The sequence below is a fragment of the Pseudomonas sp. GW822-FHT02D10 genome (genome assembly GCF_058802345.1).
On sequence record NZ_JBXAOB010000007.1, the window covers coordinates 112,750 to 228,092 of the forward strand.

At 59.4% G+C, this 115,343-nt stretch carries 101 protein-coding genes, 3 tRNA genes and 3 pseudogenes (2 of these 107 only partly in view); 49 read left to right on the forward strand and 58 right to left on the reverse strand.

Annotated features, from left to right (window positions below):
* Positions 1–135 carry the 3' portion of a hypothetical protein gene (locus AC1RPZ_RS13750; protein WP_493137585.1) on the forward strand. The gene continues 72 nt to the left of window position 1, outside the view, so 135 of the gene's 207 nt are visible here — the last part of the coding sequence; its start codon lies beyond the left edge, outside the window; it ends in the stop codon at positions 133–135.
* A gap of 259 nt (positions 136–394) precedes the next feature.
* On the opposite strand, the gene AC1RPZ_RS13755 is transcribed toward AC1RPZ_RS13750, so the two are convergent.
* Both AC1RPZ_RS13755 and AC1RPZ_RS13760 read right to left on the reverse strand, forming a co-directional pair.
* Positions 395–481, reverse strand: a tRNA-Leu gene (locus AC1RPZ_RS13755).
* Between the two features lie 194 nt (positions 482–675).
* Positions 676–749, reverse strand: a tRNA-Cys gene (locus AC1RPZ_RS13760).
* 450 nt (positions 750–1,199) lie between these two features.
* On the opposite strand from AC1RPZ_RS13760, the gene AC1RPZ_RS13765 reads away from it, so the two are divergent.
* Positions 1,200–1,874: a DUF3313 domain-containing protein gene (locus tag AC1RPZ_RS13765; protein WP_493137586.1), complete on the forward strand. Its 675-nt coding sequence runs from the start codon at positions 1,200–1,202 to the stop codon at positions 1,872–1,874.
* Positions 1,875–2,048: 174 nt separating this feature from the next.
* Here AC1RPZ_RS13765 and AC1RPZ_RS13770 read toward each other — a convergent pair whose 3' ends face one another.
* The gene (locus tag AC1RPZ_RS13770; protein WP_493137587.1) at positions 2,049–2,573 is read right to left on the reverse strand and encodes a cupin domain-containing protein; all 525 of its coding nucleotides are present in this window, start codon (positions 2,571–2,573) and stop codon (positions 2,049–2,051) included.
* A gap of 208 nt (positions 2,574–2,781) precedes the next feature.
* On the opposite strand from AC1RPZ_RS13770, the gene AC1RPZ_RS13775 reads away from it, so the two are divergent.
* From AC1RPZ_RS13775 to AC1RPZ_RS13800, 6 genes are all read left to right on the forward strand, one after another.
* Positions 2,782–4,323, forward strand: a complete 1,542-nt coding sequence (locus AC1RPZ_RS13775) for an FAD-dependent oxidoreductase (RefSeq protein ID WP_493137588.1) — start codon at positions 2,782–2,784, stop codon at positions 4,321–4,323.
* 312 nt (positions 4,324–4,635) lie between these two features.
* Positions 4,636–4,824: a DUF1843 domain-containing protein gene (locus AC1RPZ_RS13780; RefSeq protein ID WP_493137589.1), complete on the forward strand. Its 189-nt coding sequence runs from the start codon at positions 4,636–4,638 to the stop codon at positions 4,822–4,824.
* A gap of 40 nt (positions 4,825–4,864) precedes the next feature.
* A complete protein-coding gene (locus tag AC1RPZ_RS13785; RefSeq protein WP_493137590.1) occupies positions 4,865–5,497 on the forward strand; it encodes a DUF1842 domain-containing protein in 633 nt (210 codons plus the stop codon).
* Positions 5,498–5,550: 53 nt separating this feature from the next.
* Positions 5,551–6,135 carry a DUF1842 domain-containing protein gene (locus AC1RPZ_RS13790; RefSeq protein ID WP_493137591.1) on the forward strand — a complete coding sequence of 195 codons (585 nt, stop codon included), beginning with the start codon at positions 5,551–5,553 and terminating at the stop codon, positions 6,133–6,135.
* Between the two features lie 152 nt (positions 6,136–6,287).
* Positions 6,288–7,751, forward strand: a complete 1,464-nt coding sequence (locus tag AC1RPZ_RS13795; RefSeq protein ID WP_493137592.1) for a GDL motif peptide-associated radical SAM/SPASM maturase — start codon at positions 6,288–6,290, stop codon at positions 7,749–7,751.
* A 266-nt stretch (positions 7,752–8,017) separates the two neighbouring features.
* A complete protein-coding gene (locus AC1RPZ_RS13800) occupies positions 8,018–8,431 on the forward strand; it encodes a VOC family protein (protein ID WP_493137593.1) in 414 nt (137 codons plus the stop codon).
* Between the two features lie 85 nt (positions 8,432–8,516).
* On the opposite strand, the gene AC1RPZ_RS13805 is transcribed toward AC1RPZ_RS13800, so the two are convergent.
* Positions 8,517–9,539 carry an AraC family transcriptional regulator gene (locus AC1RPZ_RS13805; RefSeq protein WP_493137594.1) on the reverse strand — a complete coding sequence of 341 codons (1,023 nt, stop codon included), beginning with the start codon at positions 9,537–9,539 and terminating at the stop codon, positions 8,517–8,519.
* Positions 9,540–9,671: 132 nt separating this feature from the next.
* Here AC1RPZ_RS13805 and AC1RPZ_RS13810 point away from each other — a divergent pair, with 132 nt between their 5' ends.
* From AC1RPZ_RS13810 to AC1RPZ_RS13820, 3 genes are read left to right on the forward strand one after another with little or no spacing between them, the layout of a single operon-like run.
* Positions 9,672–10,856, forward strand: coding sequence for an acetyl-CoA C-acyltransferase family protein (locus tag AC1RPZ_RS13810; RefSeq protein ID WP_493137595.1), 1,185 nt, complete (start codon positions 9,672–9,674; stop codon positions 10,854–10,856).
* Between the two features lie 16 nt (positions 10,857–10,872).
* Positions 10,873–11,724, forward strand: a complete 852-nt coding sequence (locus AC1RPZ_RS13815) for a 3-hydroxybutyryl-CoA dehydrogenase (RefSeq protein ID WP_493137596.1) — start codon at positions 10,873–10,875, stop codon at positions 11,722–11,724.
* Positions 11,711–12,331: a TetR/AcrR family transcriptional regulator gene (locus AC1RPZ_RS13820; protein WP_493137597.1), complete on the forward strand. Its 621-nt coding sequence runs from the start codon at positions 11,711–11,713 to the stop codon at positions 12,329–12,331. Before AC1RPZ_RS13815 ends, AC1RPZ_RS13820 begins: the two co-directional genes overlap by 14 nt.
* Before the next feature lie 52 nt (positions 12,332–12,383).
* On the opposite strand, the gene AC1RPZ_RS13825 is transcribed toward AC1RPZ_RS13820, so the two are convergent.
* Positions 12,384–13,664: a haloacid dehalogenase-like hydrolase gene (locus AC1RPZ_RS13825; protein ID WP_493137598.1), complete on the reverse strand. Its 1,281-nt coding sequence runs from the start codon at positions 13,662–13,664 to the stop codon at positions 12,384–12,386.
* A 263-nt stretch (positions 13,665–13,927) separates the two neighbouring features.
* Here AC1RPZ_RS13825 and AC1RPZ_RS13830 point away from each other — a divergent pair, with 263 nt between their 5' ends.
* Complete coding sequence (locus AC1RPZ_RS13830) at positions 13,928–14,698, forward strand: DeoR/GlpR family DNA-binding transcription regulator (RefSeq protein WP_493137599.1); 771 nt, start codon at positions 13,928–13,930, stop codon at positions 14,696–14,698.
* Positions 14,699–14,911: 213 nt separating this feature from the next.
* On the opposite strand, the gene AC1RPZ_RS13835 is transcribed toward AC1RPZ_RS13830, so the two are convergent.
* The 3 genes from AC1RPZ_RS13835 to AC1RPZ_RS13845 form a co-directional block, all read right to left on the reverse strand.
* Positions 14,912–15,229: a hypothetical protein gene (locus AC1RPZ_RS13835; protein ID WP_493137600.1), complete on the reverse strand. Its 318-nt coding sequence runs from the start codon at positions 15,227–15,229 to the stop codon at positions 14,912–14,914.
* Positions 15,230–15,297: 68 nt separating this feature from the next.
* Positions 15,298–16,071, reverse strand: coding sequence for a molybdopterin-dependent oxidoreductase (locus tag AC1RPZ_RS13840; protein ID WP_493137601.1), 774 nt, complete (start codon positions 16,069–16,071; stop codon positions 15,298–15,300).
* A 3-nt stretch (positions 16,072–16,074) separates the two neighbouring features.
* Positions 16,075–16,668 (reverse strand): cytochrome b/b6 domain-containing protein, encoded by a 594-nt coding sequence (locus AC1RPZ_RS13845; protein ID WP_493137602.1) that lies wholly within the window; start codon positions 16,666–16,668, stop codon positions 16,075–16,077.
* A gap of 312 nt (positions 16,669–16,980) precedes the next feature.
* Between AC1RPZ_RS13845 and AC1RPZ_RS13850 the strand changes: the two genes are divergently transcribed.
* From AC1RPZ_RS13850 to AC1RPZ_RS13875, 6 genes are all read left to right on the forward strand, one after another.
* Positions 16,981–17,256 (forward strand): metal/formaldehyde-sensitive transcriptional repressor, encoded by a 276-nt coding sequence (locus tag AC1RPZ_RS13850; RefSeq protein WP_461981654.1) that lies wholly within the window; start codon positions 16,981–16,983, stop codon positions 17,254–17,256.
* Positions 17,257–17,264: 8 nt separating this feature from the next.
* A complete protein-coding gene (locus AC1RPZ_RS13855; RefSeq protein ID WP_493137603.1) occupies positions 17,265–18,404 on the forward strand; it encodes a nickel/cobalt efflux protein RcnA in 1,140 nt (379 codons plus the stop codon).
* Between the two features lie 175 nt (positions 18,405–18,579).
* Complete coding sequence (locus AC1RPZ_RS13860) at positions 18,580–18,921, forward strand: hypothetical protein (RefSeq protein WP_493137604.1); 342 nt, start codon at positions 18,580–18,582, stop codon at positions 18,919–18,921.
* A 99-nt stretch (positions 18,922–19,020) separates the two neighbouring features.
* Entirely contained in the window at positions 19,021–20,277 is a 1,257-nt protein-coding gene (locus tag AC1RPZ_RS13865) for a TolC family protein (protein WP_493137605.1), read from the forward strand.
* On the forward strand, positions 20,274–21,524 hold the full coding sequence (locus AC1RPZ_RS13870; protein ID WP_493137606.1) for an efflux RND transporter periplasmic adaptor subunit: 1,251 nt from the start codon (positions 20,274–20,276) through the stop codon (positions 21,522–21,524). The genes AC1RPZ_RS13865 and AC1RPZ_RS13870 overlap by 4 nt, the downstream gene beginning before the upstream one ends.
* On the forward strand, positions 21,521–24,646 hold the full coding sequence (locus tag AC1RPZ_RS13875) for an efflux RND transporter permease subunit (RefSeq protein ID WP_493137607.1): 3,126 nt from the start codon (positions 21,521–21,523) through the stop codon (positions 24,644–24,646). Before AC1RPZ_RS13870 ends, AC1RPZ_RS13875 begins: the two co-directional genes overlap by 4 nt.
* A gap of 28 nt (positions 24,647–24,674) precedes the next feature.
* Here the strand turns inward: AC1RPZ_RS13875 and AC1RPZ_RS13880 are convergent, their stop codons facing one another.
* Positions 24,675–25,547 (reverse strand): alpha/beta fold hydrolase, encoded by an 873-nt coding sequence (locus tag AC1RPZ_RS13880; protein ID WP_493137608.1) that lies wholly within the window; start codon positions 25,545–25,547, stop codon positions 24,675–24,677.
* Between the two features lie 316 nt (positions 25,548–25,863).
* A pseudogene (locus AC1RPZ_RS13885) lies at positions 25,864–26,244 on the reverse strand (sugar phosphate isomerase/epimerase); the annotation flags it as partial.
* Positions 26,245–26,476: 232 nt separating this feature from the next.
* Here AC1RPZ_RS13885 and dapA point away from each other — a divergent pair.
* The 7 genes from dapA (at position 26,477) to AC1RPZ_RS13920 (ending at position 34,102) form a co-directional block, all read left to right on the forward strand.
* The gene (gene dapA, locus AC1RPZ_RS13890; RefSeq protein WP_493137609.1) at positions 26,477–27,358 is read left to right on the forward strand and encodes a 4-hydroxy-tetrahydrodipicolinate synthase; all 882 of its coding nucleotides are present in this window, start codon (positions 26,477–26,479) and stop codon (positions 27,356–27,358) included.
* A gap of 10 nt (positions 27,359–27,368) precedes the next feature.
* Complete coding sequence (locus AC1RPZ_RS13895; protein WP_493137610.1) at positions 27,369–28,538, forward strand: iron-containing alcohol dehydrogenase; 1,170 nt, start codon at positions 27,369–27,371, stop codon at positions 28,536–28,538.
* Positions 28,539–28,549: 11 nt separating this feature from the next.
* Positions 28,550–29,833, forward strand: coding sequence for a four-carbon acid sugar kinase family protein (locus AC1RPZ_RS13900; RefSeq protein ID WP_493137611.1), 1,284 nt, complete (start codon positions 28,550–28,552; stop codon positions 29,831–29,833).
* Positions 29,826–30,839: a 4-hydroxythreonine-4-phosphate dehydrogenase PdxA gene (gene pdxA / locus AC1RPZ_RS13905; protein ID WP_493137612.1), complete on the forward strand. Its 1,014-nt coding sequence runs from the start codon at positions 29,826–29,828 to the stop codon at positions 30,837–30,839. Before AC1RPZ_RS13900 ends, pdxA begins: the two co-directional genes overlap by 8 nt.
* Positions 30,840–30,900: 61 nt before the next feature.
* Positions 30,901–31,851: a phosphoglycerate dehydrogenase gene (locus AC1RPZ_RS13910; protein ID WP_493137613.1), complete on the forward strand. Its 951-nt coding sequence runs from the start codon at positions 30,901–30,903 to the stop codon at positions 31,849–31,851.
* 42 nt (positions 31,852–31,893) lie between these two features.
* Entirely contained in the window at positions 31,894–33,210 is a 1,317-nt protein-coding gene (locus AC1RPZ_RS13915; protein WP_493137614.1) for an MFS transporter, read from the forward strand.
* Positions 33,211–33,334: 124 nt separating this feature from the next.
* A complete protein-coding gene (locus AC1RPZ_RS13920) occupies positions 33,335–34,102 on the forward strand; it encodes a DeoR/GlpR family DNA-binding transcription regulator (RefSeq protein WP_493137615.1) in 768 nt (255 codons plus the stop codon).
* 219 nt (positions 34,103–34,321) lie between these two features.
* Here the strand turns inward: AC1RPZ_RS13920 and AC1RPZ_RS13925 are convergent, their stop codons facing one another.
* A complete protein-coding gene (locus AC1RPZ_RS13925) occupies positions 34,322–34,954 on the reverse strand; it encodes a response regulator (protein ID WP_493137616.1) in 633 nt (210 codons plus the stop codon).
* Positions 34,955–34,987: 33 nt separating this feature from the next.
* Entirely contained in the window at positions 34,988–36,349 is a 1,362-nt protein-coding gene (locus tag AC1RPZ_RS13930) for a cache domain-containing protein (RefSeq protein WP_493137617.1), read from the reverse strand.
* Positions 36,350–36,636: 287 nt separating this feature from the next.
* On the opposite strand from AC1RPZ_RS13930, the gene AC1RPZ_RS13935 reads away from it, so the two are divergent.
* From AC1RPZ_RS13935 to AC1RPZ_RS13945, 3 genes are all read left to right on the forward strand, one after another.
* Entirely contained in the window at positions 36,637–38,694 is a 2,058-nt protein-coding gene (locus AC1RPZ_RS13935) for a carbon starvation CstA family protein (RefSeq protein ID WP_493137618.1), read from the forward strand.
* 15 nt (positions 38,695–38,709) lie between these two features.
* Positions 38,710–38,907 (forward strand): YbdD/YjiX family protein, encoded by a 198-nt coding sequence (locus tag AC1RPZ_RS13940; RefSeq protein ID WP_493137619.1) that lies wholly within the window; start codon positions 38,710–38,712, stop codon positions 38,905–38,907.
* A gap of 263 nt (positions 38,908–39,170) precedes the next feature.
* Positions 39,171–39,983 (forward strand): DeoR/GlpR family DNA-binding transcription regulator, encoded by an 813-nt coding sequence (locus AC1RPZ_RS13945; protein WP_493137620.1) that lies wholly within the window; start codon positions 39,171–39,173, stop codon positions 39,981–39,983.
* Positions 39,984–39,987: 4 nt separating this feature from the next.
* Here AC1RPZ_RS13945 and otnI read toward each other — a convergent pair whose 3' ends face one another.
* The 17 genes from otnI to AC1RPZ_RS14030 all read right to left on the reverse strand — a co-directional run bounded on the left by otnI (position 39,988) and on the right by AC1RPZ_RS14030 (position 63,172).
* Positions 39,988–40,788 (reverse strand): 2-oxo-tetronate isomerase, encoded by an 801-nt coding sequence (gene otnI, locus AC1RPZ_RS13950; RefSeq protein ID WP_493137621.1) that lies wholly within the window; start codon positions 40,786–40,788, stop codon positions 39,988–39,990.
* 21 nt (positions 40,789–40,809) lie between these two features.
* Entirely contained in the window at positions 40,810–42,270 is a 1,461-nt protein-coding gene (locus AC1RPZ_RS13955) for a GntT/GntP/DsdX family permease (RefSeq protein ID WP_493137622.1), read from the reverse strand.
* A 202-nt stretch (positions 42,271–42,472) separates the two neighbouring features.
* Positions 42,473–43,111 carry a 3-oxo-tetronate 4-phosphate decarboxylase gene (otnC, locus tag AC1RPZ_RS13960; protein ID WP_493137623.1) on the reverse strand — a complete coding sequence of 213 codons (639 nt, stop codon included), beginning with the start codon at positions 43,109–43,111 and terminating at the stop codon, positions 42,473–42,475.
* 8 nt (positions 43,112–43,119) lie between these two features.
* Positions 43,120–44,409, reverse strand: coding sequence for a 3-oxo-tetronate kinase (gene otnK, locus AC1RPZ_RS13965; protein WP_493137624.1), 1,290 nt, complete (start codon positions 44,407–44,409; stop codon positions 43,120–43,122).
* 10 nt (positions 44,410–44,419) lie between these two features.
* Positions 44,420–45,325, reverse strand: coding sequence for an L-threonate dehydrogenase (gene ltnD, locus AC1RPZ_RS13970; protein ID WP_493137625.1), 906 nt, complete (start codon positions 45,323–45,325; stop codon positions 44,420–44,422).
* 138 nt (positions 45,326–45,463) lie between these two features.
* The gene (locus tag AC1RPZ_RS13975; RefSeq protein ID WP_493137626.1) at positions 45,464–47,083 is read right to left on the reverse strand and encodes a methyl-accepting chemotaxis protein; all 1,620 of its coding nucleotides are present in this window, start codon (positions 47,081–47,083) and stop codon (positions 45,464–45,466) included.
* A gap of 95 nt (positions 47,084–47,178) precedes the next feature.
* Complete coding sequence (locus AC1RPZ_RS13980) at positions 47,179–47,619, reverse strand: CBS domain-containing protein (protein ID WP_493137627.1); 441 nt, start codon at positions 47,617–47,619, stop codon at positions 47,179–47,181.
* Positions 47,620–48,004: 385 nt separating this feature from the next.
* A complete protein-coding gene (bcsC, locus tag AC1RPZ_RS13985) occupies positions 48,005–51,481 on the reverse strand; it encodes a cellulose synthase complex outer membrane protein BcsC (RefSeq protein WP_493137628.1) in 3,477 nt (1,158 codons plus the stop codon).
* On the reverse strand, positions 51,469–52,584 hold the full coding sequence (bcsZ, locus tag AC1RPZ_RS13990; protein WP_493137629.1) for a cellulose synthase complex periplasmic endoglucanase BcsZ: 1,116 nt from the start codon (positions 52,582–52,584) through the stop codon (positions 51,469–51,471). The genes bcsC and bcsZ overlap by 13 nt, the downstream gene beginning before the upstream one ends.
* 4 nt (positions 52,585–52,588) lie before the next feature.
* Entirely contained in the window at positions 52,589–54,871 is a 2,283-nt protein-coding gene (gene bcsB / locus AC1RPZ_RS13995) for a cellulose biosynthesis cyclic di-GMP-binding regulatory protein BcsB (RefSeq protein ID WP_493137630.1), read from the reverse strand.
* The gene (gene bcsA / locus AC1RPZ_RS14000) at positions 54,868–57,462 is read right to left on the reverse strand and encodes a UDP-forming cellulose synthase catalytic subunit (protein ID WP_493137631.1); all 2,595 of its coding nucleotides are present in this window, start codon (positions 57,460–57,462) and stop codon (positions 54,868–54,870) included. The genes bcsB and bcsA overlap by 4 nt, the downstream gene beginning before the upstream one ends.
* Entirely contained in the window at positions 57,459–58,181 is a 723-nt protein-coding gene (gene bcsQ, locus AC1RPZ_RS14005; RefSeq protein WP_493137632.1) for a cellulose biosynthesis protein BcsQ, read from the reverse strand. Before bcsQ ends, bcsA begins: the two co-directional genes overlap by 4 nt.
* Positions 58,178–58,420, reverse strand: coding sequence for a cellulose biosynthesis protein BcsR (bcsR, locus tag AC1RPZ_RS14010; RefSeq protein WP_493137633.1), 243 nt, complete (start codon positions 58,418–58,420; stop codon positions 58,178–58,180). The genes bcsQ and bcsR overlap by 4 nt, the downstream gene beginning before the upstream one ends.
* Positions 58,390–60,018: a cellulose biosynthesis protein BcsG gene (bcsG, locus tag AC1RPZ_RS14015; protein ID WP_493137634.1), complete on the reverse strand. Its 1,629-nt coding sequence runs from the start codon at positions 60,016–60,018 to the stop codon at positions 58,390–58,392. The genes bcsR and bcsG overlap by 31 nt, the downstream gene beginning before the upstream one ends.
* Positions 60,005–60,196, reverse strand: coding sequence for a cellulose biosynthesis protein BcsF (gene bcsF, locus AC1RPZ_RS14020; RefSeq protein ID WP_493137635.1), 192 nt, complete (start codon positions 60,194–60,196; stop codon positions 60,005–60,007). The genes bcsG and bcsF overlap by 14 nt, the downstream gene beginning before the upstream one ends.
* Positions 60,193–61,734, reverse strand: a complete 1,542-nt coding sequence (gene bcsE / locus AC1RPZ_RS14025) for a cellulose biosynthesis protein BcsE (RefSeq protein WP_493137636.1) — start codon at positions 61,732–61,734, stop codon at positions 60,193–60,195. Before bcsE ends, bcsF begins: the two co-directional genes overlap by 4 nt.
* A gap of 511 nt (positions 61,735–62,245) precedes the next feature.
* Entirely contained in the window at positions 62,246–63,172 is a 927-nt protein-coding gene (locus AC1RPZ_RS14030; RefSeq protein ID WP_493137637.1) for a transcriptional regulator GcvA, read from the reverse strand.
* 270 nt (positions 63,173–63,442) lie between these two features.
* Between AC1RPZ_RS14030 and gstA the strand changes: the two genes are divergently transcribed.
* Positions 63,443–64,054 carry a glutathione transferase GstA gene (gene gstA / locus AC1RPZ_RS14035; RefSeq protein ID WP_493137638.1) on the forward strand — a complete coding sequence of 204 codons (612 nt, stop codon included), beginning with the start codon at positions 63,443–63,445 and terminating at the stop codon, positions 64,052–64,054.
* Between the two features lie 16 nt (positions 64,055–64,070).
* Here gstA and AC1RPZ_RS14040 read toward each other — a convergent pair.
* From AC1RPZ_RS14040 to AC1RPZ_RS14100, 13 genes and pseudogenes are all read right to left on the reverse strand, one after another.
* Positions 64,071–64,475: pseudogene (locus AC1RPZ_RS14040) on the reverse strand (Ppx/GppA phosphatase family protein); the annotation flags it as partial.
* A 415-nt stretch (positions 64,476–64,890) separates the two neighbouring features.
* Positions 64,891–65,112 carry a GDCCVxC domain-containing (seleno)protein gene (locus tag AC1RPZ_RS14045; RefSeq protein WP_493137639.1) on the reverse strand — a complete coding sequence of 74 codons (222 nt, stop codon included), beginning with the start codon at positions 65,110–65,112 and terminating at the stop codon, positions 64,891–64,893.
* A 7-nt stretch (positions 65,113–65,119) separates the two neighbouring features.
* Positions 65,120–65,395 (reverse strand): mercury resistance system periplasmic binding protein MerP, encoded by a 276-nt coding sequence (merP, locus tag AC1RPZ_RS14050; RefSeq protein ID WP_493137640.1) that lies wholly within the window; start codon positions 65,393–65,395, stop codon positions 65,120–65,122.
* A gap of 12 nt (positions 65,396–65,407) precedes the next feature.
* Positions 65,408–65,752 (reverse strand): mercuric transporter MerT family protein, encoded by a 345-nt coding sequence (locus AC1RPZ_RS14055; RefSeq protein WP_493137641.1) that lies wholly within the window; start codon positions 65,750–65,752, stop codon positions 65,408–65,410.
* A gap of 245 nt (positions 65,753–65,997) precedes the next feature.
* Complete coding sequence (locus AC1RPZ_RS14060; protein ID WP_493137768.1) at positions 65,998–66,498, reverse strand: IS5 family transposase; 501 nt, start codon at positions 66,496–66,498, stop codon at positions 65,998–66,000.
* 195 nt (positions 66,499–66,693) lie between these two features.
* Complete coding sequence (locus tag AC1RPZ_RS14065; RefSeq protein ID WP_493137642.1) at positions 66,694–68,013, reverse strand: OprD family porin; 1,320 nt, start codon at positions 68,011–68,013, stop codon at positions 66,694–66,696.
* Between the two features lie 192 nt (positions 68,014–68,205).
* Positions 68,206–69,039, reverse strand: coding sequence for a phosphodiesterase (locus tag AC1RPZ_RS14070; RefSeq protein ID WP_493137643.1), 834 nt, complete (start codon positions 69,037–69,039; stop codon positions 68,206–68,208).
* Positions 69,040–69,064: 25 nt separating this feature from the next.
* Complete coding sequence (locus tag AC1RPZ_RS14075; protein WP_493137644.1) at positions 69,065–70,096, reverse strand: ABC transporter ATP-binding protein; 1,032 nt, start codon at positions 70,094–70,096, stop codon at positions 69,065–69,067.
* Positions 70,093–70,887, reverse strand: coding sequence for an ABC transporter permease (locus AC1RPZ_RS14080; protein ID WP_493137645.1), 795 nt, complete (start codon positions 70,885–70,887; stop codon positions 70,093–70,095). Before AC1RPZ_RS14080 ends, AC1RPZ_RS14075 begins: the two co-directional genes overlap by 4 nt.
* Complete coding sequence (locus tag AC1RPZ_RS14085) at positions 70,884–71,741, reverse strand: ABC transporter permease (RefSeq protein ID WP_493137769.1); 858 nt, start codon at positions 71,739–71,741, stop codon at positions 70,884–70,886. Before AC1RPZ_RS14085 ends, AC1RPZ_RS14080 begins: the two co-directional genes overlap by 4 nt.
* A 12-nt stretch (positions 71,742–71,753) precedes the next feature.
* On the reverse strand, positions 71,754–72,758 hold the full coding sequence (locus AC1RPZ_RS14090) for an ABC transporter substrate-binding protein (protein ID WP_493137646.1): 1,005 nt from the start codon (positions 72,756–72,758) through the stop codon (positions 71,754–71,756).
* Positions 72,742–73,761, reverse strand: a complete 1,020-nt coding sequence (locus AC1RPZ_RS14095; RefSeq protein ID WP_493137647.1) for a LacI family DNA-binding transcriptional regulator — start codon at positions 73,759–73,761, stop codon at positions 72,742–72,744. The genes AC1RPZ_RS14090 and AC1RPZ_RS14095 overlap by 17 nt, the downstream gene beginning before the upstream one ends.
* A 1,140-nt stretch (positions 73,762–74,901) precedes the next feature.
* Positions 74,902–74,976, reverse strand: a tRNA-Gln gene (locus tag AC1RPZ_RS14100).
* A 389-nt stretch (positions 74,977–75,365) separates the two neighbouring features.
* Between AC1RPZ_RS14100 and AC1RPZ_RS14105 the strand changes: the two genes are divergently transcribed.
* Complete coding sequence (locus AC1RPZ_RS14105; protein ID WP_493137648.1) at positions 75,366–77,081, forward strand: amidase; 1,716 nt, start codon at positions 75,366–75,368, stop codon at positions 77,079–77,081.
* A 12-nt stretch (positions 77,082–77,093) separates the two neighbouring features.
* Here AC1RPZ_RS14105 and AC1RPZ_RS14110 read toward each other — a convergent pair whose 3' ends face one another.
* On the reverse strand, positions 77,094–78,029 hold the full coding sequence (locus tag AC1RPZ_RS14110) for a LysR substrate-binding domain-containing protein (protein ID WP_493137649.1): 936 nt from the start codon (positions 78,027–78,029) through the stop codon (positions 77,094–77,096).
* 191 nt (positions 78,030–78,220) lie between these two features.
* On the opposite strand from AC1RPZ_RS14110, the gene AC1RPZ_RS14115 reads away from it, so the two are divergent.
* The 4 genes from AC1RPZ_RS14115 (at position 78,221) to AC1RPZ_RS14130 (ending at position 82,985) form a co-directional block, all read left to right on the forward strand.
* A complete protein-coding gene (locus tag AC1RPZ_RS14115) occupies positions 78,221–79,516 on the forward strand; it encodes an MFS transporter (protein ID WP_493137650.1) in 1,296 nt (431 codons plus the stop codon).
* Between the two features lie 34 nt (positions 79,517–79,550).
* Entirely contained in the window at positions 79,551–80,807 is a 1,257-nt protein-coding gene (locus AC1RPZ_RS14120; RefSeq protein ID WP_493137651.1) for a CaiB/BaiF CoA transferase family protein, read from the forward strand.
* Complete coding sequence (gene scpB, locus AC1RPZ_RS14125) at positions 80,804–81,604, forward strand: methylmalonyl-CoA decarboxylase (RefSeq protein ID WP_493137652.1); 801 nt, start codon at positions 80,804–80,806, stop codon at positions 81,602–81,604. Before AC1RPZ_RS14120 ends, scpB begins: the two co-directional genes overlap by 4 nt.
* 298 nt (positions 81,605–81,902) lie before the next feature.
* On the forward strand, positions 81,903–82,985 hold the full coding sequence (locus tag AC1RPZ_RS14130; RefSeq protein WP_493137653.1) for a YncE family protein: 1,083 nt from the start codon (positions 81,903–81,905) through the stop codon (positions 82,983–82,985).
* A gap of 177 nt (positions 82,986–83,162) precedes the next feature.
* On the opposite strand, the gene AC1RPZ_RS14135 is transcribed toward AC1RPZ_RS14130, so the two are convergent.
* Entirely contained in the window at positions 83,163–83,516 is a 354-nt protein-coding gene (locus AC1RPZ_RS14135; RefSeq protein WP_493137654.1) for a BON domain-containing protein, read from the reverse strand.
* A gap of 413 nt (positions 83,517–83,929) precedes the next feature.
* On the opposite strand from AC1RPZ_RS14135, the gene AC1RPZ_RS14140 reads away from it, so the two are divergent.
* From AC1RPZ_RS14140 to AC1RPZ_RS14150, 3 genes are all read left to right on the forward strand, one after another.
* Positions 83,930–84,067: a hypothetical protein gene (locus AC1RPZ_RS14140; RefSeq protein WP_493137655.1), complete on the forward strand. Its 138-nt coding sequence runs from the start codon at positions 83,930–83,932 to the stop codon at positions 84,065–84,067.
* Between the two features lie 202 nt (positions 84,068–84,269).
* Positions 84,270–84,764: a Spy/CpxP family protein refolding chaperone gene (locus AC1RPZ_RS14145; RefSeq protein ID WP_493137656.1), complete on the forward strand. Its 495-nt coding sequence runs from the start codon at positions 84,270–84,272 to the stop codon at positions 84,762–84,764.
* A gap of 150 nt (positions 84,765–84,914) precedes the next feature.
* Entirely contained in the window at positions 84,915–85,403 is a 489-nt protein-coding gene (locus tag AC1RPZ_RS14150; protein ID WP_493137657.1) for a GFA family protein, read from the forward strand.
* 44 nt (positions 85,404–85,447) lie between these two features.
* On the opposite strand, the gene AC1RPZ_RS14155 is transcribed toward AC1RPZ_RS14150, so the two are convergent.
* On the reverse strand, positions 85,448–86,053 hold the full coding sequence (locus tag AC1RPZ_RS14155) for a MiaE family protein (protein WP_493137658.1): 606 nt from the start codon (positions 86,051–86,053) through the stop codon (positions 85,448–85,450).
* A gap of 228 nt (positions 86,054–86,281) precedes the next feature.
* Between AC1RPZ_RS14155 and AC1RPZ_RS14160 the strand changes: the two genes are divergently transcribed.
* Positions 86,282–87,148 (forward strand): universal stress protein, encoded by an 867-nt coding sequence (locus AC1RPZ_RS14160; RefSeq protein ID WP_493137659.1) that lies wholly within the window; start codon positions 86,282–86,284, stop codon positions 87,146–87,148.
* 85 nt (positions 87,149–87,233) lie between these two features.
* Here AC1RPZ_RS14160 and AC1RPZ_RS14165 read toward each other — a convergent pair whose 3' ends face one another.
* Entirely contained in the window at positions 87,234–87,704 is a 471-nt protein-coding gene (locus AC1RPZ_RS14165) for a DUF1289 domain-containing protein (RefSeq protein WP_493137660.1), read from the reverse strand.
* A 407-nt stretch (positions 87,705–88,111) separates the two neighbouring features.
* Between AC1RPZ_RS14165 and acnB the strand changes: the two genes are divergently transcribed.
* Positions 88,112–90,712, forward strand: a complete 2,601-nt coding sequence (acnB, locus tag AC1RPZ_RS14170; RefSeq protein WP_493137770.1) for a bifunctional aconitate hydratase 2/2-methylisocitrate dehydratase — start codon at positions 88,112–88,114, stop codon at positions 90,710–90,712.
* A gap of 72 nt (positions 90,713–90,784) precedes the next feature.
* Here the strand turns inward: acnB and AC1RPZ_RS14175 are convergent, their stop codons facing one another.
* The 7 genes from AC1RPZ_RS14175 to AC1RPZ_RS14205 all read right to left on the reverse strand — a co-directional run bounded on the left by AC1RPZ_RS14175 (position 90,785) and on the right by AC1RPZ_RS14205 (position 99,426).
* Positions 90,785–92,443, reverse strand: coding sequence for a SulP family inorganic anion transporter (locus AC1RPZ_RS14175; RefSeq protein ID WP_493137661.1), 1,659 nt, complete (start codon positions 92,441–92,443; stop codon positions 90,785–90,787).
* Complete coding sequence (locus tag AC1RPZ_RS14180) at positions 92,433–93,050, reverse strand: ParB-like protein (RefSeq protein WP_493137662.1); 618 nt, start codon at positions 93,048–93,050, stop codon at positions 92,433–92,435. Before AC1RPZ_RS14180 ends, AC1RPZ_RS14175 begins: the two co-directional genes overlap by 11 nt.
* A 283-nt stretch (positions 93,051–93,333) precedes the next feature.
* On the reverse strand, positions 93,334–94,614 hold the full coding sequence (locus AC1RPZ_RS14185; protein WP_493137663.1) for a serine/threonine transporter: 1,281 nt from the start codon (positions 94,612–94,614) through the stop codon (positions 93,334–93,336).
* Positions 94,615–94,910: 296 nt separating this feature from the next.
* Entirely contained in the window at positions 94,911–96,242 is a 1,332-nt protein-coding gene (locus AC1RPZ_RS14190; protein WP_493137771.1) for an MFS transporter, read from the reverse strand.
* A gap of 157 nt (positions 96,243–96,399) precedes the next feature.
* On the reverse strand, positions 96,400–97,245 hold the full coding sequence (locus AC1RPZ_RS14195) for an amidohydrolase family protein (RefSeq protein WP_493137664.1): 846 nt from the start codon (positions 97,243–97,245) through the stop codon (positions 96,400–96,402).
* A 28-nt stretch (positions 97,246–97,273) separates the two neighbouring features.
* Positions 97,274–98,557 carry an MFS transporter gene (locus tag AC1RPZ_RS14200; protein WP_493137665.1) on the reverse strand — a complete coding sequence of 428 codons (1,284 nt, stop codon included), beginning with the start codon at positions 98,555–98,557 and terminating at the stop codon, positions 97,274–97,276.
* A gap of 137 nt (positions 98,558–98,694) precedes the next feature.
* Positions 98,695–99,426, reverse strand: coding sequence for a GntR family transcriptional regulator (locus tag AC1RPZ_RS14205; protein ID WP_493137666.1), 732 nt, complete (start codon positions 99,424–99,426; stop codon positions 98,695–98,697).
* A gap of 206 nt (positions 99,427–99,632) precedes the next feature.
* Between AC1RPZ_RS14205 and AC1RPZ_RS14210 the strand changes: the two are divergent.
* From AC1RPZ_RS14210 to AC1RPZ_RS14220, 3 genes and pseudogenes are all read left to right on the forward strand, one after another.
* Positions 99,633–99,734 (forward strand): annotated as a pseudogene (locus AC1RPZ_RS14210) (tautomerase family protein); the annotation flags it as partial.
* A gap of 207 nt (positions 99,735–99,941) precedes the next feature.
* The gene (locus AC1RPZ_RS14215; RefSeq protein WP_493137667.1) at positions 99,942–100,466 is read left to right on the forward strand and encodes a cysteine hydrolase family protein; all 525 of its coding nucleotides are present in this window, start codon (positions 99,942–99,944) and stop codon (positions 100,464–100,466) included.
* A 149-nt stretch (positions 100,467–100,615) separates the two neighbouring features.
* Positions 100,616–101,566 (forward strand): 2-hydroxyacid dehydrogenase, encoded by a 951-nt coding sequence (locus tag AC1RPZ_RS14220; RefSeq protein WP_493137668.1) that lies wholly within the window; start codon positions 100,616–100,618, stop codon positions 101,564–101,566.
* 7 nt (positions 101,567–101,573) lie between these two features.
* On the opposite strand, the gene tssA is transcribed toward AC1RPZ_RS14220, so the two are convergent.
* From tssA to AC1RPZ_RS14245, 5 genes are all read right to left on the reverse strand, one after another.
* Positions 101,574–102,668 (reverse strand): type VI secretion system protein TssA, encoded by a 1,095-nt coding sequence (tssA, locus tag AC1RPZ_RS14225; RefSeq protein WP_493137669.1) that lies wholly within the window; start codon positions 102,666–102,668, stop codon positions 101,574–101,576.
* Positions 102,665–106,483 carry a type VI secretion system protein gene (locus tag AC1RPZ_RS14230; protein ID WP_493137670.1) on the reverse strand — a complete coding sequence of 1,273 codons (3,819 nt, stop codon included), beginning with the start codon at positions 106,481–106,483 and terminating at the stop codon, positions 102,665–102,667. The genes tssA and AC1RPZ_RS14230 overlap by 4 nt, the downstream gene beginning before the upstream one ends.
* The gene (locus tag AC1RPZ_RS14235; protein ID WP_493137671.1) at positions 106,480–107,247 is read right to left on the reverse strand and encodes a DotU family type IV/VI secretion system protein; all 768 of its coding nucleotides are present in this window, start codon (positions 107,245–107,247) and stop codon (positions 106,480–106,482) included. The genes AC1RPZ_RS14230 and AC1RPZ_RS14235 overlap by 4 nt, the downstream gene beginning before the upstream one ends.
* Before the next feature lie 18 nt (positions 107,248–107,265).
* Entirely contained in the window at positions 107,266–108,597 is a 1,332-nt protein-coding gene (gene tssK / locus AC1RPZ_RS14240; RefSeq protein ID WP_493137672.1) for a type VI secretion system baseplate subunit TssK, read from the reverse strand.
* A 67-nt stretch (positions 108,598–108,664) separates the two neighbouring features.
* Positions 108,665–109,135, reverse strand: a complete 471-nt coding sequence (locus AC1RPZ_RS14245; RefSeq protein ID WP_493137673.1) for a type VI secretion protein — start codon at positions 109,133–109,135, stop codon at positions 108,665–108,667.
* A gap of 205 nt (positions 109,136–109,340) precedes the next feature.
* Here AC1RPZ_RS14245 and tssB point away from each other — a divergent pair, with 205 nt between their 5' ends.
* The 7 genes from tssB to tssH form a co-directional block, all read left to right on the forward strand.
* Entirely contained in the window at positions 109,341–109,898 is a 558-nt protein-coding gene (tssB, locus tag AC1RPZ_RS14250; RefSeq protein WP_493137674.1) for a type VI secretion system contractile sheath small subunit, read from the forward strand.
* A gap of 28 nt (positions 109,899–109,926) precedes the next feature.
* Complete coding sequence (tssC, locus tag AC1RPZ_RS14255) at positions 109,927–111,417, forward strand: type VI secretion system contractile sheath large subunit (protein WP_493137675.1); 1,491 nt, start codon at positions 109,927–109,929, stop codon at positions 111,415–111,417.
* Between the two features lie 74 nt (positions 111,418–111,491).
* Positions 111,492–111,992 carry an Hcp family type VI secretion system effector gene (locus AC1RPZ_RS14260; protein WP_019690979.1) on the forward strand — a complete coding sequence of 167 codons (501 nt, stop codon included), beginning with the start codon at positions 111,492–111,494 and terminating at the stop codon, positions 111,990–111,992.
* Between the two features lie 15 nt (positions 111,993–112,007).
* The gene (gene tssE, locus AC1RPZ_RS14265) at positions 112,008–112,451 is read left to right on the forward strand and encodes a type VI secretion system baseplate subunit TssE (RefSeq protein ID WP_493137676.1); all 444 of its coding nucleotides are present in this window, start codon (positions 112,008–112,010) and stop codon (positions 112,449–112,451) included.
* A complete protein-coding gene (gene tssF / locus AC1RPZ_RS14270) occupies positions 112,435–114,225 on the forward strand; it encodes a type VI secretion system baseplate subunit TssF (protein ID WP_493137677.1) in 1,791 nt (596 codons plus the stop codon). Before tssE ends, tssF begins: the two co-directional genes overlap by 17 nt.
* The gene (tssG, locus tag AC1RPZ_RS14275; RefSeq protein ID WP_493137678.1) at positions 114,189–115,214 is read left to right on the forward strand and encodes a type VI secretion system baseplate subunit TssG; all 1,026 of its coding nucleotides are present in this window, start codon (positions 114,189–114,191) and stop codon (positions 115,212–115,214) included. Before tssF ends, tssG begins: the two co-directional genes overlap by 37 nt.
* A 2-nt stretch (positions 115,215–115,216) precedes the next feature.
* Positions 115,217–115,343, forward strand: partial view of a type VI secretion system ATPase TssH gene (gene tssH, locus AC1RPZ_RS14280; RefSeq protein WP_493137679.1) — the 5' end (the start) only. Its footprint extends 2,423 nt past the window's final position; 127 of the gene's 2,550 nt are visible here — the first part of the coding sequence; its start codon is at positions 115,217–115,219; its stop codon lies off the right edge, out of view.

Genomic DNA, 115,343 nt, shown 5'->3' on the forward strand with positions numbered 1-115,343 from the left:
CTGAGTGAGCGACACCTTCAAATAGTGGGTAGCTTCGAAATTCCATCCATTGATGCGCAACAGCACATACCACCGCACCTCATCGTCGGAGTGCAGGACAACCACCTCGGACAAGCAACGGGCTACTTGCTCTGACTGCGCTTGATCTCAGTATCGATTGGGTTAGTCGCCGGCTTGTCGCATGCCATGCAGTGCTCACAGTTCAGGCAAGCCAGAGATCAACTTGGGCATACGACCGTTGTCATGACTGAGCAGTACATTCGTATGCGCAAAGGCATGAAAGTCACGCCGACAAAATGACTAGCGGAAGCGGATTGCGGAGCAGAGACAGGTTTTTGCTGAGCAAAGAAATAAGGGCTTGCGTGAGGTATCTCACGCAAGCCCTTGATATTCATGGTGCCCGAAGCCGGAATCGAACCGGCACGTCCTTACGAACGGGGGATTTTAAGTCCCATGCGTCTACCAGTTTCGCCATTCGGGCGGTAGCGCGGTGAAGCATTCAAGAACGATCAAATTAACAATCAGTCCTTTTTGCTGCTGATGCGGCAGGGGAAGAAATATATACAGCCCTTCCCTTCTAAGCAAGTTCGCTGACGTCAAATTCAAGACAAAATCTTGCTACCTACAGCAAATAAAAAAGCTCCGTAAATCAGTGATCTACGGAGCTATTTATAGTGGAGGCCGAGGTCGGAATCGAACCGGCGTAGGTGGATTTGCAATCCACTGCATAACCATTTTGCTACTCGGCCTCAAACGTCAGATGCCTAAAAAACAACATCAAACGCATACAAACTGGAGATGGAAACTGGATTGTTATCTATTTCCAACCCTTTGATATCTAAAGGGTTTTTCTCGTTCCTGAATCAGGAATGGACGCAATTCTGGACGTGTTCGCAGGGCATGTCAAGGACAGGAATAAAAAAAATCTATAGCACGCTACCGAATGTGCTCTACACCCCACTGACGGCGTTCCGGGGCAATGCGTCCATGAGAATAGCTACTGGATATTTCGCCATTCGTACCTACGCTGATTTGCGAGGGGTCCAGGTTTCGGACGGACTGCGATTGAGTCTTGCTTGAACCTGTCACAACAGTGAATGAGGAACTCTGCGTGAACCAGACCATCGCCAGTAGCCCGGCAGACTTAAGCTATTTACAAGGCGACCTGAATAAAACGTCTCAATCCATGGAGTAAAAATATGAGCACATCCAGAAAATTGCTTGTTGGCGTTGCCTTGACCGGCCTGCTGCTCGGCGGTTGCACCTCAAAAGTTACAGAAAAGGAACAGTACTCAGGGTATCTTTCCAACTACAACAACCTGCAAGAAGTCACCACGCCCAGCGGCGAGAAAGCCATGCGTTGGGTAACCCCGTCCTGGAATCCGAAAGCTTACAACACGGTGGCCTTCAAGCAGCTGGAACTGTACCCGGCACCCAAGCCCAATGAGCGAGTCAACCGCCAGACTCTGGATCAGTTGCAAGCCTACATGACTGAAAACGCCAAGAGCGTATTGAGCCAGAAGTACCGCGTGGTACCTAATGTTCAATCGGCCCCTGCCGGTTCGCGAGTCCTGGTCGTACGCGCCGCGATTACCGGGGTCGGCGCGACCAACGAAGGCATGAAATGGTATGAGGTGCTCCCGGTCACGGCCGCTATAGGTGCGACTCAGGCGGCCACCGGTCACCGCGACCAAGACACCGAGCTGTACGTCGAAGCCGAGATGGTTGACGCCAGCAATGGCCAAACCGTGGCCAAAGTCGTACGCAAGGTTTTCGGTAAACAGTTGAAGAATGCAAACCAACAGGTTACCGCCAACGATTTCAAAGCGGCGATCCAAAAGCTGAACAGCGATATGCAGGCATTCCTTAAGTAATAACGGGATGTATCGCCGACTCAGCCAGCAAGGCTGAGTCGGCGGTCATTACAGATAATCGATCCCGCTGTTGCGGTCTTCAGTGAGCGCTATGATCGTCCACGCCGACTCTCGGCACCTGATCTGACAGATCGCCAACAGATAAGGAGCTGTCGCAGGCTGCGATCTTGGCAATCATGCTCGCGCTAACTGTTCAAACAATGCCGTATGTTCTGGAAACCGCTCACTGAGCGTGCGCCGACAGCCCAATTGCATATCCGCAACATCGAACCCAGGTGAAACGGCTTCACTGATCAGGCCGTAAGCTGCCGATCCATCCATCAACTGCGAAGCCTTCCAGACACCGCCAGGCACGTGCAGTTGCAGGCACTGCCCGGCGGAGATGTCACTGCCCATCACCACGGTGTTCAATGTGCCGTCCGGGTAGATGAGGAAGTACTGAATCGCGTCGCCTACATGGTAGTAATGGACAATGTCGGATTTGTTCAAATGAAAGTGGCCAACGGGAGACGTGCAGGTCAGCAGGTAATAGATCGAGGTCATCGCATAACGCCGACCACCTGCGGTCTCGACCATGGGCTGGAGGTCAGCCTGAAAGGTTCTGCGGTAATAACCACCTTCAACATGAGGTTCCAGGTCGAGTGCGGCGACGATGTCTTGGGCGCTGGGAGTTTGTTTTCCGGGTCTGCTATCAGTCATGCGAAGGCCATCAGTCAGGTTGAATCATGACGTTTGCATAGCGTGCAACGGATCGCAAGCGATCCCGGAGCGTTGACGAAGGGCTTCGATGGCCACTCGCTTTCGCTGCTTTACTGTAAGGGTAGAGCCTGCCAAACGGGGCTTCTGTTTCACTGAGTCTCCCCGTCACTGCCTACTCCAACGGAAAATAGCGCCCCGGAGAGTTGTCATGTCCCTGCACAACGTCGCCCGCTTTGCCGACCTTCGAGAAGACCGTGGTACTCGCGTAGACATCGGCTCACTGAAGATCGTGCTGCTGCGGGCCGGCGAACAGGTCTACGCCTATCAGGGCGAATGTCCGCACGCGCAGGCGCCGCTGGACGAAGGGGTCATCTGCAATGGACGGCTGATTTGCCCTTGGCACAAGGCGATGTTCACGGTCGAGGACGGCCAATTGTGCGAACCGCCAGCCCTGAGTGGCCTGACCCGCTATCCGGTCAAAGTGGTCGATGGCGACGTACACGTGGATGACCAGCCCCTTGCGCCCATCGAAGCCAATCGTGCCCTTGATTCACGTTGCTTTGTGATTGTCGGCGCAGGTGCTGCGGGAACGGCGGCAACGGCCGCCCTGCGCGAACACGGTTTTACCGGCCGCCTGATAGTGATCGACCGTGAAACGAATCCTGGTTATGACCGCACGGTACTGAGCAAATATGTCCTCGCCGGGGAAATGCCCCCTGAAGAAACTCCACCATTACTGGATGAACGCTTTTACAACGAACAACAAATCGAGCGCGTTCAAGGTGAGGTCATTCGTCTCGATGTGGCCGCCAAAAGGGTTTCCCTGGCTGACGGGCGCACCTTCGACTACGACGCCGCGCTCCTGGCCAGTGGCGGCGAACCCAGACCGCTTTCGATCAACGGTGCGCATCTGCACAACATCCTGGCGCTGCGTTCGCGAGCGGACGCCGAGCGCATTCTCAAAATTGCAAAACCCGGCGCCCGTGCGGTCATCATCGGTGCCAGCTTCATCGGCCTGGAATCGGCATCGGCCTTACGCCGCCATGGCCTGCAAGTCAGCGTGGTCGCGCACCATGAAACACCGTTCAGCAGGCTGTTCGGTGAACGCATCGGCCTGGCGATTTTGTCCCTGCACGAAGACAACGGCGTGGTCTTTCATGCCAATACCCAGCCGAAGGCGTTCGAGGGCCAGGACAACGTCGAGGCCGTTCTGCTCGAAAACGGTCAAAGACTTCCCGCCGATCTGGTGTTGATCGGCATCGGCGTCAACCCGGTCACCGATCTGCTCGAAGGTGTTGAGCTGGACGATGACGGCGGGTTACCGGTAAACGAAGGCATGCGCGCTGCACCAGGTCTGTGGGCCGCCGGCGACATCGCGTCCTTTGCGTTGCAAGGTGTCCCCACACGCATCGAGCACTGGCGCCTGGCCCAGCAGCAGGCGCGGATCGCCGCGCAAAACATGTTGGGCGGTGAAACACACTACGTGGATGTGCCATTTTTCTGGACGTATCACTTCGACAAAACCTTCGAGCTGCTCGGTCACGCCGACCAATGGGACCGGATCGTCTTCGAAGGCAACCCCGAGCAATACGCCTTCATCGCTTTGCTGTGCAAAGGAGAACAGGTCGAGGCGGTGGTCGCCTGCGAATACTCGCGGCAAATGGCGTTGCTGGCCGAACGGATGAAACAGCCATTGCTGCGCGAGGAAGCCTTGCAGACCATTCGACGAATCGCCACACAAGAAGGCTGAGCGTCCACAAAAGGCGATGCAGCTATTGGAACTATCGTCCTTAATTAACAGCAAAAAAATAACAACCGTACACATTCATTATCAATGGCGATAAAAAACCGCAGCGCTTATCAGAAAAGAACCAAATACACTTTTTCTCATCGCCAATCCTGATATCAAACAGCCAATACTCAAACGCATCGCTATTAATAGAACACTATTAAAAATTTATCAGCCGTACTAGCCCATTGCCCATTGCATATTTATCAACGCCTGCTTAACTGCAAAAGCTGCTGATGACAGCAGTATTCGCAAACCACGGAAGGAATCGTTATGAGCAGTTCAACTCGCCATAGCATGCCCCCCTACGGGGTGGCCATCCAAAGCGCGATCAAGGCAGGTAACCTGCCGCAAATGAAGACGCTATTGAAACAACGCGATGCATCCACGCCAGAAAACAAAGAGCTAAATAGCGCTTACGAGCAGTTGGCTAAGGAAGTCGCACGCCTGGAACAGCACTAACCGCTGTTTCCGCTCCCCTATTGCAATGGAGGCAATAATTATGTCTGGTTCTTCTCAGCAATCTGTCGGTTTATTCCCACTCTGCTATCAAATTGGAACTTCGGCACCGGGCGCACAAAACCTGGCGCTCAATCTGCTGGTGTTTACACCTGAGCAAACGGTAAGCGGTACTGCCGCCATCACTCAGGCAACTAACCCGCCGCTGGATGTGCATTCCGATGTCTGGGGTGAGTACACCTACATGACGGTGATGAAACCCGGCGTCAGCAAAATCCTGATCACCGTTCAAGGCAACCAAGGTGGCCCAGGCTCGAACTCCATCGTGAATTTCAAGCTGCAGCTAGTGGTCGGTAGCGACTGGAAAGCAGGCGTCGCCAACTACGAGTACTTCAACGGTCAGCGCTGGGTCCAGGTCAATGCGCCCGCCCACCTCGTCGAGTCGGTGCCTTCCAAGGCCTATTCACTGCCATTGGAACCGGGCCCGGTAATCCTGCCGTATCCGCCGATCATGCCGCTGTACGCCGCGCCGATTCAGAGTGCCATTGCCAGCGGTGACCTGGCCCAGATGAAAAATCTGGCGAGCCTTGCCAAACAACAACTGGACCAGCAACCACAGCTGCAAAGTGCGCTTGAGGCGGCCAAGGGTGAAATCAGCAGGCTGGAACGCCGCTGACCGGCAACTGAACGTGCCTGGCTTGTCCTGAATACAACTAAGGGAGTTGCACCATGTCAATCGGACTTTTTCACACACGCCTCAACGTTTCCAGCTCACTACTCGGCGCACCGGTTTTAACCCTGGATCTGCTGGTGGATACCGTCAACAAGAAAGTCAGCGGTGTGGCGAGCATTTTTCAAAGCACCTACCCACCCCTCAACTTCCGTGCGCGGGTATGGGGTAGTTACTCCGAGGCCAAACTGATCCCCGAGGCGGAAAGCCACATCCTCCTCAGCCTGGATGGCAGCCCAAGCGGCCCTAACAGCAATATCGCCCAGACCTTCGATCTACGGGGCATTCTAGGTGCCGATTGGGCCAGCGGTTTTGCCGACTACAAGTACTTCGATCAGGACCACTGGACGACTGTGAGACACGCGGCCGTCAGTCAGGCGCCCGCTCATCGTCAACAGGTCGAGCAGCCGTCACATGCGCACCCGCTCTACGCCGTCGCGGTACAGCAAGCGCAAGCCACCGGTGACCTGGTGCAGCTGAAAACCGTGGTGAGCCAGGGCGAACAGCAACTGGCCAACAGCGGCGCCTTGCGCAGCGCACTGGAGCAGTTGCACGCAGAAATCGCCCGACTGGAAGCACGCTAACCGGCAATGCCCGGGCTTGGCCAAACCACCCGTAGCCGAGCCCGGGATCTTTCAACCCCAGAGGTAAATCCGCTCGCGCCATCGACGCTAAGGAAGGCGCGAACACTTCGATGGATTCGTGCCGCGTACGTGTCTGTGCGCAAGGATTTCCCATGTCAGACAATCGCCCTGCCCGCTACCTCAGTGAAACCGACCTCAAACGCTACGTGCCGGTCCATGTGGTCTGGGAAATCACCCTGGCCTGCGATCTCAAATGCCTGCATTGCGGCTCACGCGCTGGCCATCGACGCCCCGATGAACTGAACACCAAAGAATGCCTGGATGTCATCGATTCCCTTGCGGCACTCGGCACCCGCGAGATCACTTTGATCGGCGGTGAAGCCTACCTGCGCAAGGATTGGACTCAACTGATCCAGGCCATCCACAACCACGGCATGTATTGCGCGATACAAACCGGTGGACGCAACCTGACACCCGCAAAAATGCAGGCAGCGGTGGATGCCGGGCTCAATGGCGTAGGTGTTTCGCTGGATGGGCTGGCTCCGTTGCATGACGCTGTGCGCAATGTTCCGGGCTCGTTCGACAAGGCTGTAGATACCCTGCGCCGCGCCAAACAGTCGGGGCTTGCGGTCAGCGTCAACACCCAAATCGGTGCAGCCACCCTGCCCGATTTGCCCGAACTGATGGACTTGATCATCGGACTCGGTGCCACCCATTGGCAGATCCAGCTGACGGTCGCCATGGGCAATGCCGTCGATCACCCGGAGCTGCTGTTGCAGCCCTACCAACTGCTTGAAGTGATGCCGTTGCTGGCGCGTCTCTACCGCGAGGGTGTCGATCGCGGCCTGCTGATGAACGTGGGCAACAATATTGGTTATTACGGCCCTTATGAGCACATGTGGCGTGGTTTCGGCGACGAGCGCGTGCATTGGAGCGGCTGCGCCGCCGGGCAAACCGTGCTGGCACTTGAAGCCGATGGCACCGTCAAAGGCTGCCCTTCATTGGCAACGGTGGGCTTTTCGGGCGGCAACGTCCGCACCATGAGCCTGCACGATATCTGGCACTACAGTGAAGGCATGCACTTTGGCCGCCTGCGCGGCGTCGACGACCTCTGGGGCTACTGCCGAAGCTGCTACTACAACGATGTCTGCCGTGGTGGCTGCACCTGGACTTCGCACTCCTTGCTCGGCAAACCCGGCAACAACCCCTACTGTCATTACCGTGCTCTGGACCTGCAAAAAAAGGGACTGCGCGAGCGAATTGTCAAACTCGAGGACGCAGCACAGACGTCCTTCGCTGTCGGACGTTTTGACCTGATTACCGAACGCATCGATACCGGCGAGAAGGTCAACAGCGTCAGCGACAGCGGCCAGGTGATCAAACTGGCCTGGGCGAACCAGGGCCAGAAATCGCCTGACGAAGGCCGTATTCCTCCGCAACTGGCCCTGTGTCGTGGCTGCTTGCAGTACATCCATGCACACGAAGTGACCTGTCCACACTGCGCCGCCGATGTCGCCGCCGCAGAAGCCGAACACCAGGTAAACCGCGCCCGGCAACAAACCATCATCAATACGCTGACCGGCTTGCTGGGGTTGTCGCAAAGCAACTTGATGTAGCGAGGCCTCAATACCAGGGGGCGAGTTGCCCCTTGGTATTGATCGAAGAACTGCCCGCTCTTGCCGGCCTTGCCCCCCTCTGCGCACCTCTCGTCCGCCGGCTATAACGCTCGCCCGCTGCAAACAAAATCATCTAAAAAAACGACATCTGTCAGCCATAATTAGCACCCTGCGACTCAATAGCTGAATCTCTTTCGCATGGTTTTACCCACGCGGGCACGCTGGAACCAATAGTGCCCCCTCCCTCTGCGTCTCTGGAGCTGACCATGAAAATCAATCCCTACCTGATCTTCAACGGCGATTGCAAAGAAGCCTTCACGTTCTACGCGCAATGCCTGCAAGGCAGCCTTGAAATCATGATGACCTTCGGCGAGTCGCCGGCTCGCGATCACATCCCGGCGAGTTGCCATGACCGAATTATCCATACCCGGCTGGTTGTCGGCGATCAGGCGCTCATGGGGTCCGACACAACGCCTGATCGGCCCTACCATGGTATCAGCGGTTGCTCCGTCTCGCTGAATGTCACCAGCATCGCTGAAGCCGAGCGAGTTTTCACCGCGCTGGCAGATCAGGGTTCCATTCAAATGCCACTGGAGGCGACGTTCTGGGCCGCACGCTTCGGCATGCTGGTTGACCGTTTCGGAGTGTCATGGATGGTCAATTGCGAAACGGATCAGTGAGTGATTCCGTTCTATCCGGTGCTGTCGCCCCATCATGCGCCAGTAAAAACGCCACTCCCTGAGTGGCGTTTTTTTGAAGTACCGATCAGGTATCGAGGCACTTGCCCTGAAACCTCGCCCGGTAACGCCCCGGACTCTCACCGGTCCATTTCTTGAACGCCCGATGGAACGCACTGGGCTCCTGAAAACCGATCTGCTCGGCAATCGCGGTGATGCTCGACTGGGTCTGGCGCAGTTGCTCAAAGGCAACACCGCGACGCACTTCGTCCTTGATCTCCTGGAATGAACAGCCTTCACGCTCCAGCTTTCGGCGAACGGTGCTGGGGCTCAGGTGCTGTTCGATTGCAAAAGCCTCCAGGGTCGGCCATTGGCTGTAATGGCTGTTGCGCAAACGCTGATGGACCTGCGATGCGAGGCCATGCTGGTTACGGAAACGAATCACCAGCCACTGCGGCGCACTGCGCAAAAATGCCTTGAGTGAAACGAGGTCCTGAACCACCGGCAATTGCAGATAACGACTGTCGAATTCGATCTCGGTGCGCTCGGCGCCAAAGGTCAGATTGGCGCCCCAGAGCAATGCATCATCACTGAGCGACAAACGCTCATGACGAAAGTCCGCACGATCGATGGGAATGCGCCGCCCGCCCAGCCAGCACAGCAGACTGATCATCAACACCAGAAATGTCTCTTCACCGAAATGTGCGACGTCGCTGTTTTGCGCCCGAGTCTGCAAGCTGATCACTGCTCGCTTGCCACGCACCGTCAACGTGCCGCGAAAGTCACGCAGGAACAGCGCGAAATTGGCCAGACACTGACGCATGGCTTTTTCCAGCGTCGGTTCCTGAATCAATGCCCGACAGATCAAGGCGAAACTGCCCGGTGGCATGCCGTGGGAATCCAGCTGGAAAAACTCGTCGCCCAACTCACGAATCTGCACCAGCCACAACGCGGCAAAGGCCGTGGCCGGCACCCGTGCCGTAGGCTTATCCATCAGTTGCGGATCAATTCCCACCTGCTCAAGTACTGCCCGCAGACGCTGCGGGTTCTCACGCAGGGCATGAATCATCGGATACATGAAGTAGACAGCCACCGAATCCGTTTCCCGCATTTGAACGCCTCTCTCGTCACATCTGAACATGGCAAAAAACGCCATCACCGTTGAACAGTTCTGGCATAGGCCAGCGGCGCTGCTGATTCTAGACTCGTGCCCAACAAAAAAGACCTCTTTCAGGAAAACCACATGAACCCTTCCGATATTTTTGTTGTGAGCGCGGTCCGTTCTGCCATCGGCAGTTTTGGCGGTTCACTCAAGGATGTGCCGCCTATCCAGTTGGCAACCGACGTGTGCCGCGCAGCGATTGAACGATCAGGCCTGGCGCCCGAACACATCGGTCACGCGGTGATGGGGCATGTGATCCCGACGGAGGCGCGCGACGCCTACATTTCACGGGCCGTGGCGATGAATGCCGGCCTGCCGAAAGAGACCCCGGCCTTCAACGTCAACCGTCTCTGCGGTTCGGGCTTGCAGGCGATTGTCAGTGCTGCACAAAGTCTGATGCTCGGGGATGCATCTGCCGTGCTGGCCGGTGGTGTCGAGTCCATGAGCCGTGGTGCCTACTTGTTGCCACAGGCGCGCTGGGGTGCACGAATGGGTGACATTCAGGGCATCGACTACATGCTCGGCGTGCTGCAGGACCCGTTTGCCGGCTTCCACATGGGCATTACCGCAGAAAACATCGCCGAGCACTATGGCATCTCTCGTCATGCTCAGGATGAATTGGCGCTGACCAGCCAACAACGCGCCGCTCGGGCGATTGCCGAAGGGCGTTTTGCCGGGCAGATCGTGCCGATCGAAGTGGCGAGCCGCAAAGGGACGGTTTCGTTTGCGACGGATGAGCATGTACGGGCAGAGGTCAGTTTCGAACAATTGAGCGGCATGAAACCCGCGTTCAAAAAAGACGGCAGCGTCACCGCCGGCAACGCGTCTGGCCTCAATGATGGTGCCGGCGCACTGATCATGGCCACCGGGCAACTCGTTCAGGAACAAGGCCTCAAGCCGATGGCCCGGCTGGTGGGTTATGCCCACGCCGGCGTTGAACCTTCAATGATGGGCCTGGGGCCGATTCCTGCCACCCGCCTGGTGCTCAAACGCGCCGGGCTGACCGTTGCCGACCTGGATGTCATCGAATCCAACGAAGCCTTTGCGGCCCAGGCCTGTGCGGTAGCGCAAGAACTGGGCTTCGATCCGGAGAAAGTCAACCCCAACGGTTCGGGCATCTCGCTGGGCCATCCGGTAGGTGCCACCGGCGCGATTATCGCCACCAAAGCCATTCACGAACTGCACCGCACTCAGGGCCGTTATGCCCTGGCGACCATGTGCATTGGCGGCGGCCAAGGCATCGCCGTGTTGTTCGAGCGGGTTTGACGGGAAGGACATGAAGATGAATCTACAGAACATTGGCGTCATCGGCGCCGGCACCATGGGCAACGGCATTGCGCAAACCTGTGCACTGGCCGGCTTCAACGTAACCTTGCTGGACATATCCGAAAGCGCCTTGCAAAAGGCTCTGGCGACCGTGGGCAAGAACCTCGATCGACAGGTCGCCAAGGCGTCGCTGACCGAGGAGCAAAAGCACGCAGCGTTGGACAAGATCCGCACCAGCACCGACTACAGCACCCTGCACAACGTGCAGCTGGTGATCGAGGCCGCGACCGAAAACCTCGAACTGAAACTACGGGTGTTGCAGCAGATCGCCGCCCAGGTCAGCGCCGACTGCGTCATTGCCTCCAACACCTCATCGCTGTCCATCACCGAGCTTGCCGCCAGCGTCAGTTCGCCGGCGCGTTTCATCGGCCTGCACTTCTTCAACCCGGTGCCGGTGATGGGCTTGATCGAAGTCATTCGCGGCCTGCAAACCAGCGACGCGACTCACACCCTGGCCCTGGAGTTGGCGCAACGCCTGGGCAAGACCGCGATCACCGCAGGCAACCGTCCGGGCTTTGTGGTGAACCGGATTCTGGTGCCGATGATCAATGAAGCGATCCTGGTGTTTCAGGAAGGCCTGGCCAACGCCGAAGACATCGATGCGGGCATGCGTCTGGGCTGCAACCAGCCAATAGGCCCATTGGCGCTGGCCGACCTGATTGGCCTGGATACCTTGTTGGCGATCATGGAGGCGTTCTACGACGGCTTCAACGACAGCAAGTACCGCCCTGCTCCGCTGCTCAAGGAAATGGTCGCGGCCGGTTATCTGGGGCGCAAGACTGGACGTGGCTTCCATGCCTATGACTGAGCGTTGCTCACGCTTCGCCGAGAGCCGGGACAAGGCCCTGGAGCTGTTCGCCAGCAAGGGGTTTGGCCAGGTCGGTATGCGTGAGCTGGCAACTTGCCTGGGGCTTGCCCCAGGCTCGCTGTATCACCACTACCCGAGCAAGCAGCACTTGTTGCTCGACCTGATCGAAGAGTTTTACGAGGAGCTGCTGGCAACCCTCGGACGTATCGAACGACAACCGCGAGACCTGCGCGACAGCCTGCAAAACGTCATCCACACACACCTGAACCTGCATCGGGAAATGCCCTGGCATTTTCGTCTGGTGGAACGTGACAGCGGTTGCCTGAATGAGGATCAGCAAGCACGTGTGCGGCAGTTGCAGGAGCGCTACGAACGGCAGTTGCTGATGTTCCTCTGCCCCACACCCCGATTCAGCGAGCAAGGGTTACGGGCTGCCGGGCACGCCATTGCCAGCATGCTCAACAGCGCACCCAGCTGGCTGACACTACACCGGCTGGATGATCGGGAACGGGACGGATTGCTGGAGAGCCTGCTGACCGGAGCCATTGAGCGTTTGCTGGCCCATGCGCCCTGTGATCTGCCAGAGACTCAGACAAAGGTTGCCTGAAAAACGCTCTGCGGCGCGCGGATGGCAGCCAACCACCCGCGAGCCAGTGCCATCAAGCCAGCAGCTTAAGCTCGTCTTTACCGTATTTAAGGGATTTTTCGTCCGGGATCATCAGGCCAGTGTGCTCATTGCGCCCCTGCAGGATGAAGCGGGCGTCCGACTTGCCCAACTGGGTAGCGGCCTGCTGGCTGTCGGCGCCGATCTCGCCTTTCTTCATGCGATTGACGATCACCCCCACCGCCGTATCGTTGAAGTCGCGCAGCATCCAGGCATCGCCATCGCTGTCGCCCGCCACCAGCACCGGGCCATAGCCCTTTTGTTTAACCAGCACGTTCTTGATGCCGACGGTCTTGCCCGGCCCGTAGTTGAAGTGCCAGTCCGGCTGATAACGAGTGGTGTACTTGCCGTCTTCCATGGCCATGCGCAGGCCGATCACGTTCTCGGGCGGCACGTCGTATCCATAATGGGGATTGCCAGCGAACACGCGGACCACGTCGTCGATCGAAGCGGTGCTGACATAGACGTCGATACCGTTGGCGCGCAACGTGTGCATCAGACCGCGGATCTCCTCATGGATACGGATGCCATGGAAGTGCGTGTCCGCCACCACCCCTGCCTTACCCGGCAAGGTGCGTGAACTCTCGTACTTGACCTTGCGCAACGCGTCGCCGATCGCGTAGTTGTTGGACGCCTCGGCCATCGCCTGCAATTCAGCCGTGGTCATGTTCTTGTAGAAGTACAGAATCCACTTGTAGCCGATCTCCACCGGGTAGCTGTCGCAGATCGCGTCGTACATGAAGTAGAGCTTGGCGAGAAAATCCTTGTACTGCTCGCTGGTCTGGATCTCTTCCAGGCTCTTGTCGCCGGCGAGTCCCTTGTAGTTGGCGTGCAGCCAGCGGTAATCCGCTTCCACATCGCTGGCGATGTCTTCCATCTTGACCGGCTGGCCGTCCACGGTGGTGTAGTCCTTCATGAACGCGCCATTCGGCACGTCCTGGCGCACCACGGCGGCGAACTCATCAGGCGTCAGCTTGTACTGTAGATGATTGATCTGGTAGACCAGCAGCGCTTCTTCACAGTCGTTCATGATGCAGGTGTTGTCCCAGTCGAACACCGCGTACGGGCGTTGGTCGGGACGATAGGACGCGCTCTTGACGCCGTGCTGGTCGATCACCGCCTGCAGACGCTGTTGGTTGAGCGGCGACCAGCGCGCCGGGTCCAGCGCACTCGGCGTGGCCGGGGGCGTAGCGGCTTGCGTTAGACGGGATGACAACAACAGCGGACTGACGATGGAAACGGTAGCGAGGGTGTTCAGAAACTGGCGACGCTGCATGGTATAGCTCCTACTTCTAGACGAGAGGTTACAACCGAGGCGATGGCGAAAGCGTGTTTCGAAATTTGGACGAGGTGAAGAAACCGTCCGACGATGAGGCTATCTTCAAATACACAAAAAAACAATAATGCCACAATATTACAATTTCATGATGTGCAGACTCCCCCCCGACCATTGCTGACGGGCCGGGTCTAACTTGACAGTGACCGAGGCCCCTCCACAATGCGTGCTCGGACAACGACTCAAACAGCAGGACACTCGGCATGTGGCAAGAAGAGCGTTACCAGCGGATCCGCGCACTGCTATCGACCTTGCAGCGCGTCACCACCGACCGCATCGTCACGGAGCTGAATGTTTCACGCGAGACCGTGCGGCGCGATCTCGTCGCCCTGGAAGAACTGGGAGAGTTGAAGCGGATTCATGGCGGCGCCATCCGCGTCGAGGACGAAGCGCCCATCGCCGAGCGGGCGAACATCAACGTCAAATTCAAGCGTGACCTCGCGCACGCGGCCGTCAGCCTGCTGTCGCACGGACAGACTGTATTTATCGACGCGGGCACCACCACCGTCATACTCGCCGAAGAACTGGCCAAGCTGGGCGGGCTAACCGTGATCACCAACTCGTTCAACGTGGCCCTGCAATTGCGCAATCCCGCTGCGCCGGGCGGCCAGCACAACGAGGTGATCGTACTGGGCGGTTCGCTCGACGACCGTGCTCCGGCTACGGTGGGTGGCACCACAGTGGCGGAAATTGGCCGCTATCGGGCTGATTTCGCGCTGTTGTCACCCGTCGGCATCGACGCCCTGCGCGGTGCCAGCAACTACGACCACCGCGAAGCCGAAGTCGCCCGCGCCATGGCTGACAATGCCGAGCGCTTGGTCATCCTCGCCGATTACAGCAAGATCGGCGTGGAGAGCCGCGTCGCCTTCTGCCCGCCAGAACGCATCGACGTACTCATCACCAACCACAAGGCCAGCACCGAAGCGGCGTTCGCCGCACTGAACGCCAGACTTGAACGCATTGTCCTGGCGTAACCGCTAAAAACACCCTGCCAGAACCCGGATCGTCGCACTGAAATGCACTGGAAGTCTGTGACTGTCGGTGAAGGCTGTCGCACTCATACCTTGAGCCCTCCGGTTATTGGCAGACGACTTTTCTGGAGCGTCCGTCAATCAGCAGGTGCTAATGGTCCTGGAATGTCCAAGGCAGGAGCACGCGCGATCCACAGCCTGAAGCGACCGGGCGTCTTAATATTTCTTCATTGTGTCATTGCCCATATCGTCCTTTTTTTCCATGCCGTCGTTCTTCATGGCACCACCTTTATCCATGCTGTCTTTTTTCATGGAATCACCTTTACCCATGGCGCCACTCTTCGTCTGGTCGCCCTTGGTCTTGTAGTGGTGTTTGTTCTTCATGGTATCGCTTTTCATTTCATCCTTTTTCATCGTGCCCTTGTCCATCTGCTCCTTGTACATATCACTCGTGCCTGTTTCAGCCGCAAACAGTGGAGCAGCGGCCACACCCAAAACAACGGCCGCAACCGCCGTAACAATCAGCTTTTTCATGTCACTCTTCCTGTGTAATTCGCGTTAACGACAGCCGCAACGCGCCGTTTTTCAGGACAACCAATCGCTCAACTGCCACTGAACCAGTTGTAACCCTGATCCTCCCAATAGCCACCGGGGTAATCATTGCTAACAAATATCTCCACAACATGTTTGGGGTTCTTGAAACCCAGCTTGGTTGGCATACGCAGTCGCAGGGGGTAACCGTATTCCGGCGGCAATACCTGATCGTCATAGCTCAGGGTGAGCAGCGTCTGCGCGTGAAGCGCCGTGGGCATATCGATGCTGGTGTAATAGTCATCAGCGCATTTGAGCCCCACATATCTGGCACTGGTATCGGCCCCCACACGCTGCAGAAAGGTCGAAAAAGTCACCCCACCCCACTTGCCGATGGCGCTCCAGCCCTCCACGCAAATCAGCCGCGTGACCTGACTGGTCTGCGGTAACTGGTTCAACTCGGCAAGGGTCCAGCTGTGTTTATCCTGGACCAGACCGCCAACCGCGAGTTTGAAACCGGCACCGTCGATGTTCGGAATGCTGTTGCGCTCGTAGTAGGCGTTAAAGGGAAACGGGCGTGTCATCATCGACTCGGGGTAGGTCGGTGCCAGCCTGCTCGGATCGAATAGTGCCGCCTGCACCTTATCGTTGAAGCTCGAGACCATTTTCAACATGGACTCCACGGAGTCACTGTCATCCAGGCGACAGCCCGTCAGCAAGGCAATCCCCCCCAGTGTCCAGGCATGGCGAAGAAACTGTCTGCGTGCGGGTAGATCAAGTTCCTGCGCCACCGATTTAATGATGGCGGGGTCGGCTATCCCGTCCTTTCCAATTTTTCTATTCATGAGTCAGTGCCCACGCAGCATGGCAATCAGGGTACGTGGCACGAGGGCCACCATCACCAGATGCACCACGGTAAAAGCGACCAGCAGGGCCATGCAGACAAAATGCACGATGCGCGCTGAGTCATAACCACCCATCAACTCCCTCAGCAAAGGAAACTGCACTGACTTCCAGATCACCAGTCCCGACAGTACGAGCACAATGAGATCGAACACGACAAACAGGTAGGCGAGCTTTTGCAGGGTGTTGTAGTGCCGCAAGTCCGCATGGGCGAGCTTGCCTCTGAGGGCCGCCAGGAAATCATGAAAGACCTCGCTGGGACGGATGGGGAAAAATTTGTAGACGATGCGGCCGGAGAAGATATTGAACAGAAGGTAAACAATGCCGTTGATGAACAGTATCCACATCGCCGCAAAGTGCCAAAGCAGTGCCCCCGCCAACCAACCACCCAGGGTGATACCGGCAGGAATCTGGAAGGAAAAAATCGGCGAGGCGTTATAGATACGCCAGCCGCTCATCACCAGGATGAGCACCGCGATGACGTTGATCCAGTGGGTTAGCCGAAGCCAGATCGGGTGAATAGTTTGGGAGCGATTCATATGCCCTACCCTGCCGGTACAGTACCGGCGAATCCCCCCGGCCACCACGACGTGTGCTGACTCAATCCCCCATTGCAGATGGGCCACTCCAGCGGAGTCGCAAACAACGTCGACCCTACCGACGTATCTACCAAGACTAGCATCGGTTTATAGACGACGTTTTTACATTATTCGTCCTGGCGCTTTGCGCAAAGGTTCGGCGGTTTTTGGATGCTCCGACTCACACCCTCCTTCCCAAGATCGAATGATTGGCTTGCGAGTGCCTTGAATCTGGGTGAACATGCGCACCATTATAGGTAGGGGGGGTATGGTATGTCGCATGTTCATGGGCAAAAAGACGACCTGTTGAAGCGTGTTCGGCGTATCGCCGGGCAGGTTCAGGCGATAGAACGAGCGTTGGAGTCAGATGCCGACTGCGCTAAAACGCTGCATCTTGTCGCGGCGACACGCGGGGCAATGAACGGCCTGATGGATGAAATTATCGAAGCTCACGCTCACGCACATGTCGCCAACCCTGAGCTGAGCGATGAAGAACGCGCCAAAGGCGTCGAAGAGTTGCTCGAAGCCATCCGTCGCTATTCGAAATAGGTCCTCTCATGCCAAATTTTGCAGAACTGCTTCAACAGGGCGGCTCCCACGCGTGGCTGTATTTCCCCAGCGCGATACTGCTGGGCGCGTTGCACGGGCTGGAGCCCGGCCATTCAAAGACCATGATGGCGGCGTTCATCATCGCCATTCGCGGATCGGTGAAACAGGCGGTGCTGCTGGGCCTGGCCGCAACGCTCTCGCACACAGCGGTGGTGTGGTTGATTGCCATCGGCGGCATGTACCTGGGCAAAGGCCTTGACGCTCAAACCACTGAACCTTACTTCCAGCTCGCATCCTCCGCACTGATCATTCTGATTGCACTCTGGATGCTCTGGCGTACCTGGCGCGGCGAGCAGATGTTCAAGTTCGAGCAAGAGGATGATCACCACCACGGCGAGCATGACCATGGTCATCACGATGAAACCCATCGAATCGACACTGGCCATGGCCGCATCGAACTGTCGATCTTTGAAGAAGGCATGCCCCCCCACTGGCGCCTGAAAGCGTTGAGCGGACATGCCTGGCCCGCTTCAGACGTTCGCCTGATGACTACCCGTCCAGACGGCAGCACCCAAGCGTTCTCATTTGTCGAGCGTGAAGGCTTCCTGGAGTCGACCGTCGACATTCCTGAGCCTCATGAATTCAGTGCGCGCCTGAGTCTTGGGCATGCGGGCCATTCCCATGATTACGACCTGGATTACCAGGAGCATGATCACGGGCATGCGCATTCCGAGCTGGAAGGCCTGGAGTTGTCGATTGACGGTTATCAGGATGCGCACGAACGAGCGCATGCCAATGATATTCGCAAGCGCTTCACCAACCGGGAAGTCACCACGGGCCAGGTCGTCATGTTCGGTTTGACGGGCGGTTTGATCCCTTGCCCTGCCGCCATTACCGTTCTGCTGCTCTGCCTTCAGGTTAAAGAGGTCGCGCTGGGGGGCATGCTCGTTCTGTGCTTCAGCATCGGTTTGGCGCTCACCCTGGTCGCTGTGGGTGTGGCTGCGGCCATTGGTGCCAAACAAGCCTCCAACCGCTGGCCGTGGCTGGGTACCGTGGCTCGTCGCGCACCGTACCTTTCCAGTGTGCTGATCATCGGTGTCGGACTCTATGTGGGCGTCCATGGCTGGATCGGCTTGAGTGCCGCATAGGTTCGACCTGGAGCGTTGACAGAGCTGGAATCAGCTCAACAGAAGCTTCTATTTTGTGCCGGTAATGCTGGCTTAATTCAGGTTCGGTGTTATCGCCTGAGTTAGGCCTTTCGGCATTCCGCTTATGGCACGCGTCGAATTGTAAGAGCCATTTTCAACGACTACACTCCGGCCCATGAAACGCTACCTGCGGTTTTTCCTCATCTTCATGATTAGCCTGGCGCTTCCCCTCAGCGGGATGGCGGGCGTTCAGGCACCGACAGAACCGTGCCCAATGAAGACCATGGGCATGGCGACGATGGATGATATGGGGCAAGACTGTTGCCACGACATGAAAAGCCCCACCGAGCACGGTAAACCCTGCAAGCCGGGTCAGGAATGCAAAACCGGCGGCATGCTGCAAGTCTCGATCATCAAGCCTCCTGTTACCTTGTTCAGCCCTGTTGTACCTTCCTTCTCCAGCGATTTCCTGCCCGTACAAACCCCTTCAGGGGTATGGCGACCGCCTCGCGTCTGATTCCTGTTCAACACTGAGTCCCATCGCACATTGATGCGATGGCCTATCTGCGCGCCTGTCTGAAGAGACGCGCAGTGATTCATCACAGGAATCGTGTAGATGAACTTCCTACGTTATTGCGCAGGCTGGCCCCTCATGGCCGGCCTGACAGCAGGCGTTCTGGCATTGCCGAGCCTGGCCGCGCCCCTGACACTCGATGAAGCCTTGCGGCTGGCCGAAAACAATGCCCCCTCGCTAACGGCTCAGGCGGCCAAACTGCAAGCCGCCAGCAGTGCTGCCATTCCAGCCGGCGAACTACCTGACCCGAAGTTAAAGCTCGGCGTGCAGAACTATCCCATTGGTGGCCCCGATCGCTGGAGCATCAACCAGGACTTCATGACCATGCAGATGGTTGGGGTCATGCAGGAAATGCCCAACAGTGAAAAGCGCAAAGCACGCATCGAGGTTGCCGATGCAGCCGTTGACCGAGCAGCAGCCGAAAGTCGTATCGAACGCCTGAACGTTCGCCAGGCCACGGCATTGGCCTGGATCAGCAGCTATTCGATCGAGCGTAAAGAGGCGCTGTTTGAGGATTTTTACAAAGAGAATCGTCTGTTGACCGATACCGTGCGGGCACAGATCGCCGGTGGACGTGCCCAGCCTGCCGATGCGGTAACGCCCAAGCAGGAAGCGGCTCAATTGGCGGATCAACAAGACGACCTGGTCCGCCTGCGCACTCAAGCCAGAGCGGCACTCAAGCGCTGGATTGGCCCGGCCGCCAATGACCCGCCAACCGGCAGTTTGCCGCAATGGCCCATCGAGACCTCAGGCTACCTCCACACGCTGCAACATCACCCCGCACTGGCGGCCTTCGAGCCGATGACCCGCGAGGCGCAAGCCAAAGTCCGTGAAGCGGAGGCAGAAAAGCAGTCCGACTGGAGTTGGGAACTCGATTACCAACACCGTGACCGTCAGTTCGGTGACATGGTCAGCGTGCAGTTCTCGTTCGACCTGCCACTGTTTCCCGACTCCCGACAAAATCCAAAAATCGCCGCCAAACACGCCGAACTCAATCAGTTGGAGGCTGAGCGTGAAGATAGGGTGCGCGAACATACCCAGCAATTGGAGGAGAGTCTGGCCGACTACGAACGTCTGAATCGGGCCGTGCGCCGCAGCCAGGAAAGTCAGGTGCCCCTGGCCAAGGAAAAGGTCGGGCTGACCATGGCCAGCTACCGCGCCGGTAAAGGTGACCTGGCGTCAGTCATCGCTGCCCGACGTGAACTCATCGAGGCTCGCCTCAAACAGATCGACGTCGAAGAACAGCGAGCCCTGACCAACGCGCGCTTGTATTTCAATTATGGGGAAACCAGCCAATGAGCACTCGAATCTGGAAAGGGGCTTTGTTGACCGGTTTGTCGGTCGCCCTGGGTATTGTCGGCGGTTACTGGTTCGCTCAGCAGCGCATGAGCACAACGCCGGGGGCAGCGGCCGAACAAAGTCCCACTCTGCAAGGCGAACGCAAGGCCCTGTATTGGTACGATCCGATGTACCCACAGCAAAAGTTCGATAAACCGGGCAAGTCGCCCTTCATGGACATGCAACTGGTGCCGCAATACGCCGACGCGGCAACCAACAGCGCGGCCATCAGCATTGACCCCAGCCTGACCCAGAATCTCGGCCTGCGGCTGGCGACAGTGACCCGTGGCGTCCTCACCTCCAGACTGGACGTGGTCGGCGTGCTGGCGTTCAACGAACGGGATGTCGCCGTGATCCAGGCCCGTACCGCCGGTTTTGTCGAGCGGGTTTATGCCCGTGCTCCCGGCGACGTGCTCAAGGCCAATGCTCCATTGGCGGATATCCTGGTGCCGGAGTGGGCCGCGGCCCAGGAGGAGTTCCTCGCACTTAAACGTAACGGCGATGCCGAGCTGCTGTCGGCGGCACGCCAACGGTTGCGCCTCACGGGGATGCCAGCGGCGCTGATTGCCCAGGTCGAACGCAGTGGCAAAGTCCAGTCGAACCTGACCCTCACCAGCCCCATCAGTGGTGTGCTGCAAGAGCTGGGGGTCCGTACCGGAATGACTGTGGCGGCCGGCGAGGCGCTGGCACGCGTCAATGGCTTGAGTAGCGTCTGGCTGGCGGTGGCCGTTCCAGAGTCGCAGATGGGATCGATCGTCGTCGGGCAAACGGTAGAAGCACGTCTTCCAGCCTTCCCGGGGACGGTGCTCAATGGCACGATCAGTGCGATCCTGCCCGAAACGAATAGGGACAGCCGCACCATTCGCGTGCGAGTCGAACTGCCCAACCCTGACGGGCGTCTCAGACCCGGATTGACGGCGCAGGTGAGCCTGAATCACACGACCGGGCAAAGTGTGTTGTGGGTGCCAAGCGAGGCAGTCATCCGCACTGGCCGACGCACGCTGGTGATGCTCGCCGAAGACGCGGGTCGCTACCGTCCGGTAGAGGTGCAACTCGGGCAGGAAAACGAAGGCAAGACGGCAGTATTGAATGGCGTGCAAGAAGGTCAACAGGTGGTCAGCTCGGGACAGTTTCTGCTCGACTCCGAGGCTAGCCTCAAGGGCATCGTCGCCAGTGAGCCTCTGGAAAAGCCAGGGGAACAGCCATGATAGCCGCCCTGATTCGCTGGTCAGTGGCCAACCGCTTCCTGGTCCTGCTGGCGACACTCTTCGTCACGGCCTGGGGCATCTGGTCGGTTCAGAGCACCCCCATTGATGCGCTGCCGGACCTCTCCGATGTTCAGGTGATCATCCGCACCCCCTACCCGGGACAAGCACCGCAAATCGTCGAGAACCAGGTGACCTACCCATTGGCCACCACCATGCTCTCGGTACCGGGGGCCAAAACCGTACGTGGCTATTCCTTTTTCGGCGACAGCTTCGTGTACGTGCTGTTCGAAGACGGCACCGATATGTATTGGGCTCGCTCGCGAGTGTTGGAGTATCTGAGCCAGATACAAAGCCGCCTGCCCGCCAGCGCCAAACCGGCCTTGGGACCCGATGCCACGGGGGTGGGCTGGATTTATCAGTACGCCCTGGTGGATCGCACCGGAGGACATGATCTGGCGCAATTGCGCGCTCTTCAGGACTGGTTTCTCAAATTTGAACTGAAGACCCTGCCCAATGTGGCGGAAGTGGCCACCGTGGGCGGCATGGTCAAGCAGTATCAGGTGCAACTCGATCCGCTCAAGCTGGCTAGCCAGGGCATCACCCAGGCACAGGTGACCGAGGCGATTGGCAAGGCCAACCAGGAAACCGGTGGTGCGGTGCTGGAGATGGCGGAGACTGAATTCATGGTCCGCGCTTCCGGTTACCTGAAGACACTGAATGACTTTCGTGCGATCCCGCTGAAGCTCGGTGCTGGTGGTGTACCGGTGACCCTTGGCGATGTGGCAACGATCCAGCTGGGGCCGGAGATGCGTCGCGGCATCAGCGAACTGGACGGTGAAGGTGAGACCGTCGGTGGCGTGGTGATTCTGCGCAGTGGCAAGAACGCCCGCGAGACCATCGCAGCCGTCAAGACCAAGCTCGACGAGTTGAAGAAAAGCCTGCCAGCCGGGGTGGAAATCGTCACCACCTACGATCGCAGCAAGTTGATCGACCGTGCCGTGGAAAACCTCAGCCACAAGCTGCTCGAAGAGTTCATCGTCGTCGCTTTGGTCTGCGGGATATTCCTCTGGCATCTGCGCTCATCCCTGGTGGCTATTATTTCGCTGCCGGTTGGGGTGTTGATTGCCTTCATCGTCATGCGCTACCAAGGGATCAACGCCAACATCATGTCCCTGGGCGGGATCGCTATCGCCATCGGCGCCATGGTCGATGCCGCCGTGGTAATGATCGAAAACGCCCACAAGAAAGTCGAGGCCTGGCACAAGGCCCATCCAGGGGAAGAACTGAAGGGCGAACATCACTGGCACGTGATGACCGAAGCGGCGGCCGAAGTCGGGCCGGCGTTGTTCTTCTGTTTGTTGATCATCACCCTGTCGTTCATTCCGGTGTTCACCCTGGAGGCTCAAGAGGGCCGCCTGTTTGGTCCCCTCGCCTTCACCAAAACCTACGCCATGGCGGCGGCAGCCGGATTGTCAGTGACCCTGGTACCGGTGCTGATGGGCTATTGGATTCGCGGGCGGATTCCCAATGAGGAGCAGAACCCGCTGAACCGTTGGTTGATCAAAATCTATCAACCGGCCCTGGACGCGGTGCTGCGTCGGCCCAAAATCACCCTGCTGGTCGCGCTACTGGTCTTTCTCAGCGCGATCTGGCCGATGTCTCGCTTGGGGGGGGAATTTCTTCCGCCGCTGGACGAAGGTGACCTGCTCTACATGCCTTCGGCGCTGCCAGGATTGTCGGCGCAGAAAGCGGCGCAATTGCTGCAACAGACCGACCGTCTGATCAAGACAGTACCCGAAGTCGACCACGTCTTCGGTAAAGCGGGTCGCGCCGAAACCGCCACCGACCCGGCACCGTTGGAGATGTTCGAGACCACCATTCAATTCAAGCCGCGTGAGCAGTGGCGCCCCGGAATGACTCAGGAAAAACTGGTGGAGGAACTTGACCGAGTGGTCCGCGTGCCTGGGCTTACCAACATCTGGATACCACCGATCCGCAATCGCATCGACATGCTCGCCACCGGGATCAAGAGCCCGATAGGGGTAAAAATTGCCGGCACCCACCTGATGGAGATCGATGCGGCGACTCAAGCCGTCGAGCGCGTGGCCAAGAAGGTGCCCGGTGTCAGTTCGGCCCTGGCCGAACGTCTGACCGGTGGCCGCTATATCGATGTCGATATCGACCGCCAGGCAGCCGCCCGCTACGGACTGAACATCGCTGATGTGCAATCGATCGTGGCCGGCGCTATCGGCGGTGAAAACATCGGGGAAACGATTGAAGGGCTCGCCCGCTTCCCGATCAACGTGCGTTACCCCCGTGAGTGGCGTGACTCGCTCGGCGCCTTGGAGCAGTTGCCGATCTACACCCCACTGGGGAGCCAGATCACTCTCGGTACGGTGGCGAAGATCAAGGTCAGTGAAGGCCCTCCGATGCTCAAGAGCGAGAACGCCCGACCTTCCGGCTGGGTGTATATCGACGTGCGTGGCCGGGATATTGCGTCCGTGGTCGCCGACCTGCGCCGGGTCGTCAGTGAGCAGGTGAAGTTGCAGCCAGGCATGAGTCTGAGCTACTCGGGGCAGTTCGAATTTCTCGAAAGGGCCAACGCTCGGCTCAAACTGGTGGTGCCGGCGACTCTGTTAATCATCTTTGTACTGCTCTACCTGACCTTCGCCCGCTTCGATGAAGCCGTGTTGATCATGGCCACTCTGCCGTTCGCATTGACTGGCGGCGCATGGTTCCTCTATCTGCTGGGGTTCAACTTGTCGGTGGCCACCGGGGTCGGCTTTATCGCCCTGGCCGGTGTATCGGCCGAGTTTGGCGTGATTATGCTGCTCTACCTGAAAAACGCCTGGGCCGAACGGGAAGACCTCGGTGACAGCACCGAGCGTGGGCTGGTCGCGGCGATTCGTGAAGGCGCGGTGCAGCGCGTTCGGCCCAAGGCCATGACTGTGGCTGTCATCATCGCCGGCCTGCTACCCATCCTGTTGGGCAGTGGCACCGGCAGCGAGGTGATGAGCCGTATCGCCGCGCCTATGGTCGGCGGCATGGTCACCGCCCCCTTGCTCTCCCTGTTCGTCATCCCGGCAGCCTACCGCTTGATGCGCCGCCGACACCATCGATGACACCTTGCTCAGCCAGGGTGCCGGCCATTCAGGCCGGCACCGTGTGGGTGAAATGGGCTTGGCCCTGCGTCCTGGAAGCCGGCTGCAGAAAGTCGAGTAAGGCCTGCCGGGTGTCATGCCAGGCCGCCGGGTGTTCCATATCGAGGAAGTGGCCGGCGTTCTTGATGGTATGGAACCGGGACTGACGGGCATGACCGGCAAAAAGCTGGGCGTCCTCCACAGAGGTGTACTCATCCCATTCGCCGTTGACAAACAGCAACGGGACTTCGATGGCATCGGCACAGGCAATGTAGCAGTGGGTGTCCTGGGACAGTACCTCGTTGACGTGGAAATGCATCTGCCTGTATTCGTGTTCGGCCAGGCTGCAGACATGCCGGTAATTAAAACGTTTGAACAACGATGGCAGGTGCTTGCCGATAGTGCTGTTGATCAAGCGCCCGACATTGAGGCGATCGCAAGCCTGGAGAAAGTTCAGGCCGCTCTCAAGGTAATCGCGCATCGGCGTATTGATCCGCGCTGCAAATGAATTGATCACCGCCTTCTCGATTCGTCGCGGCCGCTGTGCCAGCGCCAGCAAGGTAGCCGCACCGCCCCAGGAAAAGGACAGCACATGGTCCACGGAAAAGTGCTCGATCAATTCCAGCAGTATTTCTGCCTCGTCCTCCTTTCGGATCGGTTGGCCATGGAGATTGTGCAGTCTCGACTGACCGGCGTAAGGCTGGTCGTAGAGAACCACATTGAATCGCGGCTGCAGGTAACGCACCGTTTGGGCAAAGGATGCGGTAGTTGCCAGCGAGCCGTTGACCAGAATGATGGTCTTGTCAGCGGCGGCGTTGAGATAGTGCTCGGTATAAACCTGGTACTTCTTGCAAATCTCGACGATGGCAGTTTTCGGCATCATGTCATTTTCTTCCCTGAACAAATTGGACTAAGCGCACAGCATGAGCGACTGCCCAGACGGCATTCATGACCAATCAGTCACTGACTGACCGGAGGTTCAGAGTTAAGCAGGGATTTTCCCGTATGCAAGAACGCCGACGAGTTATTCCGTCGAGCCGCAGCGATGACCTGATTCGCAATCCCGGATTCTCAACCCCCGATGCAGAGGCCTCGCCCGGGTTTGCTGCCATCGCATAACCCATGCACCCAGGGGGCGATGACTGTCTTTTTGATGGGCAGCTTCGAAAGCTGCCTGTCGCGACCGATCGTGCGTTAAATCAGTGCCCCTTGTGAGACCGCGCCAGACAGTCGTTCCAGATTTCGCGCATCAAATCCTTAAGCATCAACGCCTCGGCCCAGCGATCGGTGATGTCGCCTCCATCAGCCCCTGTGATGGCATAGGGTGGTGGACCGAGTTCACAGGTGAAGGACAGGCTGGCGGGCGTGTTCGGGCGGGCCAGCCAATCCTCGATCCCATAGCGCCACCAGCCCAGGAACCGCTCCAGCCAGGGTCGATGCTGGGCGAAGCTCAAGGGCACCTGGACCTGTTCGCAGTTGGCGACACGACCATGGAAACCCCAACTGTGGCGCAGGATGGTATGGATTTGCTCGTCGTCCTCGGCAGAGGCCGGCTCTGGCAGTTCACGGCCCACGACATGTTCCATTGCAGATCGTGACTGGCGAGAACGCTCGACGCTTTTAATCCTCATGGATCCTGAATGGAGGTGAGCCTCTGTCCAAGCCGCCCATAATAATGATCGATCCGATCACAATCATCATGCAATCGATCAATAAAACAAATTTATTGATTTTTTTGGTCATTGCGCTTGCGCACTATGCTCGAATCGATCACTCTCATCGTAATTACAACAAAACGAGAGAGAGATCTCCATGAAATTTCACGGCATCGTTCCCGCTTTAGTCACCCCATTTACTGCAGACCAGCGTGTAGACGAAAAGGCCTTGCGCGGCCTTATCGAAAACCTGATCGAAGCCGGTGTTCATGGCTTGTTCGTTCTGGGAACCAATGGTGAATTCTTTGCCCTGTCCAACGAAGAGAAACTCGAAATCACCCGCATCGCGATCGACGCCTCGGCAGGCCGTTTACCCGTCATGGTCGGTACTGGGGCGTTCAGTACCCGCGAAGTGATCGAAATGAACAAACGCGTCGAAGACATGGGCGCCGACGCGTTGTCCGTCATCACCCCGTACTTCAACGCCGTCAGCCAAACGGAACTGATCAAGCATTACGAGGCCATCGGCGACGCCACCTCGTTGCCGGTGATGATGTACAACATTCCGGCCAAGACCGGCATGTCGATCGGCATGGGTGCCGTCGCCACACTGTCCAAGCATCCACAAATCAAAGGCATCAAGGACAGCGCCGGCAACTTCGACAACCTGGTGCAGATGATCAAATACCGCAGTGACGACTTCGCAGTGTTCGCCGGTACGGACTCCTTGATCTACTGGAACCTGCTCGCCGGTGGCGATGGAGCAGTGGCCGCCACCGCCAACGCTGTGCCGCATGTCGTCATGTCCATCTGGAACAACTTCCAGGCCGGTCACCATGAAGCCGCCAAAGCCGCTCAGGAACTGCTGCGTCCACTGCGCGATGCCTTCGCGCTGGGCACCATGCCTTCGGTGCTGAAAAAAGCCACCGAACTGCTGAACGTGCCGGTTGGCCCCTGCCGCGCCCCGGTCGCGCCCCTCGACGCAGCGACCGTGCAGAAACTCGAAGGCCTGCTTGCCGTTTACCGCCATAACGCCTGAGGGAGCTGACATGTCCGCGATCTATCACTTCCAGACCGTCAAGAACATCATCCACGGCCCTGGCAGCCTGGAGCAGTTGGGCGACAAACTGTATCTACTGGATACCCCACTCAAACAAGTGGTTCTGGTGACTCAGCACGCCATGCACCGCCTCGGTGTCACCGCGAAGATCAAAGCGCAGTTCGCGGCGCGCGGCATTGCCGTGCATATGATTGATAACGTCGAGATCGAGCCGACGCTGGAAAACATCGAGCGGGTCTTTCGCGAGGAGGTCGCCCCTCATGCACCGGACGCGTTGATCGCCGTGGGGGGTGGCAGCGTTCTCGATGCGGCCAAACTGTTCGCGGTGATGCTGACCAACGACACCCCGCTCAAGGACCTGCTCGGGGTCGACAAGGTTGGCAACCCAGGCAAGCCGATGGTGCTGATTCCGACCACCTCGGGCACCGGCTCCGAAGTCACGCCCAACGCCATCGTCACCCTGCCTGACGAAGAGTTGAAGATCGGTGTCGTCAGCCGTCACTTGTTGCCGAGCCTGGTCATCCTCGACCCCTTGCTGACCCTGAGCCTGCCCAAGGCGATCACGGCTGCTACCGGCATGGATGCCTTCACCCATTCGCTGGAGTCGTTCATTTCCACCAAAGCCAATCCGATCAGCGACACCTTTGCCCTGGAATCCATGCGACTGATCGCCGGCAGCATCGTCGAGGCCTATCAACAGCCCGACTCGGTGCGGGCCCGTGGCGATATGTTGCTGGGTTCGATGTATGGCGGCCTGGCACTGACGGGCGCTGGCACCGCCGCAGTCCACGCCCTCGCCTATCCGCTGGGCGGCAAGTTCCATGTCACCCATGGCGTCGCCAATGCGATGCTGCTACCGCATGTCATGGCCTTCAACATGGACAGCTGCGCTGGCCGCCTCAAGCGCGCCGCCTGTGTCTGTGGCGTAGCCCTGGAGAGCGATAGCGACGAGCGTGCCGCCAGCAAACTGATCGAGCAGATCAGCGAATGGACCGCGATCCTGAACATCCCACAAAACCTGCGCGAATTCGGCGTAGCAGAAGAGCATCTGGCGGAAATGGCGGTGGCTGCATCCAGGGTGACTCGACTGATGGCCAACAATCCCAAAGCCCTCAGCCTCGACGATATCCAACAGCTTTATCGGCGCCTGCTGCCATGAGCACCAAGCCCATGCCACGCCTCCTGATCATTGCCGACGACCTTTCCGGGGCAGCCGACTGCGCCGCCGGTTTCGCCAGGCGCATGGTCACCCAGGTAACTCTCACCCAGGTAATGCAGGATGCCAGCGCAGCGTTGAGCGCTGAGGTGATCGCCCTCGACCTCGACTCTCGGCGCCTCGATCCGCGAGCGGCCGCGGCGGTCAATCGCGAAGTGCTGGCGATTGCGCAGTTGGGCAATCTGCCGCTGTACAAAAAGATCGACTCCACCCTGCGTGGCAACGTGGCGAGCGAAGTCGCCGCGTTGCAAGCCATTCGCGGCATGGCCCTGGTTGCTCCGGCGTTTCCAGCCATGGGCAGGACGACAGTCGGCGCGGTTCAACACGTCGACGGTATCTCGGTCGATCAAACGGACGTCTGGCGCAATGAGCACCTCGGCGGCACGGCCAACCTGGTGGAACTGTTGATGGCGCAAGGTCTGCGCTGTGCGTCGCTCTCGCTCAATGAAGTGCGGGACACTGCCCGATTGCACGCCTGCCTGATCATGCATCTGGACGACGGTGTGCAGGCATTGGTCTGTGATGCGCAAACCGATACCGACCTGGCGGCTATCGCCCTAGCGTCGGCGGCCCTGCATGAGCGCCTGTTCTGGGTCGGTTCCGCCGGTCTGGCACAGCATCTGCCGCAGGCATTGGGTTTTCCTGCGCCATCGCCACCGCTGAATGCTCCGATCAGCGGACCGGTGTTGACCGTGGTTGGCAGTATGTCCCGACACTCCCAGGAGCAGGCCAACTACCTGGCGGAACACAGCGATCAGCTGCGCTTCAGCCTCGCCCCCGCCACCTTGTGCGCGGGACCGGCGGCCGCCGAATGGCAATCCATCGCCGCCGCGATCGATACCGCCCTGCGGCAAGGGCGGCATGTGTTGGTCGGTCTGCAACAGGACCAGCGCGATCCCGGCCAGGCCGCACAGTTGAGCGCGGCATTGGCCCGATTGCTACAGCCAGCCCTGAGCCGAGCGGGCGCACTGATCGCCACCGGCGGCGAAACCGCCCGCGCCATTCTCGGCGCCGCCGGCATTCAGCGCCTGGTCCTTCAGGGCGACTTGGCGCCCGGTGTTGTCTTCTCCCGCGCCTCTTGGCATGGGCGTGATCTGGCCGTCGTCACCAAAGCCGGAGGCTTCGGCCAGCCGAGCAGCCTTTTCGATGCCTGGCGGCAACTTCTCGGCACCCTGCCCGGCACCCCTGACCCCATGGGCTACGCACCAACCCTAATGAAGGAAGACCACTATGTCTGAGCGTCCCGTCATCGGCATCACCATGGGCGATGCCACCGGCGTCGGTCCGGAAATCATCATGAAATGCCTGGCGCATGCCTCGCTATACGAAACCTGCCGCCCGTTGGTGATCGGCGATGCCGCTCGACTGGCAGATGCCAACCGCATCGTTGGCGGCAGCCTGAAAGTGAACAGCATTGAGCGCCCTGGCCAGGCGCGCTTTCAACACGGCATCGTCGATTGCATCGATCTGGGTCTGATCCCTGCCGATCTGCCCTACGGCAAGCTTTCTCCTATCGCCGGTGATGCCGCATTCCGCTACATCGAGCGCACTGTGCAACTCACTGAAGCCGGTGAGCTGGACGCCATTTGCACCGCACCGCTGAACAAAGAAGCGTTGCATGCCGGAGGCCATATTTTTCCCGGCCATACCGAGTTGCTCGCGCACCTGACCGGCATCGAAGAAGTCTCGATGATGCTGATGACGCCCACGCTGCGGGTGATTCATGTCACCACCCATATCGGCATCATCGATGCGATCGCCAGGATCGAGCCAGGCCTGGTGAAGCGCACGATTGAGCGCGCCCACGAAACCCTCGTACGGGCCGGAATCGACAACCCACTCATCGCGGTATGCGGCATCAACCCCCATGCCGGGGAGAACGGCTTGTTCGGCTATGGCGAGGAGGCCACCAAGATCCAGCCGGCCATCGACGAACTGCGTGCACGCGGCTGGCGCGTGGAAGGGCCTTTGCCGGCCGACACCCTGTTCTTCCGCGCCGGGCGCGGTGATTTCGATGCGGTGGTCGCGATGTATCACGATCAGGGGCACGGCCCGGTAAAAGTCATGGGCCTCGAAGCCGGGGTGAATGTAACGGTTGGCCTACCGGTGATCCGCACCTCCGTCGACCACGGCACCGCCTTCGACATTGCCGGCACAGGCATCGCCGACGAGCGCAGCCTGACCGAGGCGATGCGCCAGGCCGTGGAACTGGCCACCCATAAGCGCACCCGTACAGCGGCCTGATTACGTACGGACGCCTGAATCAGCAGAACTTCAACCATAAAAACAATATGAGGTCATCACCATGAGAATCGTCTCCACCTCCCCGTCTTTCGCCAAGTACTCCTCAGAACCGCTGATGCTGCTCGGCGAGCAGGCCATTGAGTGCGTCAACCTGCCGGCCGATATTGGCGAAGATGAGTTCATCGCCCAGGCCCAGGGTGCTCAGGCGGCGATTGTTGCCTTCAACACCATCAACGCCCGCGTTCTCGATGCATTACCGCAGCTGCGCATCATCTGCAAGCATGGGGTTGGGGTGGATAACATCGACCTGCCCGCAGCACGTGAGCGCAAGGTGTGGGTCTGCAACGTACCTGACTCGAACAAGCATGCGGTGGCGGATTACACCTTTGCCCTGCTGCTGGCCTCCGCCCGCAAGATCGCGCTGGCCGATCAACAAACCAAAGCCGGAGAATGGCCGCGCTTGTTCGGCGCCGATGTCCACGGCAAAACCCTGGGCATCATCGGGCTGGGCAATATCGGTAAAGAGGTCGCGCGGCGCGCGGCGGGATTCTCGATGCAGGTGATTGCCCATGACCCCTACCCGGACCAGGCATTTGCCGATGCCAAGGGTATCCGCCTGGTGGAGTTGAATGCGCTATTGAGCGAGGCGGATTACGTCACGCTGCATATCGGCCTGAACGACGCGACCCGCCATCTTATCGGTGCCGAACGCCTGGCCTTGATGAAGCCGCAAGCCCATCTGATCAATGCCGCGCGGGGCGGCATCATCGATGAAAACGCCTTGTTCGCCGCGTTGCAAAACGGGCGCCTGGGTGGCGCCGCACTGGATGTTTTCGAAGAGGAACCGGCCATCAGCCATCCGCTCTATGCCCTGCCGAGCGTGATCGCCTCACCGCATATCGCCGGCTACACGCCGGGCGCGCTGGACATTCTGAGCCTGACTTGCGCGCGCAACATCGTCGCGGTGCTGAAGGCCAATGCACGTCCCGAATACGTGGTGAACGGCCTCTAGCTCGTCCGCTCCCCCGAAAAATCCGAACCCGGAGTTGGAACCATGCACAACAATAATAAGGCTTCTTCGGTACGCTGGCTCATCGCCGGATTGATGTGGACCGCCATTGCGATCAATTACATCGACCGTGTAGTGCTTTCGGCCGCCGCCCCGATCATCAGCAAAGAATTCGCCCTGAACACCGCGGAAATGGGCCTGATCATGTCGGCGTTCTTTTGGTCCTACGCATTACTGCAGTTGCCGGCCGGTTGGCTGGCCGACCGCTTCGGCCAAAAAATCACCCTGGGCGGCGCTGTCCTGTGGTGGTCGGCGGCAACCGCAATGACCGGTCTGGCAACCGGCTTCAATTCGTTATTCGCACTGCGTATCGGCCTGGGCGTGGGTGAAGCGGCGGCCTATCCGAGTAACGCCGGGATCGCATCGCGCTGGTTTCCGGACAAAGAGCGCGCCACCGTCGCGGGCATCTTCGACAGCGGATCGAAATTCGGCGGCGCCGTCGCCATGCCATTGATTGTCTGGCTGATCGCATGCGTGGGCTGGAAGATGACATTCGTCTTGAGTGGCTCCATCGGTATCGTCTGGGCATTGGTCTGGTTCGTTTTTTATAAAAACGATCCTGAACAGCACAGCGGCGTCAACCAAGCCGAACTGCAGTACATCCGCGAAGGCCAGCGGCGCAAGGAAGGCACCGGCGACAAGCCGACCATGCGCTGGTACGACCTGCTGCGCTACCGCAATGTATGGGCCATGTGCCTGGGCTTTTTCTTCATCAACTACAACTCCTACTTTTTCATCACCTGGCTGCCCACCTACCTGGTGAAAGAGCGCGGCATGGACCTGATCTCCATGGGCTTCGTAGCGGCGCTGCCGTTGCTGATCGCCATGCTCGTGGAAGTGTTCGCCGGTTGGCTGTCCGACCGCATCTACCGCCAGGGGCGCTGGTCATTGACGCGTATTCGCAAGACCTTCCTGGTCATCGGCCTGCTGATGGCTTCATGCATCGGATTCGCGGCGTTCGCCGAGTCCGCCTGGCTCGCCATCGTCCTGTTGTGCATCGCCAAGTCCGGAACCACGGTAGCGGCCACCCAGGTCTGGGCCATGCCCGGTGATATCGCGCCACGCGGCATGACCTCGATGCTGGCCGGCCTGCAAAATACTGTTTCCAATATGGGGGGCGTAGTCGGTCCGATCATTACCGGGTTCATCGTCGCCGCCACGGACTCATTCGTTCCGGCCCTGCTGTTTTCTGCCGGATTGATTGTCGTCGCCATTCTCAATTATCTGTTCTTGCTGGGCGACGTCGAACCGATCAAGGAACAGCCCGAAAACCCGATCATTCAACCCGCCTTGAACCGTTGACCTGCAAAACGCCCGGACACTTACCCGGTGTCTGGGCGTTTCACCGGCTAACTTTCCCGGGCGACCTTTTACTGCCTCGTTGAAAACCGTATAAAGGCGGTCGGGCCAGATCTCCAGGAATTCCATGAAAGTTGCCACACGCCGCCAAGCCATTCTGAATCTCGTGCTGTCAGGCACTGCCAACGTCGAGGAGTTGTGCCTCCAATTCGGCGTATCCGAAGCCACGATGCGCCGCGACTTGACCGCGTTGGCCGAAGAAGGCCTCATCCTGCGGACCTATGGCGGTGCCGCCCATGTCGGCCTGCGTGAGCCGGAGACCTCCGTCGAGGAGCGGCGCTATCAACACAGCCAGGAAAAGCTCGCCATCGCCCGCGCAGCGCTGGCGCATGTGCGAGACAACGACACACTATTGCTCGATGGCGGCACCACGACGTGCGCTCTGGCGCACTTATTGGTGGAGCGGCAAGGCTTGCATGTCATCACCAACAACATCCTGGCGTTGCCGGCTTTGGCTCGGCTCCCGGAGGCAAAGATCACACTACTCGGCGGGGAACTGCGGGCTTCCAGCATGTCGACCTTCGGGGCGGCCGCGCAGGCAGCATTGGAGCATTTAAGTGCCGACAAGATTTTTCTTAGCGCCGATGGCGTTGTTGCAGAGTTGGGGCTCTGCGAAGCCAGCGCCGATCAGGCTTACCTCAAAGAAAACATGATCGGGCGAGCAGCACAGACCTTTGTGCTGGCTGACGCCACAAAATTAGGACGCGCACTCCAGCAACATTGGTCTCCCCTCAAAGGGCCGTGGACGCTGATTACCGATTCCATAGCAGATGAATCGCTGCTGGAGCCTTTCCGGGCACACAAAATGATCACCATTGAAATAGCCAACAGGTGACTGTTCCCCCCCGATACTGAATCACTCACCCTGCCTTGGTCAGAGGTTTTCTCCCGAACGGAAAGCATCGGCACTCAGTCCGAACCGGCTCATTAACCTCAACGTCTGCACCGCAGATGGAGTCAGGAACAAGCCTGCAGCGCTCTGACAAAGCGCTGCACTATCGACGCCTGCACGTGCAACGAGGACAGCAGCCAAAACGATCAGGCCAGGCTGGCCTCAATGCGAAATTATCCCGTGGTCCATCGCGTATTTAACCAGGGCTGCGGGCTTGTCGATGTTGAGTTTGCGACGGATGCTCAGACGATGGGTCTCCACCGTCCGAACGCTGATGTCCAGCTCACGGGCCATTTCCTTGTTGTTCATTCCCTGAGCCATCTTGCACAGCACTTGACTCTCGCGCGGCGTCAGCTCGTTATCGGTATTCTTGTCGGCGATGAGCCTCTGTGCGATCTCTGCACTGTAAAACGTCCCACCGCTGGCAATAGCTTCAATAGCCGCAATGATTTCCCGCGAAGGCGCATTTTTCAGCACATAGCCGCTGGCGCCAGAACGAACAGATTCACTCACATACTCATAGTTATCGTACATGCTGAGTACCAGAATCTTGAGCAACGGATACTGCTTGCTCAACACTCGGGTCAGCTCAAGTCCGTTCATGTCCTTCAGACTGATGTCGACCAGTAACAGGTCCGGCTGACAGAGCCTTACCATCTCAATCGCTTCGGCTCCGCTTTCGGCCTCTCCCACCACTTCCAGGGGGGACATGACCGCCAGCAGCGCCTTGATTCCATCACGGACCAGGGAATGATCGTCGACCAGGGCGACGCGGATTGGGTAGAGCAGGTTCATCGGGGGCGTTCACTCTTGTTGTTATTGGCTGAGTCAGTGTTTTGTACCGGGAATTTTCATCGGCAGCAGAACGTCCAGCACACTTCTTCCCGGCATCGATGCAAGGTCGAATCGTCCACCAAAATGCTCGACCCGCTCGCGGATGTTCCGCAGCCCTATACCGGAGTGACGGCGTTCGACTTGAGCGACGTTGAAACCGATACCGTCATCGACCACCGTCAGCCTTACGGACTCTTCGGACCCGTGCAGGGTAATGGATACGTTTTGGGCCCGTGCATGTCGTTCGATGTTGGTCAGGCCTTCTTGCACAATGCGAAACAACGAGACCGACGCCCCATCGACCAGGTGGCAATCGAATTCGTTGTTGTTGCAGGTCACCACGAGCCCGCTTCGCTGCTCGAACTCTGCGGCGAGTTGACCAATCGCCGCCGGCAGACCCAGCGTGTCGAGCAGCGACGAGCGCAGGTCGTGAGAGAGGCTGCGAACCTCGCCAATTGCGTCTCCCAGGCGCTCCGTGGCTTCTTTTAAAATGCTCAATCCCTTGTCTTGTCCATTCTCCAGCACATGGCTGGCCAGTTCGAACTGAAACTTGATGGAAACGAGTACCTGGCTGATACCGTCGTGCAGCTCACGGGAAACCCGTGATCGCTCTTCTTCTTGCAAACTGACGATACGCTGGGTCAAACGCTGAAGTTTTTTGTCGGCCAGACGCTGCTCGCTGACGTTCAGCGTCATGCCGCTGGCGAAAACTAAAAGCACTGCCACGAGGGCGACCACGGCAATCGCGAGCATCGTTTTGCGGATGCCCTGAGCCACCTCGTCACGCGCCTGCTGTGTGGCGCGCTCAACGTCCTCAAGGTAGATGCCGGTACCGAGCATCCAGCCCCAACGATCCAGCATTACGACATAGGCGAGCTTGTCGGTCACTTGACCGGTAGAGGGTTTGTTCCAGGCGTAGCGTTGAAAGCCTTCTCCTGATTCCGCACTTTTCAGTAACGCCTGGATCACCGGCAGACCGTGAGGGTCCTTCATGTCCCAGAGGTATTTGCCCACCAGTTCCGACTGCCGCGAATGCATCAGACTGCGGCCCTGACGGTCGTAGACAAAGAAGTAGCCATTGATACCAAAGCTGAGCTTGCGCAGTTCTTCCAGAACCTGTTGCTGTGCGTGCTCGTCACCCTTGCCGTTGTCGTATAGCGGCGCAATCAGGCTTTGCGCCATTTCGACGTAGTTTTTCAGTTCTGCACGCTTGCTGGCCAGAATGCTGTCTTCGATCAGTTGCGCCTGCTGATCACCCAACTGGCGGTTCAGAGAAATAACCAGCGCGCAGATAACGGCAATCGCCAACACCAGCGGCAGAATCCCGAGCGCGACGATTTTATGTTTGAGCTGCATCTCTGCTCCTGACCGGACCGAGGGAAGGCGAAGGCCCGGCATCATATGCCAAAGATACGCGCGTCCAGTAGCGGCGCTGGACGGAATGACGTGCGGCTCAGTTGAAATGCAAGCCCGCTCCCACAAGGAGATCAGCGACCTCTACGTAGAACTACGTAGAGGTCGCGTACGTAGTAACGCGGATTTATTTGTAGACGGCATGCGTGGATATTGGGCCAGCTCCGCACAGCGGACACAATTATAAAAATTACCGCCGCAGTCCACTGGCTGTCGGCAGGAGACACGCAATGACCCGTCTGGCTAAACACCTCGCCTGGTTTGCCGTGGCTGTCCTGGGAGCGTTTGCGCTGAGTGTCGTGGCCCTGCGCCGCGGCGAAGCCATCAACGCCCTCTGGATCGTAGTCGCAGCAGTCGCTATTTATCTTGTCGCATACCGCTATTACAGCCTGTTTATCGCCAATAAGGTGATGCAGCTCGATCCCGGTCGAGCCACCCCCGCCGTCGTCAACAACGATGGTCTGGATTACGTCCCGACCAACAAACACATTCTCTTCGGTCACCACTTCGCCGCCATCGCAGGTGCAGGGCCACTGGTCGGCCCGGTATTGGCGGCGCAAATGGGTTACCTGCCCGGTACGCTCTGGCTGATCGCCGGCGTGGTGTTCGCCGGTGCCGTTCAGGACTTCATGGTCCTGTTCATGTCGACCCGCCGCAACGGTCGCTCCCTGGGTGACATGGTCCGTGAAGAAATGGGCCGCATCCCCGGGACCATCGCGCTGTTTGGCTGCTTCCTGATCATGATCATCATCCTCGCGGTGCTGGCACTGATCGTGGTCAAAGCCCTGGCCGATAGTCCGTGGGGCATGTTCACGGTGATGGCGACCATCCCGATCGCGATGTTCATGGGCGTGTACATGCGCTACATCCGCCCGGGCCGCATCGGTGAAATCTCCATCGTCGGTGTGCTGCTGTTGCTCGGTTCGATCTGGCTCGGTGGGCAGATTGCCGCTGATCCGGTCTGGGCCAAGGCCTTCAGCTTCACCGGGATCCAGATCACCTGGATGCTGATCGGCTACGGTTTTGTCGCCGCAGTAATGCCGGTCTGGCTGATCCTGGCGCCACGCGACTACCTGTCGACCTTCCTCAAAATCGGCACCATCATGGCCCTGGCGATCGGCATCCTGATCACCATGCCCGAGCTGAAAATGCCGGCACTGACCCAGTTCATCGATGGCACCGGGCCGGTGTGGAAGGGCGGGCTGTTTCCGTTCCTGTTCATCACCATCGCCTGTGGCGCGGTCTCCGGTTTCCACGCGCTGATCGCTTCCGGGACCACGCCGAAACTGTTGGCCAGTGAAGGTCATGCCCGTTACATCGGTTACGGCGGCATGCTGATGGAGTCCTTTGTAGCCATCATGGCAATGGTTGCCGCTTCGGTGATCGAGCCGGGCGTGTACTTCGCCATGAACAGCCCGGCGGCAATCGTCGGCGGTGATGTGGTTCAAGTGGCTCAGACTGTCAGCAGCTGGGGTTTTATGATTACCCCAGAAGCCCTGCAAGCGGTGGCCAAAGACATCGGTGAAACCACCGTCCTGGCGCGTGCCGGCGGTGCGCCGACCCTGGCGGTCGGTATCGCGCAGATCCTGCACAGTGTTCTGCCGGGTGAAAACACCATGGCGTTCTGGTACCACTTCGCGATCCTGTTCGAAGCGCTGTTCATCCTGACTGCGGTCGACGCCGGCACCCGTGCCGGGCGTTTCATGCTGCAGGACTTGCTCGGCTCCTTTGTGCCAGCGCTCAAGCGCACCGAATCCTGGACCGCCAACCTGATCGCGACCGCCGGTTGCGTGGCGATGTGGGGTTACCTGCTGTACCAGGGGGTGATCGACCCGCTGGGTGGCATCAACACCTTGTGGCCGCTGTTCGGTATCTCCAACCAGATGCTGGCCGGTATCGCGCTGATGCTTGGCACGGTTGTGCTGATCAAAATGAAACGCCAGCGCTACATCTGGGTGACCTTGCTGCCGGCAGCCTGGCTGCTGATCTGCACCACCACCGCAGGCTTCATCAAGCTGTTCGACGCCAACCCGGCGATCGGCTTCCTGTCGCTGGCCAAAAAATACAGCGATGCGCTGGCCAACGGTCAGATCCTCGCACCGGCCAAGGACATCACGCAGATGCAGCACGTGATCTACAACGCCTACACCAACGCAACGCTGACGGCGCTGTTCCTGTTCGTGGTGTTCAGCATCCTGTTCTATGCGCTCAAGGTCGGTATTTCCGCCTGGGGCAGCAAGGAACGCACGGATAAAGAATCGCCATTCCAGGCTATTCCGGACGCGTAATCGAGGATTGCAACTATGTTCAATGACCTGAGTCGCCTCGGTAAATACCTCGGTCAGGCCGCGCGCCTGATGGTCGGCATGCCCGACTACGACACCTACGTCGAGCATATGCAAACCCAACACCCGGACAAACCGGTGATGAGTTACAAAGCGTTCTTTCGGGAACGCCAGGAGGCTCGTTACGGTGGCAAGGGTGGACCGAAGTGCTGTTGACCCGCTGACGGCGGGTGATCAGAGGTGATGTGGGAGCGGGCTTTTTGTGGGAGCAGCCGGTCGACGCTCGATTGCTCGCGATAGCGGTCTGACAGTCAACTGCAATGTTGAATGTCAAGCCGTCATCGCGAGCAAGCTCGCTCCCACACGAGTCTGCTCCCATTTTTCGTTAGTGATCCGCAACAACTCGTTCCTTTACCGCAGATTCGCTACTATGTTTGCTCCGCTTTCCTTGCCTGCGGATTTTTTCATTTGGAGCCCGAATGCCTAGTCAAAAGGACATCGCCGCCGAAAGCGGCGCACCGATGATTCCTGAACAGCGCCGTGAATTGATGCTGCGACAGTTGCGCAAGCATCAGGTGCTGAGCGTTCATCAGTTGATGGAAATGTTCGAGTGCTCGCACATGACGGTGCGCCGCGACATTGCGTTGCTGGAGCAGGAAGGTCGTGCCTACTCGGTAACGGGTGGTGTTCGAATCGCCAGCCAACTCCACAGTGAGCCCAGCCATCAGTTCAAAGCCGTGGTCGAATTGCCGCAGAAGCAGGCGATGGCGAAACTCGCCGCCCGGTTACTGCATGCCGATATGACGATTTACCTGGATGCCGGAACCAGTACCCTGGAGATCGTCCCGTACATCAAGGCGCTTTCCGGCATGACCGTGGTCACCAACGACTTCGGCATTGTCCAGGCGCTGATCGAGGCGCCCCATGTCACGGTCATTCATACCGGCGGGCAGCTGGATCACTCCAATCAATCGTGCGTGGGCGGCTTGGCGGTTGCTACCTTGCGCCAGGTTGTCACCGATATCGCCTTCATATCGACCAGTTCCTGGGATTTGCGCCGCGGCCTCACCACACCTTCGGCGCTGAAGGTGGAGGTCAAGCAGGTGGCGATGCAATCGGCCTCGCAAACAGTGCTGGTGGCCAGCAGTTCGAAGTACGGTACGTTCAGCATGTACAGGATCGCCGGACTGGAGCAGTTCGACATCATCCTCAGCGACAACGCGCTGACCCCTGCTGCGGCCGATAGCATCCGCAAGCAGGGTGTGGAACTGCTGTTACCCTCTGAGGCGTAGGGCTTTACGCCTCAGGGTCTGCCTGGCGCGCCTTCCAGTCGCGCAGCCACTGCAAGCCAGCCGAGGTGTCGCCGCGCGGCCGGTATTCGCACCCTACCCAGCCGTCATAACCCAACTGGTCGATCAACTCGAACAGATAGGGATAGTTGACCTCTCCCAGATCCGGCTCGTGTCGGTCCGGCACACCGGCAATCTGGATATGGCCAATACCCTCGAAGTCCCGGCGCAATTTGCTGGCCAGGTCGCCCTCGACGATCTGGCAGTGATAGCAGTCGAACTGAACCTTGAGGTTGCTGGCGCCCACTTCCTTGCAGATCGCCTGGGCCTGATCCTGCCGGTTGAGGAAAAAGCCCGGCATGTCTCGGGTATTGATCGGTTCCAGCAACACCGTGACGCCGACCTTGGCCGCCTGAGCGGTGGCGTAGGCAAGGTTCTCCAGGTAAATACCGTGATGCCGTGCCCGGTCGTTCTCGGAGGGCAGCAGGCCGGCCATGACATGGATGCGCGAGTTGCCCAGCACGGCGGCATATTCCAGGGCGCGATCGAAACCGCTACGAAATTCACTCTCCCGACCGGGCAACGACACCGTGCCCCGCTCGCCCGCCGCCCAATCACCGGGCGGTGCGTTGAACAGCGCCTGCACCAGGCCGTTGTCGCTCAAGCGCTGCTTGAGCGCCTGTGCGCTGTAGTCGTAGGGAAACAGGTACTCCACCGCCTCGAAACCATCGGCAGCAGCAGCGGCGAAGCGATCCAGAAACTCATGTTCCGGGTAGAGCATGCTGAGGTTTGCAGCAAAACGAGGCATGGTAGCTCCCAGGATAAGGGGTTAGACAAACGGCCAGATCAGCAAGGTAATACCGAAACCCAACGTACCGAGCAAGGTGGTCAGTAGCGTCCAGGTACGCAAGCCGTCGGCGACATTCAGCCCGGCCAGCTTGGTGAAGATCCAGTAACCGGCATCATTGATATGGGACATGGCCAACCCGCCACCGCCCATGGCCAGGCACAGCAAGGCCATATGGTTCGGGGTGAGGCTGAGGGTCGCGATCAGCGGGCTGATAATGCCGGCGGTGGTCACCAGCGCCACGGTGGTCGAACCCTGCACCGCCCGCAACAGCATGGTCAGCAGAAAGCCCAGCGCGAGCACCGGTAGACCGGTGGTACGCAGCATATCGGAGACCACGGCACCGATTCCGGTATCCACCAGTACCTTGCCGAATACACCGCCGGCGCCGGCAATCAGGATCACCATCGCGACACCGGGCAAGGCCGAACCGATCACATCGGACACCTGAGTGCGACTCCAGCCCCGACGCGAACCCAGCAACCAGGCACACAGCAAGGTATCGATCAGCAGCGCTACCAGCGGCGCGCCGAGCACGGTCATGATCCCGCGCAGGGTCGATTCGGCAGGCAGCAGCGAGGTGGCCAGGGTGCCCAGCAGAATCAGCATGATCGGCAACAGGATCAGGCTGACGATCAGGCCAAAACCCGGCGGCGGTGCCGACGGCAACTTGGAGACGATGCTGCTGGTGGACTCTTCCAGGCCCATGTGCGACACGGCCACGGCAGCTTGCACAGTGCTCTTGCCGTTGCCATTGGACCAGGCGGCCAGATCTTCATTGGTGACATGCGGACCGTAGACCTCGGCACGAATATCGTCGGTCATCGGGTACACCCGACGGGTCATCCGCCCGGCTACGCGGTAGCCGACATAGCAAAGGAACGCAGTCAGCGGCAGACCGAACATCAGCACGCGGCCGAGGTCGGCGCCCAACTGGCTGGCAGCGGCCACTGCGCCCGGGTGTGGCGGCAGAAAGGCGTGTACGGTCAACAAGGCCGCGCACATCGGCAGCGCGAACACCAACAGCGGCTTACGCGCACTGCGAGCGACGCTATAGGCCAGCGGCATGAGGATGATCACACCAACTTCGAAGAACACCGGCACTCCGACCATGAAGCCGGCAATCGTCAGCGCCAGGGGCGTACGCCGATTACCGAAACGGGTGATCAATGTCTTGGCCAGTGCCTCGGCACCGCCGGAGAGCTCGATGATCCGCCCGATCATCGCGCCCAGGGCAATGATGATCGCGATATGGCCCAGGGTCTTGCCCATGCCGCCTTCTATGGTGGCGACCAGATCGGCCGGCTTCACCCCGGCCACCAGTGCTACCAGAATGCTCACCAGCATCAAGGCGACGAAGGGCTGGAATTTATACTTGAGCACCAGGAACAACAACAGCGCGATGCCCACCCCTGCGGTCACCATCAGGATTAACGGGCTCATTTCAGAACCCCTCCGCGCCGGGTGAACGAAGCGGTTCTGCCACTGGATCTGAAAATGCCGCAGTGAAGGAGAGTCATGCTTGGATTTCCTGTTGTTATTGTTTTTCAGACAAGCCGGGGCCATCGAGAGTCGTTGCACGTCTCCCGGACAGGGCCTGCGTTATCAATCTGTCGTGTTCTGTCGTTTTAAAAAATTCAGCGCACTACCAGTGCACACCGAAAGTCTCTCGCAGCTCGTCCAGCGCCGCCTGATCGAGCGGCTCGGGCCTGGGATTACTCATCAGCCAGAGCCGTGCGGTTTCCTCGAGTTCTTCCAGGGCGTAGCTGGCCTTGGAAACCGAACTCTCCCAGACCACCGGGCCAAGCCGATCAAGCATCACACCGCGAACGCTGTTGGCCAGCCGTGCGACCTGTTCGGCAACCTTCGGCGAGCCGGGTCGCTGATAGCCAATCAACGGGATATGCCCGACTTTCATGACCTGATACGGCGTCAGCGGTGGCAGGATGTCGTCTGGCTGCCAGACACCCGCCAGGGTCAATGCCACCAAGTGGGTGGAATGGGTGTGAACCACGCCGCCCACACTCGGGTTGCGGTCGTAGACCTGGCGATGCAGCGCCAGGGTCTTCGAGGGTTTGTCACCGGATACCCACTCGCCGGCCAGATTGACCTTGGCGATCGTCGCAGGATCAAGGCGCCCGAGGCAGACGTCAGTCGGTGTGATCAACCAACCATCGTCCAGACGTGCACTGATATTGCCGGCGCTGCCGACGGTATATCCCCGCCCGTAAAGGCTGCGGCCAACCTCACAGATTTCTTCGCGCAAGGCGTTTTCATTGCTCATTGCGCAGCTCATTCCTCACCTCCAGCCTGGGCCAACTGCTTCAAGGCTTTGCTGAAGAAGTCGCGGCCACCGAAGTTGCCCGACTTGAGTGCCAACGCCAGAGGTTCAGCCGTACTGCTGACCGTCGCCGGCACTCCCGGATCGATCTGCGCGCCGATCCGCAGCAGTTGCACGCCCAACGCCTGAACCACAGCGCCTGAGGTTTCACCACCGGCAATCACGAAGCGCCGCACGCCGCTCTGGCGCAGACCCCGGGCGATTTCGCCAAAGGCATTTTCCACCAGACTGCCAGCCTGTTCGACGCCCAACTGCTGTTGCACCACCTTGACCTCTTCCGGCGAACTGGTGGCATAGATCAATACGGTGTCCTTGTTATCACGGGCGAAGCTCAAGGCTTGCGCAACGACGGGCTCACCGGCGGCCAACGCCAGTGGATCGATACGCAAAGCCGGCCGACCGGCTTCGAGCCAGGCTGCCACTTGCCCGTTAGTTGCCACCGAGGCGCTACCGGCCAACACCACTTCACCACCGCAGACCATGGCCAGTTTCGACGCATCAAGGTCGCGCAACTTTCCGGCGCGACGGAAGTTTTCCGGTAAACCCAGGGCCAGCCCCGAACCTCCGGTCAGCAACGGCAGGTCAGCGCAAGCCGTGCCCAACGTGTACAAATCACGGTCCGACAGCGCATCGGCGATCGCGATGCCGACACCTTGAGCCCGCAATTCGGCGATACGTACGCGAACCTGTTCGGCCCCTTGGGCAATGCTGTCGTAGCGCAACAGGCCGACGTTCAGGCTGGTCTGCGATTGCAGGACCCGAACCAGGTTGGCATCGGTCATCGGCGTCAACGGATGATGCTGCATGCCCGACTCGCTGAGGAGTTGATCCTGAACAAACAAGTGACCGCGAAAGATCGTCCGGCCATTCTCCGGGAACGCCGGGCACGCGAGGGTGAAGTCACTGCCCAGCGCCGCCAGCAGCGCTTCGCTGACCTGGCCGATATTGCCGGCCTTCGTTGAGTCGAACGTCGAGCAGTACTTGAAGAAGATCTGCTCGCAGCCTTGTTCACGTAGCCAGGTCAGCGCCGCGAGGGACTGTTCGATTGCCTCGGCGACCGGTGTGGTACGCGACTTCAGGGCAATGACGATCGCATCGGCGTCGATCCCGGCAGCGACTTCGCTGCTCGGGATACCGATGCTTTGTACGGTGCGCATACCGCCACGCACCAGCATGTTGGCAAGGTCGGTGGCACCGGTGAAATCATCGGCGATGCAGCCCAGCAATGGACGTGTGCTCATGGTGCGTTCCTCAAACAGGCTCGGTCTTGGCAGTTGGCAAGGTGATGCCCGGGAAGATCTTGATCACTGCCGAGTCGTCCTCGCGGCCGAAACCTGCACTGGAAGCCTGCATGAACATCTGGTGGGCGGTGGCCGACAGTGGCAGCGGGAATTTGCTGGCGCGCGCGGTATCCAGCACCAGGCCCAGGTCCTTGACAAAAATATCCACCGCGGACAACGGCGTGTAGTCGGCCTTGAGAATGTGCGGCACGCGGTTTTCGAACATCCAGGAGTTACCGGCGCTATGCGTGATCACCTCGTAAAGCGCATCGGCATCAACCCCTTCACGCAACCCCAACGCCATGGCTTCGGCAGAGGCCGCGATATGCACCCCGGCGAGGAGCTGGTTGATGATCTTGACCTTCGAGCCCAGGCCATGGACGTCACCCAGGCGATAGACCTTGCCGGCCATGCCCGCAAGAATCGCCTCGGCTTTGGCATAAGCGTCGGCCGGGCCGGAAGTCATCATGGTCATCTCACCTGCAGCAGCCTTGGCCGCGCCACCGGAGATCGGCGCATCCAGATACAACAGGCCCTTCTCGGCCAGGCGCTGACCAAGATCGACAGCGTAGGTGGGGGCCACGGTGGCGCAGCCGATCACCAGACTGCCAGGACGCAGCGCGGCCACGGCACCGCCTTCGCCGAACAAGACGGTCTCGGTCTGCTCGGCATTCACCACAACGGTAATGATGACTTCACACTCACCGGCCATATGCGCCGGGGATGCGCAAGCCACGCCGCCCTCCCCGGCAAACTGTTCAGTCACCGCCGCTCGTACATCGCAGGCATGCACATTAAAACCGCTGCGCAACAGCGAGCGGGCAATGCCCAGGCCCATCGCGCCCAGACCGACAACACCGACATTCTTGTTATTCATGGGGGGTACTCCATCAAGTTGAACGGATAATCCCCCAATGAACAGAATATGTGAAGTATTTTTTTAAAATAACATTTTTTAACATCGAGCTTGAAATGCACCCGGATGCAAAGACCCGCTACCCTGCCCCATGCCTGCCTAGATTTTGAAACGCGCCACTGTCTGGTGCAGTGCTCCTGCCATCTGCGCCAACTCCAGACCGGCTGTGTGGGTCTGCCGGGCACCCAGCGAAACCTGTTCGGACACGTTACGAATGCCCACCAGATTGCGATCCACCTCACGCGCCACCAAGGCCTGCTCCTCCGTGGCACTGGCGATCATCATGTTGCGTTCATTGATCTGCGAGATCGACCGGGTGATCTCTTCCAGTGCCTCGCCGGAGCGTTGTGCGACTTCCAGGGTCGTCTGCACCAGGTGACCGCTGCTGTGCATGGCGGTCACCGCGTGCCCGGTATCAAGCCGAATATTGCCAATCATCTGCTCGATTTCCTCGGTCGACACCTGAGTACGATGGGCCAGCGCCCGCACCTCGTCGGCGACCACCGCGAAACCACGTCCGGCATCACCGGCCCGGGCCGCTTCAATCGCCGCGTTGAGGGCCAGCAAATTGGTTTGCTCGGCAATACTGCGAATCACCTCCAGCACCGTGCTGATGCCTTGCACACGTACGGCCAATTGCTGGATACGCTCCGAGGTATCCGTCATGCCGTCCGCCAGCGCAGCTATTGAGGCCACCGTTTCCTGAACGTGCTCACGGCCGCGTAGCGCGGTTTGCTCGGACACCCGGGACGCCTCGCTGGTGCTGACCGCATTGCGTGCGACCTCGTCGACAGCCGCCGTCATTTGATTGACCGCCGCCGCAGCCTGCTCGATCTCCAGGCCCTGCAACTGCAAACTGTTACGGGTCTGGCTACTGACCGCGCTCAGTTCTTCGGACGAACTGGCCACCCGATCGACCGACGCCGCGATGTGTTTAACCATCGCATTCAAGCTTTGCTGCATCTGGTACATGTTCATCATCACGCTACCGTCGGCATTGGCATTCACTGGCACTTGAATCGTCAGGTCGCCCTGCGCGATTTGACTCAATACCCGCGCAGCATCATCGGGTTCGCCACCCAAGGGCCGGGTGACACTGCGCGTCACGATGACCGCCGCGGCGATGACCGAGGCCAGGCAGAAAACCAGCAACCCCAGCATATTCAGCCGTGCATCGCTGTACAGGGCCTGCGCCGACCTTTCACGATCGGCGAAGATCTGCCCTTGCAGCGCCATCAGGGCATCCAGGCTTTTATAAACCTGCTGTTCGGCGGGGATGACGTGCTGTTTCAACTGCGCCATCGCGGCATCAAAGGCGCCTTGCCTGATCAACACCTGCACCTGGGTGAACGCGGCGACGTAAGCCTCGCGATTCTTTTTCAGGGCCACATAGGCGGCCTTGCCTTCCGGTCGGTCGAACAACGGCTCAAGCGTTTCGAGTGCCTGGCTGATGCGCTTTTTGGGGGCATCGATGGCCTGTTGCGCTTGCTGATTGTCTTTATCGATCAGCAAATCCCGGGTGTTCCTGGCGTTGTCCCGTACACCGGTGGCAATGACCATGATCGGATCGATTTTCGGCCAGTCTTGTTTGACGATGACCATTGCCTGTTCCTTGAGCGTTGCCAGATCGTGCAACGCATAAAACGCCAGGCCTGTCAGTACCAACGGCGCAATTGCAAAGCCGATGACGATACGTTGTGCCGTGCTTAACTTGGCCATATCAAATGCTCCCCGATTAATACCTGCCCGACGGGCAGCGCATTTGAAAACTTCATGTACCGATAAGCCCTGGATCCACCTCGCCCGTGGTCGCTTTAATGTCCGCGAATGTAGTGTTCCAGTTGCCGGATCAGGTCGGCCTGCTCGGCGATGGCTTCTTTCACCAGATCACCAATCGACAACAGGCCAATCAGTTGGTCGCCTTCCACTACCGGTAGATGGCGCAGATGACTGTCGGTCATGACCGCCATGCAACGCTCGATGCTCTGCTGACTGTCTGCCGTCACGACGGGCGCACTCATGATGGCCCTGACCGGCGTACCGACCGAAGAGCGCCCCTGTAGAACGACTTTGCGCGCATAGTCGCGTTCGCTGATTACACCGACCACCTGCCCCTCCTCTATGACAGGTAGAGCACCCACATTTTTTTCGGCCATTATCTTCAGCGCTTCAAGCACCATTTGGTCTGGCGCGATGCTATGCACCTGCTGGTTTTGCACGACCTTCAGTTTCAGCAATTGTGCGGCTGTTTTCATACCGGCCTCCGAAGCCAATCACGGTTAAAAAAGCAAAAAAAAACGCCTGAAACCTTTCGGTTCCAGGCGCCTTTGCCTGTTCTTTTACGGTGTTAAAACCAGACGTCCATGCCTGATGCACCGATGTTGCCCATAACCTGATCGGCCAATCGATCGTCGTTGACCGAGGGGGCTGTCCACACGAATACGTTCCAGGTGAACCTGATGCGAACCTTGCAGCCTTTGTGCCAGTCGCCAGCGGGAGACTTCTCCCATGTGGAAACCCTGGCTCCTGAGCTATAAAGGATTGTCGACGCTTGAGCTAACGGAGGCAAAAGACCATTGCGCCGCCTCCGACTGGTGCGCGTTGTGACGCATACCGCGTTATAAAAGTGCAGGTAGCGCTCTAGCGCATATCCGCATAAGGCGAGATCGGCTCCACCGGTAGCGGCAGATTGCCTTGCCAAGGGTCAAACGTGTAGCGCAAGTAAAGCAAGGCCCGACTCGGGGCGTAGCCTTCGCTGTGTTGCCAAGTGATACCAGTACCCAGCACCAGGTTGTCGGAAAGGCGACGCTCCACGAGGCCCTGGACACGGAAGTTGACGCCGTTGCTGCTACTGCCACTCTTGGTCAGGGACGGGCTGTCCACCAGAGTCTGATTCGATTGCGCCAGCAGGTTTTGCAGTTCGCCTTCGCGGTTGTCTTTAGGGTAGAGGTCAGAGCCGTCGATTTTCGCGAACGACCAGCCCACCGAGCTTTCGAGCAAGGCCGACCAGTCAGCGTTGCGCCAGGCATAGTTCACCGGCACGCTGACCGAGTAGTATTGCTGTGGGCTGTAGTAACCGCCCTGGCCGAGGGTGAGTTCGCTTAAGTCCTTGTCGTATCCCATGTACATCAGGGTCAGGCCAGTGCGCAGACGTTCGTCGGCGTGCTCCACCAGGCGATAGTAATAGCCGCCCATGGCTGTGCGCCGCTGGTTGTTCTCAACGTTCTGACCCATTAACCAATGGCTGCTCAGGCTTGCCCACACCCCATCATTGCCGCCTTGGTCATGGCTCAGTCCCAGGGTGAAGCCGTTGGCCGTAACGCCGCCCCACTTGGTTCCGGTGACCGGATCGACCGCACCGGCATACGACACCAGTGAGTTGGTCAGCGGCCGCCGCGATGCCGTGAGGCGGTAACCCACGCTGCTCCAGTCACCGCTGTAGGTGACACCGCCCACCCAGTTGGACACCGTGAATTCTTGTGGCGTATGGCCAAGGTCAAAAGCCCAGCGATCATCGTGCCAGCCCATGCCCAGCAGGGTGCCGCGCACGCTCTGCGAAGTGGTGGCACAGCCCCCCTGCACCACCGCGCACAAGCCGAACTGGTCAGTGCTGGCAAAGTTGCTGACATCCAGATTGATGTCTTCGGCCTGGACGAAACCCTGCCCTTGCGCCACCGGCGCGTCGATGCGCAGGATGGTGGTCTGGGTGGTCAGGTCCGAGACCCCCGATGAGCTGTTGTCGGTGCGCCAGGCGAGGTCATGGTAAAGGTTCACCGTCGGGTTCTGCTTTTGGTACAGCTCGTCGATGTCGCTGCGGATGCTGCGCTGCAACCAGCCATCGCTGTCCTTGGCACGGCTGGCCAAGGTCATGGCACGGTTGTCTCGCGGCTCGGCCTGTTGCGGTTCAATCATCTTTGCCGCGCCCATACTGCGCGCATAGTCATCCAGAGCCCGCTGCGGCTCTTCTCGGGACAGCAGACGCGCCGCATCCCGATAGACCAGCGGATCACTTTGCGGGGTCTTGAGCAACTGCGCGAACAGCGCGTTCGCCCGCGTCTTGTCGCCCAGCGACGCCCAGGCATTGGCCAAGCGGCGCTGGAACGACGCATCGGCCGGTACTGGCGCAGTTACTGCCATAAGGCTGGCCTTGGCGGCGTTCGGCTGACCGCGGGCGATCAGCACTTCGCTCAGGCCCAGTTGGGCCTCGGTATTTTTCGGCGCGCTGGCCAGCACCTTGCGGTAGCGGCTTTCCGCCTGCGCCAAGTCGCCACGCTGCTGGGCCCAGTCGGCCAGGGTCAGGTAGTCGTCAGTAGTCGGCGCGCGCATCAGCAGCGCTTCGGCCTCGGCCTCATGGCCGCCGTCGCGTAGTGTCCGGGCCTTCGCGAGTAACTGGCGACGCTGCAGGCGTGCCCACAACTCGTTCATGTTGTCGCTCCAGGCGGCACGGGGGATCTGTTGCAGACTGCCCATGGCATCGCCGTCACGTTCACCATTGGCCAGAAACAGCCCGTGGGCATAACGCGCCTCGGTGTTCTGGCCCTGACGTTGTAACAGCCAGTGGAAGCTTTGATCGGCCTCGGCCTTGAGGCCCAGTTCGCGCTGGGCATTGGCCAAGCGGTACACCAGCCAGGGATTGTCCGGGTCCAGCACTCGAGCCTTGCTCAAGGCTACCGTGACCTGCGCCCAATCGCTGCGTCGGGTGGCGTCATCGGCCTGCGCGTTGAGGCGATCCAGCGTCAGCCCCCGACGCACGCTTTGGAACTCTTGCTGCTCCTTGGGCGTCAGGCTGTCGAGGTAGTGCTCGGCCTTTTCCGGTGATTGCGACTGGTACAGGCGGACCATCGCACGCACCACGCTTGCGTTGCTCGGATCGAGCTTACGCGCCCGTACCAACAGAGCTTCTGCGGTGATGTCATCGGACTCGCCACGGGCAACATAGGACAGGCCTATCAGCGACGCAGGATCGTTCGGCCTGGCTTTGTCCGCCTGCCGGTACCATTTTTTCGCGGCGGGATAATCCTTTCGCTCAAGGGCTTCATCACCCTTTTGCAACAGCATCCACTGGTAGTTGGCGGCCTTGAGATCCTGCCACTTGGTCATCCAGGAGGTGTCCTGCTCGATGGCCGAGGCCTGGACGAACGTGTTGTAGGCCGCTTCGTTCTTGTTCTGGCGCATCTGCGCGATACCCAGCGAACCGAGCAGGCTGGAGTCTTGCGGATAACGCTTGATCGCCTGACGCAAACTGGCTTCAGCGCCGACGTTGTCGCCGGCGTCGAGCAATGCCTTGCCTTTGACTCCGGCCTGCCAGGCCGGATCAGCCAGGTATTGCTCCTGCCCTTGCAACTGTCGGGTCGAGTCAGCGTGCAAGCTGGTGTAGGGGTAGAACTTCAGAAAAGTCCGCCAGCCCTGCGCGGTTTCGGGCCCTACCGGCTGCTTGAGCCAATAGTTGTATTCGCGTTCGGCCGCGTTGTTGCTGGCGTTCGGATCGCCCGCCAATTGATGCAGGACGTCCAGCGCCTCGGGATCACGTTTTTCGGCAAACAACAGGCCGACCAAGGTCTGGCGCAGCGAGGCATTACCGGGATACTGCCGGTCCAATTCGCGTAACTGCTCTATCACGACCGGGCGCTCAGCCTTGATGCCGCTACGCACGTTCAGGTATTCCAGGGCCGTGGCAAAGTCCGGCATGTCATCGCCGAACAATTGCCGATAGGCTTTGACCGCGTCTTCGGAACGGCCGGCGACGGCCAGCAGGCGCGCCTCCTGCAGGGCCCGCTGACCATCGGTGCTGTGCATTTTCAGCAAGCTCTCGGCCTGACGCAGGGCCGCAGTGCCTGGCGCCTGCTGGCGCAGTTGGGCGACCAGGCGTTCGGCTTCCGGCGGGTTCTTTTGCAGCAGTGCCTGGCGGACTTCAACGACTTTCACCAGCAGATTGTCCGGGGCGATCAGCTCCAGACGAGCCAGCGAGTCATGCACCAGGTCTTCGCGGTGCAGAGCCTCACCAATGCGGACCTGCTCCAGCAGCCATTGCTGCTGGTCGGGCGGGCTGAGAGGCTGACCCAGGGCGACCCCACAAACACTGCTCAACAGCAGCCCAAAACCGGTCAATTTGTGCATGCGGCAGTCCAGTTTGGCACGAGGCGTCCATTTTTATCGAAGCGATAGCGTTGTTGGTCCCAGCCCTGCCCGAACAGCGTCAGCGACTGGTTGTAATAGGCATCCGCCAAGGGCGGCTGTTGTTGCAGGCGCTGGCGTTGAGCCTTGAGGGCACCCGCACTGTCCGGGCTTGCGGCCAGCAACGGCAGCAATGCGGCACTGAAGCCGACCGGGGCGGTGCCCTTGTCGAGGCCGGTGGTTGTGTCGACTGCTTCCGGCACATGGCCCAGCCGCGCAGTCAGGTCCAGCATGGGTTTGAAGTGCTCAATCAACCCGGCGCGCCCCGGCGCGTCTTTGTCCAGCATGCCCAGCCAGAGGTAGACGCGTATGGCGTCATAGCTTCCAACACTGCCCTTCTGGCTGTCCACGGCCCAACCCTGACCGGCTTTCCACAGTTGCCAGTCGGATGCCAGGCCCTTGGGCGTACTTTCGATCAGCAGACGCTCGGTGTTGCTGGCCAGTTCCGCCCAAATCGGTGCTTCCTGGGCGAAGCGTGCCAGCAATTGCGGTGGCAGATAGCTGGCGTTCAAACGCCAACCCTCGGCTTTGTCGAACCCGACGTTGCCGGGCAACAGCATCAGGCCCAGGCCCGGTAGCGTGCGCAGGCTTTGCGCAGCACTGCGCCAGAGCAGGTTGCGGCCCAATGTCAGGTAAGTCGGTTCATGCCACAGACGCCCGGCTTCCAGCAGGCTATAGGCGATCCACAAATCGGCGTCGGTGGCATTGTTGCTATCCAGTACTTGCCAGCGGCCAGCTTTGTCACGACCCCACTGCCACGCCGGAAGCTGGCGGTTAAGGTCTCCACCGGCCAGGTTGTCCTGGGTCCAGCTCAGCACCTGGGCGAAGCTTTTACGGTCATTGCCCAGCAGGGCGAAAAACAGCCCGTAGCTCTGTCCTTCAGACGTGGAGATCAACTGCTCCGAGGAATGGTCAATGACCCGTCCGTCCGGGCTAAGCATGGCCTGGCGATAATTCTGCCAGGCCGGCCAAGCGCATTCCGCGGCACCGGCAAAGCCAGGCGCGACGATGATCGCGATCAAAGCCTGCGCGAGGAAGGCTTTCACCCGACTACTCCTGACCAGCCAGGCGACGACGGGCAGCCCAACGCAGTGCACGCCACAGCAGGAAAGCCGTCAGCAGCACACTGATGGTGGCCATGGCCGCCAGCAGGATCGGGTGCTCGGACAATTGGAACCAAAGCAACAGCCACCACGGAAGGTGGCCGACGAAGTACTGCTGGCCTACCCAACTGCTGCCGACGCCACTGCTGCGGATCAGCGCCACGGAACCGGTAACGGCGTCTATTTTCGCAGTGTCGCCCAAGGTGTCGCGCAGCAGTTGGTAATCGGCGTCATCGCTGGCCAGCAAGGCCACAATGCTGCGCTGTGGGTGATACGGCGACTGCAAGCCGACGATGGCGGCGATCGGTGCATGGGCGCTGACTTCAACGCGGTTGGCACCCAGATCGCGCTCATCGCTGAACTGGCCGACGCGGGCCGACTTGCCGCTTTGCTCATTGGACGGTTTGAGTAGCCAGGCACGCGTCTTGTCCAGCACCAGATTGGCATCGGCACCATCGCCCACGCCCGGCGTCATGGCGCCGAATACCAGCAGATCGACATCTGCCCTCGCGTCGTCCCAGTTGTCCGAGAGCCGCAGGCCAAACGCTGGCAGACCTGAGCGCGCAGAGATTCCAGCAATGGTCTCGAACAGCGTGCTCAGTTGCACAGGGCGACTGCGGGCCGGGACCATCACCAGGGTTTCCGACAGGTCAGCCATCCGGCTGTATGGAAAACCGCCTCGGGCAAAGGCGCGCAGGTCGGGCATGGCGATGTAGTGATGGTAGCCGGACAAGTCAATGGTCGACTCTTCATCGATCACGGCCTGGTTGTTCACCGGCAGCGAAGTCTGGCAACGGTCGCGCTGGGCACCGCTGGAGGTGCTGGTGAAGTTGAAGTCAAAACGCAGGGTGTTACGGTCGCCAATCTTCAGCGCTGGCACCAGCAGCTTGTCGCTGAGGTTAGCCGACTCGTTGGACAACACCGCCAGGCGCAGCTCCTCCAGACGGCTGTCGGTCTTGCTTTGCAACGGCAGGCTGGTGATGAACTGGTTGTTCAGGCTGATGGTCAAGCGCGAGTCATCGTTGACCGACGGTGGCGTATAACGGAACTTGGTTTGCAGCGGAATCCCCTGGTTACGCCAGACGAACAGGTCAGGCGGCAGATTCACGTCCACCGTGATGGGCCGTGGCTGCAGACCGTTGGCCTGAAGCTGCTCGGGGTACTTGATCAACTCGGCGAAGCGTACCGTGCGATCCGTGCGCATCCAGTTCGGTGCGTCATAAGGCACCCGAGGCTTGAGCTGCTCGACCTTGTTGACGGTCACGTTCGAGCCACGAAACGCGCCTGCGCCCAAGGCCAGGGCGCGGGCAGCCACAGCCAGGTCATCGTCGTTGCGACCCAACACCAGCAACACCTTGCTGTAGGGATCCTGCGGGTTGTCGATCATCTGCACAACGGGCGCATCCACCACCGGAAACTTGTTTGTGTCAGCCAGGAAGGACGGGCGATGATCGTTGGTGGCGAAGACAATGGCCGACTGGGTGCGATGGTGTTCATCGGCGGGCGGTAGCTGGTCGAACAGCACGGGGAACTGCGCACCACGCCAAGCGGCCTGGCTGCCGAAATAGGATGCCAGGATACCGGCTGCACGCTGCTCGCCCAGGGTCGGCGCATCGGCGAAGACCAAATTGAGGACCGGCTTGTCCTGGCCTCGAGTGTCGAAGAAAGGCATCGGGAAATAGGCCAGGTCGTTCTTGAGCGTGAGTCCCTGCTCCTGCAACTGGATCTGGCTGCTGCGCCCCACGTTCAACCAGAGCGCGCTGTTGGCCGGTTCTTCGCAGATATCGGTGTAGTGGCCGACGAACTCCAGGCGTACGCGGTTGAAGTCCGAAATCAGACGCGGGTCGAGGGCTAGCGACTGGTTGACCCTCTTACCCAATTGGTCCTTCTCGATCGGCACAACGCTCATCAGCACGTCGTTGAGGTACACGCGTAAATGCGAGACCTGTGGCAGCAGCGAAGGCGACGGCGTGTACTCCAGCTGCAGTTTCGCATCACTGGCGATGCGATCGCGGCGCAGGCTGAATTCGATCTGGTCGCTATTGTGGATGCCCAGCAACAGGCTGTCGGCGGGACGGCCCAGCTGTTCGAAGCTGTACGCGGTGCTCCAGCTCGGTACGTTGCTGACCGCGGCTGGCGCGACAGGCGCAAGTGCGATGGCGGCCTGGGCGCAACCGGCGGCCAGGAGCGCCAGACTGGCCACAAGGGATTTGCTGAAGTAGCGGCTCATGGTGCGCTCACTGATCGGGAGTTGGGAATGGGGGCAGCCGCCGGCATGCGCGGCAGGAAACTGGCCAACCAGCGCAACATTCGCAAAGGCGGGCCGGCGATGCGGCGGATCCAGGCAGGCAGGTATTCGTAGAGGCGGTAGTAACCGGTGCCGCCCAGTTTGACGATGTCCAAAAAGCTGCGCAGCGGGCGATCCGGGGTGAAATGCTCGTCCCAGTTGAGCCAGGCATCGGCGCGGGCGAACGTGCACTGCACAAAGTCGATTTTCTGTTGTGCATTGAGGCCGGTGAAGCTGATGCCGATGAAGGTCTTGTGGCTGCGGCAGATATAGCCCGGGAACAGGAATTCACGAGTACCGCGCTTCATAATCAGCGAGATGCTCCCGCCCACCGCCAGCGACAGCGAGGTGTCGAGCTGGATGCCTGCGCCACCGTCGGAATAATCCTGCAACATGCCTGGGTAAGAGTGACCACTTTCAAGGCGCACTGCAGCGGGTAACTTGACATGTACACGGTGGGTCTGGCGAACCTGGCGCGCTTCAGCGGCGACCGCCATGGCGCCCCCGATGATCACCAGGTTGTAGACCACCCAGAGAACGCTCACCACAACGGTGACGATCTCGTCGCGGGGCCCGCAGATCAGACGCCAGATGGCAGCACCCAGGCCGGCAATGTTCAGCAACGACAGGAGCAAGTACGGCTGGGCGATTTTCCAGTCAAACTGGTTGTGCTCCATCAGGCCGCCCTTGGCGGTGACGTTGAACTTGCCCTTGCTGGGGTTGAACAGTGCCACGGTGGTGGGACGCGCGATGTACCAGGCCAGCACGGTCTCGTACACCTCACCCCAGAACGTCCGACGAAAGGCGCCCTGCATCCGCGAGTTGGTGAGACTTGCGTGGATCATGTGCGGCAGCACGTACAGCAGGATCATCAGCGCCGGGGCGTAGATGATGTAGGCATGCAGGAACAAAAACGCCAGCGGCCCCAGCAGAAACACCAGGCGCGGCAGGCCGGCCAAAAAGTGCATCATCGCGTTGGCGTAGCAGATGCGCTGGAAGAAGCTCAGGCCTTTTCCGAACAAGGGGTTGTCGGTGCGAAAGATCTGCGCCATGCCACGGGCCCAGCGAATGCGCTGGCCAATGTGCGCTGACAGGCTCTCGGTTGCCAGGCCAGCCGCTTGCGGCACCTTGATATAGGCCGAGTTCCAACCGTTGCGGTGCAGGCGTAGCGCCGTGTGGGCGTCTTCGGTAACGGTCTCGACGGCAAAGCCGCCGATCGCGTCCAGCGCGGTGCGCCGCAGCACCGCGCATGAGCCGCAGAAAAACGCCGCGTTCCACATGTCGTTGCCGTCCTGAATCAACCCGTAGAACAGCTCGCCTTCGTTGGGGTGCTGGCGGAACACATCGAGGTTGCGTTCAAAGGGGTCCGGTGACAGGAAATGGTGCGGAGTCTGCACCAGCGCCAGTTTCGGATCCTGCAAAAAGCCCCCGGTGGTCAGTTGCAGAAATGAGCGCACAGGTATGTGGTCACAGTCGAAAATGGCGACCAGTTCGCTGTTCAGTTGCTTCAGCGCGTGGTTGAGGTTACCGGCCTTGGCGTGACGATTGTCGCTGCGCGTGATGTAGCCCACGCCTACTTCAGCGGCGAACTGGCGGAAACTCTCGCGTTTGCCGTCGTCGAGAATGTAGATGTTCAGCTTGTCGGCCGGCCAATCGATGCCCATGGCCGCGTACACGGTACTCCGCACGATTGACAGGTCTTCGTTGTAGGTCGGGATCAACAGGTCGACGCTGAGCCACTGGCGCGTGTCGCGCGGCAGCGGCGCCGGTTTGCGGCCCAAGGGCCAGCACGTCTGGATGTACCCCAGGATCAGCACCACCCAGGAATACGTTTCGGCCACCAGCAGGATCATCCCGCACGCCAGGTCCAGCGGCTGGTTCCAGTTCAGGGTCGAGGTGTAGCGCCACCACAGGTAACGGCACGAGACGATGGTCGACAACACCACCATCAGCAACGTCGGAAAGCGCCCCGGAACCCGCCGCACCAGCATGGCCAGCCCCCACAGCAGCACGACGAACACCAGCTGGGCGACGTAGCCGAAGGGCTCGGTGATGCACAGCAACGTCAAAATAAAGGCGACGACACCAATGGCCGCGTTGACCAATCGTTGGCTGCGACGGTCCAGGCCTTTCCACCAATGGCTGCTCTGGCGAATCTGCTGGCTGGCCTCGGCGCGCACGGGCAATGCTTCCAGCGCCTTGCCGATCCGGGTCCACAGCCGCAGGTACAGCGCCCCGACGGCCTTGAGCCAGGCTGGGGTCGCCAACGTCCACGCCTGCGGCCTGGCCGGGCGAACCAGCAGCAGCCAGAGGCTTTGCACCGCATAGCGCAACGGGTCGCCCAGGCTCGGTGCCTTGTTGCTCAGTTGCGGATACCAGCGCTTGGGCTGATCGAGCACAGCGCGCCAGTTCGGTGACTCCAGGCGCAACAGCAGCCATGCCAGGGCGCTCATTGTCGCCAGCAGCAACGCAACGGGCGGCGCACAGTCATAGCGCCGACGCAGGTGAGCATAAGGGAAAACGCGGGCGATCATACCGGCTCCAAACGTCGGGTCAGGCACCAGATGGCCAGGCTCAACACATCCTGGGCAGCCAGGCTGGCGTCGGCATAAGCTCCCACCGGTTTCTTGAACGCCAAGGCTTCGCGCATGGCTTCATCCTGATGCACGCTAAGTGGCAACAGGCGAGCACCATATTGTTTGCGCCAGATCAGTAGCAGGTCGCGCTGCAATTGGCTGACAGGGTCGAAGCGGTTGACCAGCAGATGCTCGCTGGGGGCTTCTTCCTGCTGCAACAGCACGTGGCAGGCGGCATCCGCCTCGACAATCCGCAGGCGCAACGCACAGGGCCCGACACGCGCATGACCGGGCAATCGCAAGGGCACATCGAACAGGATCCAGTCAAAGTGTTCGGCAAGGCTGGCCTGTCGGCGGCGCCACAGTTTCGGTTCCTTGAGCAGGTATTGCTCGATTTGAGCCTGCTCTTCCAGTTTCAGGAAGCCATAAGGCAACACGTTCAATCCCGGCTCCACGGTCCAGGCCTGGGTGTTCCAGCCCACACCGTCGATCATGGCGCGCGCCCAGCCGCCGGATTCGCTGACGCTGACGCCGAAGTGCAGGCGAAGCAGGTTCTCCGGGCACATGTCGACCAGCAGCACACGTTCGCCAAGACTATGCAATGCATGACCTGTGGCCGCCAGCAACGAGCTGGTGCCGACACCGCCGCGCAGACCACGCAGACTAAGGGCGGTCACGACAGCGTCTCGAGTTCGGACGTGTGCATCACCGGCAGGACCGCCGGTTGCTGGCGCTCCATCTCCGCCAGCAGCGGCCAGCGATGAAGGGCCTTTTGCAATTCGATCTGCGCAGAAATGTCCACGTAGTCCAGTTCGGGCAGCTCAAGCTCCAGTTTCAGGCGGGCGATGTCATCGGCACGATCCGCACGCGACTGCACCCTGGCCTTCACTTGAAGCGCTGTGGGTAGGGCAGCCATCCTGCTTTCTCCTTGATTCGTATGTAAGGTTTTCCGGCGTAGTCGACGACTACAGTGCCTGCGTTTTCGGAGACTGCAGCCGTCTGCGGCAGGTTGCTCAGCAGGCCCGACCAACTGGGACCCTGGCCATCCGCCTGGGGTTGGGCGCTGTACAGGCGACTGATGAGTTCCGACAGGGCCAGGAAACTGCTCGGCTCGGTGATGTGCAGTGGCGCGGCATTGGGGTTGCGCCCCATGCCCACCAGCTTGATGCCGACCGGCACGTGAGTGATGGACTGGCTCGGTATCTCGCGCATGCCGGCTATCTGCATGCGGTCGCCGTGCAGCGCCGCGCCATGCTCCGGCACAATCACCACCACCACCCGACGGCCACTGAGCTCCAGCTGTTTGATGAAGCCATTGAGGTCGTCGATCAGCCCCTGGGCACGCGGTTTGTAATCACTGCTTTTGGTGCCGCCATCGGCGGTCAACGCACGGTTGCCGTCATGCAACGTGGTGGTGTTGTAGAACAGCGCCACGCGATCGCTCTTTTCTGCTTCGCGGTGCTTCCACCAGGTGTCCAATACCTGAGCATCGCGCAGGATCGGCGAACCGTCGAAGCCCACCAGTGCACGCGGCAATTTGCTGGTACTGACAGTGGGGGCCGGCAACGAACCCTGGGCGCGGACTTCATCAAGGAAGCCTTCGAACTGCCCGGTATGGTTGAGCATCACTTCACTGGAAAAGCCCAGCTTGCTCAAATCGTCCATCAACATGCACTGCTCCGGGGCGGTGCCGTAGAGCTGGCTGTGCGGAACCTGCCCACAACTGGCGCGCAACAGGCGGATGGCTGCCGGGCCGCTGTAGGAAGTGGCCGAGTTGAAGCTGTCGAAAATCACGTCCATCTGCTGGAACAGCGTGTTATCGCGCAGACCCACGTCTTCCAGATCATCCCAGGCCATGGAACAGATATTGATCAGCAACAGGTCAAAAGGCTGCACGGCAGAAGTCGCAGGCTTGAACTCCACCTGACGTCCGGCCTCGGTGCTATAGAACTTCTGCAGGTAGGCTTCCAGTGTCGCGCTGTCCGGGGCGGCCGTGCTCACCGCCGCCATGGAGGCGCCACTGGCCGGCGCCGCGACCGGCTCGCTGCTGGTGTGCAGTGCCAGCACATTGGCGCTGCCCAGCCAGGCCAAACCCAGCACGCTCAGGGTGGTCAGGCGCAGCCAGTGACGGACGAAGGCATAGACCACCACCAGCACAGCCAGCAGCGCACATAGGTTCCAGTCGATGAAACGACCCGCCAGCTCGACCACGTACGCGCCGCTGAAATCCAGCACACCAGGCTCGGCCAGCAGGCGGCCGAAGGGGGGCAGCCAGGTGTCCTGGTAAAACAGCGCAACGCCCACGGGGATCGCAATGACCGTGCGCAGGATGCGCAAATAACGATGCGGCAACGGCAGCAGCAATGCCGCAGCGAACACCAGGTTGGGCAATACCTGCAGGTTCAGGTAGCCAGCCCACAGCAGTACGAACTTGAGGATGAAATACAGATTCCAGGGACCCAGGCCCGGCCAGACGCGCACTGACACCGGGTTAATGACTTCATACTGGCTCATGAGGCTCGCTCTGGGCAGAGGCGCGACGACGCACACCACGGGACTTCAGGTAACGTGGAGGCAAGAGGCTCTGCACGAAGGCCAGAAAATGGCGACCAAACCTGGTCAGTACCATAATCAGTGCCAGCGTCAGCAGGCTGCTGAGGCCGATCACCTGGATCAGCTCGGAATAACTCATGAACAGGGATCCGTAATAGGAAGTGTGGTGCGTTGAGGCGAATAGGCGCCACGCCCAGCGGCTTCGGCGGAGCTACCGGCCGTGCGCTCTTCTGCCAGAAGAAACGTGGGCGGTAGCAAGGCTGCCGCGAGGAAGTCCTCGCGTGGCAACGCTTCAGCGCCGGGGAGAATCTGGAAGTCGCTGAACAGATCGCGCCAGGCCAGTCGGCAGATATTCCCCAATGCCGGTTCCAGCCCGTCCGCGCGACAGCCAAACAGGAACAGATAAAAGGCACCGTTGACCACGCAGGCGACGTCACCAAAACGACGCAAGCCAATTTGATTCAAGTACTGCTCGATTTCCAGGCCACCGCGCGGTATCAGTTTGAGCAGTTGGTGGCTGATTTCGCCAGAGGCGCCGCTGTAGACGCGCTCCACCATGCTGATGAATTCCCGGGGCGCTAACAGGCCACGCTCGGCGGGCGGCCGCAGGCGTTCGAATAGCGATTGGAAGTCGGTGGTGCGGCTCCGGCGCCAAGTCTGGCCCTGGGCGCTGTCGATGATGCTGAAGAAGTGCGCCAGCGTCGTCCCATAGGGCACGGTGATGTTGGCGCCGCAGGACACCAGCAGACGCTCGTCCCGATAACGCAGGCAGGGCTCCATCTCGCGGACGATGATTTTCAGCCCGATGCCGCAGCGCTCTCGCAGGGCGTGAATCTGACGAGCCAACTCTTCGACCTGCAGGTTGCTGTCGATGGCCACGATGATGCTGGCAGCACGAGCGTGGCTGGCTTGCTGGAGCAAGTCCTCGCGGCTCTCGAACAGCCTCCACTGATCCGACAACGGTGGCGAGCCTTCAAGCACAGAACGCTGGGTCAGGTAGATCCGCTGGTCATCGGTATGGGTCAGCTGCACATTGGCCTGCTCATTGACCGATAGCGCAAAGCCGTCCACCTGCAACTCGAGCTCGAACTCCTGCCCGCTGCACACGCCCAGTTCGCTGTGCCAGTAGTGCAATTGATAGTGAATACCACCATCACGGCGATAGAGCTGGGCGAGCCCAGCGATCGTATCGTTGAGCCGCAACAAACGGTCATGCAGTTGAGGTGTCTGGCCATGGCTGATCACCAACAGGGCGCATTGGCGTCCGCCTAGCCATTGCCTCAGGGACAGGCAGCAATGCCGCAGCTCTGGCGCGACGTCGCTCTGCCATGCGCTGTCCGGCAGCATCAGCACAATGGTAGTGCCGGCAACCGGAGCAGCACGGGTCAGCTCGCCGACCAGCGATTTGAGGGTCAGGTCGATGTCGTCTTGGTTGATATCAAACAGCTTCAACTGACCAGGACCGGTATCTGCCGCCAGCTTCCGGGCCAGGTCCTGGCTTGAATGCCCGCAGCACACCAACATCCCTCGCGCATTGGCCGGCATCGCTGCCAGGCACTGGACCGCCAGCGCGGCAGAATCGCTCGCCTGATCCACAGCCACCCAATAAAGCCCGCCGTCGCGCAACAAGATCTGCTCATCCCGCAGATGGCGGATGCCCAAGGTGACCTGACTCAAATGTTGTTCCCTTCCCTTTGAAACGGATGTGGCGCGATCAGCACCTTCTCTCCGGCACAGCTTTGCAAGGGAGTCATCTTTCTGACGACTAGTACAAGCGCTCCGAGCCAGGCTCAGTGTCAGACTTAGTCAGCATAAATAGGATGTCGCACCGCCAAGCAGCCCCCTGTGACGCTCAGAAAGTGAGCTTTCAACGCAATATAGAGCGGCTGGAAGAAGACGAGACCTCACCTTCTCCGCCGATCACCATTCCCAGACTCTCTTATACCTCGGTAACGGCGCGCAATTGTGATGATGTCGGACTGCCAGTGTCAATAAGTCGTAACCAATGAGACAAAATATTGCGGACAACCGGTGATATCTAACATTTCGTCATTTTGTTGACGCCACAATTCTCGGCGGGGATAAGATCCGAGTTCGTCTGCGCCGTCTCGCATTGCAGAAACGCATGACCTGCCTCAGGCCCCAGGACAGTCACACGCAGAGCGCGTGCATCCCGCAAACGTCGATATCAACTCAGAATTTCATTGATTTTCGGAGTGTCCGAGCGCTTCACCAAATCAATCAACCACGTTCTAAATGCCACCACTTTTTTCGAGTTTGCTATTTCAAGCGGTGTGACGAGATAAAAGCCGAGATCAGACTTTAACCTCAGATTAAACGGTGCAACCAACCTTCCAGCTTTCAGATCATCATCGACGTAAGTTGAGCGTCCAATGCAAACACCCAAACCGTCAATGGCCGCCTGTACAGCCATCATTGCAAGGTCAAATGTCAGCCGTGTGCCTTCGGCAAGTTTTTTCGGTTGACCCGCGGCACTCAACCACATGTTCCAGTCGTTACTGGTCATCCCACTGACCTGCAGCAACGTCTGATTGGCCAGGTCAGCCGGACTTTTCAAGGCCTTTGGGCCTGTCAGCAACTTGGGACTGCACACTGGAAAGATTTCGTCGGACATTAGCCAGTCGGCGCGCAATCCCTTCCAGTCACCGAAACCGTAGCGAATGGCTGCGTCGATTCCACCTTTACGAAAGTCCACTAATTCGGTGGAGGCCGTGACGCGCACATCAATATTGGGAAACGCATCCTGGAATGACGCCAATCGAGGCAACAGCCATTTGGTGGCTAATGAAACCAGGGTACTGATCGTCAACGCGCTGTTGTTGCAGGTCTCCAATAACATTTCAGTTGAATACCGCAGTTCATGAAATGCAGAGCGAATTCCGGGCAGGTAAGAGTGACCTTCACTGGTCAACGCCAATCCGTCTTTGAGCCTCAAAAACAATCGGATACCCAGTTCATCTTCGAGTCGTCGAATTTGATGGCTGATTGCCGTTTGAGTGACATTCAACTCTTCTGCTGCCTTGGTAAAACTCATGTGTCGAGCGGCAGACTCGAACGCTCTCAAGCCATTGAGGGAGGGAAGTCTAGCGGCCATAAGACTTTGTAATGCTCATGAGATTTTGTCATAAGGTAGCACCCAAGAAGTCCTTTGCAAAATGTTTCAGCTCTCGCGGATCCTAGCGTCGCTTTCAAACCACAAGGCTTTGAAAATGCCCACTCAAAGGATGAGCTCGCCGTGATCAAAACAGCTGAAATCAACGAGTGACATGACACCAATATGTCTAAACCAAGGTTCACAGCCGCATTCCATTATCTGGAAACGCGACACATTCGGGTAGCCGCTACCCATTTATAAGGAGATAGCATGAAACTGTACTTCGCCCCCATGACTTGCTCATTGTCCCCGCACATCGTGCTGCGCGAACTAGGTCTTGCCTTTGAGTTGATTCGGGTCAACAACAAGACCAAGCAAACCGCTGACGGGCGCAACTTCCTGGACATCAACCCCAAGGGTTACGTGGCAGCCCTGGTGCTGGATAACGGTAACGTGCTGACCGAAGGGCCCGCAATCGTCCAGTATCTGGCCGATCTTGTCCCCGGCAATACACTGGCGCCGGCCAATGGCAGTTGGGAGCGGGTTCGCCTGCAGGAATGGCTGAACTTCATTTCGTCAGAGATTCACAGCGGTTGTGCCCCGCTGTTCAACGCCGATATTCCAGAGGCCACCAAGGCTATTTTCAAGCAAAAGCTGTTCAAGCGATTCGACTACCTGAGCCAGGCGCTCACGAAACAGGACTACCTGATGGGCACCTTCGGTCTGGCCGATGGGTATCTGTTCACCGTCCTCAAATGGTTGCCGTTCTTCACTATCGAGATCAAGGACTGGCCGGTATTGGCGTCGTTCATGGAGCGGATCGAAGCACGCCCCAGTGTCCAGGCCGCCATTGCTGCAGAACAAGCGACCAGAATCGTTTGACCACTACAGTCCGTGATTAGTGTTTATACATCAGACCATGAAGAACCCCGAACCTTAAGCCTGGCTCGGAAGGCGTCATATGCGGGATGCCAAATACCTTGAACGCCGCCAGCATGACCACCAGACCGCCAGGCAGGATGCTCAGGCGATGGCTTTGCAAGCCCGCCAATTTGAGTTGTTTGACATGCCCCACTTCGAGCAGACGCAACGACAGGCGCAACAGACTGCCGTAGGTGATACCGCCTTGGCCATAGTCGTTCAATCCGTTGGCTTTGAGCACTTTGGCCAGCATCCGTGCAGTACCTGAAGAGCCGATAGTCTGCTGCCAACCCAGCGCGCGATAACGGCGTGCCACTTTTTCAAACTGTAAAGTGGCCACACGCTCAGCCTCCAGCAGCGCCTGAGCCGTGATACGCCCTCCAGCCCAGGTCAATGGCCGCAAACAGGGAGGCGTCTCCTTGCATGGGGGGTTCCTTGCAAATTCATCAACCAGCAGGCGAAAGCCTGCTGTGTGCTCAAGACGGTTTGCGAGGAGCTTGCCATTAGTTCGATGACGCCAAGATGACACCCCTTAACCGTTTCAAATGAACAGACACCAGGCCAACCTGGATATCAACGCATCACACCCCTTGCCTATCAGCATAAACAGACCTGTAGCAGATTTCTCTTAAGGAGCCGTCTTCGATGCACCAATAAATTCGTCATCATTTTGTAACCTTCTGACAGAGATACTCAGGCTATTCAACGCGTGCCGTTTTTTGCTGCCTCCTGAGGCAGCTTTTTTTTTTGCATCTACGCCGGTGTTCAGGGAAAACTTCGGCATGCGGGTTATGCGGTCAGTGCACTGGCGTGCAGCACCCACGCTGCTGCTGGATCGGCGGACACTTCACCGAACCGAACGAACAGAACACACAGCAATCGCCCGCGTCAGGGCGTAATAGTGTCTTGCAGTTGCTGCATTCGTAGTAAAACTGGCAAGCGTTCGTAGGCATGGTTTCCAGCTTCGCAAAACCACATTGCGGGCAGGTCAGCACGGACTCAAGAACGACGGTGTCCATTAAAGCCTCACTTGCGGACGGTCGAGGGATAACCCGCGTTCGTGGTTGCCCCGGTCAGTGCTTCGGGCCGGGACCGGTCAGCGTCATAGGTGACGGTGGCAGTCTTGTTGTCGAAATCGACCTTGACCGCGCTCACTCCGGGGACTTTTTCCAACGATTTTTTGACCGTGATCGGGCACAGCTCACACGTCATGTTCTGTACATCGAGCGTGACCGTCTGGGGAGTCGCAGCCAGCACCACGAAGGGGACTGCGGTAAGCATGGCCATTAGTCGTTTGCGCATGGCGGACTCCTACTAGTAGAACAGTGGGGCCAGTGACGGTACGGCGAGTAGACCGAGCAACAATATGGCGACAACCCAGAACGTGAGCCGCTGCCGCTTGATGGTTCGAGCATCGGCGCACAGCGTACCCGGAGCGCAGACGGGTGGCACCACATAGAGCTTGCGGAAGGCCAGGCCAAGGAACAGCAGCGTCAGCCCGATAAACAGGGGCCGATATGGCTCCATGGCTGTCAGGTTTACTACCCATGCTCCGCCGATGCCGAGTGCTAGCAATATTAGGGGGCCGACACAGCACACCGACGCGCCGATAGCCGCTAGTACACCCGCGATCAACGAGCCTTTCCCGGTGAGTTGCATCCTGTTCACGCCTTAAATCTGAATGCCCATCTATCATTCTAGGCCCCGTACTTAGGTACGGAGTCAAGGAGTCTGTAAGGATGTGCATTTCTGGGTCTAGGGAAGGTCTGAAGTACCCACCGATTTTTGACGCCCTCGCTGCCTGAGGCTCAAAAAATCAAAGTCGGTCGAATAGTCAGACCTTTTTTGCTCTTAATTCATGGTCATTTCCAATAATCGAGCCTTTTCCGGGCGATTAGCCCGCATTACAGGCGCAGCTCGCCCATACTCACTAACCGTTTTCGCACCATCCAAAGATTCGACAGAGCGAACAAAATCGTTTGCTGAGCGGTATTTTTCGCCAGACCGCGAAAGCGTACTTTCGTATAACCAAACTGACGCTTGATCACTCGGAATGGATGTTCAACCTTGGCCCGCACCTGCGCTTTCGCATATTCAATCTTGCGGCGCATACGACCAATCAAACTCTTTTTTCCGTGCTTTTTATAACTGCGTGGACGGGCAGCAATCGACCAGATCATCTCGCGATCCACATGTTCAGGACGCTTTTCTACTCCGGTGTAACCAGCATCGCCATAGACGTAAGTTTCCTTGCCGTGCAGCAGTTGATCGACTTGCGTCACGTCCGCCACATTGGCTGCCGTACCCACCAGGCTATGGACTAAACCCGATTCGGCATCAACGCCGATGTGCGATTTCATCCCGGTTTCTTCACGGCTCTGCGAGGTTGAACCGGCACATGCTATTCCGCGCTGCTTATGAGCCCCGTGCGCTCCAGCTCGTCGGCGGCCTTTAGCAGTTCATCGTTTAGAGAGCCCCTCGCCGGATCAATACCGGCCCTGGAAGCAAAAGCTGCGATGAGTCGCCTTAACGACTCAGATGGATGCCTGTCCGCACCACCGGCTTGCCGGTGGTCGACAGCAACATGGCGAATGGGTGCCTTACATCAATGGAATGGTATAGCTCACAATCAGGCGATTCTGGTCCTGGTCGCGGGCGATATCGCTTCGGGACATCGCGTTACGCCAGCCAAAACCCACGTTCTTCAACGTACCGCTCTGGATCACATAGTCCAGGGAGATATCACGCTCCCATTCGCCAGCGTCCTTGCCGCTCGCGGTCTGGATATTGTCGCCCTTGAGGTACATCACCGATGCCTTCAAGCCTGGAACGCCAAGCGCTGCGAAGTCGTAGGCATATTGGGCGAATGCAGTGCGCTCACCCGCCTGGATGAACGTCTGAATGGTGCGGTCGGTGTACAGATAAAGACTGGCGCCCGCTTCGCCTTTATCCACCAGGCCACCCTGATTGAGCTGCGCAAAGTTGCTGTTTTTGGAAACACTTTGATAGCCCGCAGTCATCGCATGGCCGCCCAATGAATAAATGAACGCCGCGCTCCAGGTATCGTTGTCGATTTCACCGCTACCGTCTTTGGTGTAACCGCCGAACTTATAACCACTGGCGCGACCGGCCGCACTGCTGTTCTTGCCATCGGACATGGTTTTGAAATAACGCAGGTCGGTTTTCAACGAACCGTATTCACCCAACGGCAATACATGCAGCAAACCGGCAAAGTGCTGCTGGTAGTAGTCCTCGAGATTGGCGTAGTAATACTGAACGGTCAGGTCTTTGGTCAGTTTGTAATCACCACCGGCGAAGGTGAATTTATTGCTTTCCTGGGTGCCACCCGCAACCGCCAGACCGCTGCGATCACTGGAGGCACGCCCGGTGGCATGTTCAAGTTGGCCGGCGGTAAAGGTCAGGTTGTCGATTTCATTGCTGGTGACTTGCCCGCCCTCGAAGGTTTGCGGCAACAGGCGACCATCATTGGACACCAGAATCGGCAACTTCGGTTGCAAGGTGCCGTAACGCAGTTCGGTCCTGGAGAAACGCATCTTCGCCGTTGCACCGACACGACCCCATTGGTCCACGGCTTTGTCGCCGTCGCTGGGAAACATCGAGCCGCCAACATGACGGCCCGCGCCGCTGTCGAGCTTCAGGCCAAGCAGGCCGATAGCGTCCAGGCCGAAGCCCACGGTGCCGTCGGTAAACCCGGATTGATAATTGAGCATGAAGGCCTGGCCCCACTCTTCAGTCTTCGAAGGAGCGGCGGCACCGCTACGGTTATCGTTGTTGAAGTAGAAGTTGCGCAAGTTCAAGTTGGCTTTGCTGTCGTTAATGAAATCAGCAGACGCCAACGGACTCATGGCCATACTCAGGCCGCCGGTCAAAAAACTTAATACTTGAAACGTGGCTTTCATCAGGACGAACTCCGGCGCAGAACCTATGTTCCGGGCACATTGAAAAGACAGCAGAAAGCATCCGGCCAATCAGCGAAATGGCCAGTGCGCTAAACAATCATCGAGAAAAACTTCACCAACACACAGAAAGAAATAGTCGTTACGACCTCCGAAGAACCCCGGCAGAAAAGCGCCTTGAAAGTCCCTGTGTGATCAGTCGATCAATCCATGAGCGTCATAAAACGGATACGGCCCCGGATATTCACCGAACACCGCGTTATGGGTGATCAAGCCCTGTTGCGCCTGCCAGCGATGCAAGAGATACCCAGGCGGCTCCAGATTGAAATGCGCCGCAGCGGCTTCCTGTAGATCCAGCACGATCTGATGGGAAGTACCGGGGCACACACAACTCAGGCTGCCACCGAAACGCCGCTGCATCGGGCGATGCAAATGCCCGCACAACAAACGCTCCACCTGCGGGTGACGGGCGATGACCTGCTCCAGCGCCGACGCATTGATAAAGGGCTCACGATCCATGTGGCCGATACCGCTGATAAACGGCGGATGATGCAGAACCAGTAGCGTTGGTGTCTGGGGACGACGTGCCAGCTGCTCATCGAGCCAGAGCAACTGGCTCTCCAGCAACCGGCCACCGTGAGCACCGGGAATGGTCGAGTCCAAACCAATCAGGCGCAGCGGATGTTCCTCCACCACCCAATCCAAGGGTGCGCTGGCCGACGCTGGCAAGTAGGCGTGATCGGTAAACGCAGCCAGTAAATGCTCGCGGTTGTCGTGGTTACCTGGCACCAGGTAGCAAGGCATGTGCAGGCGCGCGAGCTCAGGGTGCAGCACGGCATATTCGTCAGGGCGACCGAAGTCCACCAGGTCACCGCTGATAACCACAATATCCGGGCGCGGATGGCTGGCGTTCAGATGATCGACAGCGCGACGCAATGCACCGAGGGTATCGACGACGCCGTAGGTCAGTTTCTGACCGGCTTTGAGATGCAGATCGCTGATCTGCGCAACGAGAAACGGACGGTTCAAATTACTATCTCTGAAAACAACAGCATCACGGATGGAGGGTGAACAGCACTTGTGGCTCGATGGCCAAGGCAACCAGGGCGCCGGGCGCGTGAATGACGCCATCGGTGCTGTCCACCAACAACGGCTGGCCGGCGCCGACATCCACCAACAGACGACTTTGCGCACCCTGGAAAAACTGACCGACAAGACGTCCGCGTAGATGACCCTGGCAGTCCATCACCCGCAGGTGTTCAGGGCGGCAATACACCGTGGCGGGTAAATTGGCGCCATGCCACGGCAATTCACCACCGCTGACTTTCAAGCCATGGGTCGTGCGCTCGATCACCGAAAAAGCATTGAGGTTGCCAACAAAACTGGCGACGAAAGCGTTGGCCGGCTGCTGATAGATTTCCCGCGGGCTGGCCAATTGCGCGACGCGGCCCTGCTCCATCACCAAAATGCGATTCCCCAGCGCCATGGCTTCGCCCTGGTCGTGGGTGACGAACACGGCGGTGATACCCAACCCCCGCAACAACTGATCCAGCTCGCTGCGCAAGCGTTCACGCAACTGCGCGTCCAGCGCCGCCAAGGGTTCGTCGAGCAGCAACACCCTAGGCCGGGGTGCCAGGGCGCGGGCCAGGGCGACCCGCTGGCGCTGACCGCCAGACAACTCGTGAATGCTGCGCTTGCCATGGCCATGCAGGCCGACCAGTTCCAGCAGCTCCGTGCAACGCTTGTTGCGTTCGGCGGGCGACATGCCGCGAATCTTCAGGCCGTAAACGATGTTGCCGGCCACATCCAGGTTCGGAAACAACGCATAGTTCTGGAACACCATGCCCACGTCGCGGCGCTCGATGGGCAGGCGCGTGACATCGTTGTCGCCAAAAAATATCTGCCCCACATCCGGGCGCTCCAGACCGGCGATCAGGCGCAAGGTCGTGGTTTTACCGCAGCCGGACGGGCCGAGGATCGCCAGGGTTTCCCCCGCCTCTATGGTCAGGTCCAGGTCATGCACAGCGACGGTGCCGTCAGCGAATGCCTTACGGCACCCCTGCAGGCGAATGGTGGTTCCGGTCATCGACTCTCTCCACGGGAAAGACGGGCGCTGATGGCCTGCAACGCAATGAGCAGCGGCACGATCATCAACAGGAATATGAGGGTGTAGGCGCTGGCGACTTCCAGCCTGGCCGAGGCATAGCTGTCGGCCAGGCCCACCGGCAATGTCTTGGTCATCGGTGTGTGGAGCATCCAGGTCAGGTTGAACTCACCCAGCGACAGGGTAACGACCATCAATACCCCGGCGAGAATCCCCGCCCGGCAGTTGGGCACCACCACGCTGAAGAAACGCCGGATCGGCCCGGCGCCAAGGCTGGCCGCCGCTTCCTCCAGGACCGGCAGATGCTGGCGCTGCATCACCGCCATCACCGGCCGCACCAGAAACGGCAGGGTGAACAACACATGGCCGACCAGAATGAACACCCAGCTGCTGCGAAACCCGCCGAACTGGCCATAGGTCAGCAACAACGCCAAGGCGCTTGCCAGACCGGGCATGGCCACCGGCAGCACCATCAGTTCCTCGAACGCGCGGCTGAAGCGATTGTTCATCCGCACCAGGGCGTAAGCCGCCGGTACGCCAATCACGCAAACACACAGCGCACAGGCTACGGCCAGTTGCAGGGAGAGCCAGACAGTCGGTGAGTAGGCCTGCCAGACTTGCACCAGCCAGTCGAAGGTCAGGCCACTGGATAGTCCCTGGAAATAATTGCGCGTCAGCCCGGCCAGCAGCGACATCAGCACCGGCACCAACATGAAGGTGCAGACCAGCAAGGTAAAAACCAGCTGCCCGACAAACAGCGTTGAGCGTTTCACAAGACTGTCCTCGATTGTTTGACCAGTCGCCGGGTCAGCAACAGCACGGACCAGGTCACCGCCCCCAGCACCACCGACAGCGCAGCGGCCACGGCGAAGTTGGCGTAGTTGGTGAACACGTTATAGATCGCCACCGGGGTAACGTTCAGCCGGGTGCCCAGGGTGAAGGCCGTGCCGAACGCGCCCATGGACGTCGCAAAGCAGATCGCCGCGCAGGACACCAATGCCGGCGCCAGACCCGGCACGATGACATCGCACACCACTCGCCAATGACCGGCACCCAATGAGTGCGCAGCTTCTTCCAGGCTGCGATCCAGGCTTTCGCAGGCGGCCATCACCGTGAGGATCACCCGCGGGATCGAGAAGTACAGGTAGCCAATGAACAGGCCCGTGAGCGAGTAGGCGAAAATCCAGCGCTCACCTGCCAGTTCGAGGCCAAGGGTGGCGAACAACCCTTGGCGGCCAGCCAGCAGAATCACCAGAAAGCCGACTACCACGCCGGGGAACGCCAGCGGGAAGGTCAACAAGGCGACCAGTGCCGAGCGGCCGAAGAAGCGCTGGCGGGCGAGAAACACACCGCTGATGCCGCCCACCAACAAGGCCGCGAGGGTCACGACCACGGCCAGAATGCAGGTCTGCGCCAGACTGCCCAGATACTGAGCGCTGCTCAGCACCTGCCAATAGCCGCTGTCGCCGCCATCGCGACCTTGCCCACCGAGTACGATCAGGTGCGCCAGCGGCAACAACCAGAACGCCAGCAACACCGCCGCTGCCGGAGCCAATGCCCAGGCGGCAGTCGGTCGCAAGCGCGGCAACGCACTGCGACCGGACCTCGCGCTCTGAGCGTTTACCACCGAGGCCGTCACTTACTTGACCTCATTCAGATAACGCGCGGAGAAGGCTTCCTGCACCGCCGCCATCTGTTCGTAATTGACGACACCCGCTCGGGCATAATCACTGTCCGGCAGAAATTGCGCGGCGACGTCGGCAGGCATCTTCATCGCCCGCACTGGCCGCAAGTACGCCTTGGCCCACAACGCCTGGCCTTGGTCAGACAAGACAAAATCCAACACTTTCTCGGCGTTGGCGCGATGGGGTGCATTGCCGACAATGCTCATCACGTAAGGCACGCTGATGCTGCCTTCCTTGGGAATCACAAACGCGACATTGGCCTTATCCTTGTAGCGAGCGCGATAAGCGTTGAAGTCGTAATCGACCAGGATCGGCAACTCACCGGACAGCACCCGGGCATAAGCCGTCTGCTTGGGCACGATGGGTGAGTTTTTCGCCAGTTTCTGGAAGTAATCGATAGCTGGAGCGAAGTTATCCAGGCTGCCGCCCATGGCCTGATTGATAGCCACCGCAGAGACGTAACCGACAAAAGCGCTGGACGGATCAAGATAACCGACCATTCCTTTGTATTCGGGTTTGAGCAGGTCGGCCCAGCTTTGTGGAACCGGCAGGCCGCCCAGCGCATCGACGTTGACCATGATGCCCAGGGTGCCGGAGTGAATCGCAAACCAGTGACCTTCCGGGTCTTTCAGACCGGCCGGAATCTGCTCCCAACCCTTGGGCTTATACGTGCCAACCACGCCGGCTTTGTGCGCTTGCAAACCGAAGGTCACGCCGTAATACACCACGTCAGCCACGGGTGCGGCCTGTTCGGCCACCAGTTGCGCCAGTGACTGGCCAGAGTTCTTGTTGTCCATCGGGATCTGCACGCCGGTGGTATCGGCAATAGCCTTGAGCTGCGTGCCCCAGTCCGCCCATTCCGGCGGGCAGTTGTAGCAAATCGCCGTTTCCGCAGCCTGGGCCAGGCTGGCCACGCCGCATAGCAGCAACGCCGCCAGGGTTTTACTGAAGCGGATCATCAAGCGTCTCCTTGTAGGGTTGAGTACTTTCGCCCGGCCGAATATGGCAAGGCAGGCAATGGGAAACCGGTGCCGCGCCAGCGATCTGCGCCAGCAGTTGATCGATCACGGTGCTGGCCAGCGCCACGATGGGTTGAACGACGCTGCACAGCGTCGGGTGCATCTGGGTGCCGAGGGCGATACCGTCAAAGCCCATGACCGAGAGCTGCCGAGGCACACTCCAGCCGTTGCGCCGCAGCTCGGCAATCAAACTGATCGCCAGTAAATCGTTAGAGCAGACCAACGCACTGGGCGCTTGCGAGCCTTGTAACAACGATTCGATGGCGGCGAAATCAGCCTGGGTATGCGCGGGCATTTCGATCACCGGCAGGCTGTCGAGGCCGAACTCACGCATCGCCTCGCAATAACCGGCGTAACGCAGACGAGCACGGTCGGACTGCAAGGCGGGACCCGCGACCATGCCAATCCGCCGATGCCCTGCTTCCAGTAGATAACGGGTGGCGAGCGCCATGCCTGCGCGGTTATCCACGGACACGGCGCTGTAGTCAGGATTACCGGGCTGGTGATAGGCCAGTACAAAAGGCGTGTCTTCGCTGGCAAGGCTTTGCAGGACTCGGTTGCTTTCAGCATCGGTAACCGTCAGGACCAGACCATCGACGCGCTGACGTAACAGCTCCTCGACCACCGCGCTTTCGCGCTCGCTGCTGTAGTCAGTGGTTGCCAGCAACAGGTTGTAACCGCGTAAGCGCGCAGCGCGTTCCATCGCCTGGAATTGCTCGGCGAACACCGGGTTGAGCAGATTGGGCACCACCACTCCGATCAGGTTGGTGGTTTGCAGACGTAACTGGCGACCCAGACGATTGGGTCGAAATCCCAGCTGGCGGGCGGCGGCGAATACTTGCTCTCGGGTGGCAGGACGCACCACTTCAGGGGAGGCAAAGGTCCGCGCCGCGGTCGCCCGCGAAACACCTGCCAGCCGTGCAACCGCTTTCAAATCAGTCATTGTTCCTCGCTTGAGATCGATCTCATTAGCGAGAAAAATACTCAGGAAACATGGCGTTCCTGCGATGGATAGATGACGATTCGATGTCAGCTACGAATGCTTGCCGAGAAAATGCGTATCACCCAAGGATGACCTTCACGGACTCCTCCGACACTACTCGCTGAAAAGTTAACGCCTGATGGCTGTATTGATTTTCTAGTGGCGGAACTTGCGCAGGGGCCGAGTTAAGGCTGCGTCGGGTCGAAAAAGGCATTCATCGTGGGGTGTTCTGGCCTGCCATCAAGCGCTGCACAATGATCATGCCGGGGCCACGCTCGAACGCCACCAAAAATGTCCGGCTGGCGATAGCATTTTTCCATCCTACCGCTCGTCCCCTTGAATAAAATCGTTCTAAAAGGCCCGGCCAGCGCTTCGGACTTTTTGCTATGCTGAATTTATAGGTGAAGACGCAGACTGATGCGCAAGAGGATAGCAAGGAAACGTGGGGCGCGTTCCGAAGGGTACACGGTTAGAAAGATCTCCGCGCTGAGATCCAGCCCTTATGCCGTGTGAAGCAGAAGAGCACAAAACTGTTCTGTGAGAGTCCTGATAAACCTTGTAAGCCGGAGACCAGCACCGGCCACCTATTTAATTTTCAAAGCCCGCCCTGTGCGGGCTTTTCGTTTCCGCAGGCGCAAGACTGATGCCCTCTTGTTTCACTGGCTCGTTGCGGACAGCTTGGGGGGACATCGCCCCACGGAGCGGATAACGTAAGCAGTGGGTACTCATCTTCTTCTGGTTACATCGGAGAGATTGTGGCAAGAGCACCAATCACGATGGTTAACATCAGAAATCCCCCCAGGAAAATCGCCATCTTCAACATTACGCCTCCAAAATTACAAGTCTACGGTCGCAGAGTCGTCATTGTGATGCGGGGGCTGGATTCGTTACAGAAGCAGATGGCAAAGGAAAATACGGATCAGTGCAACAGGCCGACACCGGCCCATCGCCACTTGCCTCGATGGAGGTCACCCAGAGGGATATGCAACTGACATAAGAAACGCCGGGCCGGATCGGAGTTGGCGTTCCCCGTAAAGATGATCATCCTGAACTCGCGCAATACCTGCCGGCTGAGTGCTACCTGGATGAGCATAAGGAAAATGGCAGGGGCGGCTGGATTCGAACCAACGCATGGCAGGATCAAAACCTGCTGCCTTACCGCTTGGCGACGCCCCTGTATCTGTTGCTACGAGTGCCCGGCACTCGCTTCCTGATTTTGCAGCTTGCGAGCAACATCGAGATGTTGCTTCCTTTCACTACAAGCCCTGTAAGGGCCTCTGTAAGAGTGCGCGGAAATTTATCAACTTTCGCTTCAACTGGGAAGACCAAAAAACTAAAATTTGTTCTAAAACAGCCGCTTACTATTATGGCGAGGTTAAGCACAATCCTCTCAGGGGCTTTTGAGCGTTCCAGCAGGAGCTGGAACACCCAGATCCTGTCGCGTAATGCAGTGCAACGAGAACTGATATGAAAACCCATTTTGAGATACGTGATGTCCCTGAGCCCAAGACCCCGCGTGATGAAAACATTCACCGCATCACCCATCAGCAGCCGACGGTAACAGCATGATCGAGGTCACCGAAGTTTCCATTGCCGAACTGCGTGCTGCGCTCGAGTCTGGCCAAACAACGGCGGTTGAGCTTGTCCAAAGCTATCTTGCCAGGATCGATGCCTACGATGGACCCAACACGTCCACCGCCCTCAACGCGGTGGTGGTTCGAAACCCCGATGCGCTCAAGGAGGCGCAGGCGTCCGATGCCCGCCGGGCCAAGGGCGAGACGCTGGGTCCGCTCGATGGCATTCCCTATACGGCCAAGGACAGCTATCTGGTGAAGGGGCTGACCGCCGCTTCCGGCAGTCCCGCATTCGCCAACCTGATTGCTTATCGCGATGCGTTCACCATCGAACGGCTTCGCGCTGCCGGCGCAATCTGCCTGGGCAAGACCAACATGCCGCCCATGGCCAACGGTGGCATGCAGCGCGGGGTATACGGCCGTGCGGAGAGCCCGTACAACGGCGACTATCTCACCGCCCCCTTCGCATCAGGCTCATCGAACGGCGCAGGCACTGCAACCGCAGCCAGTTTCGCAGCATTCGGCCTCGCTGAAGAAACCTGGTCGAGCGGACGCGGCCCTGCCTCGAACAATGGACTGTGTGCCTACACGCCGTCGCGCGGGGTGATTTCGGTGCGCGGCAACTGGCCGTTGACGCCGACGATGGATGTTGTCGTGCCGTATGCCAGAACGATGGCGGACCTCCTCGAGGTGCTCGACGTCGTGGTGGCGGATGATCCCGACACACGCGGCGATCTGTGGCGGATGCAACCCTGGGTGCCGATTCCGAGTGTCGCCTCGGTGCGTCCCGCATCCTATGGGTCACTCGCTGTCAGTTCCGATGCACTCGCGGGTAAGCGCCTCGGCGTGCCCCGGATGTATATCAACGCGGATCCCGAAGCCGGCACGGCTGATACGCCGGGTATCGGTGGTCCGACGGGGCAGCGAATCATCACCCGTCCTTCCGTGATCGGGCTCTGGGAAGAGGCTCGCAAAGCACTCGAAGCCTTGGGTGCCGAAGTGATCGAGGTTGATTTCCCGATAGTCTCCAATTGCGAGGGTGATCGTCCCGGTGCGCCGACCGTGTTCAATCGCAGCATCGTGTCTAAAGAGTTCCTCCACCATGAGCTGTGGGACCTGACGGCCTGGGCGTTCGATGACTTTCTGCAGGCCAACGGCGATCCGAAATTGAACCGTCTGGTCGATGTGGATGGACCGCTGATCTTCCCGCACGACCCAGGCACCCTCCCCAACCGCGAAGGCGACCTTGCCGCTGGCATGGACGAGTACGTGCGGATGGCCGAGCGCGGCATTACACCGTGGGACGAGATCGCCACGGTTCCTGACGGACTACGGGGGCTTGAACAGACGCGTCGAATCGATCTTGAGGACTGGATGGATCGACTGGGGCTCGACGCAGTGTTGTTCCCGACAGTAGCCGACGTAGGGCCGGCGAATGCCGATGTCGATCCGCAGTCTGCGGATATCGCGTGGAGTAACGGGATATGGGTCGCCAACGGCAATCTCGCCATCCGGCACCTGGGTGTTCCCACGGTCACTGTGCCGATGGGCGTAATGCCGGACATCGGCATGCCCGTCGGGCTGACATTTGCCGGTCGCGCCTATGACGATTCGACGCTGCTTCGCTTGGCTTCGGCGTTTGAGTCGATGGGGACGAAACGATTGATCCCCCCTCGAACCCCACCATTGCCGGGTGGCAAAAAATAGAAACTGCACTCGTCATTGTCCGTCCGCCCACCCAGGGTGGCGTCCAAACGCCTCGAACAGTTCAAAAATGGTCGCCTTGACCTTTTGCACCGCGTTGCTCTGCACCGCGGTGTCAGGCCAACACAGCGACAGCTCACGCGTGAACAGCCGATGATCGATCCTGGCCAGCTTGAGCTTATGTTGATCAAGTTCAACATGGGCCGCCGCCCAAGGCAGGATCGTGACGCCCAGCTTTGCCAGAACAGCAGAAAACAACAAGTCCGTGGAATTGGCTTCGAACTCGACTTCACAGTGCAGACCGGCCTCCTGCAGTGCCGATTCGACTCGACTGCGAATCGTGTTCGGTGCGCAGGGCAGCACCAGCGGCATCTTCGCCAGGGCGTCGATCGTCACGGGCTCATCCGGTAGCGCAAACTCCGGCCACGCAACCAGATACAGCGTTTCGGTCAGCAGCCGCTGCGAGATCATCCCACGGGTTTCGACCACATCGACATTCACCGCGAGCGCAACTCGCCCCACCGTGATCAGGCGGCCGAGATCGGCACTCGGTGCATCGATCAACTCCAGCTTGATCCCCGGATAGCGACTGCGAATCGTGCGAGCGAGCGGAATCGCCAACATGCGAGCCGTACTCGACGGCATGCCGACCGATACCTTGCCCTGCGGGAATTCGGCATCCTGACGCAGTAGCTCCTGGGTGCCATCGGCCTGGCGCAACAGTTCGATGGCATGCCGGTAAAGCGTCTGCCCGGCCGCAGTGGGAACCACGCCATGCACGCTGCGCTCGAGCAGTTGCATGTCCATATCCAGTTCCAGATTGCGCATCTGCTGGCTGATCGCGGGCTGCGCGATATGCAGCGCTTCACTGGCGCGGGTGATATTGCCGCACTCAACCACCTTGATGAAATACCGCAACTGGCGCAGGTCCATGGGGGGGGTCCAAAGCATTTGACTCTATACAAAATTCCGATAGGGCTAAAGGAATTTCATATTTGTTGCTTATGGCATGCGCTGCCTAGACTGATTTCACAACAAACGAAGCACTGACGGCGGCCACAGCCTCGCAGCGCTTCAATAGGCCTGATCAAGGTCAATGGGAGATCTTAATGTCTAGAGCATTAACAGCATCGGCAACAAGCGTGAAGCCCATCAAAACGCCCCTGACCCGCGAGCAGATTCGCGGCTTCTGGACGGTCTACCTCGGATGGGTGCTCGATGGCGTGGATTCGGTGATCTTCGCCCTGGTGTTGATTCCTGCCATGTCCGAGTTGCTGCCCAACTCGGGCATAACCCCAACCCCCGCCAATATCGCCATGTACGGTTCCGTCTTGTTTGGGCTGTTTCTGATCGGTTGGGGCCTGTCGTTTATCTGGGGGCCACTCGCCGATCGCTTCGGCCGAGTGAAGATGCTGGCAGCCAGCATTTTGGTCTACTCACTGTTTACCGGGGCCGCAGCTTTCTCGGAGAACATTTGGCAGTTGGCGGCGTTTCGGCTGATTGCCGGGATCGGCGTCGGCGGCGAATGGGCACTGGCCGGCACCTACGTGGCCGAGAGCTGGCCGGAAGACCGGCGCAAGATGGGCGCGGGTTACCTGCAAACCGGCTACTACTTTGGTTTCTTCATTGCCGCGTTGCTGAACTACACAGTCGGCGCAACCTACGGCTGGCGCGTGATGTTTCTGTGCGGCCTCGCACCGGCGGCGGTGGCGATCTACACCGCGTTGAAGGTGAAAGAACCTGCCCAGACGCACAAGACCGCGCATCACGCCGAACGCCCCTACGCCCCAACCGCTTCCACTCGCACGTCGTGGTGGGAAATCTTCGCTCCGGCCTTTCGCCGACGCACGCTGACCAGTTCTGCTCTGGTCGGAGTCGCCATCGTCGGTTTGTGGGCCGGTTCAGTATACGAAGCCACCGCCGTGGTGACCCTGGCGACCCGCGCCGGTATCGACCACGTCGGCGCCGTGCACCTGGCATCCATTGGCGCGGCGGTACTGTCGCTCAGCACGATTCTCGGCTGCCTCGTAGCGCCTTGGCTGGCCGAGCGACTAGGGCGACGGGTTGCGCTGGGCGTCTACTTTGCCGGCATGGCGGTGTCGATCGTGGTCGCCTTCGGCTGGGTGTTCTACATGGACGACGGCCTGCATCTGTTCATGGTGTCGCTGGTGTTCCTTGGCTTCTTCGGCGGTAACTTCGCGATTTTCTCGCTCTGGCTGCCCGAGCAGTATCCGACCCGGATCCGCGCCACGGCGTTTGCTTTCAACGCATCGATCGGCCGCTTCATCGGCGCAGGCGTCAACTTCCTGCTGGCCGCGGCGATCCACTGGCACGGCTCGCTGGGCGCACCGATCGCCTGGACCGCCGCCGCTTTCGTGGCCGGCATTCTGATCCTGCCGTTCGCCGTCGAAACCCGGAATCAGCCGTTGCCGCAATAAAACAGCAGCGCTCAAACATTCACTGGAGAACCGTATGCAAGCTTTGCAAGGCGTGAAAATCGTCGACCTGAGCCGTGCGCTGTCAGGGCCGTTCTGCACCATGGTGCTGGCGGACCTCGGTGCCGATGTGGTCAAGATCGAGCCCGGCCCGACCGGCGACATGAGCCGGACCTGGGGCCCGTTCGACCGGGGCGTGAGTACCTACTATCTGTCGTGCAATCGCAATAAACGCGGCATGTGCATCGACTTCCGCAATCCCCAGGGGCTGGCCACGATCCAGCGGCTGATCGATGACGCCGACGTGGTGATCGAGAACTTCAAACCCGGCACCCTCGAGAGCATGGGGCTCAGCTACGACATGCTCAGCGCACGCAATCCACGGCTGATCATGGGCAGCATCAACGCCTTTGGCACCGACGGACCGATGAGCAGCTGGCCGGGTTTCGATCAGATCGCCCAGGGCTATTCGGGGCTGATGAGCCTGACGGGGTTCGTCGATGGCGATCCGACCCGCACCGGCACGGCTATCGGCGACCTGACCTCGGGCATGTGGCTGGTGACGGCGGTATTGGCCGCCCTGCTGGAGCGCGAACGCACCGGGCACGGTCAGCACGTCAGTACGTCGTTGCTGGCCAGCCTGGTCGGATTGTTGAGCGTGCACGGTCAACGCTACCTCAGCCTCGGCGATGTCCCCCGTCGCACGGGTAACGCCCATTCAGTCATTGCGCCTTACGGCGTGTTCCAGACGCAGGACGGCCCGCTCAATCTGGCGCCGATCACCTCGGCCATGTGGGGACGTTTGTGCGTGCTGCTCGATTTGCCCACGCTGCCGGACGACCCGCGCTTCGCGACCAATGAAGCCCGGGTTGCGCGGCGTGACGAATTGAGAGCCATCCTGGAAAGCCGTCTGAAAACCCGCGGCAAACGCGCGTGGACCGAACTGTTCATCGAGGCCGGCTTGCCCGCCGGCCCGATCAACACACTCGACGAAGTGTTCGACGACCCGCAGGTGCTGCACAGCCAACTGACCAGGACACTCACGCACCCGACACTCGGCGCGCTGCGTCAGGTAGTGACCCCGGTGTTCAGCGCAACCGACACCGCTGAACCTGCGCCTGGTGTTGGCCAGCGACCACCGCCGCTCCTCGGTGAACACACCCTTGAAGTGCTGCGCGAGGCCGGTTTCGACGCCGCGTCGATCAACGCACTGCTGGCCGCGAAAGCCGTATATCAGGACACCAACGATTCGCCAGCCATGGCCTCCGGACAATCAACAGGAACAGCCCAATGACCCCGACGCAAACCTCTTCCGCCACCGTGACCGTCAAGATTGTCGATGAACGAATCGGTCGGCTGGTCTTCAGCAACCCCACCCACCGCAACGCCCTCAGCGCACAACTGCTGACGGCCCTCGACGAAAGCCTCGCCGCACTGGCGTCACAACGCATACCGGTGGTGATACTGGGCAGCGAAGTGGGCCAGCCCGTCTGGAGCGCCGGCCACGACATCCGCGAACTGCAACACGACCACGACCCGATTGCCTACGGCAAGCCACTCGAAACAGTGTTGCGCCGCATCCGCGCCTACCCCGGCGTGGTGATTGCCATGGTCTCCGGCTCGGTGTGGGGCGGTGCGGTCGATCTGGTGATGAGTTGCGACCTGGTCGTCGCCGATCGCAACGCGAGCTTTTCGATGACCCCGGCAAACATCGGCTTGCCCTACACAACCAGTGGGCTGCTGCGTTTCTTCAACAACCTGCCGATTCACGTATTGAAGGAAATGTTTTTCGGCGCGCAGAAGCTCGATGCAGAGCGTGCTGAACGCTTCGGTGTGGTGAACCGGCTGGTCGACAGCGACGAACTGGAGGCGACTGCGCTGGAACTGGCACGCACGATTGCCAGTAAAGCACCGCTGGCCATTGCGGCGGTCAAGGAGCAGTTGCGCATCCTCGAAGACCTGCAACCGATGCCCGTCCAGGCGATGGAGCAGATCGCAGAACTGCGTCGACAAGCGTGTGAGAGCAGCGACTTCGATGAGGGACTGGCGGCATTTGCCGAGCGTAGGCCAGCGGTGTTTTGCGGTCGGTAGGACACTCTGAAGTAGACGATTGAGTCTGATAAGAGACGAACATCTCATTGTTGAATCCAAATCCGAGCCCCACCATAAGTATTGACATTGTAAATACGGCAGTTGAAATTCACTCGGCGATTGAGGGAGTTCAGGAGGTCGTCTGGCGAGCGACATCGAGGCGCCATGGGCGAGCCAGCGACGGCCAAGGCAGTGTATCTCTGAAAGGATGCGAAGAAGTCAGGCGTCCCGGTTGGCCGAGGCGGCTTACTAGAAGCGAACAAAAACAAAAATATCCGAAGACCTCAGGAGAAAACCTATGGTGCAGCGAAAATTGTTGGGTTCCGCGGCTGCGATATTGGCTTTGAGTCTCGCCACTTCAATCAACGCCGCTGAACTGAAACAGATCGGCACATTGGAGGTTCCGGGTGAACCTCTCAACGGCTTCGACATCAGCTACGTCGATCAGGCGACCAACCGTTACTATTTGGCCGATAGAAGCAACAAGGCTGTCGACGTGTTCGATGGCACTAGCGGCAAGATGGTCGACCGCTTGCCCGGCGGATTCGCTGGGCAATTAAAGAGCAACGACGTGTCCGGCCCGAACGGCATCGTTGTCGTTGGCGGGGAATTGTGGGCCGGCGACGGCGACAGCACGCTGAAGATCATCGACCTCAAGACGAAAAAAGTCATCGATACCCTTTCAACCGGCGGAAAAGCCCGGGTTGACGAGATGGCCTACGATCCGAAGGCGCACGTTGTGATTGCCGCCAACAATGCCGACGATCCGCCGTTCCTGACGCTGATCTCGACCAAGCCTGGCCACAAAGTCGTGGCCAAGATTCCCTTGGAGGACGCCACAGACGGGATCGAGCAGGCCGTCTACGACGTAGTGACGAAAAGGTTCTATGTTTCGATTCCGGAATTGAAGAAGGATAAGGCCAAGGGTGCCGTCGCCGTCATCAACCCGGACAGCGGCAAGGTCGAGAAACTATTGTCAGTGAATGACTGCCATCCCAACGGACTGGTGCAAGGGCCTGGCGCAAACCTGCTGTTAGGTTGCAACGCCGGCGTAAAGGATAGCGGCCTGCCGCCGGTATTCGTCGTCATGAAAACTGACGGCTCGGTGGTCAAGGTCATTCCTGGCCTCGGTGCCGCCGACATGGTCACCTACAATCCGAAGCTCAAGCAATATTACACCGCTTCGCGCGGTATGCCGGACGGCCCGGAACTCGGTGTCATCGACGCGAAATCCAACACGCTCGTCCAACGTATAAAGCTGCCCGGCGGCAACCCGCATTCGGTTGCAGTCAGCGAAAAAAATAATCACGTCTTCCTGCCGCTCAACGCCAAGGACGGTGGCTGTAATGGTTGCGTTGCCGTCTTCGCACCAGGCAGCTAACCCCATCGTAATCGTCGAGCCTTGTGTGTCGCCAATCAAAGCGGCACGCAAAATTGCTTGCCGGTCTTGATCTAACGCCCACGCAAGGTCTTCAGCGCTACGATGGTCGGACTCTTCTGCTCTGCGCCCCGCTCCCGCTCCCCAACCGGGAGCGCGGCGCTCACAAGGTTGCCAGCATCATTTGTCATCCATCTTTTTTTCCGACGATGGCGACCGATACTCGGTGTTCTCTTCAGCGTTGGGCGCTTCAGGGAGATGCCCTGGAGTGAACACATGAGTCAGCAAGTCCTTGGCATCGATTTCGTTGACGCCATTCACCGAACGGGCGAGTTCTACCACCCGCTCGCATTCTTTATGGGTGTTAACGCGGCCGCTCAATGCCACCGTACCGGCATGGGTTTTGACATTGACATGCAGACCGAGAGTCGGTTCTGAAAAGGCCAGAGCCGACTTCACCCGGGTTGTAATCCACGCGTCGTGAACAGCGACTCCCAGATCATGAGAGTAATGCTGGAAGGAGTGAGTTTTCATAGCTAGACCCTCTCTCGTGTCATCAACAGGTTAATTATAGTGCGGCCATTGCGTGAGGTCAGAGCGCTGTCCCCCAGCACATCCGCTTCGGTCGCTCTGTGCCGGGCGCAAGAGTGCGCTACCGAACAGACCCGCGCGGGCGGCGGAGTTAACCTGGCGTGAGGCAGGTCACTGCCAAATCAGGACGGTGCGATCCTCCTGCTCATCCAGTGGACGGTGGGGTTCAGTGATTCCCTCATTCAAGGAGGCACGACTCATGACTCAGCATTCGCAAATACCTTCATATCGACGACTGGCAGTAATGCTCGTCGCTGTTATGGCGACAGCTGCCGCGCTACCGGTACTGGCGCAGCACGACAATCAACGCGAGGGCTACGACCGGCAGGTTTATCATCGCGACTATCGTGGCGGCCATGACAGACATCGTGACTATCGCGGCGACCGTGGCGGTGACTATCGCGGTGGCGGCAGCGACGATTTGGGCGCTGTACTCGTTGGCGCAATATTGGGAGCAGTGGCTGCGGGTGCGGTACGAGCGCCGCCAGCCGTGATTTACCGGGAACCCCCTCCGCCACCACCACCGGGGGTCAGGTACTACCCAAGGTCGTACTATCCCGACTCGTACAACTCCAATGGATATCCTCCACCCGGCTATTAATTCCATAGCCGCATGGACCCTGAGCGACCGCCGCTCCCACTGATATATCCCCTGCAACGGTCGTCAATTCGACAACTCAATCCGGATATAAAGACATGAACAACTTCGTACTTAAAGCGGTTATGCCGGCAGCGTTGATGCTGGCATTCCTCACCCCTTCTGTCTCGGCACAGACAACGGCAGCGAGCAGTCCTGGCGCACCGTCACAGACGGCTGCCACTCATGCCAAAAAGCACGTCGACGTTGTAGAGAAGAGGATCAACGAACTGCACGCCAAGCTGAAAATCACCGACAAGCAGTCAGCGCAATGGGACGCCTATGCGCAAACCATACGCGACAACGCTCACAACGCCGATACAGCCTTTCTGGAGCGTGCGGAAAAGCTGCCAGCATTGAGTGCCGATGACGCGATGATGTCCTATGCCAAATTAGCCCAATTGCACGCGGACAATATGCAGAAACTTGCAACGGCGTTTAGCGCTCTGTATGGCACGTTTTCCGATGTTCAGAAAAAAAACGCCGACAAGCTGTTCCGCAATGAACAGGAAAAACGCGAGGACCGGCTCGAGGCAGCGAAAAAAACCCATTAAGAGGCCAGCATCCTCAACCAGGCGAACCGGCCGCTGCAGGCTCGGTTCGCATTGGAGCGCAGCGACCCGCAGAGGCTGACACCAAGAACTGAAATATTGCTGAACAGCTACGCTGTTCCGGGAGATCCGCAGACCTGTTGGAGGTTTCCCATGAAGCTCGAAGGTTCCTGCCATTGCGGCGCGGTGTCGTTCAGCCTGAGCAGTGCCCACCCCTACCCGTATCAGCGCTGTTACTGCTCGATCTGCCGCAAGACCCAGGGCGCGGGCGGCTATGCGATCAACCTCGGCGGCGAGGCGAACAGCCTGAAAGTCCGTGGCCGCAAACACATCTCGATCTATCACGCCCGCCTCAAGGATGACGGTGCCCGACGTGCCCACAGCAGCAGCGCCGAACGGCACTTCTGCTCGCTCTGCGGCAGTGGCTTGTGGCTGTTCAGCCCTGAATGGCCCGAGTTGATTCACCCCTTCGCTTCGGCCATCGACACCCCGCTGCCGGTGCCGCCGGAACACACGCACCTGATGCTCGGTTCAAAAGCCCCGTGGGTCGAAGTCGAGGCACATCCCAAGGATCAGCTGTTCGAGGTCTACCCGGAAGAATCCATCGCCGAGTGGCACGAACGGCTGGGGCTGACCCGTTAACAGTCTTGATCGTTGATCTCTTGATCGTTCCCACACGTCGCCATTCAGAGCGCAGGCACACCACTGTGGAAACGGAACTCGACGTCCGGGGACTCGATCAGCTCTTGCTCGGCGGCGCGAACCTTATCGATCACCTGAGCGATGTCCTTGGCGTCGCCGTACTGGTAAGCCAGCTTCAGATACCCCTGGAAATGCCGCGCCTCGCTTTTCAGCAGGCCGAAGTAGAACGTGCCCAACTCTTCATCCAGATGCGGCACCAACGCTTCGAAGCGCTCACAGCTGCGCGCCTCGATAAATGCCCCGACCACCAGCGTGTCGACCAGTTTGACCGGCTCGTGGCTGCGCACCACTTTGCGCAAACCCGAGGCGTAACGACCGGCGGACAATTGGCGCAGTTCGATCTTGCGCTTTTTCATCAGGCGCATGACTTGCTCGTGGTGCACCAGTTCTTCCCGGGCCAGACGCGACATCAGATTGATCAGGTCGACGTGCGAGTGGTACTTGGCGATCAGGCTGAGCGCGGTACTGGCGGCCTTGAACTCGCAGTTCTTGTGGTCGATCAGCAGGGTTTCCTGGTCGGCCAAAGCGGCCTGAATCCAGCCATCAGGCGTGCGGCAGCCAAGGAACTCATGAATTTCAGGAAGGATCATTGGCTCACTTCCGACAGTTCAACAGGACCATGGGGCAGGACGGCGACGATTTCAGGGTTCAGTAACATGAGGCTCACGGGCAATAGGTTCACAGCGAAGGGCGCTGATTATACTGGCCTGCCGGCAGACCACCAGTCGCGGCACTTGATATGCATCAAGACCCGAGTTCGCAACCAGCAACTATAGTTGTGCAACGACGTGTTTTTTAATTCATCGGAGATTCCGATCATGCAAGCCATCCGCAGCATCCTGGTGGTCATTGAGCCCTCGCCCAACGAAAGCCTGGCCCTCAAACGCGCCAAACTGATCGCTGGGGTGACCCAAGCGCACCTGCATTTGTTGATCTGCGATAAAGAGCACGATCACTCGGCGCTGTTGCGCGTGCTCAAGGCCAGCCTGCTGGAAGACGGTCATAGCGTCACCACCGAGCAAGCCTGGAACAAAAGCCTGCATGAAACCATCATCGATGTGCAGCAGGCCGAAGGCTGCGGGCTGGTGGTCAAGCAACACTTCCACGACAACCCGTTGAAGAAAGCCCTGCTGACCCCGGAAGACTGGAAACTGCTGCGTCAATGCCCTAGCCCGGTATTACTGGTGAAAACCTCGAAACCCTGGACTGGCGGAACGATTCTGGCGGCCATCGACGTGGGCAACAGCGACCCTGAGCACCGCGTGCTGCATGCCAGCATCGTCGATCATGGTTTCGACATCGCCCACCTGGCCAAGGCCCAGTTGCACGTCCTCAGCGCCCACCCGTCGCCGATGCTCTCGGCGGCCGACCCGGTGTTCCAGCTCAAGGAAACCATCGAAGCCCGCTACCGCGAAGCGTGCAAGGCGTTCCAGGCCGAATTCGACATCGACGATGAGCACCTGCATATCGAAGAAGGTCCGGCCGATGTGCTGATTCCCCACGTTGCACATAAATTGCAGGCGTCGGTGACCGTCATCGGCACCGTTGCGCGTACCGGGTTCTCGGGCGCGTTGATTGGTAATACCGCGGAAGTGGTGCTCGATTCGCTGGAAAGCGATGTGCTGGTGCTCAAACCGCAGGAAATCATGGATCACCTGGAGGAATTGGTGACCAGCGGTAAATAGATCAAAAGATCGCAGGCTTCGCCAGCTCCTACAGTGATCGCGTTCCCCGTAGGAGCTGCCGCAGCCTGCGATCTTTTGATGTTAATCAGCCGCCGAAAGCATCCTTAAGGAAGCCCGGCGCAATGTAGCGCTGGTAATGCGCCTCCGACAGCAGGAAAAATTCCCGATCGATGGCATCGCGCAACTCCGGCAGGCTGCAATCGCGGAACTCCGGCAGCAACACCATCCCGTAGGCTTCCAGATTGTTGATCACCCGCGCGCCACGGGCGATCAACTGATACGCCCAGCAATATTCCGACTGATGGGGCACAAAGCGGATTTTTCGTTGTTCCAGCTGCTCACGCAGGCGCGCGCGGTCGAAAATCTCGAGTTTCCCGGCCATCACTTGCCCCAACAGCTGCTCAAGACGCAACCAGACGGCGCGCTTTTCTTCCTCGTTGTAACCGTTCCAGTGAATCACTTCATGGTGGAAACGCTTGCAGCCACGGCACACCAGATCACCGTAAACAGTGGAACAGAGGCCGACGCAGGGCGTCTTGATGGTTTGATTGGGCATAGGTAGGCAAAACGCGAAAAGCAAAACAGGCCGGCATGTTAGCCCTTTGTCTAACATTCATCACCCCTCAAAGTTCAGGGGCGAACTTACCTTTAATTTTTTTTTGCCGTAGAATCGGCCAGCCTTTTAAGGCGCCAATGTCCGTTAGAAGCTGTTTTCAAAGCGTCACGAGCACAGTCGTTCCTTCAGAGCGGTGTTGGCGATGAGTATTTCCAGCGGGGAAAAACTCAGCGCCAACCCTCATCAGCTCCCCGTTCTGCAGGCGTAAAACTTTGAAAGCAGCTTCTGTAAGGAATTGTCGGTAATTCTGGCTAAGCGGCCCACAACGCCACGCAGCGCATGAGTACGGCAATTTCGGGATGAGCGTCCCGGACACCCATTTGGGACCACTGATGAGGGTAATAACTGTGCTTGAAGCCTACCGCAAACATATCGAAGAGCGCGCAGCACTGGGTATCGTTCCCCAGCCGCTTAACGCCGAACAAACTGCAGGCCTGGTTGAGCTGCTGAAGAATCCTCCCGCTGGCGAAGAATCTTTTCTCGTTGACCTGATCACCAATCGCATTCCGCCTGGCGTGGACGAAGCAGCCTATGTAAAGGCCGGCTTCCTGTCTGCGTTGGCCAAAGGCGAAGCCACTTCCCCCCTGATCGACAAAAAGCGCGCTGTTGAACTGCTTGGCACCATGCAAGGCGGCTACAACATCGTGACGCTGGTTGACCTGCTCGACTCCGCCGAACTGGCTGCAATCGCTGCCGCGCAACTCAAGCACACCCTGCTGATGTTCGATGCTTTCCACGACGTCGCGGAAAAAGCCAAGAACGGCAACGTTCACGCTCAAGGCGTACTGCAATCCTGGGCTGACGGCGAGTGGTTCAAGAACCGCCCGGTGCTGGCCGACAAGATCAGCCTGCGCGTGTTCAAGGTTACCGGCGAAACCAACACCGACGACCTGTCTCCTGCGCCTGATGCCTGGTCCCGTCCAGACATCCCGCTGCACGCCCTGGCCATGCTGAAAATGGCCCGTGACGGCATCGTGCCGGACGAACAAGGCGTCACCGGTCCGATGAAGCAGATCGAAACCATGCGCGGCGAAGGTTTCCCTATCGCCTACGTCGGCGACGTAGTGGGTACCGGTTCTTCGCGTAAATCGGCGACCAACTCGGTGCTGTGGTTCTTCGGCGATGACGTTCCTTACGTGCCGAACAAGCGCGCTGGCGGTTTCTGCTTCGGCAGCAAAATCGCTCCGATCTTCTACAACACCATGGAAGATGCCGGCGCACTGCCAATCGAATTCGACGTGACCAACATGAACATGGGCGACGTGATCGACCTGTACCCTCATGCTGGCAAAGTCTGCAAACACGGTACTGATGAAGTCCTGACCACCTTCGAAATGAAGACCCCGGTCCTGCTCGACGAAGTCCGTGCTGGCGGTCGTATTCCGCTGATCATCGGCCGTGGCCTGACCGAGAAGGCGCGTGCCGAACTGGGTCTGCCGCCATCCGATCTGTTCAAGAAGCCGGAAGCTCCGGCTGAAAGCACCAAGGGTTTCACCCTGGCGCAGAAAATGGTCGGCAAGGCGTGCGGCGTCGTTGGCGTTCGTCCAGGTACCTACTGCGAACCGAAAATGACCACCGTCGGTTCCCAGGACACCACTGGCCCGATGACCCGTGACGAACTGAAAGACCTGGCGTGCCTGGGCTTCTCGACCGATCTGGTGATGCAGTCCTTCTGCCACACCGCGGCCTATCCAAAGCCGATCGACGTCACCACTCACCACACCCTGCCAGACTTCATCATGACCCGCGGCGGCGTTTCCCTGCGTCCGGGCGACGGCATCATCCACAGCTGGCTGAACCGCATGCTGCTGCCGGACACCGTCGGCACTGGTGGTGACTCGCACACCCGTTTCCCGATGGGCATCTCGTTCCCGGCCGGTTCCGGTCTGGTCGCGTTCGCCGCAGCCACTGGCGTGATGCCTCTGGACATGCCGGAATCGATCCTGGTGCGCTTCAAAGGCAAAATGCAACCGGGCGTCACCCTGCGTGACCTGGTTCATGCCATTCCTTACTACGCGATTCAGGCTGGCCTGCTGACCGTAGAGAAGAAAGGCAAGAAGAACGCCTTCTCCGGCCGTATCCTGGAAATCGAAGGCCTGGACAACCTGAGCATCGAACAAGCTTTCGAGCTGTCCGACGCCTCGGCCGAGCGTTCGGCTGCCGGTTGCACCATCAAGCTGTCGAAAGAATCGATCACCGAGTACCTGAGCTCCAACATCACCCTGCTGCGCTGGATGATCGGCGAAGGCTACGGCGATGCGCGTACCCTGGAACGTCGTGCTCAAGCGATGGAAGCCTGGATCGCCAACCCTGAGCTGATGGTTGCCGATGCTGACGCCGAATACGCTGAAATCATCGAAATCGACCTGGCCGACATCAAAGAGCCTGTGCTCTGCGCGCCGAACGATCCGGACGACGCCCGTCTGCTGTCCAGCGTTGCTGGCGAGAAGATCGACGAAGTGTTCATCGGTTCGTGCATGACCAACATCGGTCACTTCCGCGCTGCCGGTAAACTGCTGGATCAGGTCAAGGGTCAGCTGCCAACCCGTCTGTGGCTGTCGCCGCCGACCAAGATGGACGCTCACCAACTGACCGAAGAAGGCTACTACGGCATCTACGGCAAGGCTGGCGCGCGCATGGAAATGCCGGGCTGCTCGCTGTGCATGGGTAACCAGGCGCGCGTTGAACCGAACGCCACCGTGGTGTCGACGTCGACCCGTAACTTCCCGAACCGTCTGGGTGATGGCGCCAACGTCTACCTGGCTTCGGCCGAGCTGGCGTCGGTGGCCTCGATCCTGGGTCGCCTGCCGACCGTCGAGGAGTACATGGCCTACGCGAAAGAAATCGACACCATGGCCAGCGATGTTTATCGCTACCTGAGTTTCGACCAGATCGCCGAGTTCCGTGAAGCTGCAGCGAACGCCAACATCCCGGTCGTTCAAGCCTAACGTGACAACGCCATGAAAAACGCCGCGCATCGTAAGGTGCGCGGCGTTTTTTTATGCCTGAAAATCGTGCCCTTACGCCTTCAGCGCCTCCTGCACCGCGCCGTCGACACTCGAGCCGCTGAGAATGATCTGCGAACGCTCAGCCTCCGGCAACGCCGACAACGCCGCTTGCGCCTCATCTTTGAGACGCGCCAGCACCAAGCGTTTACCTTCGTTGCGTACCCGCAAGAAAAACTCCTGAAACGCCTCGATACTGGTGCCGTCCAGATCTGGCGACTCCTCTAGACTGAGAATCACCGTATGAATCGGCGTTTCAGCGTGTCGGACCAGTCGTAAAGCCCCACCGAGTATCCGCTCGACATTGGCGAAGAACAGCGCTTCGCCTGGCCGGACAATCAGCATCCCCGGTACGGCCTTGGCCAGTGGATGACGTTGCACGTCGACAAAATCGTGCCCAGTGCCGATGTGCCCGAGAATCTGGATATCCGCCGCCGACATCTGCTTGAGCATCAGCAGCACACTGATCGCCACCGCCACCAGCAAACCGTCCAGCACCCCCAGCACCAACACGGCCGCCACGGCGCAGATCACCAGCAGGCGATCACGTCGCCAGACGAAATAACGCCCCAGCGGTTGCAGGCTCAAGCCGCGGCCCAACGCATGCATGACGATCGCAGCCAGTATCGGCTCAGGGGTCAAAGCAATATAAGGCAACACCGTCAGGACGATGATCAGCACCACCAACGCCGCCACGCCACCGGCCAATCGCGAAGTCGCGCCAGCGGCCTCATTCGCGGAAGTCGCGGAATACCCCGCCCCTGCCGGCATCCCGTGAAACAGTCCAGACAGCAGGTTCGACGCCCCGAGCGCGAGCAGGTCCCGGTTCGAGGACACCCGATCACCGTGCTTGAGTGCGAAGGAGCTTATCGAGCCGTAGGACTCTGCATACAGGATCATCACCATGGCAAAGCCCAGCTCCCCCAGGCGCAACCAATCAGCAAAGGGCAACACCGGCAGCTTCGGAACCTCCAGGCCGAGGTCGATCACCCCGATCAGCCTGACCCCATAGGCCGGCAAGTTCAGCCATTGTCCCGCCACGATGCCGATCACCACCACCAGCAAGCCACCCGGCAGGCGCCGGAATCGCGCAAACAGCAACAGCAATGCAAGCGCCACCGCAGCCACACCTGCGGCGGCCCAGTTCCACTGAGGCAGCTGCTCCAGCAACTGCGGCAAAAAGCGAATCAGGTTACCGTCGCTCAGATGCACGCCGACCACGTTGGCCAGCTGTTTAAGGATGATGGTCAGCGCCAGGCCAAAGGCAAAGCCGCGCAATACTGGCTTGGCGATAAACGACGTCACGCTGCCGAGTTTGAACAACCCGGCCAGCAAAAAGAACGCGCCTGTGACCAGAACCAGCCCGATGGCCAGGCTCGCACGCAATTGCGGGTCGCCACTGGCCAGTGTCGCCGTGGCGGCCGCCAATACGGCGGCTGACGAAGAAGTCGCGGAAACAATGGCAAACCGGCTGGTGCCGAACAGCCCGTAGCAGAGTAAACCGGCAAATAAGGCAATAACCCCGGCCTGAGGCGCCAGGGCCGCAATACTTGAGTACGCGACAGCCTCTGGTAGCAACAGACCGGCAATCGACAGACCGGCCAACAGATCCTGCCAGCGGTTCGGTTTTTCGCCAGAAGTCTGAGCTGACGACTTGGGTGGTTCAGTCGGCAATCGGACCTGCCCAACCCGGCAAATACCGAGCCTCCTGACTACGCGCCAGGTCCATGGCCTGGGTCTGCAGCTTGCTTCCTTGATCGTTGATCAGATCGCTGGAGATGCGGCTGCGAAAGAAGTCCGCCCAGAGGAATTCGCTGTAGGGCGTCGTATCCTTGGAGTACCCACCGGCACGCCGTACCTGCCCTGCCAGGCTGCGATAAGGATCATCCTGCAAATCGACGATAGCCTTGGGAATCGCCTCGAATGAGTGCCGTGACCCGTGGGCATCGTAGGGGTGCACCCATTGGTTGAAGTCCATGACACTCCAGAACGTCATGGGCTCGACAAACGATAAATCCTTGAGCACCAGCAGCGGGACCGTCTCGACCTCTTCCTGAAGCAACGCCAGACCGAAGTGGTGGTGATCAACGATGTAATAGCGCTCTTGCGGGCCAAGGACACAAGGGAACCAGTGGCTCTCCAGAGCAGCGCTACGCTCCTTGCGCTTGAGCTTTTTCCATTGCTGACGCTTGGCGCTCACTTCGGCCAGACCGACCGTGAGCTGCGTCGGGTGCAGTTTTTCCAGCTTGCCAGTGATCAATTGCGGGTGGGCACGAGCCATCGGGCGTCTCCAGACAAGCCGTTGAAATGCCGACGAGACCGTCGGCGGCGGTACACCAGCAGACGTTCTATCACGCTAAAAGGCAAGCACAAGCGTAGTCCTTTTTCCACCTTCAGCTGCCACAGCGGGTGAACAAGGCCCCGGTGATGGTCCTGAGTTTTCCGGCCAGCCAAAAAAACGGCCGCGCCGCGCATTATGCGCAGTCAGCGGCCGTTGCATCACGGAATCAGGCGTTTATACGAAACGCCCCGGCACGGGATTACCCGGCCGGGGCGCTACGCGTTCAGGCGGTCAGCGAGTAGATCAGCGCCGAAATCGCCACCAGGCCCACCAGCGTCACAAAGACGTTGGAAGCGTGGCCGCGATAACGCGCCATGGCAGGCACCTTGCGGATCGCGTACATCGGCATCAGGAACAGAATCGCTGCGATGACCGGGCCACCAAGGGTTTCGATCATCCCCAGGATGCTCGGGTTCAGCGTGGCGACGATCCAGCAGACCACCAGCATGAACGCTGCGGTCATACGATCCAGAGTCTTCGGTGCCGGGCGGCGACCGCTCTTGACGATCAGCCCCTTGAGGCCTTCGCTGGCGCCGATGTAATGACCCAGGAACGACTTGGAAATGGCCACGAAGGCAATCAACGGCGCGGCGAACGCGATCGTCGGGTTGCTGAAGTGGTTGGCCAGGTACGACAGGATCGACAGGTTCTGTGCCTTGGCCTCGGCCAGTTGTGCTGGCGACAGGGTCAGCACACAACTGAAGACGAAGAACAGCACCATCACCACCATCAGGGCGTGAGCGCGAGACAGAATTTGCGAGCTGCGCTCTTCGGCGTGCATGCCATAACGACGCTTCTGGTCCACCGCGAAGGCCGAGATGATCGGCGAGTGGTTGAACGAGAACACCATCACCGGAATCGCCAGCCACAGCGTGTGCAGCAACGCCGAAGGCTCGGGCAAAGTGCTCGCGGTGGCGAGAATGCCGCCGTTCCAGTGCGGAATCAGGAACACCGCCAGAAACAGCAGCGCCACGATGAACGGGTAAACCATCAGGCTCATGGCCTTGACGATCATCTGCTCGCCGCAACGCACCACGGCCAGCAAACCGAGAATCAGCACGAACGACAGAATCGCCCGTGGCGGCGGCATGATGTGCAACTGGTGCTCGAGGAAGCTGCCCACGGTGTTGGTCAGGGCGACGCTGTAGATCAACAGGATCGGGAAGATCGCGAAGAAGTACAGCAAGGTAATCAGGGCGCCGGCCTTGATCCCGAAATGCTCTTCGACGACCTCGGTGATGTCGGCCCCCGCGCGACCGGATAACACGAAGCGGGTCAGGCCACGGTGCGCGTAAAAGGTCATGGGGAACGCCAGCACCGCCAAAATCAACAGCGGCCAGAAACCGCCAAGACCTGCGTTGATTGGCAAAAACAGGGTACCCGCGCCAATCGCCGTGCCAAACAGGCCCAGCATCCAGGTGGTGTCATGGCGATTCCAGCTACTGAGGCTTGCTGGTGCCGCCGCTTCATAGCGTTCATCAACGCTATTGGCCTGATCATTCATCCGGTCGGATCTCCGCATTCCGGTCACTTGTCACTCGGTCAGGACGAGTCAGAAAAAGCTGACAGGCAGCGCCCTGGCCGAAACAGGGGCGCGATTGTCCGGGATTAATGAGCAGAAGCAAAGACTTAGCTGAGGAGCGGTTGTGCGGATCAGAGGGTCAGGAATGGCTTTGCGCGCTACAAACCTATCGCTCGCGTAGTCGTCGAGGCTCTCGAGAAGTAAGGTGCGAATGTCGAAAACTGGATCATACGCAACGAGGCGGCTCGCCCATTTCGAGCCTCCTCAGAAGGAATGGGTCAGCTGCTGACCGTAGCGATTTGCTTCGCACGACCGTTCTGTTTGCCAATCAGAAACACCAATAGCGAACCGATAGCGGTCAATATGCAGAGCGGCATCAGTGCAATTGGAAAGCTCCCGGTCTGATCACGCAGTACACCGATCACCGAACTCATGGCGCCCGTACCCAAGTGGGCAAAGGTATTGATCGCTGCAATCCCTGTGGCCAAAGTCGCCGGCGGCAGGGATTCGGAGCAAAGTGCCCAGAACGGCCCCTTGATCGCATAGTTACCCATCAATACGAGCGTCAGCAGTACCAGCGTAATGCTCAGGGAGTCCGTGAACAGCGTGGCGGCGAAGCTCACCGCAGTAATGGCTAGCGGAATAGCCGTGCTCTTGATTCGTTCCCCGCTCTTGTCCGCACGCAGTCCCCAGAAAATCATGAACGCTGCGGCCATGCCGAACGGAATCATATTCAGCAGACCCGTTTGCATGTTGGTCAGATGGAAGGATTTCAGGATCTGCGGCATCCACAACGACAGCGTGTTGCTGGTTGCCGAACTGCCCATGTAGATAATCGAAAGCACCCATACATATTTGTTGGTAAACACGGCCTTAAGGGTCCCGCTTACGCTATGAGCGTGCTGAGGAATACCGCTTTCGCGCGCGGCCTTATCGTTGGTCAGTTGCTCGCTCAGCCAATCCTGTTCCTGCTGAGTCAACCATTTCGCTTCGCTTGGCCGATTCGGCAACACTTTCAGCGCGAGCAATCCCAGCGTGATCGCGGGAATGGCTTCAAGCATAAGCAACCACTGCCATCCCTTGAAGCCTGCCAGACCGTCCAATTGCAACAGCAGTGCCGACACAGGTGAGCCGAGAAAGTTGGAGAGTGGTATCGCCACCATGAATAGCGCAACGATTCGAGCCATGTACGCTTTGGGGATGCATTGCGTGAGGTAAAGAATGACGCCGGGAAAGAAGCCGGCTTCGGCTGCACCCAAGAGGAATCGGGAAATCGAATAGGATATCGGCCCGACCGCAAATGCCGAACAGAAACCGACGATGCCCCAGGTGATCATGATGCGCGCGATCCACCGGCGGGCACCGAAACGCTCCATGGCCATGTTGCTGGGCATTTCGCACAGTACATAAGCGACGAAAAACAGCGTGGCGCCAAATCCGAAGACACTGGCCGTCAGGCCGATGTCCTGGTTCATGGTCAGTGCAGCGAAGCCGATATTGACTCGGTCAATGTAGGCGATGAAATAACAGAGTACGAGAAAGGGAATCAGGCGAACCCCCAACTTGCGCATAGTCGATTTTTCAATTTCAGTATTGGATGGCTTGTTCATGGAAACCGCTCTCTTGTAGTTGTAATAGGCTGCTCTTGCGCAGAACCTCTCGATGCGGCACGAGAGGTTTGACTGCAACGTGGTATTTCAGACTTGCTGCACGTTTTCGTTACACGTGGGTAGGATGAATGCTCATCTGCAAATGCTTGGGTGAGCTTCAGCCTTCGCGTTTTGCAAAACCGAATAACCGTCGAGGTGCTTGCACGAGCAGCGAATGGCTAAGCTGCATCGAACACTCCAGGGCTTGCCGCTGATCGATTACTGTGCCGAAACCGATGCTTTCCTCATGCTGCGTGTGTGGCCAGTCGCTGCCCCATACAAGCTGGTGGAGGCCGAAACTTTGCTCCAACAGCGGTAATGCCGATCGGGCGAAATTGATGTTTTGTTGCGGCGTACCTCCCAAACGATAGATTCCCGATACCTTCATCCAGATCGACCCTCTCGATCCCAATTCCAGTAACTCGGAAAACCCTGGCTGATCGACTCCCGAACGGGCATCAGGCCGGCCGAAGTGGTCAATGACCAGCTTCAAACCGAACGGCGTCAATTGATGGATCAGTGCCGGCAGATCCTTTACCTCCCGATGCAATTCGACATGCCAGTCAAGATCAGCGATGTGGCTGAAAAACTCTCTCCAGGCGCGATTGCGAAAATCAGGTAACGCCTTGCCAATCAGGTTCAAGCGAACGCCGACCACGCCAAGGTGAGCCATGTCATTCAACAGGGCGCGACTAACACCTGGCTCTAGCACGACCACTCCTCGCAACTGCTCCGGCGCTTGCCTCAGCGCCGCCAGCAGGTAGCTATTGTCGGTGCCGAGAAAACTCGGCTGCACCAATACGCCGTGACTCAAACCATGGGCACCCAGGTGATTCAGATACTCCGCAAGCGTGGCATCGTAGTCAGGGGCGTAGCGCCGTGCAGCGACCAGGTTCAGTCCCCGGCCAAAGACATGAGCATGGGAATCGATGCCGGTGATCGGCGTAAAACAGGTATCAGGCATGGGTTTCATCTATCGCAATTAATGATTATCACGCTCGGGCGCTCTCGCTGCCGTTAACCGGGACTAATGGGGTCGCGGCTTCGAGACTACGACCACGGGTTTCCGGCAGGCAGAGGGCAGCGACTACCGCCACGCCATAGGCGATCCCGGCGTCAATGCCAATGGCCGAGCCCAGCGACATGGAGTCACTCATATGGCCGACCAGAAACGGGAACACCGCCGAGAGCACTCGGCCGAAGTTGTAGCAAAACCCTACGCCAGCGCCGCGCACGTCCGCCGGGTACAGCTCGTTGAACAGTGCGCCGAGGCTTGCCGGAATGCCCGCCGCGAAGAAGCCGAGCGGAAAACCGAGGAACAGCATCTGGGTATTGGTCAGGGGCAGGAACACGTAGCACTGCACGGTGACGACACAGCACAGCGCGAACAGCACGATGTTTTTGCGGCGGCCAATCCGGTCGATCAAGAACCCGCTGACGACACAGCCACACCAGAAGGCAAAGATGATCACCGCCAGGTAGCCGCCGGAGTTCAGCACCGACAGGTTGCGCTCGGTCTTGAGGAATGTCGGCAGCCACGTCATCACGGCATGGTATCCGCCGTGTGCGCCCAGGCCCAACAGCCCTCCGAACAGCGTCACGCGGATCAGTTCAGGGCGGAAAATACCGGCCAAGGATTTGAAGAAACTCTGCGCGATGGTGTGTTCTTTTTGCAGACGCTGGAAGCTGTCGGGCTCCTCGACATTGCGCCGTACCCAGAGGATCAGGAACGAGGGCAGCAGGCCAACGACAAACATCACACGCCAGGCTACGTCTTGCGGTACGAAAGTATAAATCAGCGCAAACACCCCGACCGCCAGGCCCCAACCTACGGCCCAGGCACTTTGCACGGTGCCCATCACTTTGCCGCGGTATTTCGGGTTGATGGTTTCGGCCATCAGTACCGCGCCGGCAGCCCACTCACCGCCAATGCCGAAGCCTTGCAGTGCCTTGACCATCAGCAACTGATGAAATCCCGTGACGAACGCGGACAGAAAGGTGAAGAAGGAGAACCACAAAATCATCCACTGCAACGTACGCACCCGGCCGTAGCGGTCGGACAACGTTCCCCCTACCCAACCGCCGATGGCCGAAGTGACCAGCGTGACACCACTGATCAGCCCGGCATCGCCCTTGGTCAGGGCGAAGGCGGCAATTAACGCCGGAATGGCCAGGCCGAACATTTGTACTTCCAGTGCGTCCAGCGACCATCCACCGAAGCAGGCCCAAAACGTTTTGCGCTCCCGAGGAGTGACTTGGCGATACCAGCTGAACATGATTTCTTATCCTTATAAGTGGAACGTGAGGCAGCCGAAAGCGAACCGCGCCGTTACGAGGCCAGGCATGGCAAACAAAACGATGAATCCGGCGGTGATCGAGGCGCCGTTGAGCGATCCGCTATTCAGGCAAGGCGCTAGCGAATGTCCACGCTGTAGCGGAAATGCTCGGCATGCCCACGGGAGCGACGCCACTCCAGAGGCGCACCGGCGTAGTCACGCGCCAGACGCTCGATCACCACCACGGGACTGTTGATCGGTATTTTCAATAATCGCGCATGCACGTCATTTACAGACTCGGCGGTGAGTGTTTCTTCGGCACAGGCGACGACCTGACCGCAGACTTCTTCGTAAATCGGGTAAAGCAACGGCCCTTTTCGACTCAGGTCGATCTCTAGCAGCGGCTGAAACCGGCTGCGAGGCAGCCAGATTTCTTCGGCAAGTACCGGCTGAACATCGAGAAGACGTACGCGGACAATGCGAATAACCGGCGCGTCGATTGGCAGCCCTAACGCATGGGCCACCGCCGAGGGTGCGGCCACCGGCTCAATAGACAGGATGCGGCTCTCCGGTACCTGGCGTTCGCCCGCAGCAGTCTGGAAGCGAAAGAATCGGAAAAGCGAAGATTGAAACTGAGGCCGACGCACGAAGGTGCCTCGACCTTGCTGACGCTCAAGAACGCCCTCACTGACCAGCGCGTCGACCGCTTTGCGTACGGTGCCAGTGGACAGTTGGTACTCCGCTGATAGCGCGGCTTCGGTGGGAATGGCCTCCCCCGGACGCCAGCGATTGTTGGCAATCTGTTCAGCCAACTGATCACGCAGGCGTTGATAAAGCGGTAGGCGGACATCACTGGACAGGGAATTCATCGACTTTATTCACCTTGTTATCTAGTCATCTATATGAATATTGAAGCGAGTATTCTCCTCATGCATTTTTCTGTCAAGAAGGGTTACCGAACCTGGCTGACGAACGGTGGGCGATAACAGATTCAAGCTGCGCAGCGGCCATCTGATGTTCTGAAACGGTCGAATCTTGCTTAACATGCCTGGCGACAATCTGATGGAGTGATGCCATGCCTCTCGTTCGTGTCGACATCAAGAAACACCAGGATCCCACCTTCGCCAAACGCGTTGGCGAGCTGATCTACGCCGCCATGCGCAGCGCCATCGGCGTGTCCATTGACATGTTTACTGACCCCACAGCATGATCGGCCTCATGAACTTCTCTGCGCTGAACCTCACCCGCACCACCACGACCGCCCTCGGCGGGTCGTGCGGTGGCTGGCTGAAATGAATACAGCGCAGTGAACCCAGGCCCCGCCAGCAATGGACGGGGCCTTGTTGTTTCTCCCGTCCGTTCGGCACTTCACGGAGAAACACCTATGTCATCGGCACTTTTGATCATTGATATGCAGGTTGGTCTGTTCAACGGCCCGGACAAGCCCCACGACGGCGAGCGAGTGCTTGCCAACATCCGGCAACTCATTCGCCAGTCCCGAGAGCGTGAAGTGCCGATTTATGCGGTACGCCATACCGGCCCTCAGGGTTCAACCATCGAGGCTGGCAGCCCATTCTGGCAATTGCTTCCCGAGCTGGAGCTGGATGCCAATGTCGACACCCTGTTCGATAAAACCCGCCCTAATTGCTTCCTCGGTACTCGACTGGCACAACAGCTCACCGACGCCTCGATAAACCAATTGATCATCGTTGGCATGAAAACCCAATACTGCATCGACAGTACCTGCCGAGCCGCAGCCGAACAGGGCTTTCAAGTGACGCTGGTCGCCGACGCTCACACCTGCATGGACACTGCGGCGTTATCGGCCAAAATGATCATTGAGCACCATAACGCGACCTTGAACGGTGCATTCGCCAAAATAGTGAACACTGCGGATACCAGGTTCTGATGCACTGAAAAGATCGTCCGAAGGCTCGGGCCGCGTTCGGACGATCTTTTGATCCTGCTTCTATTCCTGGTGATTGCCAAACCGCGCTGCAGTCAGCAATCTCAACCGACATTCGAGCCCCGATATTCCGATGCCTTCAGGAGCCCAGCATGCCTGCAACCGTACTGGTACTGGTTGAAACCATTAACGACTACCTGCCGATCCTCGAACATCAAGGCTTCCACCTGATTCTCGCCCCCACGCCCGCCGAGCGAGCCCAGGCCATCGCCAGTCACGGCGGACAAATCGACGCCGTGCTGACGCGCGGTCCCCTGGGGTTGTACGCCGACGAAATCGCCGCGCTGCCGAACCTGAAAATCATCTGCGTGATCGGGGCCGGTTACGAGCATGTCGACCTGCAAGCCGCCAGCGACCGCGACATTACCGTCACCAATGGCGCCGGTGTAAACGCCTCGTCGGTGGCCGATCATGCAATGGCCTTGTTGCTGTCGTTGGTGCGTGACATCCCTCGGTGCGACGCGGCGGTGCGACGCGGTGAATGGCCGAAAATCATGCGCCCGTCACTGGCCGGCAAACGCCTGGGCATTCTGGGGCTGGGCGCCGTCGGCAGGGCTATCGCCAAACGCGCCGCCAATGGCTTCGACATGACGGTGAGCTACCACAGCCGCCAGTTGCTCAGCGACGTAGCCTACGAGTTTTGCTCGACACCCTCAGAGTTGGCCCGGGCCTCTGACTTTCTGATCGTGTGCACACCCGGCGGCATCGGCACACAACACCTGGTCAACAAACAAGTGCTGGATGCGTTGGGGCCCCACGGTTTTATCGTCAACATTGCCCGCGCCAGCGTGGTTGCCACCAACGATCTGATTGCCGCGCTTGAACAGCGGCGGATCGCCGGTGCCGCGCTCGATGTATTCGATACCGAACCTCAGGTGCCGGATGCGCTCAAGGCATTGAGCAACGTGATCCTCACACCTCACGTGGCCGGCCTGTCACCGGAAGCAACCCGGGACACCGTTGAGCTGGTCGGGCAGAACCTGATGGCGTTTTTCTCCAACCGCCCGGTATTGACACCGGTTGCGTTGCCCCCGCCACTCTGAGAGGACGTTAGAGAACCCCTAATAACGTCCAGAGTCGACGCGACTCCGCGTCAGCCGATATCAACTCGCCAAGTAATTCGCTCAGCGGTTTATTGCCCCACTCCACACCGCGCCTGATCAAGTAAGGCACCGGACTATGGGGCTCGGTTCGCGCCAGGTATTCGGCAATCAGCAACAGTTGCCGATAAGCCTCCTCGCGACTCACCGGCTCGCGCATGGCCTGCGCGGCCTCCGGTTCCGGAGTGTTGTTTTGCGGCGCCTGAACCTGCGGTGGCTCAACCGGGGCGGGGGTGGGCTGACGTGGATGCATGGCGATGAACTCCTGAACGAGCGTCAACAGCGCCTCGATGATGTCCTGCAACGATTTGTAGCCTGGCGCCTGACTGCCCAGGTAGGCATCACTCCAGTTCTCGAGCCGTTGCAGATGCTGCAAGCTCAGCAACAGGCTGCCTTGGCTGCGCAACCAGAATGACAGGGGTGTCGCACGAATCTGTTCAGTGAGTTTTTTCTGCTCGTTGCGCGCGGTTTCAGCTGAGGTTTTCGCGGCCTTGGTGTCATTGACCATCACCTGTTGCACTTGCAAGCGTCGCCAGTCATCCAGGCAATAGCCCGCAAATTCGCTGGTGCGAGTGTCGAACAGCGGCACCCGGGTGAGCAGGATTTCACTGTAGCGGCGCGCCAGCCATTCGAGAGGAATTACCCGCCACGACTGGTCGCCCTCCTCGGCCTGCGGGTGAAGTTGCTCAGGGTAGCGTTCGCATAAACCCGCCACCAGCGCCAGGCTGCCCGGCAATCCTTCCAGGCCGTCCAGATGCAGCCAGGCTTCGCCGAGCCAGGCACTGAGCATCAAGTCCTTGCTGCGTTCCAGCAGCAAACGGGTGGCGAGTTTTGCCTGTTCCGGCCATTGGGCACGCTTGATCGACGACTGCCAGACCCCCGTTGGCAAACTGGTATCGTCTTCGCGGCGCAGTTCGCGCAACTGGTCGAATTCAGGCTCATAGCGCAGGTCCTGGCCACAGGGCGTTTGGTCGCTGATCGGTTCGATCAACTGCGTGATCAGCTCCGACAGCGGCGATGACAATGAAGGTGACGGTAGACTCACAAGCCCTCCTCGTTCGTCACGATGGCTGCCGTCGAACCCGTCGAGATAAAGGGTGAACGCGGAGCACGGGTCGGCAACGGTTGAATCGACAACGGCAGTTTTGATCCCTGAGTCATCCATGACAGGCGCATGAACATCTGTGTCGGCTCCTCAATGCTGGTGCTCGCGGCGACCGGCAAGCGCAAGGTCAGCGGAAAATCCGTGTAGTCCATGCTTGGCTGGCGCTGATTCGACTGGTGCGAGCGCATCAGGCGCAGCAAAGACCAGGGCCCGCCGTATTCCCAGCCGGCCTCCAGATTGCGGATCACCAGGTTCGGCTGCAGCGGGTCATTGACCGGCCGCTGGGGACCATTCCTGGCCCAGCGCAAGGTCAATCTGACCGGTTGACCGACCATCCAGCGCAGGTTCTGTTGGGCCTCTCCGGGATAGCTGATCTGTTGATTGCCGGCATTCAAGCCCCAGGCAATGACCTGATCGGCGCCGCGTTCTTCCTCGCGATCAGTGCGCCAACGCACGTCCATCTCCACCCCCAGAATGCCGCTTTTGTCTCGCACAAACAGCGGCCCGAGCCAGGTGCTGGCCTGTTTCAAGCGGTTGAGAAAGTCCTCTGCGGCCAAACGTTCAGGTGTCTGGCTGAGCAACAAACCGGCTTGCGCCACCGGCAGGCGCTTGTCGATCAACTCCAGCAAATGCTGAACCCGTGCCGGGTCGGCATCGGTAACCTGTGTGCTATTGGAAAACGGAAAACGCTCGGCCAGGTACTGATTGAAGTAATTGGCCAGGTCGTTCCACGCCGCCGAAGCCTGTTGCTGTTGCAGCGACTGACAGCGTTGCATCGCGGTTTGCTGCAGCTCCTGGGCCCTCAAGGCAAGCGTCCCACGGCCACCGGGAACGTTGGCGGTTTGCAAGATCTGTGTACAGGACCCGGCGTCCATGTCGATAAAGTCCCGGCTCACCAACTGTTCGATCTGTGCCGCAGAACTGGCGGGATTCTGCTCCTTGTACTTGAGCAGTTCATCATTCAAGGCACTGAACTGTACAACCCGTTCGTAATCCAGTCCCGACAGATTTTGCTGCTGGACCTTCAGCCACTCCAGCGCCGGGGTACGTTGTTCGGTAATACTCAACATGGTGTTGAACTGCTGCTTGAGGCTCAGCTTCAGATCCTGCACATCGCTGGCGCCGTACAGCTGCAAGCCCAGGTTCTTCGAACCATCCCACCGAGCAATACTGGCTCTCTCGCTGAACAGCGGCTGGGCGACAATTTCGTTCAGGCCACTGGCGACCTCGGCCAACGCCCGGCGGTTGAGCGCATTCTGCAAACGGGTGGCCAGGTCACTGCGGCGCACCTCGATAAAGGCTTTCTGCAACGCCACGGCCTGCGAGGCCTGCACATTGAACCCGACGCCTTGCTGTGCCTGGCCGCCCTGCTCCTCCAGGCTGAGCCACATGGCCTTGGCCGCCGCCCCTTCGGCAGCCTGAAGCAGCGCACCCCGGTAAGCCGGCGGGATGCGTGGCAACTCTTCGCTGGCGTAGCTTTTGTAACTGGCGAAGTAATTCAGCGCACTGTTGAGACCATCATTGTCAGCACTCTGACTCTGTGAAGCACTGAGGTCGGAATCTTCCTGACGCAGTGCAATGGCCACGAAATCGCGCTTGAACAAAGCCTGCACCGAGTTGTCCAGCTGGCTGACATGCTCCTGCAACACCAGTTGCCCGCTACCTTGCTGAACCAGCAAGTTGCCACGCGAACCCGCCTGGGCAATCCATTGATCACGAAAACTCTGCTGCAACTTCGAAGCCTGCGTTTCCAGCTGTTGCTCCAGCTGCGGCCCGAGCAAGGCACTTTGGCGCACTTTATCCATCAGCTCGCGGTAGCCCGGCACCAGGTCCTGGCCCTTGCCCCGTCCCCACGCAGAGTTGGTCAAGCCAATCAACGCTTGCAGATCGTCAATCAGCGCCCTCAAGTCCTCAAGTTCGCTGAGAGAATTGCCGCTGCCGGACTCCAGCCGCTCCAGGTGCAACTTCAGGTAACCGGCCTGACGCACAAAGTTATCAGCCAGAAAGTACTGGTCCAGCCAGCGCTCCATGAGGCCTTCAAAATTCGTCGCGATGGATGAGCGCTCCGTGCTCAGGTCCAGCGCTTTCAACCCGCTGGTGTCGGAATTGAGCAACACCCGATTATAGAAGGCCGAGCGACGCAACGTGCCGACGTTGAGGTTCAGCGACAAGGCGTTATTGCTCAGCAGCACCAGGTCATCGAGCGGGCTCCGGGGATTATTCAACGCCTGATTGAACCACTGGTTCTGTTGTTCGAGACGCACCGCGCGCTCGACCAGTTCCTTGGCCTTGACGTAGTTCTGCCATTGCGCCGGGTCTTCGCTTTCCACGTTCACTCGACGCTCCGTATTGCGGATCGCCTTGAGCTGCGCCAGGTCCGACACCAGCAACTCTTGCAGCGGCACCAGCAACTGCCGCTGGGCAGTGAGCCGCAGTTCGTCCTCCAGTTGCGCATCCAGCGAGGAAAACCAAGAGGTAGGAAAGACCACCGAACTGAACGTCCAGCGCGGGGCTCGTTCCAGTACCCGCCAGAAACTCTCGACGTTGCGTCGCGTCGGCTCCAGCCGATGGGCTTCGTCCGTGACCGCGACATAGTTTTTCTGCGCCCCTTGCAGCAAGCGCGACAACTCATGAGCATCCTTGACCGAGTCGTGCCAGACCCAAACCATACCGATCGCCCAGACCAGCCCGACCACCAGCGCCACCACGCCAGTCACCCGTTGCCAGCGTTGGCGCAGCCGCAAAATACGCGGTACGACCTGGGCCACGCCACGCTCGGCGACAATCCGTCGCTGCCATAACTGCCGGGCAAAAGCGCTGTGCTGCAACACCGAGTCATAGGCCGAGAAACTGTCGCGGGTACTCTCTGGCGCTTGGTCGGCGGTGAAGTAGATCCCGCGAAAACGCGGCGCTTCGCCTTGTGCATTGCCCTGAAAAACCGGCTCCAGCAGGGTTTGCAGCGTGCGCCGCAGCGTTTCGAAACGGTCCGGCAACGCAAACAACTCGCGGCTCAAATGCCCGGACAAGGCACCGATCTCGATGATCGACTCGGACAACGCCCGATTCACCTGATCCAGTGCTTGATCACTCCATTGCGATTGCCAGACCGCCTCAGGCGAATACGGCGACGACCAACCCAATGCCCGTTCCCGTGCCTCGGCCGGCAACGCGCCAATCAATTCCTGAAAACCCGGCAACTCCTCCATCCCGGTGATGACCACGTACACCGGCAGGCTCAGGCCAAAACGCTGCAACAGATCGATAAAACGCCGCCGGGCCGCGAGACCGAGACGGGTTGCCTGCTCCGGATCGCTCAGCTGACTGACTGGCACGGTCCAGATCACCGCGTCCAGCGGCCGCTTGCTGCGCAGGCGCACGATCAACCCCAACAGACGCCACCAGCCGCCTCGTTGCAGGTTCAAGCCTTCATCAGGCAGGAACAACGCCTGTGGCACCACCAGCACCGCGCCCTCGGGGTCCGACCACCAGCGCCCGAACCAGGCCGGCTTTTCGGTGGGTTGCAAGCGCCATTGGGCACACAGTTGAGTGCCCTGGGTTTCGTTGCCGAGCATCAGCAGCCATGGAATCTGATAGCGATCCTGAGTGCCCTGCTCCTGCTCCATGTGCCGGACCGACAGATAGAAACTGCGAATGGCGGCGCCGCTCTGGGTGCGTAACCACCAGACCGCCACCAGCAACGCCGTCAGCAGCAACAGCACCGCAACGACAGTTGCGACAATGCCCAGGGTACTCATGAGTCTTGCTCCTGGGCCGCTGCCATTTCGGAAAGGTGCATGACCGGCTCAAGCTCCTGACGGATGTCGCGCCAGAACATCTGCCCCAACCCTGTCATCAACAGCAGGACGCCGAGGATCGCCAGGCCCAGACGAAAACCGTCGGGTAGCGACAGACGCATGGGCAACTGCACCGGAGCGACCGCCGAAGGCTGCTCCAGCCTGGCGCTGACATCGGCGTAATCGGGCTCGTGTTGCCAGGCGAAGGCGAACAATGCCAGCCGCCATTTTTCATGCTGGACCTGATTTTGCTCGCCGCGCAGACGCCCTTCGAAACCCAGGACCAGGCATTGCAGATACACATTGGCCAGATCCCGGGTGGCTGGCACCTGATCGTCGAGCAATGCCTTGATCGCCAGCGGTAGCCGTTCGCCTGCCTGGCGGCTGGCGTACATCCGCGACTCCAGCGGTTTGTCCTGCCAGGCGAGCTGACCCGGCCAGGGCGTAAACAACAGGGTCTCGTCGATCAGCGCGACAAACGCATACACCACGGCGGTCACCTGTTCGGTGGCGGCATCACCGACTTTGGCGAACGCCGTTCGCCACAAGCGTTGGGTAATCTGTGTCGAAAACTCGACGACGGCCTCGACCAGCGCCTCATCGTCACTGTCCTTGGACTGTTCGTTCCAGGCCTGCGACCACGCTTGCCAGGCCTGACGAAAAGCATTGCTCAGCGGCGCTTCGTGAAGGCCTCGTGCACCGCTGCCGACGTTCCCTTCAGGCATTTGACTCCCCTTCCCTGATCAAGCGTTTTCATTGGCTTGGGCGACGAACAACACCACTTGCCACGGGCTGCTTGCCAGCTGCGATGCCGGCGCGACAATCTGCAGTGGCAGCTGCCCGTCGAACCATTGCCCCTGGGCGGTGACCACGAACAACCGGGTATCGTCGCCCACGCTGTAGGCCACCTGTTCGTTACGACTCATGGCCTCATGCGCCAGACCGCGCATGCGTTGTCGACCGAGCAAGGCAATGTGCGGTGCGGACGCGATGATCGCGCGGCTCAACCACTCACTCGCAGACTGCTCGCTCGCGCCGTTGGGCATGCGCAAGCCAATCACCAGCCGCTGGCTCGGCTGATCGTCGGGCAACTGAATCGAGAAGAGGTGTTCGTGGCGTTCGAACGGCAGGCTGCGATAGCCGGCGCGAATCAATTCGAGGGTGTTTTCCAGCCAGTCGAGGACGCTCTCGTAGCCACGCTGCAACTCGAGAAAATCCAGCGCGGCGAAGGCCGGCACACCCGCCAGCGGATCAAGCGCCGACCAGGCGCCGGCCAGCCCGAGCAACAGGCCATACAGCGCTTGCGGTGTCGCCAATCGGCTATTCAGCAAACCCTCGACCTCCGGCAAGCGCGCCCAGAGCGCCGTCAGCTGGCGACGAATTTCTGCAGCGTCATCCTGATTGCCAGCCTGCTGCGCCTGGCGCAAGCGACCGGCCAGGAACATGCACTTCTCTCGTGCCCGAGCACACAGACCGGCGACCCGACGCCCCAGCACCGACTCCGGCAACAGACACGGCGTCGGCGCGGTGTAAGGCAGTTGCAAAAAACCGCCGCCTTCCTTGCGAACACGCAGCAGCGGCACACAGACCGAGTCCGCCTTGTTCAGCTGCGTGCACAAACGCGGATTGGGTCGCCATACCGTGATCGACTCGGGGTATTGACCGCTGGTGAGGTCTGGCAGTGCATCACCGACCACCGATTGCAATCGCCCCGTGAGCGGCAGTAATTGCCCGGCACGCCACAACGGGCTGACCGCCAGGTACACCGTCACGGTGGCGTTGTCCGTTGCGTTGACCGCTTCGCTGACATCGAGCTCCAGCATCGGCCCCACACCGGCCTGCACATTCACTGGCAAACCATCCGGCAACGTCGCCTGCAACGCGAGCAGCCGAACGTTCCCGGCACTGAGTGCCGAGGGGTCGATTTCAAGGTGGGTGACCCCCCAGAACCAGGGGTTGCAGGCCTTGGCAAAATGCGCGACCAACGCTTCGGCGCGCAGCCCTTGCAACTGAAAATGCTGGGGCAGCAATTGCATGCCCTCGTGCCAGCAAACCGCGTCAGGTAGCAAACTCATACGATTCCCTTCGACGTCGAATGTCGCCGCTGACCCGCGGCCTGGCTATCTATTCAGTGCAAATCAGTCAGTGCGCAGCGTCGCTGACCAGTGTCATCTCGCGACTGTCGAACTTCAGCCAGGCCTTGCGCTGATCGTCCAGTCGAAGTCGGTGCGCTCCGGGTGTGTTATAGCTGGCGAAGATCAAAAGTCCAGCCGCTCGCTTGCCGCCCAGGGGAAAGGGTTGTTGATCGATAAACTGCCCTGGAACCAGCTCCAGCCCCCAGACCGTCATCATCTGCCGGTAGTCGCGCTGAAACTGTTCGCGCTCGCTGAACCATTGCCGAGCGGTCATGGCCGACAGTTGCTTGAGCAGGTCCGGATCATTCACCGCCACAAAATCCACGGCAATCGGGGTGTCGTCATTGGCATGGGCGGCGACGTCCAGGGTCAGGCTATCGAGATCGACTCGCGGTCCGAACAACGAACAGCCGGTGAGCAACAGGAACAAGAGAGGGCTAAAAAAACCTACGCGCACAATGAATTTTCCTTTTCTCATGACGGTCGAAAATTGTTTTTGTTTGCTTTTTTATAGACCTGTTCTAGCGTCTTGGGTAGTTCGGTCAGCACGACGAACGTGGAAGGTTCGTCAAGGGAATGACAGGTCCCACTGCCTCCCTTTCTAACCTACGGTTCAGCAAGGGAATGCGATGAGCGGGCCTCCCGAAGCATTGCTCCCACCCAATGCATCGGAGTCCGCCACCATGGCCGAAAGTACTCAGCACAAGCTCGACAGGGTCCGTCCGCCCCGTGTGCAAATCACCTATGACGTTGAAATAGGTAATGCCATCGAGAAGAAAGAATTGCCTCTGGTGGTCGGCATTCTTGCCGACCTCTCCGGCAAACCGCTGGAACCCCTCCCCAAGTTGAATGAACGGCGCTTCACCGAGATCGATCGCGACAACTTCAACGAAGTGCTCGCCTCGATCGCCCCGCGCGCCACCTTGCAGGTCAACAACACCCTCAGCAGCGACGACAGCAAGCTCAACATCGAGCTCAAGTTCGGTCATATCGATGATTTCGACCCGGTCAAAGTGGTCGAGCAAGTGACGCCGCTACGGCGCCTGTTCGAAGCGCGCCAGCGTCTGCGCGATCTGCTGACCAAACTCGACGGCAACGATGACCTGGACAAACTGCTGCGCGATGTCATCGCCAACACCGAAGGCCTGCAAGAGATCAAGTCGGCCCGGCCGGAAGCGGCCCCTGCACCTGCACCTGCACCTGTCGGCGATGCCGACGCGGCGCCGCAAGATCAAGCCTGATCGTTTATCCACTTAGGGAGAAATTGCCATGCCCGCCTCATCCAGCGCCCAGGCCCAGGCCAGCGAAAACAGTGTGAACGAGACTTTGTCTCTGCTCGACCGAATCATCGCCGAAGGGCGAATGGCCCACGACGACAGCCAGCAGGATTACGCCCGCGACATGCTCGCGGAATTCGCCACCCAGGTCCTTGACGAAGGCATGGCCGTCGACAAGGACACCGTGGCGATGATCAATGACCGCATCAGCCAGATCGACAAGCTGATCAGCGCCCAGCTCAACGAAGTCCTGCACCATCCGGACCTGCAAAAACTCGAAGCGTCCTGGCGTGGTTTGCACCTGTTGGTGCAGAACACCGAAACCAGTTCCCGACTGAAACTGCGCTTGCTCAATGTGACCCAGAAAGAACTGCAGAACGATCTGGAAAAAGCCGTCGAGTTCGACCAGAGCGCGCTGTTCAAAAAAATCTACGAAGAGGAATACGGAACCTTCGGCGGTCACCCGTTCAGCCTGCTGGTCGGTGACTACACCTTCGGCCGGCATCCGCAGGACATCGGCCTGCTGGAGAAACTCTCGAACGTCGCCGCCGCAGCCCATGCTCCGTTCATTGCCGCTGCCAGCCCGCGGCTGTTCGATATGCACAGTTTCACCGAGCTCGCGGTGCCGCGCGACCTGTCGAAAGTCTTCGAGAGCCAGGAGCTGATCAAGTGGCGCTCCTTCCGCGAAAGCGAAGACTCGCGCTACGTGTCGCTGGTGCTGCCGCACTTCCTGCTGCGTCTGCCTTACGGCCCGGAAACCTTGCCGGTGGAAGGTATCAACTACGTCGAAGACGTCAACGGCAGTGACCACAGCAAATACCTCTGGGGCAATGCGGCCTGGGCCTTGTCGCAACGCATCACCGAAGCTTTCGCCAAGTACGGTTGGTGCGCGGCGATTCGCGGTGCCGAAGGCGGTGGCGCCGTCGAAGGACTGCCCGCCCACACGTTCCGTACCACCTCCGGCGATCTGTCGCTCAAATGTCCGACCGAAGTGGCGATCACCGACCGTCGCGAGAAAGAGCTCAACGACCTCGGCTTCATCGCCTTGTGCCACAAGAAAAACAGCGACGTGGCGGTGTTCTTCGGTGGCCAGACCACCAACAAGTCCAAGCTCTACAACACCAACGAGGCGAACGCCAACGCACGGATCTCGGCCATGCTGCCTTACGTGCTCGCGGCGTCGCGCTTCGCGCACTACCTGAAGGTCATCATGCGCGACAAGGTCGGCAGCTTCATGACCCGCGACAACGTACAGACCTACCTCAACAACTGGATCGCCGACTACGTGCTGATCAACGACAACGCCCCCCAGGAAATCAAGGCGCAGTACCCGCTGCGCGAGGCCCGAGTGGACGTTTCGGAAATCGCCGGCAAACCGGGCGCTTATCGAGCCACGGTGTTTTTGCGGCCGCACTTCCAGCTTGAAGAGCTGACGGCCTCGATCCGCCTGGTCGCCACCCTGCCGCCACCGGTAGCGGCCTGACCTGTCTCCCGCCGGCTTGGCCGGCGGGATTTCCCTTGTTTATCTAGCGCGATTTTCTTCAGGAGTTTCATGCGATGGATGCAATCATTCTCGACCTCGGCGGTGACATCAAAGGCGACAGCCTGCTCGAAGGTTACAAGGACAAGATCGAAGTCATGTCCTACAGCCACAACGTGGCGATGCAGGTGACCAACGACGTCAGCAACTCAGAGCGCACCTCCGGCAAGCCGCACATCGGCGAGTTCACGCTGACCAAGTTCGTCGACAGCTCGACCCCTTCCCTCAACGAGTACTGCTGCGCCGGCAAACCGATCCCGGAAGCCAAGATCACCATCGGGCGCAACGCGGCCGAAGGCAGCGGTCAATTGATGCCCTTCATCATTTACACCCTGACCAACGTGGTGCTGTCCAACGTCAGCGTCAGCGGTGGTACGGGCGGTAAACCGGTGGAAACCCTCTCGCTGAACTTCACCAAGATCAAGTGGGAACTCACCGCCCAGAAAGACGATGGCACCAAGGAAGGCACGGCCGCTTCGACCTGGGACCTGGCCGCGAACAAGCTGATCAAGGGCTGACGGAGTACCCCGAAAATGACCGGCACCGGCATTCTGCCGCCGCTGTTCGAACGCCTTGCCGCCAGCGAGGCGGATACCGTGCAGGCGTTCGATCGGCAGGCACTGTTGGAGTCGGTCCGTATCGAGTTGCTGCGTTTGTTCAACACCCGCCGTGGCCAGCGCCCGCTGACCACGCCGCCGAGCGTGCTTGACTACGGCATCGCTGACTGGACTGCACTGCAGCAACAGCGCAGCGATGACCGTCGTCAACTGGCGCGGCAGATTCGCGAAGCCATCGACCACTTCGAACCGCGCCTGCGACTCGACGAAGTCGACGTCACGCCAGTACCCGAACAGCCGCAACAGCTGAGCATCAGGTTGCAGGGGGAGCTACGCAGCGGCAAGCAACACTGGCCTGTCGCATTCGTCATCGAGAAAACCGGCGATGGCCTTGAGGTGCGCAATGAGCGACTCGATTGACCCGCAACTGCTCGATTACTACCAACGGGAACTGACCTGGCTGCGCCATGCCGGGAGCCTTTTCGCCGAACGCTATCCCAAGGTTGCCAGACGCCTGGAGCTATCCCCCGGCGAATGCCCGGACCCGCACGTCGAACGTTTGCTCGAAGGTTTCGCCTTGCTGGCGGCGCGCCTGCAACGGCGACTCGACGACGATTACGCCGAGTTCAGCGACGCGCTGCTGGAGCAACTGTATCCGTTGACGATGCGGCCGCTGCCGTCCTGCGCCATCGTGCAATTCCAACCTGACCCGAGCAAGGGCAACCTGGTCGGCGGTTATCCGTTGCCACGCGACACGCCGTTGTTCGTCACCACCCATAAGGGTGAAAGCATCCACTTTCGCACCAGTGCTGCCGTTCACCTCTGGCCACTGGAAATCGACGAAGCCTTGCTGCTGGGAAGCGACGAAGCCCAGGCCCTGACCGGCGTCGCCCACGCACGCTCAGCCCTGCGCTTGAGCCTGCGCTGCCTGGGCCAAAGCCAGTGGGCAGAGCTCGGCATCGAGCAGTTGCGCCTGCACCTGGCCGCGTCGCCGGTGATCAACGCCAACCTGTACGACTTGCTCGGTGCACACGCGGTTCAGCTCCTCGCCGGGCCACCCGGCAGCACGCCAAAAATGCTGGCCGGGCTGCCAAACATCGTCGGTTTCGCCAACGATGAAGTCCTGCTACCCAATGAAGACGGCGTGCATCCGGGGATGCGTTTGCTTGCCGAATACTTTGCCTTTCCAGACAAATTCAATTTTTTCGACGTGCCGCTGGCGGGTGCAATCAGCGACAGCCAGACGCTGTATCTGTACATCATTTTCGACCAGGCACCCGGCAGCCGCCTGCACTTGCAAGCCAGCGATATCGCGCTCGGCTGCGCGCCGGTGATCAACCTGTTCCCGCGAACCTCCGAGCCGCTGCGCCCGGACGGCACTCGCAGCGAATACCGCCTGGTTGCCGACAGCCATCGGGAAAACAGCGTCGAAATCCACAGCATTAGAGCCATGCGCGCCAGTACCGCTCAGGGTGTGCAGCGCGTGCCGGCGTATTACGGCAGCCAGCACGGCGGCAACCACCGCTGTTACTGGCATGCCCGGCGAATCAGCGGCATGACCCCGAACCGCTTGGGCACCGACCTGATGCTGAGTCTGGTGGACACCCGGCTTGACCCGTTTGCCGAGGTGACTGAACTGAGCCTGACCGCCGAACTGCTCTGCACCAATCGACACCTGGCCCAGAGCCTGTCGGCCGGAACGCCGCTGGGCTTCGAGCGGCCGGGACCGATCGCCTCGGCGCGTTTGCGTAATCCGCCGAGCCCGCAAAGCCTGCCGCGGCTGGACGGTGAATCACGCTGGCGGCTGGTCTCGCAACTGACCCTCAATCATTTGTCGCTGGTCGAAGGTCCCCAGGCGCTGGAGGCGCTCAAGGAAATCCTCGCGCTGCATAACCTGCGTGACGAGGCCAATGCACTGCGGCAAATCGAAGGTCTGTTGAGCCTGAACTGTGAGCGAGTCATCGCGCATGTCGGCGAAGACGCCTGGCGCGGTTGGCGCAATGGACTGGAGGTTCGTTTGCAACTCGATCAGCAGCATTTTGTCGGCAATAGCGCGGTGCTGTTTTCAGCCGTGCTGGCGCAGTTTTTCTCACTCTATGCCACGGCCAATCGCTTCGTGCGCACGGTACTGGTCCAGTCAGACAAGGAGATCAAGGCATGGCAACCCCAAGCCGGCATGCCGCTCTCCCTCTGAGCCTGAGCCAACGACTGCGCCGCGATCCTCAGGCGTTCGAGTTGTTGCAGGCCTTGTTGCTGCTGGAGCGTGAGCATCCGCAAGCCGAATCGTTGGGCAGTGGCGCCGCACCGCAGGCGGAAGCGCTGCGTCTGCGCGGTCCGTTGACCCCACTGTTCGCCGCCAGCCAGGTTGAAAGCCTGAGTGACGAAACGGGCCTCAAACCGACCCTGACCACCCCGGTTTTCGGCCTAGGCGGCCCGGATGGCCCCCTACCCTATGCGTACCAGGAGTGGTTGCAGCAACGGGCCCGCGCCAAGGACCACGCTCCGGCCGAGTTCCTTGACCTGTTCCAGCATCGGCTGCTCAGCCTGCTGTACAAAGTCATGCGCAAACACCGGATCGCCGCTGGTTTCTCGGTGCCAGACGCCACACCGGTGCACGCTCAGTTGCGAGCGCTGACCGGCTTGCTGCCCAAATCCCTGCACGAGCGTCAGGCGCTTCCCGATGCCGCCGTGCTGGCGTGCAGCGCGCTGTTCGCCGACGGGCGCCGTTCGCTCGCAGGCTTTGCCGCGATCGTGCGCGAACAGTTCGAATTACCGGTCGAGCTCAGCGCCTATAACGGTGCCTGGCGCGAGATTCCTCCCGCCAGCCGCAGTCGCTTGCAGCCGGGTGGTCGCAATCTGCAACTGGGGCGCAGCGCCGTGGCCGGCACGCGGGTCTGGGATGAACATGCCGGAATCCGTCTGACCCTCGGCCCACTGGCACCCGCCCAGGCCGCCGCCTTCTTGCCGGACGGTGAAACGCACGCCGCCTTGGCCAGCCTCAGCGCCCTGTATTTCGGTCCGGATCTGGATTGCACACTGGTGCTGCTGGTCCGTGGCGCCAGCCCGATAAAACTCGGTCGCCAGACGCCGCCGCTGTTGAGCTGGAACGGCGGTCTGCAACGCCAGTCCAGCCTCACTGTGCAACGCATCGAGACTCGTCTTCGTCAGCTGGAGATCACCTGAACATGGAACTGGCCAGCCTGATCGGACGCCTCAACCCGGACAACCGCCGCGCCCTGGAACGGGCCGCCCAGCGTTGCCTGCAACGCGGTCACCATTACGTTGAAATCGAGCACCTGTTGCTCGAACTGC

What these genes read in the sequence shown, in the direction of transcription:
- AC1RPZ_RS13980 (WP_493137627.1), bottom strand. Translation starts at nt 47,619, where the DNA reads ATGAAAACAGCCGCACAATTGCTGAAACTGAAGGTCGTGCAAAACCAG.
- bcsB (WP_493137630.1), bottom strand. Translation starts at nt 54,871, where the DNA reads ATGAGCCGCTACTTCAGCAAATCCCTTGTGGCCAGTCTGGCGCTCCTG.
- ltnD (WP_493137625.1), bottom strand. Translation starts at nt 45,325, where the DNA reads ATGAATAACAAGAATGTCGGTGTTGTCGGTCTGGGCGCGATGGGCCTG.
- AC1RPZ_RS14220 (WP_493137668.1), top strand. Translation starts at nt 100,616, where the DNA reads ATGCCTGCAACCGTACTGGTACTGGTTGAAACCATTAACGACTACCTG.
- AC1RPZ_RS13860 (WP_493137604.1), top strand. Translation starts at nt 18,580, where the DNA reads ATGAAACGCTACCTGCGGTTTTTCCTCATCTTCATGATTAGCCTGGCG.
- AC1RPZ_RS14160 (WP_493137659.1), top strand. Translation starts at nt 86,282, where the DNA reads ATGCAAGCCATCCGCAGCATCCTGGTGGTCATTGAGCCCTCGCCCAAC.
- tssB (WP_493137674.1), top strand. Translation starts at nt 109,341, where the DNA reads ATGGCCGAAAGTACTCAGCACAAGCTCGACAGGGTCCGTCCGCCCCGT.
- AC1RPZ_RS13915 (WP_493137614.1), top strand. Translation starts at nt 31,894, where the DNA reads ATGCACAACAATAATAAGGCTTCTTCGGTACGCTGGCTCATCGCCGGA.
- AC1RPZ_RS13850 (WP_461981654.1), top strand. Translation starts at nt 16,981, where the DNA reads ATGTCGCATGTTCATGGGCAAAAAGACGACCTGTTGAAGCGTGTTCGG.
- AC1RPZ_RS13920 (WP_493137615.1), top strand. Translation starts at nt 33,335, where the DNA reads ATGAAAGTTGCCACACGCCGCCAAGCCATTCTGAATCTCGTGCTGTCA.
- AC1RPZ_RS13845 (WP_493137602.1), bottom strand. Translation starts at nt 16,668, where the DNA reads ATGAATCGCTCCCAAACTATTCACCCGATCTGGCTTCGGCTAACCCAC.
- AC1RPZ_RS13975 (WP_493137626.1), bottom strand. Translation starts at nt 47,083, where the DNA reads ATGGCCAAGTTAAGCACGGCACAACGTATCGTCATCGGCTTTGCAATT.
- pdxA (WP_493137612.1), top strand. Translation starts at nt 29,826, where the DNA reads ATGTCTGAGCGTCCCGTCATCGGCATCACCATGGGCGATGCCACCGGC.
- AC1RPZ_RS13895 (WP_493137610.1), top strand. Translation starts at nt 27,369, where the DNA reads ATGTCCGCGATCTATCACTTCCAGACCGTCAAGAACATCATCCACGGC.
- AC1RPZ_RS14215 (WP_493137667.1), top strand. Translation starts at nt 99,942, where the DNA reads ATGTCATCGGCACTTTTGATCATTGATATGCAGGTTGGTCTGTTCAAC.
- AC1RPZ_RS14195 (WP_493137664.1), bottom strand. Translation starts at nt 97,245, where the DNA reads ATGCCTGATACCTGTTTTACGCCGATCACCGGCATCGATTCCCATGCT.
- AC1RPZ_RS13835 (WP_493137600.1), bottom strand. Translation starts at nt 15,229, where the DNA reads ATGAAAAAGCTGATTGTTACGGCGGTTGCGGCCGTTGTTTTGGGTGTG.
- AC1RPZ_RS14120 (WP_493137651.1), top strand. Translation starts at nt 79,551, where the DNA reads ATGCAAGCTTTGCAAGGCGTGAAAATCGTCGACCTGAGCCGTGCGCTG.
- AC1RPZ_RS14135 (WP_493137654.1), bottom strand. Translation starts at nt 83,516, where the DNA reads ATGAAAACTCACTCCTTCCAGCATTACTCTCATGATCTGGGAGTCGCT.
- AC1RPZ_RS13795 (WP_493137592.1), top strand. Translation starts at nt 6,288, where the DNA reads ATGTCAGACAATCGCCCTGCCCGCTACCTCAGTGAAACCGACCTCAAA.
- AC1RPZ_RS13805 (WP_493137594.1), bottom strand. Translation starts at nt 9,539, where the DNA reads ATGCGGGAAACGGATTCGGTGGCTGTCTACTTCATGTATCCGATGATT.
- AC1RPZ_RS14110 (WP_493137649.1), bottom strand. Translation starts at nt 78,029, where the DNA reads ATGCTTTGGACCCCCCCCATGGACCTGCGCCAGTTGCGGTATTTCATC.
- AC1RPZ_RS13925 (WP_493137616.1), bottom strand. Translation starts at nt 34,954, where the DNA reads ATGAACCTGCTCTACCCAATCCGCGTCGCCCTGGTCGACGATCATTCC.
- AC1RPZ_RS13935 (WP_493137618.1), top strand. Translation starts at nt 36,637, where the DNA reads ATGACCCGTCTGGCTAAACACCTCGCCTGGTTTGCCGTGGCTGTCCTG.
- tssE (WP_493137676.1), top strand. Translation starts at nt 112,008, where the DNA reads ATGACCGGCACCGGCATTCTGCCGCCGCTGTTCGAACGCCTTGCCGCC.
- tssK (WP_493137672.1), bottom strand. Translation starts at nt 108,597, where the DNA reads ATGAGTTTGCTACCTGACGCGGTTTGCTGGCACGAGGGCATGCAATTG.
- otnK (WP_493137624.1), bottom strand. Translation starts at nt 44,409, where the DNA reads ATGAGCACACGTCCATTGCTGGGCTGCATCGCCGATGATTTCACCGGT.
- AC1RPZ_RS14140 (WP_493137655.1), top strand. Translation starts at nt 83,930, where the DNA reads ATGACAGACATCGTGACTATCGCGGCGACCGTGGCGGTGACTATCGCG.
- AC1RPZ_RS14130 (WP_493137653.1), top strand. Translation starts at nt 81,903, where the DNA reads ATGGTGCAGCGAAAATTGTTGGGTTCCGCGGCTGCGATATTGGCTTTG.
- bcsA (WP_493137631.1), bottom strand. Translation starts at nt 57,462, where the DNA reads ATGATCGCCCGCGTTTTCCCTTATGCTCACCTGCGTCGGCGCTATGAC.
- AC1RPZ_RS13900 (WP_493137611.1), top strand. Translation starts at nt 28,550, where the DNA reads ATGCCACGCCTCCTGATCATTGCCGACGACCTTTCCGGGGCAGCCGAC.
- AC1RPZ_RS13765 (WP_493137586.1), top strand. Translation starts at nt 1,200, where the DNA reads ATGAGCACATCCAGAAAATTGCTTGTTGGCGTTGCCTTGACCGGCCTG.
- bcsF (WP_493137635.1), bottom strand. Translation starts at nt 60,196, where the DNA reads ATGAGTTATTCCGAGCTGATCCAGGTGATCGGCCTCAGCAGCCTGCTG.
- dapA (WP_493137609.1), top strand. Translation starts at nt 26,477, where the DNA reads ATGAAATTTCACGGCATCGTTCCCGCTTTAGTCACCCCATTTACTGCA.
- AC1RPZ_RS13800 (WP_493137593.1), top strand. Translation starts at nt 8,018, where the DNA reads ATGAAAATCAATCCCTACCTGATCTTCAACGGCGATTGCAAAGAAGCC.
- AC1RPZ_RS14155 (WP_493137658.1), bottom strand. Translation starts at nt 86,053, where the DNA reads ATGATCCTTCCTGAAATTCATGAGTTCCTTGGCTGCCGCACGCCTGAT.
- bcsG (WP_493137634.1), bottom strand. Translation starts at nt 60,018, where the DNA reads ATGAGCCAGTATGAAGTCATTAACCCGGTGTCAGTGCGCGTCTGGCCG.
- AC1RPZ_RS13775 (WP_493137588.1), top strand. Translation starts at nt 2,782, where the DNA reads ATGTCCCTGCACAACGTCGCCCGCTTTGCCGACCTTCGAGAAGACCGT.
- AC1RPZ_RS14095 (WP_493137647.1), bottom strand. Translation starts at nt 73,761, where the DNA reads ATGACTGATTTGAAAGCGGTTGCACGGCTGGCAGGTGTTTCGCGGGCG.
- AC1RPZ_RS14235 (WP_493137671.1), bottom strand. Translation starts at nt 107,247, where the DNA reads ATGCCTGAAGGGAACGTCGGCAGCGGTGCACGAGGCCTTCACGAAGCG.
- AC1RPZ_RS14165 (WP_493137660.1), bottom strand. Translation starts at nt 87,704, where the DNA reads ATGCCCAATCAAACCATCAAGACGCCCTGCGTCGGCCTCTGTTCCACT.
- otnI (WP_493137621.1), bottom strand. Translation starts at nt 40,788, where the DNA reads ATGCCTCGTTTTGCTGCAAACCTCAGCATGCTCTACCCGGAACATGAG.
- AC1RPZ_RS13840 (WP_493137601.1), bottom strand. Translation starts at nt 16,071, where the DNA reads ATGAATAGAAAAATTGGAAAGGACGGGATAGCCGACCCCGCCATCATT.
- AC1RPZ_RS14065 (WP_493137642.1), bottom strand. Translation starts at nt 68,013, where the DNA reads ATGAAAGCCACGTTTCAAGTATTAAGTTTTTTGACCGGCGGCCTGAGT.
- AC1RPZ_RS14105 (WP_493137648.1), top strand. Translation starts at nt 75,366, where the DNA reads ATGATCGAGGTCACCGAAGTTTCCATTGCCGAACTGCGTGCTGCGCTC.
- AC1RPZ_RS13830 (WP_493137599.1), top strand. Translation starts at nt 13,928, where the DNA reads ATGTGGCAAGAAGAGCGTTACCAGCGGATCCGCGCACTGCTATCGACC.
- AC1RPZ_RS13870 (WP_493137606.1), top strand. Translation starts at nt 20,274, where the DNA reads ATGAGCACTCGAATCTGGAAAGGGGCTTTGTTGACCGGTTTGTCGGTC.
- AC1RPZ_RS13865 (WP_493137605.1), top strand. Translation starts at nt 19,021, where the DNA reads ATGAACTTCCTACGTTATTGCGCAGGCTGGCCCCTCATGGCCGGCCTG.
- AC1RPZ_RS14245 (WP_493137673.1), bottom strand. Translation starts at nt 109,135, where the DNA reads ATGAGAAAAGGAAAATTCATTGTGCGCGTAGGTTTTTTTAGCCCTCTC.
- AC1RPZ_RS13790 (WP_493137591.1), top strand. Translation starts at nt 5,551, where the DNA reads ATGTCAATCGGACTTTTTCACACACGCCTCAACGTTTCCAGCTCACTA.
- gstA (WP_493137638.1), top strand. Translation starts at nt 63,443, where the DNA reads ATGAAACTGTACTTCGCCCCCATGACTTGCTCATTGTCCCCGCACATC.
- AC1RPZ_RS14090 (WP_493137646.1), bottom strand. Translation starts at nt 72,758, where the DNA reads ATGATCCGCTTCAGTAAAACCCTGGCGGCGTTGCTGCTATGCGGCGTG.
- otnC (WP_493137623.1), bottom strand. Translation starts at nt 43,111, where the DNA reads ATGAGCAATGAAAACGCCTTGCGCGAAGAAATCTGTGAGGTTGGCCGC.
- AC1RPZ_RS13770 (WP_493137587.1), bottom strand. Translation starts at nt 2,573, where the DNA reads ATGACTGATAGCAGACCCGGAAAACAAACTCCCAGCGCCCAAGACATC.
- AC1RPZ_RS14190 (WP_493137771.1), bottom strand. Translation starts at nt 96,242, where the DNA reads ATGAACAAGCCATCCAATACTGAAATTGAAAAATCGACTATGCGCAAG.
- AC1RPZ_RS14185 (WP_493137663.1), bottom strand. Translation starts at nt 94,614, where the DNA reads ATGAATGATCAGGCCAATAGCGTTGATGAACGCTATGAAGCGGCGGCA.
- AC1RPZ_RS14150 (WP_493137657.1), top strand. Translation starts at nt 84,915, where the DNA reads ATGAAGCTCGAAGGTTCCTGCCATTGCGGCGCGGTGTCGTTCAGCCTG.
- AC1RPZ_RS14030 (WP_493137637.1), bottom strand. Translation starts at nt 63,172, where the DNA reads ATGGCCGCTAGACTTCCCTCCCTCAATGGCTTGAGAGCGTTCGAGTCT.
- AC1RPZ_RS13780 (WP_493137589.1), top strand. Translation starts at nt 4,636, where the DNA reads ATGAGCAGTTCAACTCGCCATAGCATGCCCCCCTACGGGGTGGCCATC.
- AC1RPZ_RS13880 (WP_493137608.1), bottom strand. Translation starts at nt 25,547, where the DNA reads ATGATGCCGAAAACTGCCATCGTCGAGATTTGCAAGAAGTACCAGGTT.
- AC1RPZ_RS13955 (WP_493137622.1), bottom strand. Translation starts at nt 42,270, where the DNA reads ATGAGCCCGTTAATCCTGATGGTGACCGCAGGGGTGGGCATCGCGCTG.
- AC1RPZ_RS13930 (WP_493137617.1), bottom strand. Translation starts at nt 36,349, where the DNA reads ATGCAGCTCAAACATAAAATCGTCGCGCTCGGGATTCTGCCGCTGGTG.
- AC1RPZ_RS13825 (WP_493137598.1), bottom strand. Translation starts at nt 13,664, where the DNA reads ATGCAGCGTCGCCAGTTTCTGAACACCCTCGCTACCGTTTCCATCGTC.
- AC1RPZ_RS14045 (WP_493137639.1), bottom strand. Translation starts at nt 65,112, where the DNA reads ATGGACACCGTCGTTCTTGAGTCCGTGCTGACCTGCCCGCAATGTGGT.
- AC1RPZ_RS14180 (WP_493137662.1), bottom strand. Translation starts at nt 93,050, where the DNA reads ATGGCTCGTGCCCACCCGCAATTGATCACTGGCAAGCTGGAAAAACTG.
- AC1RPZ_RS13785 (WP_493137590.1), top strand. Translation starts at nt 4,865, where the DNA reads ATGTCTGGTTCTTCTCAGCAATCTGTCGGTTTATTCCCACTCTGCTAT.
- AC1RPZ_RS13855 (WP_493137603.1), top strand. Translation starts at nt 17,265, where the DNA reads ATGCCAAATTTTGCAGAACTGCTTCAACAGGGCGGCTCCCACGCGTGG.
- scpB (WP_493137652.1), top strand. Translation starts at nt 80,804, where the DNA reads ATGACCCCGACGCAAACCTCTTCCGCCACCGTGACCGTCAAGATTGTC.
- AC1RPZ_RS14145 (WP_493137656.1), top strand. Translation starts at nt 84,270, where the DNA reads ATGAACAACTTCGTACTTAAAGCGGTTATGCCGGCAGCGTTGATGCTG.
- bcsR (WP_493137633.1), bottom strand. Translation starts at nt 58,420, where the DNA reads ATGGCTGCCCTACCCACAGCGCTTCAAGTGAAGGCCAGGGTGCAGTCG.
- AC1RPZ_RS13875 (WP_493137607.1), top strand. Translation starts at nt 21,521, where the DNA reads ATGATAGCCGCCCTGATTCGCTGGTCAGTGGCCAACCGCTTCCTGGTC.
- bcsC (WP_493137628.1), bottom strand. Translation starts at nt 51,481, where the DNA reads ATGCACAAATTGACCGGTTTTGGGCTGCTGTTGAGCAGTGTTTGTGGG.
- AC1RPZ_RS14200 (WP_493137665.1), bottom strand. Translation starts at nt 98,557, where the DNA reads ATGTTCAGCTGGTATCGCCAAGTCACTCCTCGGGAGCGCAAAACGTTT.
- AC1RPZ_RS14055 (WP_493137641.1), bottom strand. Translation starts at nt 65,752, where the DNA reads ATGCAACTCACCGGGAAAGGCTCGTTGATCGCGGGTGTACTAGCGGCT.
- tssF (WP_493137677.1), top strand. Translation starts at nt 112,435, where the DNA reads ATGAGCGACTCGATTGACCCGCAACTGCTCGATTACTACCAACGGGAA.
- AC1RPZ_RS13910 (WP_493137613.1), top strand. Translation starts at nt 30,901, where the DNA reads ATGAGAATCGTCTCCACCTCCCCGTCTTTCGCCAAGTACTCCTCAGAA.
- AC1RPZ_RS14260 (WP_019690979.1), top strand. Translation starts at nt 111,492, where the DNA reads ATGGATGCAATCATTCTCGACCTCGGCGGTGACATCAAAGGCGACAGC.
- AC1RPZ_RS13810 (WP_493137595.1), top strand. Translation starts at nt 9,672, where the DNA reads ATGAACCCTTCCGATATTTTTGTTGTGAGCGCGGTCCGTTCTGCCATC.
- AC1RPZ_RS14205 (WP_493137666.1), bottom strand. Translation starts at nt 99,426, where the DNA reads ATGAATTCCCTGTCCAGTGATGTCCGCCTACCGCTTTATCAACGCCTG.
- AC1RPZ_RS13820 (WP_493137597.1), top strand. Translation starts at nt 11,711, where the DNA reads ATGCCTATGACTGAGCGTTGCTCACGCTTCGCCGAGAGCCGGGACAAG.
- tssG (WP_493137678.1), top strand. Translation starts at nt 114,189, where the DNA reads ATGGCAACCCCAAGCCGGCATGCCGCTCTCCCTCTGAGCCTGAGCCAA.
- AC1RPZ_RS14230 (WP_493137670.1), bottom strand. Translation starts at nt 106,483, where the DNA reads ATGAGTACCCTGGGCATTGTCGCAACTGTCGTTGCGGTGCTGTTGCTG.
- AC1RPZ_RS13945 (WP_493137620.1), top strand. Translation starts at nt 39,171, where the DNA reads ATGCCTAGTCAAAAGGACATCGCCGCCGAAAGCGGCGCACCGATGATT.
- tssC (WP_493137675.1), top strand. Translation starts at nt 109,927, where the DNA reads ATGCCCGCCTCATCCAGCGCCCAGGCCCAGGCCAGCGAAAACAGTGTG.
- AC1RPZ_RS13940 (WP_493137619.1), top strand. Translation starts at nt 38,710, where the DNA reads ATGTTCAATGACCTGAGTCGCCTCGGTAAATACCTCGGTCAGGCCGCG.
- AC1RPZ_RS14075 (WP_493137644.1), bottom strand. Translation starts at nt 70,096, where the DNA reads ATGACCGGAACCACCATTCGCCTGCAGGGGTGCCGTAAGGCATTCGCT.
- merP (WP_493137640.1), bottom strand. Translation starts at nt 65,395, where the DNA reads ATGCGCAAACGACTAATGGCCATGCTTACCGCAGTCCCCTTCGTGGTG.
- AC1RPZ_RS13815 (WP_493137596.1), top strand. Translation starts at nt 10,873, where the DNA reads ATGAATCTACAGAACATTGGCGTCATCGGCGCCGGCACCATGGGCAAC.